Raw genomic sequence first — 113438 nt, forward strand, 5'->3', positions numbered from 1 at the left:
GGTCAGGGCGTTTTTCAGCCTCCGTATTGTATGTCGCAAATTGGAGCTCAATATGGTCTTTCAGCTGGCGCGACGTATTAATATTCGCGATCGGAAAAGCGAATTCTTTTAAGCCTTTAATCCCGAATGTTTCAGGGACGGCGCCAAGCCCGATGACAAGATAATCATAAGGGATGTCCCCTTGTGAAAGCGTCACCTTTTTATTTTGCACATCTATCGCTTTTACGGTATCCTGCACAAATTTGACCCGTGATTCATTGATTACATCTTTTATTTGATATCTGCAGCGGTCATGATGCAGTGTTCCTGCGCTCGCTTCATGCATCCATGTCGTTTCATAATGATAATTGTGTTTATTGACCAAAGTAATGTCAGCGTCATTTGCCCCGATATGCTTCGGAAGCCTTGTTACTGTCATTAATCCACCATAACCTGCACCTAAAACCACGATTTTGGGTTTATTCAATGCCATCACATCCACCTTCTTTTTTTTGCTGTTAGACGTATAATCAAATCAACATTTGTATTAGCTTCAGCTTATTGGCGGGATTTTATGAAATGAAATATAAAATTTTTTAGAAAACCGCACATGTCTGCATATCACCATACTATCCGGAAGAATCAGAAAACATTCAGGAAAAAACAGATTGGAATTTGTCCCCATATTAGCGGCGGCCGCAATTTTTTTCAAGAATGAAGCGGCCGGGCGGTTTTCGGCACTCGTCATCCTTTTAAATTGTATGTTATAATTAATAACAATTTTCAATTAGGAGGCAATTTGGTATGCAAGAGGATTCAAAGGTTTATGATATTACGGTCATCGGCGGCGGCCCGGTCGGCCTGTTTACCGCTTTTTACGGGGGAATGAGACAGGCGAGCGTCAAAATCATCGAGAGCCTGCCTCAGCTTGGCGGCCAGCTCAGCGCGCTGTACCCTGAAAAATATATTTATGATGTAGCCGGATTCCCGAAAATCCGCGCCCAGGAACTTGTGAACAACTTAAAAGAGCAAATGGCAAAGTTCGATCAGACCATCTGCTTAGAGCAGGCCGTTGAATCTGTTGAAAAACAGGCGGACGGTGTGTTTAAGCTTGTCACGAATTCAGAAACGCATTATTCAAAAACGGTCATTATCACCGCGGGAAACGGCGCATTTAAGCCGAGAAAGCTTGAGCTGGAATCAGCGGAACAATATGAGGGCAAAAACCTGCACTACTTCATTGACGACCTCAATCAATTCGCAGGCAGACGCGTTGCCGTTCTGGGCGGCGGCGATTCCGCGGTGGACTGGGCGCTCATGCTTGAGCCGATCGCCAAAGAAGTCAGCATCATCCACCGCCGTGATAAATTCCGCGCGCATGAGCACAGTGTCGAAAACCTGCATAATTCTAAAGTCAACGTGCTGACACCGTTTGTTCCCGCTGAACTTGTCGGTGAAGACCGGATCGAACAGCTCGTTCTCGAAGAAGTGAAAGGCGACCGTAAAGAAATCATCGAAATTGATGACCTGATCGTAAACTACGGCTTTGTTTCTTCTCTCGGACCGATTAAAAACTGGGGCCTTGAAATCGAGAAAAATTCCATCGTCGTCAAAAGCACAATGGAAACGAATATTGAAGGCTTCTTTGCCGCCGGAGATATCTGCACATATGAAGGCAAGGTCAAGCTGATCGCCAGCGGTTTCGGCGAAGCTCCGACAGCCGTGAACAACGCGAAGGCTTACATGGACCCGAAAGCGCGCGTCCAGCCTCTGCATTCTACAAGCATGTTTGAAAAATAATAAAAAAGAGTCTGTGTCATACCGGCACAGACTCTTTTTTATTTAAACATCCAAATATAATTCATGACGGTTCCGACAACAAGCGCAATGACAAGCGCCGACACGACCCAAATCGTGCCTAAAATAATCCGGTCCTGAATTTTCTGGGCTTTCGGGCTGTGCCCGGGCTGTTTTTGTTCCACACCGGCCCCTCCCTTCTTCTGCAAATCTATCTATCGTAACAAATGTCTTACAACACCCAATACTACTATGATAACCAAACTGCAAATGGATGACAAGCTGACCGGATATGAGGCAGCATGAAATCATTTGACATTCCTGACAAAACAAAGTACATTATAAAAAGACGAACATTTTAATTTTATTTAATTATATTATTCGCTTTTAGGGGTGTTATATATGGAAAATGTATTTGATTACGAAGATATTCAGCTGATTCCTGCAAAATGCATTGTGGACAGCCGATCTGAATGTGATACATCAGTTACATTGGGCGGACACACGTTTAAACTTCCGGTCGTGCCGGCCAACATGCAGACGATTATAGATGAAAACATCGCGGCCTGGCTCGCGGAAAACGGGTATTTTTATATCATGCACCGCTTCGAGCCGGAAAAACGCCTGACTTTTGTTCGGGATATGAAAGCGCGCGGACTGATTTCTTCCATCAGTGTCGGCGTGAAGGAAAATGATTACGAATTCATCCGGGAGCTGAAAGCACAGGAGCTTGTGCCGGATTATATTACCATTGATATCGCGCACGGCCATTCCAATGCCGTGATCAGCATGATTCAATTTATTAAAGAACATGTCCCGGAAAGCTTTGTCATCGCAGGGAATGTCGGAACGCCTGAAGCTGTAAGGGAGCTGGAACGTGCGGGCGCCGACGCGACAAAAGTGGGAATCGGCCCCGGGAAAGTCTGCATCACAAAGATTAAAACCGGCTTCGGAACCGGCGGATGGCAATTAGCCGCGCTTCGCTGGTGCGCAAAAGCGGCGAGCAAACCGATCATTGCTGACGGCGGTATCCGCACGCACGGCGATATCGCGAAATCCATCCGTTTCGGCGCATCTATGGTCATGATCGGATCATTATTCGCCGGCCACGAGGAATCACCGGGCCAAACGATCGAAATCGACGGCAAGCTGTACAAAGAATATTTCGGCTCCGCTTCCGAATTTCAAAAAGGCGAAAAGAAAAACGTCGAAGGCAAAAAAATGCATGTCGAACATAAAGGGTCTTTACAGGACACGCTGATTGAAATGGAGCAGGATCTGCAATCTTCCATCTCTTACGCCGGCGGCAATACACTCGAAGCCATCCGCAATGTCGACTACGTGATCGTAAAAAACTCTATTTTCAACGGCGACAGATTTTAACACACAGCAGAGCCGCTCGAAGATAAAAAAATGACATTCAATATGAATGTCATTTTTTTTATTAAATACCGGAATAAAGAGCCGCACTGGCCAACAGATTAATCACAAAAATAAACAAAAAGATGTAACGAATGAATTTATTTTGCACCGGTGCAAATATAAAGAGATATAGTCCTGCCACCCCAAAAGTAAGAACAGGAAACAGCCACTCAAAGGATAAAGAAATGATATAACCGATAATCATAACAATCGGCACACCGATTAATGATAATTTACTTCTCATATGATTTCTGCCCCTTTTACTTAAAAATTGGTGTGATGTAAGCTTCAATAATGGCAGCGGCGATCAGCAGACAAATAATTATGAGCACCAATATTCCAATATGCCTGAACATTGAAGCCATTATCTTTTTTTCCTTAGAAAAACACAGCCTGATGACCAATTCAACGCCCTTAAAACCAATGGCGCCACTTAATAATAACGCGGGAACTTCAAATATACCATGAGGAATTAGCAGTAAAAAAATCTGATAAAAAGGAACCCCGCTATGCAGATTTTCTATAATAGAGCCGCTTAAAATAAACCCGTTGGTGAATAAATAAAAGATTGAGGTCAACCCAAAGGTAAAAAAACCCGCGGCTAAAAACAGACAGGCGATTGCATTGTTTTTCAGCAGTTCAACCGCGCCTGACGAGCCGTTGTAAGACGCGGTCGAAACAAAGTGATCGGAAAAAAACGCAGCGATCACACCGCCTGAAAAAAACAGCAATGACGCGGTTAACGGAATGGCGGACGTTCTGATTGCCGGCAACATGCGGTTCATCATGTATAGATACTCTCAGCCAATTCTTCAATCTCTTCTAATGAATGCTCGGATGACTGATACTCCGCCGCAAAAACGCCTTCATGTATAATACCGATCGTATCGCACAGCGAATGCGCCAGCTCCAGCAGGTGAGTTGATAACAGGACCGTATTTCCCTGCTTGACGTACTCCTTTAATAACGTCCGTATCGTTTTACCGCTGATTAAATCAATGCCCGTCAGCGGCTCGTCAAGAATTAATATCTTTGGCTGATGAATGAGCGCGGCCGCAATTGATAATTTTTGTTTCATTCCATGTGAATATGTTTTAATCAGCTGATTTCCGTCTTGAGCAAGCTTCAGCGTCTCTAACATATTCTTTATATAATCATTTGTCCGCTGAGACGGCACTTGAAACATCTCCGCTGTAAAACGCAAGTATTCGACTCCCGTTAAGTAATCATATAAAAAAGCATGGTCGGGCACAAAACCGATATCAGCCGATATTTGCCCCCCCTCTTCTGAATCCAGTTCCTTGCCGTCAATCATGACGCGGCCTGAAGTCGGTTTAAGCAGGCCCGAAATGATTTTCAAAGTCGTTGTTTTCCCGACTCCATTAGTCCCCAGCAAAGCATAGATTGAGCCTTTTTTCACCTCAAACGAAATATCTTTCAACACCTGTTTTTCACTATAGTTTTTTTGTATATTCACTAATTTAATCATTGTTCGCAAACCTTTCCGCCATATTGATTCTGCGAAGAAACAGAAACATGACTCCATAGTTTAATAGTGTGAACAGGACAAAAATACCTGATGCCGAATGAATAAGCATCGTTTCAAGTTCCGGCTTTTTATAGATAAAATACGACGTGATCGCAGCGATTTGAAGCGACACAATGAAAATGAAAGAACTGTATAAGTTGTTATACGTCTTTGCTTTCCCCGCTTCTCCAATTTCGTACAGATGCTCCCAGTTTTTCTTAGGATACAGGGCGGTGCTTGAAATCTGGACAAGACTGTATAAAAAACCCGAACATAAAAACACAATAAACAAGTAAATCGTCAGTGCCGCGGAAGACGGAAAAAACACCGTAATCAAAATGGTGATGATGAACGAATAGATAAGAGCGGCGAGATTATAAATACATACTTTCGGAAATACCAGCTGCCACGCATGTTTGATATTCCGGTGAAACAAATGCTGATTTTTTATTTCCCCGTCAACTGATAATACTGTTTTGAGCGCATCTCCGACGAGCTGATACGAAAAGTTCGCAATGATAACCGCCGCAGACACGATGGCGGCTGCCGAATACCCGAGAAAGTGATGCGATAGAAGCGGAATACAAAAACCTAAAAACAGCATGAACAAATACAGCATACTGCCGAAGTTCCTGATAAAAAACCCGTCAATTCTCGATAAGAACAGCAGATCCTTTTGAAAAACGGCATGAAATATTTTGTTATTTCTATATAATTTCAGCTTTGGCGTAAAATCTGCGTTTGTCAAAAACATATAAGGAATAAGGTCCATTTTCTTCAGGGTGGCCGACCACAGTTTAAACATCCCCGCCGTTAAAAGGACGGCGGCCGCAAACACCGCAGCGAAAACGAGCGCGGAATGTGAGCTGAATGCTAACCATACATACGGCGTATTCATGAGGATGTTCCGGAAAGCCGGTGTCTCCGTAAAGCTTGAAATATCCTTTGCGGTATACTCCCCAAACACGAGAAGATAAACGGCATACCCGACTGCAAGCGGAACCAGCAGGCTGACGCTGAATAAAACGCCTTTCATGATTTTCAAGTAAAACAATTTGCTCCACATATTTGTAAGAAGATAAACAACATAAGAAAACAGCATAGATAAAAATAAATTGAGAAGAAAATAAACGAAGCCCAAGAAAAATACGATGATCGCCGCAGACCCCGTCATGCCTGCGCTTGATAAAAACAAAAAAACCGGAAAAACAAAAAGATACCATACGAAAATGGTTTTTTTGATCGCCTGGCCGGCAAAAACAGAAAACAGCTGTAAAAAACGAACCTTTTTTAATTGATGAATGACCTTACGCGTATCCAGCAGAAAGGCATTGTGATGTTCTTTAAAGAAGCCGGCAGCCCAAAAAAGCTGCTCAAGTGAAACGGCGATTAAAACAAATTGCCCCCATGCGCTTAGGGGCAGCTGAATCAGTTTTGTCCCGAATACAACACCGCATCCCAGGAAAACGAGATATAAACATAACAGAGAAATAATAATGGCAGACAGCAGTTTGCTGTTGAGTTGAGGAATGCCCCAATCTTCCTTTCTTTTTCGAAACGATGACAGGGTATTATATTTGATAAGAGCCGCAATTTGTTTGACTATCATACTTTCAATCCTTACATATGTATTTGGGAGAGAGGCTCTTTTTGCAGCTTGTACAAAAAGAGCAATTATTTATTGATCGATTTTACCAAGCAGCTGCGTATTTTTTGCCGTATTTCTTAATCATTGTTTTTGCTGTTGCAACGATTGCATAAGAAATCGCGCCTGCGCCTGTAACGATACCGATAAGAGAAATGATAGAAGCAATTGTTGATGCCGCATCAATAATATCAATTGCTTTTTTAGCTGCTGCTGTAGAGATGCCTAGAGTTGAAGCTAATTCAGCATTGGCTGAGAATGCATGAGCCGCCGCCACGTTTAATTCAGTTCCCGTTAATAATAGTGCATAAACCAATGTTGCTGCAGCAAGAGCCGCGCCAAACAAAATGAAAGACTTTTTATTAGATTTTACTAAGTTCATCATAACATCTCCCTACTCTGTTTTTTAATTTATAATAAAATTCAGCTTAATTGACTCTCTCCCGAGCTAAATTTTATCCGCCATAAAATAGTTTAAGAAAATAGTAAAGAGTTTTAGTAAAACAAAACATCCAGTCAAAATGATTCTCTTGCCTTTACTGAGATCGGTCAGTTTTCCTGCGGCAGCATAAAGAGCCGCGATTGATATGAGCAGAAATGGGTCCAGCAGCTGCAGACTCAAGCTGGTGCCGCCGGCAGAATATATAAGCGAGGAATCAGCCGTTAAGTAATTAACAACTGAAAGAATCAACATTTTAAATGCCGAGATTAAAGAAGTCAGTGTATATAGAAGCAAATATATTTTTTTCGGTTTTTTTGTACCGAGAATAAAAGCGGCAACGAATAACAGAAATCCGCCTATCAGAATTTCCACAAAAGTTGTGAAGATCATAAACCCTTGCAGAAACATGACAATCGTACGAACACTTTTCTCCCCGATATCATAGGTACTTTCTCCGACGGAAGAATAATACGACTGCAGAACTTTATCTGAAATACTGAATTGGAAGAGTAATGAACAGATCAAAATGATGAAAAAAGAACTTAAAAATATTTTTTTATTGCTCAATTGACCTATCATATCATCATCCTTTTCTTACAAAATAAATTAACTATTCTATACTTTTACAATTTAGTTTAATCCTATCAAAAAATCAATATCCTTTCGAAAAATATGACTTTAGGACGTGTTGACAATGAGCACATCTTTCAGATTTTTCAGTTCTATATACCCTTTATTTTTTTTTGAATTTGCAAATAGTATGATTTAGACAATTGATTTGAAGTTTTAGAAAGAACCTGTCGAAAGAGACGAAGGATATAAAAAAGGAGGATATCGTCATGTATCCTCCGGATGTATGATCGCCAGCACCTGATGATCTTCCCATTTTCCATTTATTTTTACATTTTTTCTCGCAATGCCTTCTTTATGAAAGCCAGCTTTTTCGAGCACCCGGATTGACGCCTTATTGTGCGGCATGACTCCGGCTTCTATCCGATGCAGTTTCAGCTCATTGAATGCATAATCGACTGCCAGCTTAACAGCCTTCGTCGCATAGCCTTTCCCGTTATGTTTGCCATCTAAAAAATAACCGATAAAAGCGCTTTGGAGGGAACCCCGAACCACCTGAAAAAGGCTGATCGTGCCAATCAGGGTCTGATCTTGAAGAAAAATGCCGAAGCTGTATTCTGTGTCATTTTCCCCATTCTTCAGTGATTGTTCAATTCGTTTTTTCCGGCCTTCCAGCGTATAAAAATCCTCTTGTCTCGACATGGCAAACCGTTCAAAAAACATGCGGTTTTCCGTCTGCAAAACCAGTTCTCGCTCTGCATCATTCAGGCTGAGCGGCCTGATATCAACGCTGTTCCCTTCCTGCACATGCATCGCCGTCCTTTTGTTTTGATCAGAAACGTTTTTTAATTGTCTCTCACCCATGTTATACGGTACGCTTTATCACATCAAGAAAATTCCAAGACTTCACATTCACCTTTCCTTTCGTGACCTATGTCTGATGTGAGTAACCGAAACGGAATCACAAGGTTCTTTTGTTGACTTAAACCGTGCTTTAAGCCGTATCATCATATTGTGACAAGGAAAGAATAGTTTTGGCGGGTTTCCCGATGATCCAAAAAATATATTGATTGGATTGCAGCTGCAGGATAGAAGCGGGAGCTGAAATGTTATCTAAGAAGTATGAAACAATCGGAAAAGAGGAGTTAATATGAAACTGACGGGAAATACAATACTGATTACAGGCGGAAATGCCGGAATAGGATTGGCTTTCGCAGAACGGTTTTTAAAAGCGGGAAATAAAGTCATTGTGACCGGACGGCGTGAGCACGCTCTTCAAAAAGCAAAGGAAACATTCCCGGATCTTATTACATATGTCAGTGATTTGAGCATTCCATCTGAACGTATATCACTGTTTGATTGGGTGAAAGAAAATTATCCGGAAGTGAATGTGTTAGTAAACAACGCGGGGATTCAACAACGTTTTCATGTGCTGAAAGCGGATGCGAAGGACAATTGGGACTATTTCAATAAAGAAATCACTACGAACATTGAAGCTCCCTTCCACCTGTCTATGCTGTTCGCTCCGTTTTTTGCCGGAAAAGAAGATGCGGCTGTCATTAACGTCTCTTCGGGATTGGCTTTTACACCGCTTGCCATTGCACCGATCTATTCAGCAACGAAAGCGGCGCTTCATTCATTTACAATGAGTCTGAGACATCAGCTTTCTGATTCATCTGTAGAAGTGATTGAAGTTGCGCCTCCGGCGGTGAATACAGATTTAGGCGGAGCAGGGCTGCATACTCAAGGAGAACCGCTGGATCAATTCGCTGATGGGATTTTTAAAGGACTGAAAGAGGGCAAACAAGAAATCGGGTATGGTTCTTCAGTCGAACGGCTGCGCATGCCACGGGATAAAGCCGATGAACATACGGCAAATATGTACAATGCGATGAAACATACAATTGAATAACCTCTTTGCAAAAGGAAAACCCGCTTCTGTTGAGCGGGTTTTATTTTTATTAAACAGATAAACGCCTTTCTTAACAATGGTGGAAGCGCCATCGAAAAGAAAGACGTCATATTTTTTCATCCTAAGAATAGCGGGTTGACCCTTAGCACTCTTCCGGCGTACCGGCGTTTTTGGCCGTGCGGAAAGAAGATCCGCAGCCGCAGGAAGCGATGGCATTCGGGTTGTCAATAGTGAAACCGCCGCCCATCATGGACTGTTTGAAGTCAATGATCGTGCCGGTCATAATATCAAGGCTTTCGCTGTCGACCAAAACGGTGATTCCGTGCTGTTCAAACATACTGTCTTTTTCGCCTTTTTCGTGCTCAAATCCCATTCCGTAAGACAGGCCGCTGCAGCCGCCGCCTTTTACGCCCACACGGAGAAACGCGTTTTCTTCTTCATGCTCTTTCATCATATCTTTTATATGCAAAGCCGCTGCTTCAGTGATGGTTACTGGAACAATCATAGGTAGACCTCCTTTTTTAAAAACGATGCTAGTATCTATTATAAACCTTGAGGAGAGTATTTCTCAAACGAGCTGTTTACAAATAAAAGACGCCGCTGCATACGGTTTCGGCGGGTCCCGTCATCAGCACATGCCCGTTATCCTGCCAATTAATCACAAGGTCGCCTCCCGCTAAATGAACAGTGATATCCCGGTTTCGTTCAGAAACACCGTTCAATACGGATGCGACAGCCGCCGCACAGGCGCCTGTTCCGCAAGCCTGTGTAATGCCGGAGCCGCGTTCCCATACGCGGAAATGAAGTTCATCGGCGCTGACGGTTTCCACAAATTCGACATTGACGCCTTCCGGAAATCTCGGGTCTTTTTCAATGACGGGGCCGAGCGTTGTAAGAGGCGCTTGATTGATATCCGCAACCGGAAAAACAATATGGGGGTTTCCCATTGATACGGCTGTTCCGGAAAGCTCCGTTTCTCCAAAAACAAAGGTTTCATCGATCGTCCGTTCATCTTCATTGCCGAGCATCGGCAGCTCTTTTTTGGTGAGGCGCGGTTCGCCCATATCAACGGCGACTTCACGCACAATCCCGTTGTCCTCTGTAATGTCTGCTTTCACAAGACCTGAAAGCGTCTCAATGAAAAAGGACGTTTCTTCTGTCAGCTTATGTTCGTATGCATACTTTGCCACACAGCGAAGGCCGTTGCCGCAATTTTTCCCTTCTGAGCCGTCATTATTAAAAATCCGCATTTTGACGGGCGCTTTTTCTGACGGACAGATGAGGATCATTCCGTCAGAGCCGATGCCCGTGTGAATGCTGGACACTTTAACGGCAATCTCAGCCAGCCGTTCTTCCGGCAGCTGTTCTTCAAATTGATTTACATATATATAACTGTTTCCAAGACCGTGCATCTTGGTAAAACGGAATGAATTCATATCGGCCTCCAACTTTTTTTCTTTTACTTAGTATAAAAGCTCTTCTGCTCGGACACAATACAAATATCCCCCGTTTTTCATACATAAAAGCTCCCTGCATATGCAGGGAGCTTTTATCGTTTACTAAATAAACATGCCGGCAATCGCCGCGCTGAGAAGGTTTGCGAGTGTTCCCGCAATAACCGCTCTTAATCCGAGGCGCGCAATGTCCGAACGGCGGCTTGGGGCCAAACCGCCCAGTGTGCCGAGCATAATCGCAATCGAAGAGAAGTTGGCAAATCCGCACAGCGCAAAGCTGATAATCGTAGACGTTTTTTTAGAAAAGTCCGCAATATGCGGCCCAAAGTTTGAATAAGCGACAAACTCATTCAGCACAAGTTTCTGTCCGATATAGCTTCCCGCTCCGAGCGCTTCATGCCAAGGAACGCCGATTACAAATGCGATCGGTGAAAACACGTAACCGAGAATGGATTCTAATGTAATATGTTTGAAACCGAACCAGCCGCCGATTCCGCCGAGAATTCCGTTCACTACGGCGATGAGCGCGACAAACGCAAGCAGCATGGCGCCGACATTTAGAGCAATCTGAAGGCCCGTGGACGCGCCTTTTGCCGCTGCATCAATCACGTTAGCGGCGCCTTCGCCTTCTTCGTCCATATTAAAATCGCCTTTTATCGTCTGCGTTTTTTCCGTTTCAGGTATTAAAATTTTTCCGAACACGAGACCGGCGGGAGCCGCCATAAAGCTGGCCGCCAGCAAGTATTCGATCGGAATGCCTAACAGGGCGTAACCGAAAAGCGTCGAACCCGCTACAGCCGAAAGGCCGCTCGTCATAATCGTAAACAGCTCGGAACGGGTCAATCCCGCAATCAGCGGTTTAATGGCAAGCGGTGATTCAGACTGTCCGACAAAAATATTCGCAGCCGCCGCAAGCGATTCCGTTCTGCTTGTCCCAAGAAGCTTTGACAGTCCGCCTCCGATGACGCGAAAGATGAGCTGCATGATTTTCAAGTGATACAAAACGGCAATCAGCGCTGAGAAAAAGATAATGACCGGCAGAACGCTCAGCGCAAAAGCCGGGCTGCTGCCCACTTTTAACAGCGGGCCAAAAATAAAGCTGATGCCTTCGTTCGCATAATCAATGAGAAGCTGCACACGGCTTGAGAACCATAAAAATACGGCCCGTCCGGCGTCCCACTTTAATACGATGAATCCGAAGGCCATTTGTAAACATAAACCGACAATGACGGTTCGCAGGTTAATTTTGCTTTTCTTCTCTGATAACAAAAAAGCAATGGCTAATATAGCAACTGCCCCGAGCAGCCCCCAAACGATATTCAATGAATCCACCTCTAAAATTTTATTTAAAAAAAGTCTTTATTAAGATAACAATATTTATTTTTGCTGTCTACAAATTTTTTATTTTGCCAAAACCCGGGCGCAATAAAAAAGAGGCCCCGTTCGGAGCCTCTGATTAAAACATCGGATTTTCTTCTATGAATGTATATATGTTGTCAACCAATTCAGCAGGCGTGCCCCCCGTGACCACTTCGCCGTTGACCAGGGCGAACAGGGACTCCATGCATTTCCCGCAATAGCTTAAACAGCCGTATTCAAGCACGTCCAAGTTCGGATCCTTCTCTAAGATCTCAAGTGCTTCCTGGGAACCGCGCGCTAAATTGCTGACACAGAATTCAATCATCGGATTCATGCGGTTTCACCTCACATATGTACCTTATCCTAACGGAATTTCCTCTATTCGTCAAAGATCCGGTTTCACGCTCAATGTTATCGTAACATATTAATTCAGGTTAAAGGTTTTACTATTACGTGTTTTCTGGTCAATTTGTAGGTTATTTTAAAACTATTATTGTGGTTTTAGATCAAATTCGATATAATTCTAGATGTTATTTTACATAGTTCGTTATTTTGTAACAACATTGACTACCATATTTTTCGGGCAAAAGGGGAATCATTATGAAAAAATTGGTCTTGATCGGCGGGGGTTACGGAAACATGCGGGTGCTGCACCGCTTACTGCCGAACCAGCTTCCGTCAGATATATCCATCACGCTGATTGACAGAAACCCGTATCACTGCTTAAAAACAGAATATTATGCGCTCGCCGCCGGCACGATTTCTGATCATCATATCAGGGTGTCTTTTCCTGAGCATCCGAATCTGGATGTTCAATACGGTGAGGTGGCTTCCGTCGACACGAAAAACAAACAGGTTCTGTTTCATGACCGCGAACCGATTTCTTACGATGACGCGGTGATCGGACTGGGCTGCGAGGATAAGTATCATAACGTGCCCGGCGCGCCGGAACATACTTACAGCATTCAGACCATTGATCAGTCACGCGAGGCCTATCAAAAGCTGAACAACCTCGGCGCCAATGCATCTGTCGCTATCGTCGGAGCGGGATTAAGCGGCGTGGAGCTTGCCAGTGAATTAAGAGAGAGCCGTGACGATCTGAAGATTATGTTATTTGACCGGGGCGACCTGATTTTATCAAGCTTTCCGAAAAGACTCAGCAAGTACGTTCAAAAATGGTTTGAAGAACACGGCGTCACCATTATCAATAATGCGAATATTACAAAAGTGGAAGACGGCATCGTTTATAATCATGATGAAGGAATACCGGCCGATGCCATCGTGTGGACGGCGGGAATTCAGCCGAATAAAGCCGTCAGAGAACTGGACGCTGAAAAAGACCCGCAAGGCCGCATCGTTTTAACACCGCATCACAACCTTCCGGGCGATGAGCATGTTTACGTCGTCGGTGATTGCGCGAGCCTGCCGCATGCGCCGAGCGCCCAGCTGGCTGAAGCGCAAGCGGAACAAATTGTGCAGATTCTCCTGAAACGCTGGAACAATGAAGAGCTGCCGGAAACAATGCCGCAATTTAAGCTGAAAGGCGTTCTCGGTTCACTCGGAAAAAAAGCGGGCTTCGGTCTTGTCAACGACCGTCCGCTCATCGGGCGTGTGCCCCGTTTATTAAAATCAGGCCTTTTATGGATGTACAAGCATCATAACGGCTGATAAGAAAAAAGCCGCTGATTGCGATCAGCGGCCATTTTTAAGAGCCTGCAACATAGCCGCGCTTTTCCATTTCTTCATATATATCTTTTAAATGCGGATTCCCTTCCCCCACAATGACATCCTCCACCAGCACGAGCGGGTAGAAAAATTCATCGTTTCTGATGCGCTCCGCAAGCTCTTCTGTCTCCTTTTGCTGAGGCGGTGCGTCAATATCAATATACCGCATGTTAAAAGGCTGCTCCGGATATTTCCGTTTCAGCGCCGCCTCCAGCCATTCAAACGTATCTTTGGCGCTCGGCATATTCACGCAGCTTGCGCAAAGCGTTTCAGCGCCGTAAACACTGAGCGTAACCGGCTTTGTCATGTATATCATCCCCTTTACACCAGTATACAAAGGACGGAGCAGCTTTTGTATAAAAAACGGTTTTTATGTTCAAGTTTAAATATGCTATAATGGGGAAAGCAGCTTTGCAAACCAAACATTAGATTTTTACCGTTACTGTGAATATAATGGTTTTATGTATATGAAAGGAGCGAATCTCATGACTGAGGTTGAAATGAAAGAGCAAGTACAGGAAGTATTGGATAAATTACGTCCGTTTCTGCTTCGTGACGGCGGTGACTGTGAGCTTGTTGACGTAGACGAAGGCATCGTAAAGCTTCGCCTCCTTGGCGCATGCGGCAGCTGCCCAAGTTCAACGATTACGCTGAAAGCCGGAATTGAACGCGCCCTTCTTGAAGAAGTACCGGGTGTCGTTGAAGTAGAACAAGTATTTTAATCATAAAACCAGGCTGCATGACAGCCTGGTTTTTTTATTTTTTACAAATAGTCATCAAACCATGAACAAATATAACGGATGCGTTTCATCCGCTGTTCCGGATGGCCGCTTCTCGACAGCTCATGCGTGGCTTTCGGAAACCGGATGAACGACGTCGTTTTGTTCAGTTTCTTCAACGCGGTAAAGAGCTGCTCGGCCTGCTCTATCGGACAGCGGTCATCTCGCTCACCGTGCAGAATCAAAAGCGGCGTCGAAACGCGGGACGCATATTTTACAGGAGAACGATCCCAAAGCTTATCCGCTTCCTCAAACAAATCATGCCCGAGCTGCCAGTCGGTAAAAAAGAAACCGATATCGCTGACACCGTGGAAGCTGAACCAATTTGAAATGGAGCGCTGCGTGACGGCTGCTTTAAAACGGTCTGTCTGCCCGACAATCCAATTCGTCATAAACCCTCCGTAGCTTCCGCCCGTCACACCGAGACGGCCGCTGTCAATAAACGGATACGCCTGAATGGCTTCATCCACCGCCTGCATGACATCACGGTAATCTCCGCCTCCGTAATCACCCCTGACACGATTGACAAAATCCTGCCCGTAGCCATGGCTTCCTCTTGGGTTGACATACACGACAGCATATCCTTGTGCGGCCAGCACTTGGAATTCGTGAAAATACGTATGGCCGTACATCATGTGAGGCCCGCCGTGTATGTATAGAATGAGGGGATAAGTTTGATCTTCTTCAAAAACGGCGGGCTTTAAAAACCAGCCGTTTACCGTCTGCCCGTCCTTTGTTTCATATTGCAGCTTTTCCGGCACGGATATGATACGCTCCTCAATAAACCGATCATTGTCAAATGTCAATTGCTTCTCTTCCCCATCTTCAAGTGAAATGCTGTAAAGCTCGGAAGGCTGTGCGGGTTTGGCAATGACAGCGATACAGCTTTTCTGATCAGGATGAAAAGCAAAACCGTTCACATACTCTTCTTCTAATCGGATCGGATATACGAGGCCGTCAATCGAGATATAATAAATACCGGTGCTTCCCTGCTCGCTCCCGAGAACGTAAAAGCCCTGCCCGTCGTTTGTCCATACCGGCCGGGGCGTCACTCCTCCTATGATTGAATCCGCAATCAGCGCATCGCTCAAATGAACATCCAGCATGTCGGTCAGGCAGGACAGCCGCTCAGTTTTCACGTCGTACAGCCACGCTTTTTCTAAAGTCGCATTGCGAAATTCATTTTCATGGCCCAGCATCGCGATATAAGAACCGTCCGGTGAAAACACGCAGGAACCGAAAGAACCGCGGTGCGGCGTAATCTGCTTCAGGCTTCCGTCCGCCAGATTCATCAGATAGACATCGCTCGGCTTTCCGGCGTCACCCGGCTCGTATAAATTGGCGGTAAACGCAAGCTGCCTGCCATCCGTTGAAAAGGCCGCGCCATAATGATCCGCTTCATGATCCGTCAGCTGCTGAATCTCCCCCGTTTCAAGATGAATCAGCACAAGCTGGACCCAGCTTCCGTTCAGCAGGCCTTTCCCGTCACGTTTATATGTTAATGACTGGATGTCAACCGGCTCATACTCGTCATGCTTCTTTTTTTCTTTCTCATCGGCGCGCTCCGCTGATGTCAGACTGACGGACACAAGCACGGATCTGCCGTCGGGCGCCCATATCGGATCTGATACACCCCAAGGAATATCGGCCGCCTGCTCCGCCTCTCCGCCGGCAGCGTCGATGATGTACAGCTGAGGGATGCCGTTCTCCCTGTCAGAAACAAAGGCGAGTCGCCGTCCGTCAGGCGACCACCGCGGACTTGTATTTCTGTTGTCCCCGAAAGTCCAAGGGTTTGAGATGCCGGATTCTGTGTCATATACCATAATGGCTGAGGAATAGGCATCACGCTTATGATTGACTGTTGTCCGGACGTAAGCGGCTCTTCTGCCGTCAGGGGCATATTGCGGGTCTGTCACGGATACGAGAGTCGCAATGTCCTCCTCGGTTATGAGTTTTTTCAAATCGTTTCTCCTCCTTTTCTTTTTTATTTCGCTTCCCTAAATAAAAATCCTTCTCCAGAAAAAGAAAGCGTCCTTCTCTGATGGGAAGAACGCTTTTTTATCATTATACACTTTTCACCTGCTCTAAAGGATTCCGTTCAATTACGCTTCCTTCTGACGGGACGGTAAGCGCCGCAATCTCACAGTGGGGGAAATGCTCAGAAAGCTGTTTTCTCAGCTCTTCTCCCTTTCCTTTTTCAATCAGGACAAGAATCGTCGGTCCCGCTCCGCTCAGCGCCGTTCCGTAAGCGCCTTTCATTTCGGCCGCATGTTCCACCTTTGAAAGCTCAGGAACAAGCATGGCGCGGTACGGCTGATGGAGGATGTCTTTTCTCATCATTTTCCCGGCGAGCGCCCAGTCATTTGACATGATCGCAGCAACGAGAAGGTTGCTGACGGCGCTTGCTTTAACGGCGCGTCGATACGGCAGCTCTTTCGGGAGCACGTCTCTTGCGTCCCTGGTCAGAACTTCGTAAAACGGAATGACTGCCACAACGTCGATATCCGCTTCGGCAACACGCACGATATGTGTTTCACCTTCTTCGTGAAGGCCGATCACAAGCCCTCCTGCAAGGGAAGCAGCGGCATTATCAGGGTGCCCCTCTTCAAGACTGGCTAAGTGCAGTTTGTCGCTTTCCGACAGCTGCAGGCCGCATAACTCATCCGCAAGCTCAATGGCGGCGACGATAGCGGCCGCGCTGCTTCCGAGACCCCGTGCAAGGGGGATGTCACTCCATACTTTGACATGGGCGGGCGGCAGCTCTTTTTGATAGCGGTCAGCCGTCCGTTTGGCGACTTGGTAGATGAGGTTGTCCGTTCCTTGAGGGATGCCCGCGACAGTTTCGGTTTCCGCCGAGAACTGCCATTCATCGTTTCGGAAAACCGAAAGCTTCAAGTATCTGCTGAGCGCCATCCCGACGGAATCAAACCCGGGCCCTAAGTTGGCTGTGCTTCCCGGAACCGTAATGGAAAACAGCATCTCCGCCTCATTCATACACGCGCCGCTCCATTTAAGTATTCCAGTATGCTGTCCTCATCTGTCGGCAGCGTGATCGGTTTTATGTCAGATACGTCTACAGCCGTGTTCGGATCTTTCAGGCCGTTTCCGGTCAAAACTGCGACAACCTTGCTGCCTTTTGGAATTTCACCGGATTTCACCTGTTTCAAAACGCCGGCGATGGATGCACAGGAGCCCGGTTCGGCAAACACGCCTTCTTCACGGGCAATCAGCTGATAAGCGTGAAGAATTTCTTCATCTGTGACTTCATCAATTTTTCCGGCTGATTCCTCCGCAGCGAGCACGGCTTTGTCCCAGCTGGCGGGATTCCCGATTCGGATTGCCGTCGCAACGGTTTCTGGATTTTTAATGACTTCGCCGCGGACGATGGCCGCAGAACCTTCCGCCTCAAAACCGCGCATTTTCGGAAGTCCGGTGCCCTTTTTCTCATGATATTCTTTGAACCCTTTCCAGTAGGCCGTGATATTCCCGGCGTTACCTACCGGGATCGCCAGAATGTCCGGCGCTCCGCCGAGCTGTTCGCATACTTCAAAGGCCGCTGTTTTTTGCCCTTCAATCCGGTAAGGGTTTACTGAATTCACTAATGCAATCGGTGATTTTTCACAAATCGACCGGACGATGGCCAGCGCGTCGTCAAAGTTTCCGTCAATCGCAATGATTTCCGCACCGTACATGACGGCCTGCGCAAGTTTTCCGAAGGCGATTTTTCCGTCCGGGATGATGACGATGCATTTCATGCCGGCTCTCGCCGCGTATGCCGCAGCCGCCGCGGATGTGTTGCCTGTAGAGGCGCACATGATGGTATCATTGCCTTCTTCTTTCGCTTTGGCGACCGCCATGACCATGCCGCGGTCTTTAAAGGATCCCGTCGGATTAACGCCCTCTGTTTTCACATGCAGTTCAATTCCGAGCTTTTCGGAAAGCTTCGGCAGGTGAATCAACGGCGTGTTGCCTTCATGCAATGTCAGGGCCGGCGTCCGATCCGTCACCGGCAGAAATTCTTTATATTGATGGATGAGTCCTTTCCACATTAGCTCCAACCGTTCCCTTCTACGCGATATGTGCTTTTTACTTCTTGTACGACTTCGAGGTCATTTAAGTTTTGCAGAATGTCACTGAAATCTTCTTCCGATGTATGATGCGTGACGATGACGATTTCCGCGAGGTCGTCGTGGCCTTTAATCGGCAGCTGCAGAATTTTTTCAAAGCTGACGCCGCGCTCTGAGAAGGCCGATGTGATTTTTGAAAAAGAGCCGACCTGGTCTTTGACGTGAATTCTTAAAAACTGCTGGGCATAGATATCAGACGGCTGCTTCAGATTTCTTTCAAACTGCGGGGCGACAAAGCTGTTTCCGTTTACGCCGAGACGCATGTTTTTCATGACCGCGACCAGATCGGAAACGACCGATGTCGCAGTCGGCATGCTTCCGGCTCCGGGGCCGTAAAACATCGTTTCGCCGACGGCTTCTCCGTACACGTAAACGGCATTAAACTCGTTATGCACCGCAGAGAGCGGATGATGATCCGGAAGCAGTGTCGGCTGAACGCTGACTTCGATTTTATTGTCATCACGCTGGGCGATGCCGATCAGCTTCATCGTATAGCCGAGCCGTTTGCTGAAGCTGATATCTTCATCCGTAATCCGGGAAATTCCTTTTACTTTGACATCGTCCAGATCAACGTCCATAGAGAAGCCGAGACGGGCTAAAATCGCCATCTTGCGCGCGGCATCGAGCCCTTCTACATCGGCGGTCGGGTCCGCTTCCGCGAATCCGAGATCCTGCGCTTCCTTCAGCACTTCTTCATACGGGCTTTTTTCTTTAATCATTTTCGTTAAGATGAAGTTCGTCGTTCCGTTGACGATTCCCATCATTTTTGTGATCCGGTCAGAGGAAAGGCCTTCTTCGAGCGTGCGTAAAATCGGGATTCCGCCGGCGACACTCGCTTCATAATACAAGTCACAGCCATTTTCCTTTGCGGCGGCTAAAAGCTCCGAGCCATATACGGCGATCAGATCTTTATTTGCGGTCACAACATGTTTTTTCGCTTTCAAGGCGTCAAGAAGATATTGCTTCGTCTGTTCGACACCGCCTATGACTTCAATAATCACGTCGACCTCAGGGTCATCGATTACATCATAGACTTCTGTCGTCAGCACTTCTTTCGGCAGGTCTGCGTCTCGTTTTTTATCAATATCTTTAACTAGCACTTTTTTGATCGTCACCGGACAGCCGACCTGGTGCATAAGCTTATCCTGATGATCTTGTATAATTTTGACGACTCCGCTTCCCACGGTTCCCAGTCCTAACAGTCCAATACGAATCGCTTCCAAAGAGAAACTCCACCTTTCTTCCTTTCGTCCACTAGAAAAGGACAATTGTTAACCCTTCACAGACATTTAAGTTACAAATATTATATAAGCCCGTATTTGTTTTGACAAGCGGCTGAATATTGTTTCTACGGCTATGAAAACGCTTAACACACTGATATGACAAGATTCCCTATTTTCTAAATATTTTTACGTCATATTTTCTTACGAACTGATTCCTTTTCCGAGCCACGCCACAGGCGGGACAAAAACCTGCGCCGACCTGACATTCATCATGTTGTGACATGTCTGTAAAAACTGTTCATAGCGGGTGCAGTCGGCAAGAATGTAGTCAAGCTGCTCTTCGTAAAACTGTTTTTCAGAATCATGAGAAATGTAATAGCTCTCCACCGTCTCGAAGAAATGGAGCGGAAACAGCAGGCGGCTGTAAAACAGGCGCTTGGAAAAGGAGGATAACGGCGTAACTTGCTCATATTCCTGCAGAAACAAAAAACCATCTTTGAGCAGGTCGTCACGATGATACAAATATGTGCTGCGCATATATTCCGCAATATCACGGGCGGCATGGTCGAATACCCAATCGCCCGGAATGCGGATCAGTGATTCCTCCGACCAGGTATCCCGTTCCATCCGCTGATGGCAGATTGTCCCCGAGTCTTCTGCGCCGGGATTGTCATCCAGCTCCGTATCCACTAAATATTGAATGGCGTTTTCCGCTAAGCCCGAATAATAAGGAAATGCTTCGATCATTTTCTTTTCGAACGGTTCAAGCGGAGACATATGAATTTTCTGCATCCAGAATGATTCCAGCTGATCCACCCGTTTTCCCCATAAGTCCTTCCATTGGCCGATCCTGCCCGCTTCTTTCACTTCGTACGGAAAACCCCGCCCTTTTCTGTGAAATTCGGCAAGCTCCCCTCCGACAGAAAACGACCGGTTTGAGACGGGAATCGGCGCTTTTAAGAGCGCATACGTTTTGCCTTCGTCCTCAAAGGTCAGTTCTCCTTCCTTCGTAAAGATAAACACTGAAACGTATGGGTCACTTTGTTCTTGTAAATACTGACTCATGTAGTAAAGCTCCGTCAGCTCTGATTGCGAAAACCCGGAAACGGGAATTATAAGAAAGAAGGAATTAGGCGTCTGGAAGCATTGGTATTTCTGATAAACGGAAAGCTGTCTGACGTGGATGCCGTACTTTTCTTTAATGATGCTTTTCATCATAATCACCTGCCTGAAAAATTAGAGCTATTCACATCGTAGTCATACGCCGGCGGAATTATGAATACATATTGTAATCCTTTGAATCAAGTGGAGAAACATCGTACACATCGGAAGGATGTTGTATAAACTAGTAAAAAAAGATTGGGTGAAGCAAATGTCAGAAAAGGAACAACTGAATCAGGTGGAAGCTGTCGCCAGGGCGCGTTTAAAAGAACGGGGGGTTGAGACGGCCGATATCGCCGAGCTGGTGTATTTCCTTCAAAAAAAATATCATCCTGATTTGACGATGGAGGTATGCAGGCTCAATGTGGACCGTGTCATCGCAAAACGCGAGGTGCAAAACGCCATTTTAACAGGAATAGAATTAGATGTGCTCGCCGAACAAAAAAAGCTGTCTGAACCGCTTCAGACCATTCTGGCGATTGATGAAAGCCTGTATGGGGTTGACGAGGTGCTCGCCTTCTCTATCGTGAATATATACGGCTCGATCGGCTTTACGAATTACGGCTACATTGACAAAGAAAAACCCGGCATTCTCGGGCGGTTAAATGATAAATCTACGGGCGAATGCCATACGTTTCTTGATGATATCGTCGGCGCAATCGCAGCAGCGGCTTCAAGCCGGCTTGCTCACAGCGCCAGAAATACAGAATAAGGACGGCCGTCATGGCCGTCCCTTTTTTTATAGATGTTCAATCCATTCGGTTAAAGAGTCAATCGCATATGTCGGTTTTTGGTCATAACCGGCCATATGTTCACGCTTTGTCACTCCGGTGTGAACCAGCAGCGTATCCATTCCGGCATTGATGCCGGCCATAATATCCGTTGCATAGTTATCGCCGACCATGAGTGTTTCGGAAATATCCGTTCCGAGCACACGCATCGCCTGTTCCATAATAATGGATTCAGGCTTGCCGATAAAGACAGGCTCAACGCCCGTTGACACCGTCAAAACGGATGTGAGCGAACCGTTCCCTGGTAAAAGCCCTCTTTCAGTCGGAATGGCGACGTCGCCGTTTGTTGAAATGAACCGGGCACCGTTTCTGATCGCAAGGCATCCCGTTGCCAACTTTTCATATGTAATGCCGCGGTCGATTCCCACAACGACAAAGTCCGCGTTTTCTTCTCCGAAGCTCAGCCCGTTTTCTTCAATGGCCTGACGGATGCCTTCTTCGCCAATTACATACACCGACGCGTGTTTTTTCTGCTGGGCGATATGCTGCGCAGTCGCCATGCTCGTCGTGAAGACCTGCTCTTCAGATGCCGGAATGTCAAAGCTCATCAGCTTGTCCGCCACCTGCTTCGGCGTCCGGGAAGAATTGTTCGTCACGAATAAATACGGAATGCCGCGCGCTTTAAGCGTTCTCACGAATTCACACGCTTCTTCGATTTTTTCCGTCCCGTTGTACATTGTGCCGTCCAAATCTATCAAATATCCTTTATAATCCTTCATACTCAACACTCCTGTGGATTTTCTCACTCGTTGTTATTTAAATGCGGAAACAGGCCCTAATTCTGATTCCAGGTAGGTTCTTACACGGGCCGGAAAGGCTTTCAGCACATCTCTGTTTGACGTGATCAGCGTAAACAGCTCCTGATGGTCGGCATGCTGATATTCCTGGACAAGCTGCTTTCTGGAAGAGATCAGCTGCTTCAGCTTATTCCCTTCATCCTCAGCTACCACCTTTTCATCCGTCAGAATATCCATGATGTCGTCATAACTGCCCGGATCGCGCATGATAAAGCCGTCAATCATATCATTTCCGACATCGAGAATGCATTCGATCATAAGATGGCTGATCCGCTCAAGCGCCCTTTTTTCGATTTCGCTCTGCCATGCAGGCGTGCTGTCAAACAGCGCCAGCTGGGTCTCAAAAAAACGGAGTGTTTGTTCGATATTATTTCTGTCAACAAAATACACGTGACAGCATCCCCTTCTGCATCAATTATTTTCTGATTCGTTTTAAAACAAAATACGCGCAGCCGAAATTGCAGTATTCGTAAATGTATTCGTCCAATGTGCTGATTTTCGTTTCAAAGGTTGCTTTTTGATTCTGGTCATCAAAGAAGCCTTTGAGCCGCAGCTGACTGTATCCCCAGTCTCCCACAATGTAATCATATTTATTTAATATGTCCGAATAGCGGGCTTTGAACGCTTCTTCATTAAAGCCGTTTTTAAAATCGTGTACGAGTTCAAACTCGGCATTTTGAATAAGAATCATGTCTTCACCTCTTTTATCACTCTTTACTATCATAATTCATTGACTTCTGTCCATCAATTGCAAAATGAGACGGTTCGGACGGACGGAGAATTTTTCCTCTTTATATCCAGTGTAGCGGTTCAGACGATCCTTATTCAAGAATGACTTTTTCCCTGCAAAAACGGCTCCATCACAAAAAACCCAAAACCTGCGGCGTTTTGGGTTTTTTCGGCTTATCTTATGCTTGGGCCTGACGTTTTTTAGACGCTTCGTTCACTTGTTCATCCGCATGGTAGGAAGAACGGACAAGCGGGCCTGCTTCACAGTGGCTGAAGCCTTTTTGCATCGCGATTTCTTTCAGTTCGGCAAATTCGTCCGGATGATAATATTTTTGGACTTTTAAATGTTTTTTCGACGGCTGCAGGTATTGGCCGATCGCCATGATGTCGACATTGTTCGCAAGCAGGTCGTCCATCACTTCAATAATTTCTTCCTTCGTTTCGCCGAGACCGATCATAATGCTTGATTTCGTCGGGATGTCAGGCTGCATTTCTTTCGCACGGCGCAAGAATTCCAAAGAACGGTCATATGTTGCGCGGGCCCGGACTCTCGGTGTCAGGCGGCGGACGGTTTCAATGTTGTGGTTCAGAATATCAGGACGGGTATCCATTAATGTTTTCAGGTTGTCGTAATTTCCGCCCATATCGGATGGCAGCACTTCAATTGTCGTGAACGGGCTTTTTCTGCGGATCGCCCGGACCGTTTCCGCAAAGACGCCTGCTCCGCCGTCTTTCTGATCATCACGCGCTACGGCCGTGATGACGGCGTGTTTTAAATTCATCAGCGCGACGGAATCAGCTACGCGTTCCGGTTCCTGCAGATCCAGCTCAGTCGGCAGTCCCGTTTTTACAGCGCAGAAGCGGCATGCTCTCGTACAGACGGAACCGAGAATCATGAACGTCGCCGTACGTCTGACAGCCCAGCATTCATGGATGTTCGGGCATTTTGCTTCTTCACATACGGTATGCAGATTATTTTCACGCATTAATTTTTTCAGGCCCGTATAGTTTTCATTCGTGTTCAGCTTTATTTTGAGCCATTCCGGCTTTCTCAGATGCTCGTCTTTCTTTGCCATTTCCCCATCATCTCCATTATCCCTTTATTCATGTTCGTGTGCGAAAAATTTCTATTTCACGATGGATGTAAAACTTGCGGATTTCTATTCAATAGTCACTTTAACATAGGAAAAATTTCTCGACAAGGGAAGAGAATTACTTACATTTTCTCGGATTGTTGCCGCAAACTATGTGTATTCAATCCTGAAAGGAGATCATGTTGTGAAAGTTCTGTTATCTGCTCTTCTCCTTTTATCAGTTTTCTGTCCGGCTGCAAGCGGGAAAGAACAATCGGCTCCTGTTTACGGCGAACGGATGCAGTTGTACCGCAAAGCCGAAGCAGTCACGCAGATTCCTTGGTATGTGCTTGCGGCGGTTGATCAATATGAAGAAAATGTCCGCTCGAACCGAAAGGATCTGCCGGAAAAAGCGGGAATCATCAGCATTTATATTCCGGATCATTTGTGGAGCGGCCCCGAAAATCCAAATCCTAAGGACGATGCGCCTCTCAGCATTAAAGTATTTGACGGGATCGGCCTGGACGGCGACGGCGACGGAAAAGCCGAGGTCAGCAATGATGAGGATATCCTTTATACATTTGCTCAGTATTTAGCGGGATTCGGAACGGATCTTGACCATATCCGCATCGGCCTCTGGAATTATTACCGCCGTGATCAGACGGTCGGCATTATCACCGAATTCATGACACTGTTTAAAACGTTCGGCCGCCTTGATCTCGGAGAGCACGCCTTTCCGCTTCCCGTGAAGACGGATTACAGCTACCGCAGCACGTGGGGCGCCGCCCGGGGTTTCGGCGGGCGCCGGATTCACGAAGGAACGGATCTGTTCGCTCATTACGGGCTTCCCGTCAGATCGACCTGCTACGGTATTGTTGAAATGAAGGGCTGGAACCGTTTCGGCGGCTGGAGAATCGGCATCAGGGATATCAATAACACGTATCACTACTTCGCTCACCTGAACGGCTTTGCAAAAGGTGTGCATAAAGGCCAGATCGTCAAACCCGGAGAAGTGATCGGCTCTGTCGGCAGTTCCGGATACGGACCGCCGGGCACCGCGGGAAAATTTCCGCCGCATCTTCACTACGGGATGTATAAAGATAACGGCAGATCGGAATGGTCCTTTGACCCGTATCCTCATTTAAGGGCATGGGAACGTAAAGAAATCCGCAGGAAAAAGTAAACACACAGCCGCCAGGAAAGATTGCGGCTGTGTGTTTTTATTTATCTTTCTTCTGTTTTTCATTCGGCAGCTGGACGGAAGGCGTCACACCTGACCCGCCGCTTCCGTTATAAAACTGCGGCACCTCTCCTTGAATCGCTTTAATGGAGACCGGAATATTATTTGTCACGACTGAAGTCTTACTGGCAAACGGAATAATGACCTTCACTTTAATCTCCACGAAAATACTGATATCAATCAGGGCATTGTTAATGCCGTACGGCTTTATTTTTGTTTTCACATCAGTTAACGCATCGCCGATCAAGTTAAAGCGCACGGGGATTTTCGGCCCGAGATTTCCGAGAATGCTGTTTCCCGTGACCTGCCCTAAGGGAATATCGATCATAATTTCATCGGCCGTTTTCGCGCCTTTTTCTGTTTCATGCTGCTTATTGTTCGACTCCACTTCCTTCAGATGAGCCTGAAGCTGCTTTGTCACTTTCGCCTTCATGCTGTTGACCATTTGTGTATTAAAATCCATCGTTGTGACTTTTCCGTTTTCATCCGTTTTCATATCGACCATATCTTTCACATTGTCGCTGTGAGACATGTATTCCTCAATGGATTCCGTAATGACCTCTGTCGCCACCCGTTTAGTTTCCATTTCTCCGATGTTCATCAGCACCGGTTTGATTGAGGAGTTGATCATCCAGAGGCTGATGACTGTTGATATGATAAAAAAAGCAAACGACAGAAGAAGCACATATCGAAAAGGCAAAGGCCCTCTCTTGCGAAGAGCGCTCCGGTATCTAGGCAAGAAAAATCCCCCCTTACATATCACAATGTATGCTTGTAAGAGGGGACATAGTATTTTATTTTCACTCTTAAAAAGTCCCGCTTACCTTCACTCGGGTGAAATGGAATGGCGGACAGCTATATGACATTACGGCTGCTGCGCGAGCTTCCAGGCGAGCAGATCTCTTAAAAACTCCGGCATAAAGTATTGCTTTTCTTTTGAATCGCGGATGTAAGGGAACAGCTTTCCGAGTGTAAACATGTCGAGAACGGCAACCGAGTATATCCGCTCCGGATCAATCTCTTCTCCGTTCACTTTCACATTGAGGAGATGCGTCACACCGTCTTCAAGAATGCCGGCCTCTGCCTCCGCTCCGGCATATACCATCCTGCCCATCACTTCCCCGCGGAAGCCGAGGCCTTTTATCCGCAGCTGCTCCATTTGTTCCGAGGCGGCCTGGCTGATTGTTTCCTGGAGTTCCCTTCCTGAAAGACGCACGGCGACCGGATTGATCGGATGAGGGCAGATGCGGTGCAGGTCAAGTTTTGTGACAGGCCCCTTCTGTAAAGGCCCCAAAATGACGCCTGAATTCACCATGCTGACTTCACAGCCGCACCAGCTTTTCAGCGCTTCGGCTAATAGAAGCGGGAGCGGCGATTCCTCAAACCACTTCACGCCGGCTTCTTCATTCAGATTGGCGACTTGTTCGGAGAGCAGGTTTTCCGCTTCCCGTTCTTTCTCTTTCAGAAAAGCCGCCGTATCTTCAGATTCCCCGTGCCAATCAGCCATTTTCTGTACAGATGCCTGTTTGCTGACAATGGTTCGTGATTCACTTTCTATCGTCAGCTCGACACAGCCGACATAGTTCCCGTATTTCTCCGCACATGCAAGCAATACGCCGTTTATGTCCTGTCCGTCCTCAAGAAGGTGGTGCGTATGTGATTCAAGAATGACATCGATGTCCGGAAATTTTTCCGCTGCTGCCCGGTCATCGATCAGGCCTAAATGAGAAAGCAGAATGATGATGTCCGCTTTGCCCTTGATATCGTCAAGTGATTCTTGAATGCTTTTTTCCGCATCCGTCACCGTCCAGCCGAGTTTTTGATAGACGGGATAATACGGCACCGTGACGCCGAGTATGCCGGCGGTCATCCCGTTTTTCAGCGTTTTAATCACGTAGGGCTCGGCCCATTCCGGCCGCTGTCCGTCCGCGTCAAACAGGTTGGACACAATGACGGGAAACGCGGCATGGGTATATAAATCCGCCAGCTCATCGTGAGGCAGCGTAATTCCTTCATTATTCCCGACGGCAGCCGCATCGATCTCAAGCCGGTTTAACAAGCCGACATTCGCTTTGCCGAAGGTCGCTTCCGTTATCATTTGGAATCGGTCCATATGATCGCCGATGTCAAATACGAGTGTTTCCTCCCCGTTTTTTTCATGCTCACTTCTCTTCTGCTCAATATAATGTACGATTTTCGGCCAATTTTCGAAATGGCTGTGCAAATCATTCGTATGATATAAACGGAGCTTCTCTAACATACCATCTCTCCTACCTTTTAGCTGAATATCCCTTGATAAATTAATTCACAGCCGATCAAAATCAAGACGACCCGCATGAAAAGCACGATCGTTTTCGTCTGCACCCGCTTATTGACCCACGCGCCCATTTTGCCGCCGAACCACGCGCCCGGAACGAGGCACAGCGCATACAGCCAATTGACATGGCCCTCTGCGATATGTGACACGGAACCCGTCACGGAGGATAAGAAAATAATGAGCATTGACGTCGCCACAGCCACTTTCGGCGGGAACAAAAATAACAGCATCATGGCCGGAACCATAAGAGAGCCGCCGCCAATGCCGAAAAGACCGCCCAATAAACCGACGAAAAAGGCAATCACGATACCGGTGAAAATACGGTACGAATATGTATAAAGCTCACCTGATTCATCCTCATATGTCCGGATCATGCCTTTATGCGCTTTATTGACCGGTTTTGCTTTCGCCTTCAGCATTAATGTAATGGAAATCAAAATCATAAAAAATCCGAACCAGACGGAAAACGTATGCGCATTAAAAAGTTTAGACAAATACGCGCCGATGATGCTTCCCGGGCCGGAACCGATAAAAAAGATCAGTCCGCTTTTGTAGTCAACGGTTTTATATTTCATATAGGCCAGAGTTGATGACAGTCCCGTAAAAATAATCACCAAAAGGGACGTGCCGATGGCAGTCTGCGGTGTTACGTCATGAAAAAACGGAGTCATCGTGCTTAAATAGAGCATCGCCGGCACGATGATAATTCCTCCCCCAAGCCCGATCAGGCTGCCGACCGTTCCCGCGATAAATCCCAATATGATCAAAATAAGATAAGACATGTGTCTTGAAACCTCTTTTCTAGCTGAATAGGTCGAGCTGCTTCGGAGCAAGCCCGGTATATGAGATATCTAACATTTCAAGCATCTCAAGCCCGTTATCGGCGGCGTCTCCGCCTGAGTTATTGTTGAAGAGCACATACAGATTGCGCGACTGCTTTTTCAGCTCCTGAAGATTGTTTTTCCAATCTTTGAGCTCCTGTTTGTTATAGCGGTATAAATATCTGACCTCACGCCAGTTTTGTCCGCCGTCTGGTTTGATCCAGCCCTGCTTGTTCCGCCCGTGAAAACGGACAAGCGTTTTTTCTTCATCCGTTGCTTTCAGGACGGTCGGAATGCTGCCCTCGCCGATTTGCGGCTCGTCACATATGCTGTGAATCCAGCCTTCCTCCTTCATAAAGGAAAGCGTCTGTTCATAAAATGGCGGGGAAAACCACGACCGGTTGCGGAATTCAAGCGCGCACGGAATATCGCCCATCTGCTGCCTGCACCATCTTAAATATGCGACGTTTTCTTTCTTGCAGTCAAACCACGGCGGGAATTGGAACAGCACCATGGCAAGCTTTCCATGCTCTATATACGGCGATAATGACAGCTTAAACGCCTCAAACATTTCTTCCTTCGATTCAAAGGGAATATCGCCGCGCTGATGGCCCGTCATTCCTTGATATGCCTTAATGACAAATTGAAAAGATTCCGGCGTCTCTTTGACCCATCTTTCATTATTACGGGCGGGCTGTATCGCGTAAAAGCTCGCGTCCAGCTCAACGATGGGAAAATGGGAGGAATACACCTGCAGTTTTTGCGGGCCCGCTGTTTTCGGCGGATAGATGCTGTCATGATCCCCCCACCCCGTCAGTCCGATATAAATCACAATCCTTCACCTCTCACTCTAGTTTATCACAGGTGTTTTTCTCTTTCTGTTTCCATGTTTTTTCTGAATGCACTTTTCAGGAACCGGTACTGATGTTCATTGGTGTCCGAAAATGCCTCATCTCTGGAAGAAAGAATGTGCTGATAGACAATCGGCTCTGAAAACTGACCGCTCGTGAAATCATATATCTCCCCGTCTATTCGGTTATAAAAATGCCAGCTTGTGCCGGTTTTTGTTTTGAGAATGTCACCGCCGTAAACATCTTGGATGACTAAAGCCGTTACGCCGCACTGGCCTTTGGCCGGGCAATCTTCCGTCCATTTTGTACTAGTCTTGCGCGACCAGGATGCCGTTAATATGTTCAAGATTTGATTATACAATGTGTTTTACTCCTTTTTATAAAAAGATACCACGAGACCCGCTTTCCAAACGACAAAAAAAGCCGATTCTCCTCAGAGAATCGGTTCTTTTATTTCAGAAGGCTTCAGGAATGTTCCGAAAGCCCCGCTCTGCTTACCCACGCCATCCTGGTACACACAGCGCCCCTTGCTGTAGGTCGCAGCAATTCGGTATGGAAAGGTGCGGCCTTCATACAGGCTTTGCTTATGTTTGGAAAACATCGTTTCTTTTGTGACGGTAAAAGGTTCCGGCCGGACAATGGCAAAATCAGCGTCAAATCCCTCTTCAAGCCGTCCTTTATTCGTTAAACCGAAGCGCTCGGCCGGTGCTTCGGCCGTCCATCGGGCCACATGTTCAAACGGAATCCCATGATCGATCGCTAATTGAATCATGCCGAGAAGCGTAAATTGGCCTCCGCTGATCCCGCCCCACGACAGAAACATATTATCCTCGCGTTTCAAAGACGGATGACAGGGAGAATGATCCGAAGACACCATATCAATCTGGCCCTCAGCCAAAACTCCGATCAATTCCTCTTTATCAGCCTCTGAACGGAGCGGCGGAGCGCATTTGGCGGCCGCCCCTTTTTTGAGGAAGTCTTCAAAGCTGAATAATAAGTAGTGGGGACACGTTTCAACGGTGACATCCAACCCGTCTTTTTTCGCCTGCTGAATGGAGAGCACGGCCCGTTTCGTGCTGATATGTACAAAATGAAGCGCGCATCCCGTCGCTCTCGCATATTCAATCGCCCGCTGCACAGCCTCGCATTCGGCTTCTTCCGGACGGGAGGAAGCGTAAGCGCGGGCATCAATTTTCCCTTGGAGCGCGTACTCGGCTTCAAGGAATCGGGTGAGGGCGTCGCTTTCTGCGTGCAGGGCCAAAATCTTGCCGCACGCCGCGATTTCCTTCATTCCCTTTAAAAGAGTCCGTTCATCGGCTGATTGAAATTCATCCGTTCCCGATTTAGACAGAAACGCTTTAAACCCGATTGCCCCCGCTTCTGCCATCGGCCGGATATGTTCGGTATATCCAGGCATCAAACCGCCCCAAAGCGCAAAATCAACCGCTGACTTCCGTTCGGCGATTTCCGCCTTTGCCAGCAGGTTTTCAGCAGTTACCGTCGAAGGGATGCAGTTAAGCGGCATATCAAAATAAGACGTACAGCCGCCGGCAGCCAGCATGTTTGAGCCGGTTTCAATGCCTTCCCATTCTTCGCGACCGGGTTCATTGAAATGCACGTGACAATCGACCGCGCCCGGAAACACATACATGCCGTCAGCCTGCACCACTTGTTCCGCGTTTTCGTCAATGCCGGGCCCGATCAAGGCAATTTTCCCGTCCTTGACGGCGATATCGGCCCGCTCTGTCCCGCCTTTTCGCACAGCTTTCGCACCCTTTACAATTACGTCATAGGCCATTTTATCTTCCTCCCTGTAAGGATGACGATTTTCTGTCAGTTTTTATCACAACATGCGTCTATGATTGCCAGTTTACTGCTACTATGATCGTAATACATCAGCAAAACCGCTATAATTTTTGATGATTTTTATTCATATTAACCAATGGTTGTCTTTAGAACCTGAAAGGAGATTGACTGATGAACATTTATGATGTGATGAAGATTCCCGCTTATGAGCGGGCCGCAATAATCGCAGGCAAATCCGGCGGCTGGAGGGAGGTGCAGCACGTCAACATGATGGATGCGCCGGACATCGCTGATTTTTTACATAAAAACGAATTGCTCGTCACGACGGCTTACCACTTGAAGGACCGCCCGCAGCTGTTGAAAGATTTGATCCGCCTCATGGCAAAACGGGGCTGCGCAGGACTGGGGATCAAAACGAAGCGCTATCTTAATGTCATTCCGAAAGATGCCGCGGAGCTTGCCGACCGGTATGAATTTCCGATTATTGAGCTGCCGGAAGACATCCGGCTGGGAGATATCGTCAACGCCACACTGAGCCATATTCTTGATATGCGTTCAAATGAGCTGCAGCAGGCCATTTACGCCCATAAAAAATTCACAAACCACATCATGAGCGGCAAGGGGCTTCAATCCCTGCTTAAGAAGCTCTCAGACATTCTCCGGCTTCCCGTGCTGCTTTTGGATCAGCATACAAAACTCTTATCATCGTCCCACCGCATACCCATTGACACGTCTGTATTGAAAAACATCTGTTATTCCCTTTCCGGGCCTTATTTCACCTGCTTTTCCATGCTGTCCGACAGAAAGGCGTATTCTGTCCTGCCGATTCTGAATGTTGAAAAAAACTGCGGTTATCTGGTGATTCCGGAGCTGGTGCAGACCGCTGATAAAGGCATGATTTTGACAATTGAACAGGCGGCCAACGTCATTTCCTTTGAACTGCTGAAAGAAAATGCCGTCAAACAATTCGGTAGACGGGCGCGCAATGAATTTTTCAGCAATTTCATCGACCGCTCGTTTACCGGCCATGAAGAAATCAAAAGCCGCGCCAAAGAATTCCGGCTCCGCTGGGATCAAAAATACATGTGCATTTGCGGAAAACTTGACCGAAATGAGAAAACGATCAGCTTTACCGAAAATCAGCTCGTTTCTGATCATGTATTTGATCTGCTTGAAGGGGAGCTGTCATCCTTTCCGTTTCCCCCTCATCTCTTTATTAAAGGAAATGTCGGTATTCTTTTAATTGAAGCGACAGACAGCTGGAATGAAATGCACGCGTCTGTCATCAGCTTTTTGGAGCAGTTTCAAAAGCAGGTCCGGGCGCAGTTTAAACGGACTGTCTCCTTCGGCATCTCAAACATATGCCAAAAGCTGATCGACGTCCCTGACGCTTTTACCGAAGCTTCAGACGCCATTTCATCCGGGCATTTGTCCAGAAGCGCGGAGTTTATTCAAATCTATCATGCCAAAGACGTGCCGGAGCTGCTCCGCCTGCTTCCGGCGGAAGATGTGAAGAAGTTTTACGAAGCCACCCTACAAAGCCTGGCCGACCGGCAAAAGGAGGACCAGAGCCTGCTTCATACGCTGTCTGTTTACCTGGAGACCCACTGCCAGATTTCAGAAACGGCTAAGCGCCTGTACGTCCATCGAAATACGGTGATCTATCGTTTAGAAAAATGCGAGGAACTGCTCGGCAAAAGCTTAAAAGATCCGGAGACGACGATGCGCCTGCGGCTCGCGCTGAGAATGCAGCGGCTGATTGGTTAAGGAATCGTTAGAGATAGGGATGCGGGTGTTCTCCCGCATCCTATTTAAGGGGGATTCATTCAGCTAAATCCTCAAAAAATGCTGCCGTCAAAATCAGCTTCCATTGATATCATCAGGCTTTTTCGATATCCGGGATGCAACCGATAATCTCACCCTTTTAAATGTCATCCTAAACTGCCTCGGGAGCCTTTGTCACAAGCACCCATGACCCTTTTTTGATGGTTTCGCCATTTATTTGAAAATCAGCGGGGGGCGATACAAGACTCAACCACTTCACCAACGCCGCCCTGAAAGTCATGCTGCTTGTCAATTTCACGAGCATCTATCAGGAAGCCGTGAGCGGACCTTCTCAATTTCTGCAGCTGTCATAACATCCCCGTGAGCATCAACTGTGTCCGGCTCATAAACGATACCGTTAACAAGTTTTTGCTCGTCTGCTTCTTTCACAAGGATCTTTACTTCCTTGTAAAAGTTCGGATGTTTCTTTGATTTCAAAATGAGTATTTTCTCCTGTTCCGAGTAGGAGAACGTCCTTCACATACATATTTTGTAAATTAACTTTGAAGGAGATTGATTTAAAGTGTATTATTATTACCCACAATATCAACTTGTTCCAATTCCATGTGATTACCGTTACTATTCTCAAAACCAACCTAATGATTATCCTGAATATCCAGAATTTAGGCCGACATTCATACCCGATTCCTTTATTAATGCTTCAATAGAAGGCATATTTGAAAATTCACAAAGAGTTTATATTCGAAATCCTGCTATGGAGGTAGCAAAGTTAGAGTCCTCTATGATTTAATGGCCAATTGGAAGCCGCAAATGTCAACCCTAATAGAATAGTAATTGATTACGGATATTCGTCTCATTCACATAGATAATCAAATTTCCTCATCTTTCTGAAGCTCTATATCGAGCTCTATGAGCTTTATTAAATCGTCCATATTATTCACCTTGATATGGCCACTTTGGAAGTCTTTTACTCACTAGGCGATACCTTTCTGAACGATTTTTTGATATTTCTCTTTAGATTGACTGATGTTCTCTAACAAATCGGCACTATGCAGGAGAAGGAGATTTTCTTTTTCGTCATCAGGATAGTAACTTATGTTCGCTTTTTCTCTTGTCATGCTCCCTGTCCTCTATTACAATATGAATCAGAGCGTGATCATGACAGGGAGCTTTCTCTGTTGTGAATGAAGGGTGTTAGCAGCATCCTCTTTTTATCCACTAAATTATTTCAACAATAAATTCACCTTGATTAGTAATGATAAGTGGAAGCTCTTTACTTTTTAGATATGCAGCGTTTTTCTGCATTTCAAACCTCCTCTGTGTAAAGAATAGTGGTCCTTCTATTCTTTTTGTGTGTTCATCATTTAACCCCATTAGAAAATCAGCTACAGAAATTATATATTTTTGAACAATTTCTGAATTTCTCGGACAAGCATATTTATAACTAGCCAAAAGTTGTACTGATTTTCGGAATTCTTCAATATTGTTTCTTCGGAATCCTTTTTCATTAATAGCCTCACAAACTGCATAAATGACTCCATAAAACATAGCCCTGGGATTATTCCCTCTTTGAAAAAAAGGTAGAAGAGACTTTTCATTTTTTTCATCAACATATTTAGATAATTCTAAAACCAAGGTTTTATAATCGCCCTTAAAGACACCTGCATCTACAAAGTCTCTTTCTGACTCCAAATCTGAATATACTTTTCTTGGGAAATATTCTTTTCCCATAAGTAATTCTTCAGTTGACACAAACTTATTTATTATTTCATCCCATCCTGACCATGTAATATTGAAGTAATCAATTGAAGGAATATATCTATCACCATCGTAAGGAATCATAATGTGAACTTCTGTATCACCTGTTGTATAGTGATCCCAACCAGCGATCCATACTGTCCTTCTATATGTGTTTACTATAGGATCAAACCCTAAGTTTTTTTCTTTAATTTCTTTTAAACAACTTATCGTTTCTTTTAGTATTTCTAGTATTTTATCTGTAGAGGTCTTATATGTTGGACTATGTTTAGCATTATTGTATAGTTTTCTTAATTCATGTAGTGATGTTTTTAAATCCTCAGATAGCCCAAATTTTGAAAGACCATTAATGAGGCTGAAAAAATTTTCCCTATTTTTCTCACTTTTGTAAATAGATTCCTTTAAAAATCCCTCAAGGACTGAACCGACATCTTCAATATAATTTAATAGATCTCTAATAGTATGATGAGTTGCTAAGGTCTGAAGAACTTCATTATAAACCTGTGAAACGGTATCAATTACAATATCTATTTTATATCTCATATTAGCTACTCTCCTTTAATATCAACTGATCTACATTAGATTAAAATCAGTCACTTAAAGAACAGAAGTTCTATACAATTTTTAGCCATTGCAAATAAATCTGTTCCGCAATCCTCTTCATCATGATAGGTGGGACGCTCATTCCACAAACAATACTGTTTGTTAGCGTCCATGAAATCATAATCCAATGGGAACGACTGCATTAAGATGATATCCCGTTCAGAGATATAGTAAGGTTCATAACGTATGAAAACAGAGTTACTGGCCAAAGTAGGCGCACAAGACTGTTTTTGACCAGGACAGTATTGAAATGACTTTCTTTCCCCTCTGTCCTTTTCGTTATATCTCCTATAGTGATATCTGACGGGCGCCGCTTCACCCATCGCCTATATGTTTTAGAGGTCTCTGTCAGCTTTGATCCCTGACCTCAACGGGAATGGATTTTATTATCATATTTTAACCTCCAAACAAAAAAGCATCCCGTTTACGGGTGCTTACCCTATTATTGTATATTTAATAGAGCTTCTGCCGCAGCCTATCCCCAACATGGATCGTTAACAACAGTCGTAAACACTTTAAGCAGGCCACTCTCTCCAATCTCATAGTTTAAATTTTGATACGTAGAAATGACTTTCTCCTAAAGGAAAGAGGAAGTGCTCTTTTCCTTTTTCACGCGGAGTTTTGGCTACACTGATACATTCTCCGTTCACAGCGGAAAAAAACTCTCCAAAAAGGAGGGACGGTTCCCCTCCGTGAATCGTAATGAAGCTTCGTGTGTTGGCTACTGGCTGTCTGGATGATGGTCTCACTGTCATCCTGGAAAAATCACTTACTTCTATAAGTCTTTCTTTTTAACAGAAACCGCAGATATAGCAGCAGAAATAACTATCCGCTCCGCTTCTTATGCACTCTCTGTAACATGGAGAATTATAAAAAGGAGGGCGCGCGGAAACATAGGGGGAGCTCCCTGAATGAGTCAATTGATGGGCCCATGGATAATAATTAAATTCTTGCCGCTGATACAAATGGAATGACGGGTAATAATACAACATTTTCAACTCCTTTTCCGTACACCATATTGTACTTACCGACACCCTTTTTAGATGATTGTCTCTTGCATAATTGTGTGTTGGCCTAATTGCGGGTTTTAGCCTGCAAAATCCGTGCAGGGGAGCCATCACAACATCTTCCGTGAGAGGTTTTATAAGCTAACCTCTCCTTGTTGTCACCAATCAACCCCTACACCCGGTGAACGGTTCTTATTATCCCAATGACCCGTTTAGGCAGACTGTTCTCACTCTGCATACGAAACAGCAAATACCAACACCGCTGCTTTTTCCCTTTCTTCATTTACGTCGATCTATGTTGTTCCCGCCTGACTGCCTTCTTTTTTGATCAACTTCCGGCAGATCAAATTTGTCAGACTCCTCAAGAGATAAAGCTGGTTTTACTTTATCTACACCTGTTCCGGTTTCCATTCGCGCTATGCTTGAGCATACGGAACAACTGATTTCCCTATAATTCATAATGGCGTTCGATATGATTTTCCCTCTATGCGCATCTCTGCAATTTCAGAGATGCAGACAGCCGAAGAATAAACGACAATAGCAAAAAGCCTCCGGATACCCGGAGGCTTTTGATTCTTATCCTTGCTGCGTGAACGGCCGGGTTTGTGTCTTTTTGCCCCAGCCAAGCGCGGCCAGAAAACTGATGGCGAGAATGACCGCTCCCAGCATATATGGAAATTCCATATTTACATCAAAGAGAAAACCGGCAGCAGACGGTCCGGCGATATTCGCTAAGCTGATGAATGAGGTGTTCATCCCGCCGGCAAACCCCTGCTGGTCACCGGCGAGCTTCGACAGCATCGTATTAACCGCCGGCCGGAGCAGCGATGTCAGCGTCAGGAAAAAGATTGCCGCGGCAAAAACGGCCCAATATGAACCCGCAAACCGGCACCACACAAGTCCTGCAGCAGCCCCGATCAACGTCACGTTAATCACGCGTTTTTCCCCGAACTTGCGGACGAGATAACTGACGCCGACCGCCTGCACAAACACGCCGATGAGACCCGCAGCCGTAATAATAAAGGCAATATCAGACGCTTTAAATCCGTGTTTATGGTCAACGTAAAGGCCGAAAACGGATTCAAAGTTCATAATTCCGAAGTTCAGCACAAAAACCAGAATCAGCATAAACGCGAACGGCGACTTGAGCGCGCGTGACATTTGCTTAAACAGATGCTCACGTTTTTCCGTTTTTGCCCGGGCTTCCAGCTGCTTTTCACGTCCCAGCGTTTCGGGCAGAAAGAAAAATGAAAGCACACTTGAAAAGCAGGCGAGACTTGCAGACACGATGAACGGCACAGACATGCCGTAATGAACCAAATAGCCTCCCACACCGGGCCCGATGACGACACCGAGCGTCATCGCCGCGCTGAACAGCCCCATTCCTTTCCCGCGTTCTTCTTCGGTCGTAATATCCGCAATGTAAGCGAACATTGACGGCATTAAAAACGCCGCGCCCATTCCGCCCAAAAGGCGGGATGCGAACAATTGCCAGAGGCTTCCGGCAAAGGCGAAGATCAATTGTGACACGGCAAAGGCGGCGATGCCGAAAATAATCAGTTTCCGCCGTCCGTATTTGTCGGTTATTTCCCCGGCAATAGGCGCGAATAAAAGCTGTGTAAGCCCCGCCGCCGCAACAAGCAGACCCATCGTGCTCCCCGTCGCGCCGAATTCGGTAATATAGGTGGGCATAATCGGAATAATCAATCCGATTCCAAGCATCGCAATAAACATATTCAGCATTAAAATTGACAATCGGCCTATGTACGCCATGATTTCTTACCTTCTCCCCAGACAAACAGATGATCATTCCATATTTGTCATTTTTTATACCATTCAGTATAACGGGCAAAAGGGAAAAAAGTCCAGATGATTTCAATCTCGTTTTCAAGTCTCATGACAGCACACCGGTTTCAGCCGGCAGATCATATATGTTAAGGGCCGCCTGCAGCGCTTCCCCGGCTTTAACGGCAACTCCGTGTCTGATCAGAACCGCTTCAAGTCCGGCCAGCACAAACAGCACATTTTCCTTTCTGCAGCTGTAGCCCATCGTTCCGATTCGCCAAATTTTCCCCTGCAGCGGACCGAACGAGCTGGCGATTTCAATTCCGAATTGAGACAAAAGCATCCTTCTGATCGATTCGCCGTCTGCTTCCGGCGGAATCTTCACACATGTGACGACAGGCAGCTTCGCCCCCGGATCGCCGAATAAATTAAGGCCCATCGCTGCAAGTCCCGCCGTAAGCGCTTTTTCATGACGCTGATGCCTGCGGAACCGTTCTTCAAGTCCTTCTTCCAAGACAAGACGCACACCCTCCCGCAGCGCATAAAGCATTGCTGTCGCTTCTGTATGGTGATTCAGCCTTCTTTCACTCCAATAATCTTCGAGCTGGCTCAGATCAAAATAGTTGCTCGTAATCGGGCGATGACCGGACAGCATGTTGCCGTCAGCCGCCGTCGCAATGCCCCGTTCTACCTTTTTACGCGCGGCAATGACAGCGGCCGTCCTGTCATTATAAGTAATCGGCGCCATTCCGGAAGGGACCGACAGGCATTTTTGCGTTCCCCCGATGACTGCGTCAATCTTCCACTCATCCGTTTTTACGGCGCAGCCTCCGATCGTGGCCACGGCATCCACGATAAAGAGTGCGTCTTGGGCGCGGCACGCTTCCCCGATTTCTTTCAGCGGGTGAATCCGCCCCGTTGATGTTTCTCCGTGCACCATAGCGACGATTTTCGGAGAAATCTTTTTCATCTCGCTGATAACCTCTTCAGGCCGGAAGACCGTTCCCCATTCACACTCGATCGTATGAACGTCCGCTCCGTATCGCTCGGCGATTTCAGTCAGCAGGTATCCGAAGCGTCCGTATATCGGAATGAGCACGCTGTCGCCCGGTTCTATCACACTTGCGAGAACAGCCTCAATCCCCGCTCTTGATGTGCCGTCAATCGGATAGGCCCAGCGGTTTTCCGTTTGAAACAATTCACGGAGCATTTGCATCGTTTCGTTCATAATGCCGGTAAATGCCGGGTCAAACTGGCCGATGATCGGAGCGCCCATCGCCCTCAGCACCCTCGGTTCAGCTTCTGTCGGTCCCGGTGTCATAATCGTTCTTTGCGGAATGCACAATTCTTTTCTTGTCTCCACGCCGATTCCCCCTTTACGTTAATAGGCAAGTTTATGTAATACATTCGCCAGCGTAAGGACGCCGGTTTCAAGCTGATGTGCGGGTGTGAATTCAAGCGGTGAGTGGCTGATCCCGCCACGGCTCGGCACAAACAGCATGCAGGCCGGAAAGGTTCTGCCGAGCATCTGGGCGTCATGTCCCGCTCCGCTTACGATCTTCTCCGGGTCCGCCCCCTGCTCTTTTGCAGCCTCTGCTGCGGTTCGTGTCAGTGTCTGATCCATTTGAACCGGCTCTATCCTCATATATTCATCAATAAAGGGTCTGACTCCTTTGCCTCGGCTGATGTATTCAACAATCGATACCAGTTTCTGATGGAAGGCTGCCAGCACGTCTTCCTGCCGGTGGCGAATATCAACGGAAAACTGGATACGGCCCGGAATGACATTCGCCATATTCGGTTCAACCGTCATTTTCCCGCACGTCAGACGGAGCTCTTCCGGCTGTCTTTCCGCTGAAAGCATCAGTTCGTGGATGATGCTGCTTCCCGCCGCGAGCGGGTCTTTCCGCCATTTCATTGAAGTGGTGCCGGCATGGTTGCATTCACCGTCAAGCGTAACGGTATAGCGTCTCTGTCCGGCAATCTCGGTGACAATCCCGATATCCTTTCCTGATCGTTCAAGCGTTTGCCCCTGTTCAATATGAATTTCCAGAAAGGCACTAATATCAGTGCGCAGCGGCGCTGGATAACGGCCTGCACCGAAGCCGTTCTGCCGCATGGCTTCTCTCAGAGAAATGCCGGACGCGTCTGTCGGTGTTTCCGCATCTGAAAGCGAGAAAGCACCGGTGATATTGCCTGAGCCCCAATAGGTGATGGGAAAACGGCTCCCTTCCTCTTCACAGAGCGACACAGCCTCCAGCGTTTTTTTCGGACGCCCGCACGTCTCATGCAAGTGCCGGATCGCCAGCATGCCCGCCAGCACGCCGAACGCACCGTCATATTTTCCGCCGTCAATAACGGTGTCAATATGCGATCCGGTCAGAATCACCTCATCAGGCGATTCTGTGCCGTTCAGCCGGCCGAACACGTTACCGACATCGTCAAATGCCGTTTCCAGCCCGAACGCCTCCATTTTCTTTTTGACGGCAAGCTGGGCGTCCATCCATTCTTTCGTATATAAAAGCCTCGTCACTCCGCCGGAAGCGGAAGCGCCGAATTGAGACAGCCATTGTATGTCATCGGAAATCTCAATATTCGCCGCCGAAAGCTGCTGATGTTCCATACACGCCCTCCTTTTAAACTGAAAAAACTGACAAGATGATCTTCATTATAGAAGGAGCGCATAACGAGTTCATTATCATATCTTCCAAAAAATCAATGATTTTCCGGATACTTTGACCAATAAGCCGAAGGAACTATTTTTCAAAAAAGATAGAATATTAGATTTATTTTTTGGATAATAGAGGTAAAGGAGGGCAAGTCATGACAAAAAAACTTTGGTTTCTGCCGATTGTCTGCCTGTTTTTCATTTTTGGATGGGCCGCGCCGTCAGCCTCTGCGGGCGCGCCGGCTGACACGAATCTGTACAGCCGGATGGCGGTTTCAACTGCCGGCGGCACAACTCTTTTTCCGCAAACTGCCTCAGCTGTCATCACTCCGTCTGCGGATACGGACACATATTACAAAGAAGCTTCCGGAAAAAGCGGAACAGCCTTAAAGAGCGCCCTGCACCGCATCATCAGCGGACATACAAAGCTGTCTTACAGCCAAGTATGGAATGCATTGAAGGAAACTGACGAAGATCCGGCAAATCCGAACAATGTCATCTTGCTCTACACCCAGGAATCACGGGCCAAAAGTAAAAACGGCGGCAGCGTCGGGGACTGGAACCGCGAACACGTGTGGGCAAAGTCACACGGAAACTTCGGAACAGCTGCCGGCCCCGGGACGGACATTCATCATCTGCGCCCTGCAGACGTCCAGGTGAACAGTGCCAGAGGAAACATGGATTTTGATAACGGCGGCTCAGAATACCCGAAAGCGCCGGGCAATTATTACGACGGTGATTCCTGGGAGCCGCGCGATGAAGTTAAAGGAGACGTCGCCCGTATGCTGTTTTACATGGCGGTGCGTTATGAAGGAGAAGACGGGTATCCCGACCTTGAGCTGAATGATAAAACCGGAAACGGCTCAGCTCCTTACATGGGAAAACTGTCCGTTTTGCTCAAATGGAATCAACAAGACCCCGTCGACAGTAAGGAAAAACGGCGGAACGAAATCATTTACGAAGACTATCAGCATAACCGCAATCCGTTTATCGACCATCCGGAATGGGCGGACGAAATCTGGTAATCGTATCATAAGAAGTGATAAGGGAGCCCTGATCATCAGGCTCCCTTTTTCAATATACGGCGTTTTCAGTGTCGGCATCAAAAAAGACGGCCCGGTTCATATTGACCGCAAGCAGAATGGCATCGCCGGGTTTCACCTGTGAGGCGCCGTCAAGACGGATCGTCATGCGGTCATCTCCGCTCACCGCATGAACGTACATCTCCGCGCCTAAGTTTTCACATACTTCCGCCACAGCGCGGCACGCCGCTTCAGGCGGGTGCTCTGATTGTCCGGCAAGCGTCAAATGCTCCGGACGCAGCCCCGCAATCATCTCCTTACCGCTGTATCCTTTCTGCACAAGAACGGCCGCTTTTTCTTTCGGAATGGGCAGACGAACGGACGAACCGGCAAAATACCATTGCCCGTGACTTTCTTCAATGACGCCTTTTATAAAATTCATACTCGGAGAACCGATAAAACCCGCCACAAACATATTCGCCGGATAATGATAAATCTCATGGGGGCTTGCGGCCTGCTGAATATCTCCTTCATTCATCACGACAATCCGGTCGCCCATTGTCATCGCTTCCGTCTGATCATGCGTCACATAAACGATGGTCGCTTTCAAACGCTGATGGAGCTTGCTGATTTCCGCGCGCATCGTCACTCGCAATTTCGCATCTAAGTTGGAAAGCGGCTCGTCCATCAGAAACACTTTCGGCTCCCGCACGATCGACCGGCCGAGCGCAACCCGCTGCCGCTGTCCGCCTGAAAGAGCCTTCGGTTTCCGCTTGAGCAGATGCCCGATTTCCAAAATATCAGCGGCCGTCCGGACTCGCTCTGCAATTTCTTTTTTCGGCAGCTTTCTGAGCTTCAAACCGAACGCCATATTGTCAAACACCGTCATGTGGGGATACAGCGCGTAATTCTGAAAAACCATCGCGATATCACGATCCTTCGGGGGCAGATCGTTTACCGCGTCTCCGTCGATATAAAGCTTCCCCTCAGAAATGCTCTCCAGTCCGGCAATCATTCTGAGTGTCGTAGATTTGCCGCAGCCGGAGGGACCGACAAGCACCAGCAGCTCCTCATCTTTTACATCTAAGTGAAAATCCTTCACTGCCGCTGATTGGGCGCCGTATGTTTTTTTGATATGGTTAAATGTTAATGATGCCATTCGAAACCTCCTCCAATACTGGAAACCGCCACATCTTTCTGTTATGTTAAAAATGTTCGGGGTTTCTGACAGATTCATAAATAAAAAGCAAATTTGTATTATAACGTCATAATACATATAATAGTACTACTACTTGACAAAGGAGGTCCGTCCCATTGTTAAATAACGGGAGCTCGAAACCTTTATATATTCAGCTGAAACAAATTATCGCGGATGATATCAAGAAGGGCGTTTATTCGCCGTCCGTAAAACTGCCGACTGAAAATGAGCTGTGCGAAACGTACAACGTCAGCCGCATAACGGTCAGGAAGGCCATCCTTGATCTTGTGGAAGAAGGCTGGCTCGTCCGGCAGCAGGGAAAGGGAACGTTCGTTAAAAGCCCTAAACTGAAGCGGGAGCTCATCGCGGTCAACGGCTACTCTGAATTTATGGAATCAACGGGGAAAAAACCGAAACACCAGATCCTTTCCCATGAAATCATTGAAGCGCCTAAATCCATCGCCCAAAAACTTCGCGTCGCTTCCGAAAGTCCCGTTCTTGAATTAAAACGCATTTTATTTCACGACGACCAGCCGCTCTCATTCGAAATCGCCCACTATCCGCTTAGTTTATTTCCCGACATCGGCAAGCATATTAAAGGCGGCGTGTCGATGCATGACATTTTGAAACAGCACTATCAGGTGGTGCCCACCCATAATACGAAGCTGTTAAATGTCGTATACGCCAAGCAGGAAGAAAGCCGCTATCTGGCTTGTGATATCGGGGATGCGCTTTTTGAAATTGACAAAACCGCTTTTATGTCAAAAGACCAGCCGATATACAGCTCGCTGTTTGTAATGCATACCGACCGCGTCACGTTTACCATTAACAGTCCCTATGTGTAACAAGTATAAAAAACGAGACAATGCTTATCGTATTCTCGTTTTTTCACTGCTTTTCCCGCCGCCCGGCCTGTAGGGATGCCCGTAACCGAATGCTCCGAACCCTCCGCATGTTTTGGCAGCCGTCCCGGCGGCCGCAGTAAGCGCTCGCCGAATATCCTGATGCTCGAAGAAATCGGTAAGAAACCCGGCGATAAAAGAATCACCCGCGCCCAATGTATCTATTATATCAGCTCTTACCACCGGCTGATGATAGACGCGTTCCCCATCCGATAACACCGCGCCATATTCTCCCCTTGTCAGACAGACGATTTTCGCTCCGAAACCGCGGGCTTTTTCGGCAAGCCGCTCACATTCACTTTCACTCAAATCACTCCCGGAAAAAAACGCATACGTCACGTACGGGCAGACCGCTTCTAAATAGGCTTCGTCACGTTTTACAGAGAAGTCAAAGGAAATCGGCACATGCCCGCTCAGCATCGGGAGGTCACGTTCTATCCTGCTGTATACGCTCGTATGCAGCAGATCATGTCCGGCGATAAATGAGATGTCATTCTCCTGAAAAGCGAGTGTCAGACGCGATTGCACGCCGCCTTTATTTGATCCGGCAAATATTCTGTCCCCTCTTTCATCAAGCGTGACGACCGCCATCCCGTTTTCTCCGTATGCCCGGCGGATCAGATCGGCATTCACCTTTTCCAGTTTCAGCACATTCAATACGTGATCCGCCGCTTCATCACTGCCGAGAATCCCGATATAAGAAGTTTCGTGGCCTAAGCGCCGGGCAAGCACGGCTACGTTTAACGCATTTCCGCCCGGGTAAAACGTTTCCTGATCCTGATAATAATCTACTACATTATCTCCGGCCGCTATCAGTTTCATCTTTTCATCCTCCTTATCCTTTCACGCTTCCCGCTGCAATGCCGCGGATAAAATATCTCTGCATCAATAGAAACAGCGCTATGATCGGAGCAGCAGAAATCGTCAGCCCGGCCAGCAGCACGCCCCAATCCGTCTGCAGCGCATCTCTGAACTGCATCAGCCCGGCCGGAATCGTCCGTAAATTTTCATCATCGATAAAAATAATCGCAAACATAAACTCATTCCATGTATGGTAAGCCGTCAAAATGCCTGATGTCACCAGAATCGGCACGCTCATAGGTAAGAATATTCTGAAAAATATTCCGAAACTTGTACATCCATCCAGATAGGCAGCTTCCTCAAGCTCTTTGGAAATCGACAAAAAATAGGAACGGATCAGAATCACGGTAAACGGAATACGGTAGGCGGCGTACGGAAGAATCAATGCCCAATACGTATTGTACAGTCCCAATGACTGGATAATGGAGTACAGCGGCACAAGACTGACCTGCGGCGTCAGCATCAAGCCGCCAAGACAAATGATCAGCACAAACCCTTTTCCTTTAAATTGAAAACGGGCCAGCCCGTATGCCGCCCAGGCGCTCACAAATACGGTGATGAGACAAGTCAGCACGGTCACAATGACGCTGTTCATAAAATAAGCGGAAATCCCTTGGTTCCATGCGGATACGAAGTTTTCGGGATGCCAGACAGAGGGCAGCGACCAGCTGTGCTCAAAAATCTCATCCGAGCTTTTAAAGGCGCTGACCGCCATCCATAACAGCGGATATGCAACAGCAATGAGGTAGATAAAGAGAAACAGCCACACAGATGTTTCCCCGACATACCATTTTCTCGGTTTTCCGCCTGTTCTGACGGCCTGACGGGCATGACGCAAGTCCGTCTTTTCAGGAAGCATCGGCTACTCCTCCTTTCCGGTCTTAAAGAATTTCATCTGAATAAGCGACAGAGCAAGCGTCAGCAAAAGCACCACCGTCGCGATCGCAGAAGCGTAGCCCATCATATCCTTTGTAAAAGCGCTCTTATACAAAAATGTGCTCAGCACTTCTGAAGCATTGCCCGGCCCTCCGCCGGTCAGAATATACGGTTCATTAAATACGGTAAATGCGCCGGTCAGCGTCATCACCACGGCAACAAACGACATTTCTTTCGTCTGCGGCACCGTAATGTGAAAAAACTGCTGGATTTTTCCGGCTCCGTCCAGCTGCGCCGATTCATATAATTCAGCGGGAATGCTCTGAATCGAGACAATGTACAGCATGGCGATGTAACCGACAGACTGCCATTGAGACACAAAAATGACAGACAGCATAGCGGTGTTTTCATCGCCCAGCCACGCCCGGGTCAGTTCATCAAGTCTGACGGCTTCCAGCAGCTGATTCAAAAGCCCGATTTCCGGGTTATAAATAAAATCAAACAACAGCGCAATGACGGTCATGGAAATGACGACCGGAAGAAAAAAGACCGTACGGAAAAAAGGCGACCATTTTCTTACCAGTCTGTCTTCCAGCACAGCCGCCAGAATTAAGCCGCCGCCAACCTGGAAAATCAGCGATATGACCGCATACAGCACATTGTTGCGGAGTGCTGTAAAAAACACGGGATCGTGAAACAGGTCAATATAATTTTTCAGACCGATAAACGTCTTTTCGGGTTGAAATGAGCTCCATTCAAACAGACTGAAAAACACATTCTCAATAATCGGAATGTAAACGAACAGCAGAAAAATCAGCGCGGGCGCGAGAAACAGATACGGAATGAAACGTTTTCGGCTGACCAAGGAAATCCTCATCTCCTTTCTCCAAAGAAATCTGTTCTATTCAGATGACGCTTTGACCTGACGCGCCGCTTTCTGCACGGAATTCATCACCTCGCGCGGTGTCATTGTGCCGCCGAGCATCTGCTGAACGCCTGCCGCATACACATCGGCGATTTCAACGTCAACATCCATATCAAACCACGGCACCATTGTTTCTGCGCGGACGATATCCTGCACGGCTTCGCGCTGGATCGGGGCGGAATTGTTTTCTGTCGCCGTTCCTTGAACCGCGCTGTATTTACCGACGTCTTTTATCAGCTTCTCTCCCATTTTTTTCGAGGTTAAAAACTGCAGAAATTCCATGGCTTCTTTCGGGTGCTTCGTTTTTGAGGAAATCATAAATCCTTCCGGAGATCCGGTCAGTGCACGGGGAGATCCCTTTTCGCCGCTGATTTTCGGGAAAGGAAACAAGCCCAGATTGACCGGTTCGACGAGCTTAATTTCTGCCGTTTCCGCATAAATCATCGCCGCTTTGCCGCTCGTAAACTGCTGGCGCACGTATTCGTGATCGACGGAGTTCACGTGCTTTGTAAAGTACGGCAGAAGTTCCTGAAGCTTTTCAAGCGCTTTGACATAGCCTTCGTCCGTAAACTCCCCGGTTTCCGGGCTGTAATCCTTCGCCCGCGTTTTTTCATCCACCATACGCTGGTTCAGCGTCCCGATATAATGAGAAATGGTCCAAGGCGCTTTTGTGCCGAAACTGATCGGAATATATCCGTTCTTTTTCAATTTCTCAGAGACTGTGATCAGTTCATCCCATGTCGCCGGGGGCTTCAAATGTAATGCATTAAAAATGTCCTTATTATAAAAGAATGATTTAGCGTCCATTTGCCACGGAACACCGTACTGTTTTCCGTCATGCGTAAAGGGTTTGATTTGTGACTGCACAAGCTGTGAGGACCAATCTTTATCCTGCTGATAGTAAGACGACAGATCGAGGGCTTTATTTCCTTTGATGAATTTATAAGCAAACCGGTCGCTCCATGAAAAGAAAATATCAGGGGGGCTCGTTGTTCCGAGCATGACTTTCACCTTGTCTTTATAAGAATCGTTTAAGACCGCTTCCGTTTGGATATGAATATCCGGATGAGCGGCTTCAAATTCTTTGACCGCTTCTTCAAAATAGCTTTTTTCCGGCTCCTTCGGCCACCTGTGAAAAAACTTCAGGGTCACTTTTCCGTCAGAGGAACTGCTTTGGCTTGAACAGGCGGCGGCTGACAGACATACAGCTAACAGAACGAACAGGCAGATGAGCTTTTTCAGATGCTTTTCCTCCTTTGTCACCGGACTATAACGTTATATATCATTATAGTCCGATGAAATATAATGCGCGTTCTTAATATTCGACTTTCCACATGTAACGCCGCTTGCTTAACGGATGGTTCCTTGCTTCCGCCAGCGCATCCGCATAGCTTCTGAGCACCCGGTTTAATACGAGAGGAGCCAGGTAGCCTTTTACAGAATCGTCAATTCCGGAAAAATCATATGCTGCCGCATCAAGCACAGTCAGTTTTTTGCCGTATCTTTTTGAGAAGGAAAGCGCCCGCTCTTCAAGGGGTCTTGTTTCGTCTAAGCCGAGCAGGATAATAAATGGAACGGATTCATCAATGATTTCGAACGGTCCGTGAAAATATTCTCCGGCATGAATGGCGTGGGAATGAATCCATTGCATTTCCATGAGAATGCAGATGCTGTAGGAGTAAGCGACGCCGTAGTTCGCACCGCTTGCCATCGTGTAAATGATATCTTCTTTTTCGTGGGTTTTCGCGAATGCCTTTGCGTGATCCGCTTCTTGTTTAAGCGCTTTGTCATATACGGTCTGGAGCTTATTGAGTCCGTCGATGGCCTGCTCAAACGCGGGATGGTTTTCCAGCACGTGTAAAGCGCCGAACACGATTTGATACAGAACTCCGTAATTCGTATTTATCGCCTGTGCGTTCTCACCCCAGTCATAAACCGCGACATATTCGGCTTCTTTCGCTAACGGCGAATCAGGCTCAAAGGTCATCGCAATTGTAAGCGCGCCTTTTTTTCTGGCGAAACCGGCGGCTTTCACCGTTTCCGGCGTATTGCCTGACTGAGAACATAAAATCACGAGAGAGTTCTCTCCGAGCTGAACCGGATTGCGCTGAATAAATTCATTTGAACTGTAGAGATCAGAGCTGATGGCTTTCGCCTCTCTGTCAAACACGTACTTGCTCGGATACATAATGGCTGAAGAACCTCCGCAGGCGACGAAAAAGACGTGATCAATCGTTTTTCCTTTCAGATCATCCAAGAAAGCCTGAACCTTGTGATTCACTTGTGCGGCAGTTTGACTCAAATCCTTCACTCCTCAGTATTTTATTATATAATGTTATATAACATTATATAACGTTATATTAATCGCAACAAAGGCGTGTTGTCAATAATATTTTCTGAAATTTCTAAAATATAAAATAGACACGTCTTATTTCCCGCCCTCTCTTGACCTGACCCTTAGAGACACGTTTAGAATGAAAAGCAGGGAGTGATTCAGAATGAATATAAAAGAAGCCGCCAGGCAGACGGGTCTCACGAAAAAAGCCATCAAATATTATGAGCAGGAAGGTTTAATCACCGTCAGCAAAAACCCTGATAACGGATACCGTGAGTATTCCGCTCAGAACGTGAATACGCTGAAAATGATTGCCGCCCTCCGAATGCTGGCACTGTCTGTAAGCGATATTAAAGCGTTCCTCTTAGAGGGCAGCAGTCTGCATGATATACTGCGCCAGCAGCATCAAAAGCTCAGCCGGCAGATTGAAGAGCTTGAACAGGAACGGAAACTGACTGAAATGCTGATCAAGCGCGTGGAAGATGCGGAAAATGTCGATTCCATTCTGCATGATATCGGCGAGGTTAAAATAGATGAACCGAAATATATGGGACTTCAGCTGAAAAAACTGTTCCCGGGAGATTTTGGAGAATTTATCGCCGCGCTGTTTGAACCGTTCCTCGACTTTTCTATTGATACAGATGAGAAAAAAACGATATGGGCGGAGCTTATCAAAGTATTGGATGATATGGAAGAAGTTCCGGCTGCACACCCGATGATGCAGCTGGTCGGCAAGGAAGATCCGGCTCAGCTCCAGCAGCACAAAGTCCAGCATGATCAATTTATCGAGCGGATTTTGGAGAGAGACCCCGCCACTTGGGACACTCATAAAAACATCATCATTCAGCTTGTGAAAAGAGTGCAGACAGATGAAGAATACAGAGAAAGCCTGATCAAGGTCGGAGAATCAGCTTCTGATCTGCCCGCGCTGAAGGCGGGATCGCCTTTCAGCAATCTTCTTCAAAAGCTCAGCCCGAAATATGACACGTACGTGCGACTTCAGCTTGAACTGAAAAAAGAAGCCGACGAGGAACTCGGCTTTGATTCAGAAGCATATTTAAAACAGATGCTTCAATCAAAAAAACGCTAAGGTTCGTCTCCTTAGCGTGTTCTTTCTTCAGCCTCAGTGCTGCGCGTTAATGCGGTCAACGACATTAGCGATGAGCTGCTCTTTTCCTAAGTCGGAATCTTCGTCAACGCTTGCTACTGTCAAAATGATGGCCGCTACCGCAAGAGCGATCGTCTCAATGGCGGCCGCCGCGTTTAAAAATACCCAGACAGCCGTTGCGCATTGGCCGATGGCCGTTGATTTTCCTTTGTCCATGCTCTTTTTGTCAAACTCTTCTTTCAGCACTTTCGCCATAATCTGCGAACCTTGATCAATGACGCTGTTCACTTTTTCATAATCGCCGCTGTAGACCGCCGCTTTTAACTCTTTAAAATAATCCGGCGATGACTTTTTAATATCAGCGATCACCTGATCGGAAACTTGCTTTAATTCATCCTGATCAATCTTTTTAACAGCCTTGGTATCCCACACTTCAGGAAGGAGCTTTGCGACCTCACCTTGTCCGAAAAAGATGCCGGAAAAAATGTCTTCACCCGAATAAGAGACCGACGGCTCAGTTTTCGCCGCGGCATGCGGGCCGACTAATGCGACCATTAAAACAAACACCAGCATCATGGCAGCTGCGGACTTCTTGCTTTTAACCATATAATTTCCTCCTTTTCCTTTTATTGAGAAAATTGTATCTGATAAAAAGGGGATTGTAATGGTTCAAAGCTACTGTTTTCTCTGCCGGCACCAAAAACAGGACCAAAATACCAGCCACCGTAATGGAAAACGAGGTAAGCCCCAGCATAACGGCAAAGATTTCGTGCATAAAAATGGAGATAAACAATATCAAACGCCAATATGTTTTCGGAGCGAACAAAGCGCAGAACATAATGGTTTGCACAATGAGCGTGCCCCACGTCGGGATGATGACAAGCTTGGACTGCAGGATAAAGTCAAACAGACCGTGAAGCGCATCCGGCAGACCCAGCATCGGATCGTTCAAATAGTAATAAACGGCGGTTCCGTTCTGCCACTCTTCTTCCATCAGTTTGGCAATGACAGAGTTAAAGTACAGCATCGCGACCTGTATTCTGATGATTGTCAGTGTCGCCCAGCATAAGGAGCGGTAATAAGGCTCAAGCGGTCTTTTCTCAAAAGACGTCTCGTACGGAGACCAGTGCCATTTCCGCGGATCGGTTAATGTCAGCGGAAGCAGCAGCAGCGTAAAAACGGCAGCCACTTGATCTCCCCCGTCAAGAGTAACGGCGGAGTTTTGGAAGCTGTACGAAATCCACCAGTGAAAAAAACCGGTGAGGCGGGGCCGCCAGCCAATGACAACAAGGATTAACATACAGATACAAACGGCTTTGACGATCTCAATGTAACGGAAATCGGGAAACAGCAGAAACAGGCTGAACGTGTCGGAAAAGCTGAGCATTTGATTTTGCGTTTTGAAGAAGACAGACGCCGGATTGAACAGCAATGTCAGCAGCGTGCCGAGCGCGATTAAGCTTCTGGCAAGCCCGTACACATTTGTCCAAGGCGGATTCTTCATCATCCATAAGGTGAGCTCCTTTTTTGCATCCTGAATCAATTGACATCCACTCCGATGTATTTTTTGATGGTTCTTTTCGTTTCGGTATGCTGGCTCCATGCCCATGGGGTAATGCGTTCATATGTAATGATCATTTTCCCTTTCAGCCTTGGGGAGGGAGACTCATTTTTCATTTTCAAAAATGTGGTATCCTTAATGTCTTGGCCAGTCGTGAAGTCGTTCCACTTCTCTTTGGAAGGCAGCTTTTCCAGCATAAGGCCGAGCTCTATCCCTTGCGTCCGGCCGTAGCGGTTTAAGCCGATGACATTTTTCAGAGAATTATTCGGCCATCTGAGCTCCTCATCGGCATCAAGAAGATAGATGTTCAAGCTGTCTTCTCTGGGATCTTTACTGAAAAATCCCCAGCTTTGCGGATAAATCATGGAAACGGTTTTGGATTGATGCTTGGTTAATTGGATGGCGGAGCTTGGCAATGCCGCGATGATGGTAAAAAGCAAAACGATGATCCAGGCGGCCATGATAAAAAGAAAGAATGAAAACATGCTGGTTTGCTTCTTGTCAGTCAATTGAAACCCTCCTAGCGTATGGAAATTTCATTGACATGATTATACACCATTCAACAAGTAAAATATTGATTAATTAGATTTTTCAGACTAATATACTATTATATGTAAAAAAGGGGAGTGTTCATATGTTTTTGATGAATGATAAAGTGCTGTGGGGAGCTGTGGTTCTCGCCTTTATTCTTTCGATTGTGTTTTATCCGTTTCTTCCTGCTGATATGGCCATTCACTATGACGTGTCGAACCGTCCGAATACATCAATCAATAAAACAGCCGGCGTCCTGATTTTTCCCGTGCTCATGATGATCTGCATGTTATTCAGAAAAAAGGTCGTCCAGCTATTCCTCGTCGTTTACTGTCTGCTGATCGTGCATATTGCCGTGATGTGGCTGGCACTGTAAACATAAAGAAAACCGGAGCCCTTAAGCTCCGGTTTTTCTTATTTATAAAATACTTTCTCAATGTTGTATTTCGACTGAAGGGTATTGATCGCGTACGTTTCGTAAATCTCCCTTTCCATCGGATCATTTACGACACATACTTCAATTTTATACACTTCGTCCCTGTGATGTTTAACAGGCGACACATTGTCTTCAAAATGCTTTTTGATTCTTTGTCTTAATTTACGGGCTTTCCCGACAAACAGCAGCTCATCATGAATGTTATAAAACATAAAGATGCCGCCTTTGTCTCTCGGAATTTGGTGAAAATCAATGAAACCGTAAATCGCTTTAATCGCCGGTTCATTCTCCGACGGTGACTGCTGCCGTTCCGTAATGGTTACATCAGGAGCAGGAAGGTTTATTTTTATCAAATGGGTCACGTCCTCTTATTCATTAAAGCTCCATCCTATCATAAGAATGCGCCAAAAGCTATTTTTTATTCAAGCGCCCCGGCCGGATCATAAAGGCTCAAATCAATTTCCGTCTGCTGCCCGAGCGCGAGTTTCGCCAGTTCAGCCCCCAGATACGGCCCGCTCGTCAGTCCTGAGGCGCCCAGCCCGTTGGCAACGAGGAGTCCGCTGATATTCGGCACTTTGCCGATGACGGGAAGAAAACCGGGAGTAAACGGCCTGAACCCGACTCTTGTCTCTATCATAGTACTGTCTGAAAGCCCCGGCGCCACGGTTAATGCTTTGTCAAAAATCTCGCGGAGACCGCCGGCCGTCACCCGCAAATCCATGCCGGTATCGTTTTCATGAGTCGCGCCCGCTATGATTCTGCCGCTGTCAAAGGCGAGAATGTATTGATCGTTTGGGGGCATGACGACGGGCCAGCCGCCCGTCTCCTCTCCCTGAAGCTCTAAATGAACGATCTGCGCCTTTTGGTATGATACTGAAAAACGGATGCCGAGCGGCTCAAGCAGCTCTCTCGCCCAAGCGCCGGCCGTTACGAGAACCTGGTCGGCAGTAAGCGTGCGTTCTGCAGTTTTCACACCGATGACGGCACCGTCCTCTGTCAATATTGACGCTTCTTCATTGTAAACAGCCGCTCCGTGCTTAACGGCCGCATTTAACAGCGCCTTACGAAGCGCTCTCCCGTTCACCCGGGCCGCGCCGCTGACATGAACCGCTCCGTATTCCTCCGACAGCGCGGGAAACAGCGCCTTCGTTTCTTCCGGAGTCAGTCTTGTAATGTCACCGATTTCAGGGGCGTCCTCTCTTCTTTTATAAGCTCTTTCCTCCATTTGGCTGAGCTTTTTTTCATCCGTATGGAGGCTGACAGCACCGACCTTTTGATAACCGGTTTCTGTTTCTCCGTCAGCTTCAAGCTGCTGTATCAATCGTTCATAATAACGGGCTCCGCCTTTTGCGATCGCATACCATGCCTGATTGCGGCGCTGTGACAGCCACGGGCAGACGATCCCCGCCGCGGCGTCAGTCGCCTGCCCCGGGTGCTTCCGGTCAATGACCGTTACATCCGCCCCGGCCTTTGCGAGATGATAAGCCGCGGACGCACCGAGAATGCCGGCCCCGATAATCAAATAAGACTTCATGTATAACACCTTTTCTATCTGTTTTGTCTTATTTATTTTAACAAATGGAGCACTTTGCTTCGACCTTTTGTCCCCATATGAAAAAGTGGAAGGCTGACCAATCTCTTCGTTTAGTATCAATTCAAAAGTCATAGTCAACGTATATACAGATCAAGAACAAAAGAGAACATCAAAGAACGCGGCTAAGTATCAACCCCGTCCTTTTTTTTTAAAAAAAGATTGGAGGATAAAGGCATTATCACTATTATCCTTCCACTATATAAACTGATCTATCATACTATTTTTTAGTAAAAACAAAAGTATAGTATCCATCAGCTTCTCCAGTTTTCATCTTAATCGCTGATCTTCCATAGGCTGATTTACTGCTGATTTTACCATGCATTGTAGAATACTGCGTTAGGGTACCTGTAGACTTTCTTTTGTATGGTTTAAAGGCTATATATCCAGATTGGCCTTTTTTGAGCGTAAAGGAATATGTAGTAGAATAAGATTTTGCTGACGTAAAATTAAAACTAGCTCCATAGTTTATAGCTTGAATTTCTGATGAAGCATTAACACTGTAAGACTTAGATACAGTAGCTTGCGTCTGTTTATCGACTCTGCACGATGATGTAGTACACTTAATTGTTGCTGAAACTTTTATAGGGTCTCCATAATATTTAGTGGCTGATTTTTCTTTATATCTCCAATATCTAAGATCAACGTCAGCATAGGGCTTAAATTCTAATTCGTCATTGCTTTCCTCAGAAACAAAAAACTCATTCTCTAAATCTTCGTTTTCTTTTATTTCAGTCGTTTTTTCATATTCATCTTTTGAAACAGGTACAAGCCCATGTTCTGACGCTTTGAATGGTGCGATTACTGCACCTTGTTCCTCATCATAAAATTTTTCTACATTTGAATCAGATAGATTAATAGTATATTGCTCGACAGCGAATCCTTTCGAGGGATTTCCAAAAATCATCAAAAATACCACGAAAACTGCAATCAAAAGCGTAACTTTCTTTTTCATATACACCCTCCTTATTTTTATGGCACATTAAAATATTACCAGAGGAGCATATTTTTGTAAACCGAGTGTGATTAATTTATACTAGGAATTAACAAATAATATATTCCGGATTTCTTATCCACATGAGGGGTTAAATTGTTATCTGTCTGAGTTTCAATTTTCAGATTTTTCGTTTTGTTAAATCCAGCATATAACTTATATTTTTTACCTGAATACGACTTTACATCAAATGAAATATCCGTCTTATTATTCTGATTTTTAAGCGCTACACCATTTCCATTCTTTACCCATATAACTTTTTTATCTTTCCATGCCAATGTTCCTGTTCCTATACCCATTTGTTTATTTTCTTCAAATTTGTATATCACAACTTTTTCATTGTCAATTTCCTTTGTTTCATATATAAAATCAGTGATATAAGGTGATTCTTGTTTAGCATACTGTAAAGCTTCATGTTCAGTATTAAATTTTTTCGCTGAATCAGGAGTTTCATTATTCTTAATAAAAAACAAACTGATTATGAAAATAATACAGATGACCAATAAACAAATAATAATCTTTTTCCCCTTCATAACAATAGTCCTCCAATTTAGAAATATATTAGCTATTATTATAGCAATTTTACAGTAATAAAATAAAGTTCCTATGGATTTAATTTCAAAATAGTCAGTTATTAATTATTCGATTTCCTCATTTTATTATGAAACGCGGCATTACTTTTGACATTCCAAATGAATTCGGACGGTTTGCGGCAGATATATTACAACCGTTCCCCATCTCTTCCTATGCGTGGTTTATCGGTGATGGAGAGGCGTATACTGAATTCAAAGAAGACACCGATACAGACCTATTTCCGCAAAATCAGCGCATCATTCAGGGTCAAGAACTCCGTCAGCGTCTGGAAGGAGACCCTTATTATATGATTTTTGCTGAATTGAAAGCTTTCTCGGGCGGGATGGTAACGGAAATCAATACATATGATGAATATTTGGAGAGTTCCTGTGAGCTTGTGCTTCTCATTGCAGATTGCTCGTATGTAACGTTATATTGCAAAGATCCGGATATGCTCGAAGCCCTTTATCAGCAGGCTGTACAATGCGGGTTTCACCGCGTTGACTATGTTACAGATGAGAATGACGCGAGAACCGGATTGTCTGTCTGATGAAGGTGCGTTCTTTTTATGAAGCGCCGGATAGGGCTTAGGATTCAAAATATTGACAAATTCGTGTGTTTAAAAAAAACAACCCCCTCATGTATACTGAGTGCGTAACTCACATATGAAAGGGGTATGGCAATGAAAATCAGCTTGAAGAAAAAAGCAGGTTTTTGGAAGAAGACGGCGGTTTCGTCACTTATTTTCACCATGTTTTTTACCCTGATGATGAGCGGTACGGTTTTTGCGGCCGGGCTGAATACGGATCAGAAGCGCCGGGCGGAACAGCTGACCAGCATCTTTGAAAACGGAAAGACGGAAATCCAATACGGATATGTTGAAGCGTTGGATGACGGAAGAGGTTACACTTGCGGGCGGGCCGGCTTTACGACGGCTACCGGAGATGCGCTGGAAGTAGTCGAAGTATACACGAAAGCGGTGCCGAATAACAAATTGAAAAAGTATTTGCCTGAATTGCGTCGTCTTGCGAAGGACGAAAGCGATGACATCAGCAATCTGAAAGGATTCGCTTCTGCTTGGCGCTCACTTGGCAATGATAAAGCCTTCCGCGCTGCCCAAGATAAGGTAAATGACAGCTTGTATTATCAGCCGGCGATGAAACGTTCAGAAAATGCCGGACTGAAAACGGCCTTGGCAAAAGCGGTGATGTACGATACGGTGATTCAGCATGGCGACGGCGATGATCCAGACTCCTTTTATGCCCTGATTAAACGCACGAACAAAAAAATGGGCGGGTCACCGAAAGATGGAATTGATGAGAAGAAATGGCTCAATAAATTCTTGGATGTGCGCTATGACGATCTGATGAATCCGTCAGATGAGGACACTCAGGATGAATGGAGAGAATCGGTTGCCCGTGTCGACGTTTTCCGCGATATTGTCAAAGAGAAGAACTACAATTTAAACGGGCCGATTCATGTCCGGTCAAGCGAATACGGTAATTTCACTATTCAATAAACAAAAAAACCCCGCCATATGGCGGGGTTTTACTATTAACCGATAGAACCTTCCATTTCGAACTTAATCAAACGGTTCATTTCAACTGCGTATTCCATCGGAAGTTCTTTTGTGAATGGCTCGATGAAGCCCATAACGATCATTTCTGTTGCTTCTTCTTCAGAAATACCGCGGCTCATCAGGTAGAAAAGCTGTTCTTCAGAAACTTTTGATACTTTTGCTTCGTGCTCCAATGAAATGTTGTCGTTCAGGATTTCATTGTAAGGAATTGTATCAGAAGTTGATTTGTTATCCATAATGAGCGTATCACACTCGATGTTTGAACGGGCGCCGTCCGCTTTCCGTCCGAAGTGGACGATACCGCGGTATGTTACTTTTCCGCCTTGTTTAGAAATCGATTTTGATACGATTGTGGATGACGTATTCGGTGCAAGGTGAATCATTTTCGCACCTGCGTCCTGATGCTGCCCTTTGCCCGCAAGAGCGATAGAGAGCGTCATGCCGCGCGCGCCTTCACCTTTCAGAATGACAGCCGGATATTTCATCGTCAATTTAGAACCGATGTTTCCGTCAACCCATTCCATCGTCGCGTTTTCTTCACAAACCGTACGTTTCGTTACTAAGTTGTAAACGTTGTTCGCCCAGTTTTGAATTGTTGTATAACGGCAGTAGCCGCCTTTTTTGACAATGATTTCAACAACTGCGCTGTGAAGCGAGTTTGTTGTGTACACAGGAGCCGTACAGCCCTCTACGTAATGAACGCTTGCTTCTTCGTCAACGATGATCAGCGTACGTTCGAACTGACCCATGTTTTCGGAGTTGATGCGGAAGTAAGCTTGAAGCGGTGTTTCAACCTTCACGCCTTTAGGCACGTAGATGAAAGATCCGCCGGACCAAACAGCTGAGTTAAGCGCCGCAAACTTGTTATCAGTCGGCGGAATGACTTTCGCCCAGTGCTCGCGGAAAATGTCTTCATTTTCTTTCAGCGCGCTGTCTGTGTCTTTGAAGACGATGCCTTGCTCTTCAAGATCTTCTTTCATATTGTGGTAAACAACTTCGGATTCGTACTGTGCAGAAACACCGGCAAGGTATTTTTGCTCAGCTTCAGGAATACCCAGTTTGTCGAATGTCTGTTTAATTTCCTCAGGCACTTCATCCCAAGAACGCTCTGAACGCTCAGACGGCTTTACGTAATACGTAATTTCGTCAAAGTTTAAAGAGTTTAAATCCCCGCCCCACTGCGGCATCGGCATGTTGTAGAAATGCTCAAGAGATTTCAGGCGGAAATCAAGCATCCATTGAGGCTCTTCTTTCATGCGTGAAATTTCTTCTACGATTTCTTTTGTCAATCCGCGCTCTGAACGGAAAATGGAAACGTCCTTATCGTGAAAACCGTACTTGTATTCACCAATTTCAGGCATTTTTTTAGCCATCCATTTTCACTCCAATCTTTTAATTGCCGCCTTTTTCGCCAGCGACTCCTTTTTCAAGTGCTTTCCATGAAAGGGTGGCACATTTAATCCGGGCCGGGAATTTCGAAACGCCTTGAAGAGCTTCAATATCCCCGAGATCTATTGAGTCGTCATACTCTTTCCCTTGCATCATGTCTGAGAAAATCTTAGACATGGAAAGGGCGGTATCAATATCTTTTCCTTTAATCGCCTGCGTCATCATGGAAGCTGAAGCCATGGAGATAGAACAGCCTTCCCCTTCAAACTTCGCTTCCTGAACGGTATTGCCGTCAAGCTTCATTGTCAGTCTGATCCGGTCGCCGCAAGTCGGGTTGTTCATATCGACGACGATGCTGTCATCCAAAACCCCTTTGTTGCGCGGATTTTTGTAATGATCCATGATCACTTGTCTGTATAATGTATCTAAATTTGCATTAAAAGACATTTGTAAAGTACTCCTTTGTCTTTTGGAGGGCTTCCGCGAGCTTATCGATCTCTTCCTCTGTATTATACAGATAAAAACTCGCTCTCGCAGTAGCAGATACATCCAGCCATTTCATGAGCGGCTGGGCGCAGTGATGGCCGGCTCTGACCGCAATGCCCTCAGCATCGAGGACAGTCGCGACATCATGAGGGTGAACCTCATCAAGATTAAATGTCACAAGTCCCGCCCGCTCTTTCGGACCGTATACCGTCACGCCGTCTAGCTGCTCGAAACGGTCAAGCGCATAGGCCGCAAGCTTATGCTCATGCCGGGAAATCTCGTCGAGTCCGATCTCTTCAAGAAAATCAATCGCGGCTCCCAATCCGATCGCGCCTGCGATAATCGGCGTGCCTGCTTCAAATTTCCACGGAAGCTCTTTCCAAGTTGATTCATAAAGCCCTACAAAGTCGATCATCTCGCCGCCAAATTCGGCCGGCTCCATATTCTCAAGCAGTTCTTTCTTGCCGTACAGCACGCCGATTCCCGTCGGGCCGCACATTTTATGGGAAGAAAGCGCGAAGAAGTCGCAATCCAAGTCCTGAACGTCGATTTTCATGTGCGGTGTGCTTTGCGCCCCGTCCACCACGATGACCGCGCCATTGTCATGAGCGATTTTGGCGATCTCTTTAATCGGGTTGATCGTGCCGAGCACGTTTGACACATGAGCGACTGCCACGATCTTCGTATGGCTTGTGACAGTCTGCCGGACGTCGTCTAACGAAAGCGTGCCGTCTTCCTGCATCGGGATATATTTTAAAGTTGCGCCGGTTGCTTTTACTGCCTGCTGCCACGGAATGATATTCGCATGATGCTCCATTTGGGTGATGACCACTTCATCACCGGGTTTTAAGCTGGCGCGGGCATAGCTCAGCGCCACCATATTCAGTGAAGTTGTCGTGCCTTTTGTGAAAATGACCTCAGCCATTGACTTCGCATTGATAAACTTACGGACTTTTTCACGCGCACCTTCATAGCCGTCTGTCGCTCTCGTGCCAAGAGTATGAACGCCTCTGTGGACATTGGAATTGTATTTGCTGTAATACTGATCCACTGCTTCAATGACAGCACGCGGCTTCTGGGAAGTCGCCGCGCTGTCAAGGTACACGAGGTCATGTCCGTTCACTTGCTGATGAAGGATCGGGAACTGTTCACGAATATCGGTGATATTCATTATTTTACTTTCCTTTCGATGACGGAGACGAGCTGTTTCTTAACTCCTTCAATCGGAAGCTCTTTTACCACCGGAGCAAGGAATCCGTAAATGACTAAGCGCTCCGCTTCTTCTTTCGGAATTCCGCGGCTCATTAAGTAGTAAAGCTGGATCGGGTCCACACGGCCGACAGATGCCGCATGTCCTGCAGTTACATCGTCTTCATCAATTAAAAGAATCGGGTTTGCATCTCCGCGTGCTTTTTCACTCAGCATCAAAACGCGGGATTCCTGTTCAGCGTTTGCTTTAGACGCGCCGTGCTCGATTTTGCCGATTCCGTTAAAGATGGAAGATGCGGCATCTTTCATGACTCCGTGCTTCAGGATATAGCCTTCAGAAGCCTTACCGAAGTGGATGATCTGCGTCGTAAAGTTTTCCGTCTGTTCTCCTCTTCCGACAACTACGGTTTTCGTATCGCCGTATGTGCCGTCTCCGTAGAGGTTTGTCGTGTTTTCAGAAATCGTGTCGCCGTCGTTCATCAGTCCGAGCGCCCACTCGATTCTGCTGTCGCGTCCGCGCGCGGCTCCGCGGCGGTTGACGTATGTTGTGACGCCTGCTGACAGGTTGTCAACGGCGCCGTACGTCACGCTGGCATTATCACCTGTGACCACTTCACTGATAATGTTGAATACAGCTTCTTTCGGATTCACCGTGCTGATGTAGTTCTCAACGTAAGTGACGGAGCTGTGATCTTCAGCGACGATCAGCACGTGGTTGAACAATGCCGTGTCATTGCTTTCATGAACGTAAACGGCCTGAACAGGCGTCTCCACCTGAACGTTTTTAGGAACATAAAGGAATGCCCCGCCGTTCATTAATGCTGCATGAAGCGCAGTCAGTTTATGTTCGTCGACCTTAACGCCGTCTTTCATGAAATACTTCTCAACGAGGTCGCTGTGCTCACGGGCAGCCGTTAAGATGTCCGTAAAGATGACGCCTTTGTCTTTCAGTTCTTTAGAAAGAGAAAGGAAAGCGGGCGTTTGGTCACGCTGCACATATAACGTTTTGTCTTCGTTTTCGATATCGATCAGCGCTTTTGCTTCATCAGCTAAATCTTCTAAAGAAGCAAGCGGCGCATTTTCTACTGTATGCTTGTTGAACTTTGTAAAGTTCCAATTTGTGATTTTTGTTTTATCAGGCTTAGGCAGCGGCAGATCTTCAGCTTTTTCAAGAGCCTGTAAGCGCAGGTTTTTCAGCCAGGCAGGTTCTTGATGCTTTTCGGAAAAGCCTTTGACATATTCCTGATCTACGGATAGTTTCGTTTCCAATGTCATGATTATCCCCCTAACGCTTACGCTTCTTGGCCTACAGTTTCGTCTTCAATGCCCAGTTCTTGTTTAATCCAGTCATAACCTTCCGCTTCAAGGCGCTGTGCAAGCTCCGCGCCGCCGGATTTCACTACGCGTCCCTGCATCATAACGTGAACGACATCAGGCGTGATGTAGTTCAGAAGGCGCTGGTAGTGAGTGATCATTAAGCAGCCGAAGTTTTCGCTGCGCATTCTGTTGATTCCTTTAGAAACGACTTTAAGCGCATCGATATCAAGGCCTGAATCGATCTCGTCAAGAATGGCGATTTTCGGCTCGATCATCATAAGCTGAAGGATTTCGTTGCGTTTTTTCTCCCCGCCTGAGAAACCTTCGTTCAGGTAACGCTGCGCCATTTCAGGGTCCATTTCAAGGAACTCCATGTTTTCGTCCATTTTGCGGATGAATTTCATAAGAGAAATTTCATCGCCTTCTTCACGGCGTGCGTTAATCGCAGAGCGAAGGAAATCGGCATTTGTCACACCGCTGATTTCGCTTGGGTACTGCATCGCAAGGAAAAGACCCGCCTGAGCGCGCTCGTCCACTTCCATTTCCAGTACATCCTTGCCGTCAAGCGTGATGCTGCCTTTTGTAACTTCGTATTTCGGGTGTCCCATAATCGCTGCTGAGAGCGTGGATTTACCGGTACCGTTCGGCCCCATGACAGCGTGGAATTCGCCGCCTTTTATTTCAAGGTTTACACCTTTTAAGATCTCTTTTCCTTCGATTTCAACGTGAAGATCCTTGATCGTTAATGTTGAAGCAGCCATATCTATACCTCCAAAATATATAATCATTATTCTCAATTTATTCTCATTCTAATTTTATAACAAATGAAAAGTAAATACAACTTTTTATATTACCCGGAACATTCCTAAAGTTTATCAAAGATCAAGGCGTAATTAAAGCTGTTTGAAACAGAAAAAGGGCGGAAATCCACCCTTTTTTACTGACCGATTTTCTCATTAAGCTGCGCTGCGAGGAACTTGCTTTTTTGATATTCAAGCTCCCTCTGCCGTTCGACTTCCATCCTTTTTGAAAGACGCCGTCCGTATTCCTCGTAGCCGATGCCGTGTGACTTCTGCATCGCTTTTTCCATTTCAGGCGTATAGTCAAGGTCCAGTCTCTCGTGGCTGGTGCAGATAATGAATCAATCCCTTCATCTATTTGTTTCTATTGTAACAATGATCCGTTGCTCCGGCCAAAGAGAGTGTGCCCCTGAATCCTTTCGAATGTGCCGGAATCCGGCGCTCGCTTTATCTGAAAAACGGTATTCACACGATTGCTCTTTCTAATGCGTCGTATGTCCGAATTCCTGAATGCACTGCTGTACGAGGGTCACTCCCTGACTGAGAGCCGCGCCGCCCCCGAATGCCGCCGCGACGCCGATGACCTCAAGGATGTTTTCTTCTGTCGCCCCTTGGTCAAGGCAGCCCTTCGTATGATAAATCATGCAAAATTCATCTTGAGCGCTGATGCTGATGCCCAGAGCGATTAATTGTTTCTCCTTTTCAGTTAATGAATCCGCTGAGAAACACTGTTCAGTAAATTCATTAAACTTCCGCCCCATCATCGGCATTTTTTGCTCGAATATACCTAAACCTTCTTTATATTGTTTCAATGCGTCATGCACGCTTTTTCCGTTTTCCTGGTATTGAGCCACTGCCATTCCCTCCAATCGTTAACCTTCCTTTTTATTATGGACAGTTCTCCGATTAATACCCGAAAAAAACCCCGGATGATTCATCCGGGGTTTTCGTTTTATTCAGATACGGGAAGCACGGCTCCGTCGTATTTTTTCTCAATAAAGTCTTTGATTTTCTTAGAGTGAAGCACTTCCATAAGCGCTTTGATTTTCTCTGATTTTTCGTCACCTTTGCGTACGGCGATGATGTTTGCGTACGGGTTGTTTTTCGTTGATTCCACTTGAATCGCATCTTTTAACGGATTCAGTTTGTTTTGAATCGCATAGTTGACGTTAATGAAGACTGCATCGCCTTCTTCTTCATTATATGCTTTCGCCGTTAATTCAGGGGCGATTTTTTTGAATGTCAGGTTTTTCGGGTTTTTCGTAATGTTTTTCGTAGTGGCTTCAATCGTTTTTACCTTCGGATCAAGTGTGATCAGTCCGGCTTTTTCAAGCATCGCCAGCATACGGCCTTGTTCAGCGACATTGTTAGTCATGATGATGGTCGCGCCTTTAGGCAGGTCTTTCAGTGATTTGTATTTTTTCGTGTAAATTCCGAATGGCTCAAGGTGAACGGCTCCGGCATTCACGAGTTTGTAATCTTTATTTTCTTTCATTTCCTGTTCAAGGTAAGGAACGTGCTGGAAGAAGTTCGCATCCACTTCATTATCAGCTAACGCTTTGTTGTACATTTTGTAATCGTTCAGCACTTTTACTTTTAATGTGTAGCCTTTTTCCTTCAAGAGCGGTTCCGCTTCTTTTAAGATTTCAGCATGCGGTGTTTTTGTCGCGGCGACGACGATTTCCTTTTTATTTGAGCCGTTTGATCCGCAGGCGGCCAAAACTCCCGCGAACACAAGCAGCAGCGCACTTAATACAATCTTTTTCAATGTAAATCCTCCCTTATCTTTTGTCTATTATATTTGTAATCACATCACCGATAATCTGAATGATAAAGACGATGATGAGTATAAATACTGTCGCTACAAACGTTACATCCGTATTATTGGACTGGTAGCCTTCTACATATGCAAGGTTTCCGAGTCCGCCTGAACCGATGGCGCCGGCAATGGCGGTAGATCCGATCAGGGCGATGGCCGTAACGGTGATACCTGAAATTAACGCAGGCATTGATTCAGGAATCAGCACTTTGAAGATAATTGTCGGTGTCTTTGCTCCCATTGATCTGGCAGCTTCGATGACTCCTTTATTGACTTCCCGCAGCGCGATTTCAACAAGTCGGGCATAAAACGGCGCGGAGCCGATAATCAGCGCCGGCAATGCGGCGTTCGGCCCTAAAATCGATCTGACTAAAAACTTAGTAAAACCGAGAAGCAGAATAATTAAAATAAGAAACGGAATAGACCTGAAAATATTAACGACCGCCGCAATCACGGTGTTAATGATTTTATTTTCCCATAAGCTTCCCTTGCCCGTTAAAAAGAGCAGAAGACCGAGAATCGCTCCGATGATAAATGAAAAAACTAAAGCAATGACCGTCATATAAAGGGTCTCGTATGTGGCCGTCCACAGCTCGGTTATATCAACGTTCGGGAACCATTTTTCAAACATTTGTGATCACCTCTGCTTCTACCTGTTTGTCTTTGATGAACCGGATCACGTTTTCTACTTCTTTTTCCTGACCGTCAATATGAATGAATAAAGAACCGTAGGCTCCGTCCTTCGTCTGTGAAATTTTCCCCTGCAGAATATTGACGTCCACATCAAAGTTTCGGATCATTTCCGTAATGAGGGGCTGCTCAGCTGCCTGCCCGACAAATGAAAGCTGAATCGTTTTTCCTGTCGCTGTTTCCTGCAGAAAATGCTGGATGGTTTCTTTCGTCTCCTCCGGTTCTGTCACCTGCTGAACGAAACGCTTGGTCATCGGTTCGCGCGGGTTTCTGAAAACTTGGAGTACTTCGCCTTCTTCAACGACTTTCCCGTTTTCCATGACGGCGACTCTGTTGCAGATTTTTCGGATGACGTGCATTTCATGGGTAATGAGCACGATCGTCAGACCGAGTCTGTCATTTATATCGGATAAAAGATCCAAAATTGAATCGGTCGTCTGCGGATCAAGCGCTGATGTCGCTTCATCGCACAGAAGGACTTTCGGATTATTGGCGAGCGCCCGGGCGATGCCGACACGCTGCTTTTGACCGCCGCTCAGCTGCGACGGATAAGACTTTTCTTTCCCCTCTAATCCGACCAGTTTAATCAATTCATCAGCGCGGCGGACCCGTTCGCTTTTTTTCACGCCGGCGATTTCCAGCGGGAACATAATGTTCTCCCGGACGGTGCGCGACCACAGAAGGTTAAAATGCTGGAAGATCATGCTGATTTCCTGGCGCGCTTTTCTCAGTCCGCGGCTGCTTACTTTATTTAATTCCGTCCCCGCGACTTCCACGGTTCCCGACGTCGGCTTTTCAAGGCCGTTCAGGAGACGGATTAAGGAACTTTTACCAGCTCCGCTATATCCTATAATTCCAAATATTTCGCCCTTTTTGATATCAAGAGTGACATCTTGGACAGCATTGACATCCCCATGCTTCGCTTTGTAAATTTTTGAAACATTTTGAAGATGGATCAAAGCAATCACCCGCCTTACACTATTCTAAGAAATCTTCCGGGTTTCTCCGCAAAAGAAAAGCCTTTCTGCAAAAATGAGCAGAAAGGCTTATTGAAAAAGGCCTTTCTCTCATCTTCCAAAGCAGACCGCTTCGAGTGAATTGGCACCATTTCAACATTGTTGATGGTTGCCGGGCTTCATAGGGCACTTCCCTCCACCTCTCTTGATAAGAGAAAACATATCGTATTTTCGTCCGGAAATTCTTACTGTAGAATAGCACGGCGAATGATAAAAAGTCAATAAAATAAATATTGGAAGCTATTGTCACATAGTAGATTGGCAGTTTAAGGCCGTTTACTGATCGCCTGAAAAAATCCGTTTGTCAGCCAGAGGATGGCCTCCAGCTTCAGCAGAGCTCTGAATGATCCTTTCACTTTGAGTTTTCCGCTTTGGATAAGCTTTTGCAAAGAGACATCACCATGCAGGAGATGGATGATTTCCGTCTGGTTTCCGTAAAAGGTCAAATTAGATTTTTCCTTTGAAACCGACGTTTTTCTCATTTCTCCCTGTCCGTTAATTGAGACCGTTAAGGCTTCTGTTTCTCCTTGGAATGTAATCAGCAGCGTTGAGGCGTTTAATAGCGGTTTCAAAAACAGATGCTGTCCGTCATTCTCTGAAACTTCTATTTTCTCCACTCGTATAACCTCCCGTTTTAATGGCCATACATACACTTTCTCTTTTTAACGGACAGAACCCTTTATAAACCGCACGACATTTTCCTGTAAATATTGTCACATCGGGAACGTTTGCGATGTTTTTTGTTTAATCAGCTCATATAAATAGGAAACGGAGCGGAAGGCGTATCCTTTCTCAACAAGCTCTCCGCCTTTAAACAGCAAAAAGCACGGAACGCTTTCAATCTGATAGGCTTTGGCGAATGCGGGGGAATAATTCACGTTGTTTTTATAGAAGGCGGCGCCGGGCAGCATTTCTTCGACGACAGTAAGCATTTTGGACGCCAGCTGGCATGTGCCGCAAAACGGGGTGTACAAATACAGGAGATAAACGTCATCCTGAATCGATTCGAGTTCATTTTCTTGGAGTTCTTTCATGTTTACCACCTCAGGTCGTTCTTTTTCAAAAATACAGTGTCAGCATCAAAGCCGGCTCTGATCAGCACAGATGCGAGATGATGGCCTGGGCACGACTCGACTTGCCTGTATGTTCTGTCTATATAAATATGGCGCGCTTCGGGAAGCTCCCGTTTCAGCTGTTTTCTTAATTTTTCTCCGGAGTCATCTGCGTCCGTTAAAATATAGACGTCTCTGTCAAACAGGCGGTCCGCCAAATCTTCCAGTTCGGTTTGGCCGATCGTCCCGTTTGTACAGACGATTTCTGCGGGTTCGATGAGCACTTCCCTGACTTTGATTTTATCAGATTTTCCTTCTACGATAATGACCTTTTCATCTCCGTTGTACATAAGCGCGTCACCTGCCGATTGTTTTAGCGTCAGATTGAAAAAGAAGGCAGTGAAATTCACCGCCAACTGTTAACACCAGCCACTCTCATAATCGCAATCGACATATTTCGGATCGCTGCCGTTTATGACATCGGCTGTTTTATAAAATTTTTGATTTTCAAATGAAAAGCCCTGTTTGAGCTCGTACTGGTCCATGCCTGTCATCTCGCCGATGGCTTCATTTTCATGAAACAAGGAAAACCGGCCGTTTTGAAAGCGGCCCGTAACGTTCTCCGTCACATCGACCTTTTGTTTATCAAAAGCCATTTTAGACACCTCCCGTTACAGATAGAATGTCCAAATGGCCCGTTTGCTATCCGATCAGTCTTCCTGTGTCATTTCGTCATATTGCTCGGAAGTCATGAGGTTTTCGATTTCTTCAGCATCAGCCGGTTCCACGACGATCATCCACGCTTTTTCATACGGAGACTCGTTTACGAATTCAGGACTGTCATCAAGGTCTTCGTTCACTTCCGTCACCGTTCCGTTAATCGGTGCGTACAGTTCGGATACGGTTTTGACGGATTCCACGCTGCCGAATGGCTCGTCCGCTTTAATTTCGGCGCCGACTTCCGGAAGCTCGACAAAGACGATGTCGCCAAGTTCGGCTTGCGCGAAATGTGTAATCCCGATGCGGGCTTTTCCGTCCTCAACTTTGACCCATTCGTGCTCTTTGGAATAACGCATATCTTTCGGTGTGCTCATCTAAATCCCTCCATTTTTTTCTTATAATAAGAAGATACCATAATTCTTTGAACCTGGCATTACATCCAATATTTTTCGAATTGGTCTTCTTTAAAGCCGACAGTGACTTTTTCGCCGTCTGTCGTAATCGGGCGTTTCAGGAGCATACCGTCTGATGCCAGGAGTTCAAGCTGTTCATCCTCTGACATGTGGTACAGTTTTTCCTTTAAGTTCAGCTCGCGGTATTTCATTCCGCTCGTGTTGAAAAACTTTTTGAGCTCAAGACCGCTCTTCTCATAGAGGTCTTTAATTTCTTCTTTCGACGGAGTTTCCTCCGCGATATGTATTTCGTTTATTTCCTTACCGCGGTCTTCCAGCCATTTTTTCGCATTACGGCACGTTCCGCATTTAGGGTACCAGTAAAAATTTAACGACATCTTCTTCACCCCTTGTAAATGATCGTCGTTATTTTAACACAATCACTTGTAAAAACCTATAACGTTGCTTCGTGAAAAAGCGCCCCTGATGAAGGAGCGCTTTCAGCATGTGATCAGACCGTATATTTTTCTTCACGGAAGACGGCGGCTGCCGCTTCACGTTTTTTCTGAATGAGGTTTTTCGGCGTCAGGCGCGTCAGTTTGCGCAGCACGGAAAGCATCATGCGGAGGGAATCCCCTTCCTCCATGGCGATCAGTGATTCTTTGGCGTGCGCTTCAATGTTCTGAAGGGCTTCCTGGGCAAAGATTTCCGTATATAACAGCTTCTGCGCGGCTTTTTCGGCACCGTCCGCCGCAATTGCTTTTTCCGTTCTGAGGACGGAAGATTCCAAAGCGTACAGCGCGCTGACAATATCGGCAATGTTCACCATGATTTCCTGCTCGCCTTCGATCTCTTTGCCGTATTTCTGCGCCGCGAGACCCGCTGTCAAGAGGGCGATCTTTTTCGCCTGTCTGACAATGTATTTTTCCTGTTCGAGAGGTTCTGAGCCCGGCTCTTCAGGCATCAGCATCATGAGTTCTTCTTGGAGCGCTTTTGCTTTTTCAAAGAGCGGCAGCTGACCTTTTACGGCTTTTTTCAGGAACGTGCTCGTTACGATCAGGCGGTTGATTTCATTTGTGCCTTCAAAAATTCTGTTGATTCTTGAGTCGCGATAGGCACGCTCCACTTCATATTCCTGCATAAATCCGTAACCGCCGTGAATTTGAACGCCTTCATCGGCAATGTAATCAAGCGTTTCAGAACCGCACATTTTGTTGAGCGAGCATTCAATCGCGTACTCGGCGATTGACTTCGCGACTTCGCGTCCGTCCTTTTGCTCCTCTTCCGTCAATCTGCTCATATTATCTTCGAATAAACCCACTGTTCTGTATACAGAGCTCTCCATCGCGTAAAGCCGCGCTGACATCGTCGCAAGCTTTTCCTGAGTGAGCGTGAAGCTTGAGATCGGCGTTTTAAATTGCCGGCGCTGGTTCGCATAAGCGGCAGACAGCTCAATCACCCGTTTTGAAGCGCCGATTGTGCCGACGGCAAGCTTGTAGCGCCCGATATTCAGAATATTAAAAGCGATGACATGGCCTTTTCCGATTTCGCCGAGAAGGTTTTCTTTCGGGACTTCCGCCTGATCTAAAATCAGCGTTCTTGTCGATGAACCCTTAATCCCCATTTTTTTCTCTTCCGGGCCCGTTGACACGCCCGGATAGTTCTTTTCTACGATAAATGCGGAAAATTTATCTCCGTCCACTTTAGCGTAGACGACAAAGACATCTGCAAAGGCGGAGTTTGTAATCCATTGCTTTTCTCCGTTAAGAATATAGTGTGTGCCTGCTTCATTCAAAACAGCTGTCGTTTTCGCGCCGAGGGCATCTGAACCTGAACCGGGCTCAGTTAAGGCGTATGCCGCGATTCTTTGTCCTGAAGCCAAGTCCGGCAAATAGGTTTTCTTCTGTTCTTCCGTTCCGAAGAACACGATCGGCAATGAGCCGATACCGACGTGAGCGCCGTAAGACAGCGAAAAGCTGCCGGCACGTGAAAACTTTTCCGTAATGAAGGCTGAACTGATTTTATCCAGGCCGATTCCGCCGTACTCTTCAGGCACGTCTGCTCCGAGGAGGCCGAGATCTCCGGCTTTTTTCAACAGTCTGACCGAATGCTCGAACTGATGGTTTTCAATTTCATCGATATAAGGAAGCACATCGTTTACGACATAGTCTTCTGTCGTTTTGCCGATCATTTTATGTTCGTCTGTAAAGTCCTCCGGAGTGAATATTTGATCATATCCCGTCTCTTCAATCAGAAAGCTGCCGCCTTTTTTGACGTTGACCGTATCCTGTTTCATGCTTCGTTTCCCCCTTGTTTTAAATGAGCTCAAATACGCCGGCAGCGCCCATGCCGCCTCCGATGCACATCGTCACCACGCCGAATTGCTCGTTTCTCCGTTTCATTTCATGAATGAGTGACAGGGTCAGCTTCGTTCCCGTGCATCCGAGCGGATGTCCGAGCGCGATGGCGCCTCCGTTGACGTTCACCTTTTCTTCATCTATCCCAAGCGATCTGATGACTTGAATGGCCTGTGAAGCAAAGGCCTCATTCAATTCAAAAAGCCCGATATCCTGTAATTCGAGTCCGGCAAGCTTGAGCGCCCGCGGAATAGCTTCAATCGGACCTATCCCCATTACCTCAGGCGGAACGCCGCCTACGGCAAACGAACGGAATTTGACAAGCGGCGCCAATCCGAGCGACGATGCTTTTTCGCGATCCATCAGCATGACAGCCGCCGCGCCGTCACTTGTTTGTGAAGAGTTCCCGGCCGTCACGGTTCCCGTTTTAGAAAAAGCCGGACGGAGCTTCGCCAAGACGTCAGCCGATGTGCCGGGACGAACGCCTTCATCTTGAGAAAAGGTAAATTGTTTTTTCCGCGGCTTATGGTCATCACCGACTTCTGTCAGCGATACTTCAACCGGCACGATTTCGTCATTGAATTTACCTTCTTTAAGGGCTTTAGCGGCATTCTGATGGCTGCGGACGGCAAATGCATCCTGGTCTTCTCTGGATACGCCGTACGTTTCGGCGACCTGCTCCGCTGTGTGCCCCATGCTCATGTAATACTCAGGCGCATGCTCCGCCAAAGCGATATTCGGGCGGGTCACATGCCCCATCATCGGAACTTGCGACATGGATTCCGCACCGCCCGCAATGACGGTGTCTCCCGAGCCGATCATGATTTTTTCAGCACCGTAAGCGATGGATTGGAGACCGGAAGAGCAGTAGCGGTTCACCGTAATGGCCGGCACCGTATGAGGAAGCCCCGCCAGCGCACCGATATTCCGCGCCATATTTAATCCTTGTTCGGCTTCAGGTGTTGCACAGCCGATAATTAAGTCATCGATATTTCCTTCATAGCCGCCTGCCCGTTTCAGCGTTTCTTTTACACAAAGCGCGCCTAAATCATCAGGACGAACGGCTGCAAGCGATCCTTTTTTCGCTTTACCGACCGGGGTTCTCGCACCGGCCACAATGACTGCTTCTCTCATAAACACCCTCCTAGTTCCGTAAAGGTTTGCCTTTGACGAGCATATGCTGCATTCTCGCTTGAGATTTCGCCTCGCCAGCGAGGCTTAAAAAGGCTTCTCTTTCAATCTCAAGTAAATATTCTTCAGAAACCTCCGTGCCGAACGGGACTCTTCCGCCGGCAATGACATGGGCCAGCTTCTTTGCAATCTTCATATCGTGATCGGATAAATAACCCGACCGTCTCATTTGGTCTGCTCCGAGCAGTAATGCCGCACAGCCGGTTTCTCCGGTGACTTTCACTTTTTTGCGGGCAGGCGGGCGGTATCCGCTGTCATATAAGGAAGCAGCCAGCTGTTTCGCATCGTGCAGCAGGTGATCCTGATTCATGCTGATACGGTCTGCCGCGGACAAAATCTTCATATCACGGGCTTCGTGTGCCGAACCGGACACTTTGGCAAGCGCGATTGTTTCAAAGGTTTTGATCGCTGCGTCCATCAGTTCACTTCCGCCGTCCAAATAATTCATGTACAGCTCTTTGTTTCCTCCGCCGCCCGGAATAAGGCCGACGCCGGTTTCAACGAGACCCATATACGATTCGCTCGCCGCCTGAACGCGTGCCGCCGGGAGACAGACTTCCGTGCCGCCGCCGAGTGTCATCCCGAATGGCGCCGCGACAACGGGTTTAGCGCTGTATTTGATGTTCAGCATCGTCTGCTGAAAACGGCGGATGACAAAATCGACTTCCATGAAGTTATCATCCTGAGCTTCCATCAAAATCATCGCAAGGTTTGCTCCCGCGCAGAAATGTCTGCCTTGGTTTCCGATGACAAGTCCTTTATAATTCCGCTCCGTTTCCTCAAGCGCATTGTCAATCATCTGAATAATGTCTAAGCCGATCGCGTTGCTTTTCGTATGAAATTCCAGCAGCGCGACATCATCGCCGAGATCAATCAGACTTGCGCCGCTGTTTTTACTGATCACGCCTTTTGTTTCTTTTAACGTTTGCAGGCTGATCCGTTTCGGATTTTCTTTCACGGCCCTGTATTGGCCGTCTGAATAGTAAAATGGTGTTCCGTTTTCCTTCATATAAAATGTTTCATGGCCCTGATCAAGCATTTCTTTCACCCAGCCGGGGAGTGCTGCGCCTTCTTCTTCGAGCCGCTCCGCTGATTTTCTGACGCCGATGGCATCCCACATCTCAAACGGCCCGAGCTCCCATCCGAAGCCCCATTTCATGGCGTCATCAATTGCTTTGATATCATCAGCGATCTCACCTAAAAGCCGGGCTGAGTATAAGAGTGTTTGCGATGTGATATTCCAAAGCAGGCGTCCGGCGCGGTCATCGGAATATACAAGCGCTTTCATTTTGCCTTTGGCACCCTTTGCCTGTTTGGCGGCTTCTAAAGCGGGCGTCTTCATTTTCGAACGCTCACCGTATGTCATGGTCAGCGGATCGAGTTCATATATTGTTTTACCTTCTTTTTTGTAAAAACCTTGGCCTGATTTGCTGCCCAGCCAATTGTTTTTCAGCATGTCATTCATAAATTCAGGAAGCTTAAACATGTCTTTTTCAGCGCCGTCGGCTTTATCATACACATTTTTTGCCACATGGGCGAACGTATCAAGCCCCACAACGTCAAGGGTTCTGAAGGTCGCGCTTTTCGGTCTGCCGATCAAAGGCCCGGTCACCGTGTCCACCTCGCCGATGCGGCAGCCGGAAGAAAGCATTTCTCTTACCGTGACCAGCAGGCCGTACGTACCGATGCGGTTGGCGATAAAGTTAGGCGTGTCTTTTGCGATGACGACACCTTTCCCAAGCGTGTTTTCTGCAAATGAAGTCATAAACTCCAGTACGTCAGGATCTGTTTCCTGAATCGGAATGATTTCCAGAAGCTTTAAGTAGCGGGCCGGATTAAAGAAATGGGTTCCTAAGAAATGAGCTTTAAAATCGGCAGATCGGCCTTCCGCCATTTTTGTGACGGAGATACCGGACGTATTGCTCGACACGATGCTTCCCGGTTTCCGGTATTCATCAACGAGTGAGAAAATCTGTTTTTTTACGTCAAGATTTTCGACGACGACTTCAATAATCCAATCAGCATCCTTCAATTGAGCTGCGTCATCTTCCAAATTCCCCGCCGTTATATAGTCGAGATTGGCAGCCGAAGTCAGCGGCGCCGGTTTTTGCTTCAGCAGCTTTTGCATGGCCGATCGGCTCAGTCTGCTGCGGACCTCCGGGCTTTCTAATGTCAGCCCTTTTTTCATCTCATCCTTTGTCAGCTCGTTTGGCACAATATCAAGCAGCAGGACGGGAATTCCGATGTTAGCCAAGTGCGCGGCAATTCCGGACCCCATAACGCCTGATCCGAGAACGGCTGCTTTCTTTATAAACTTGTGCATGAGTCATCCCCCTTGAACTTTGAATGAATAGTCATTCATTTTTTCGGCAAAAAAAATGAAACCCTTTTCTTCTTTCATCTTAAAAGATTTTCAGGATGACTTCAATAGCAAATATGGAATTTTTTTAAATTTTTCGGCTTCCGCATGTTCCATGGCGCGGGCGGGAAACTTAAACCCGGAGGTGAAGGGAATGGTGCGAGGGAGAAAAGATCCGTCTTCTGCCGCAGTGAGCGCGGCCAGCATGAAAGGAAATGCGGGACCGAAGCAAAAATACGGCGGCGGCAAACGGACGAGCCAAAATCAGCAATATAAAAAAGAAAACATGGAATAACATGCTGCGGCTGCTTTTTGGAGCAGCCGTTATTTTTTGAAGATCCCTTTCAGCACAAATGCCGCGTTTGCCGGGCGCTCGGCAATTCTTCTCATCAGGTACCCGTACCAATCGGTTCCGTACGGGACATACACCCTCATCCTGTATCCTTCTTCGGCAAGCTCCTTCTGGCGCTCCGTTCTGATGCCGTACAGCATTTGGAATTCAAACTGCTCTCGGGGAATCTGATGCTCGCTGATGAGTGTTTTCGTATAAGAAATGATGTCATCATCATGTGTCGCCACCGCCGTTTCATGGCCGCTCAAAAGCTGCAGCTTAATCAGCTGCTGAAAATGAAGATCGGTTGCTTTTTTATCAGGGAATGCAACGGCCGCCGATTCTTTATAAGCGCCTTTTACAAGCCTGAGCCGCGGCTTGTATGGCATCAGACCGCTGATGTCTTCAGCTGCCCGGTACAAATAAGCCTGAATGACGGTGCCGAGCATCGGAAAATCCGGCTTGCACCGCTTATACAGCTCAAGCGTACGGCCGCATCTTGAATAGTCCTCCATATCAATCGTTACAGGCACGCCGCGTTCTTTTGCCTCCGTCAATATGTCTCTGACATGCTGTTCCGCGAGTTTCTCGGAAATATCCAGACCGATGGATGTTAATTTCAGAGACAGCTCACAATCCAGTTGATTCTCGGCAATCGCCCTGATTGCTTTTTTACATTCTACCGCCGTCCTTTTCGCATCCTTCTCTGAACCCGCATATTCACCTAGATAATCAATCGAAGCCGACAGCCCTTTTTGGTTCAGCCGCTTTACCGTTTTCACAGCTTCCGCGAGTGTTTCCCCTGCAACGAACCTTCCCGCGCCGAAGCGGATTCCGTAAGCCTGGGCGAATTTTGTAAGCATTTTATTTTTCGACAAAAATAAACATATGTTCCGCAGCAAAGATGAACTCCCTCCTTTTTCTTTTATTCGTGTATGAATTTCCGGTCGCAGAGAAAGCTAAAAAGAACAGAATTGAAGGAGGCGTTTATATGAACAACCAAGAGCAGCACGGAAACTTGCCGCCTGCCGTCATCTCAACGAAAGACCATTTGTATCTTGAGGACATGCTGAACTGGAATCTGCTTGCCATGAAAAAAGCGCATTTTATGGCGGAACACTGCCAGAATCAGACGTTAAAACAAGAGCTTGATCAAATCGGCCGGATGCATCAGAAACATTATCAGCACATATTGGGCCGCTTGAACCCCGATCAAGGCGGACAGACAACAACAGGCTATATGCAATAGGAGGACAATACATGGAACAGCAAAATCAAAAAATCACGAATCCGCAGACGCCCGTGCCCAATACGGCGCAAATGAATGACAGAGACTTGGTGAATGAGCTGCTGACGACGGAAAAATACATCACGGCTTCATATTGCACAGCCCTGCACGAGTTCAGCCACGAGTCTCTTTATCAAGATATTCAGGCGATTTTCGATGAGTCACAAAAAGCGCAAAGAAGATTATACGATGTGATGTTTCAAAATGGCTGGTATTCCATTGAAGCAGCCGATACCCAAAAGCTTCAGCAATCGTATCAGAAGTTCCAGCAGACTATTCAGCAGCAGTCTCCCTACCAGCAATAAAACGAATAAGGATTTGATGTTTTCGACAAGCATCAATCCTTTTTTTATTTTTGCACAAAAAGATTGACTTATCATTAATCCTTATTTATATTTAACTAATGTTAATTATTTTCTCAAGGAACAAGATGAGGAGGAGTTATGAAAAACGCGGATCAATATGTGTCTGACATCCAGAAATCTCTTCAGACGCTGCTGCAAAACATACAGCCTGAAATGGTGGAAAGCATGGCAAAACACGAGGTGACGCCTGCCCAATTATTTGTTTTAGCCAGCCTGAAAAAATACGGGAGCTGCAAAGTTTCCGAAATTGCGGAACGCATGGAGGTAAAACCGAGCGCAGTGACGCTGATGGCCGACCGCCTCGAACAAAAAGGACTTATCGTCCGCAAACATAACCAGCAGGACAGACGCGTCATCGACATCAGCCTCACCAAAAAAGGCGAAACAAAATTCGAAGAAGTTGTGGAAGGACGGAAAGCGATACTGGCGCGAAACCTGTCCGTTCTGACTGACGATGAACTGATTCAGTCCGTGAACATCATCCGCAAAGTAGCTGAAGCAGCCGAGAAATACGCGGCTGATCAAAAAGAAAACGAATAGAAAAGAGGAGCTGCCGAAACATGAGCATTGAAAAGAAAGATCCAAAACGCACATTATTAATAACCGGCTTAATCATCGCCATGTTTTTCTCAGCCCTTGACGGCACCATCGTAGGAACGGCGATTCCTAAAATCGTGGGTGACCTCGGGGGATTAAGCATGATGACGTGGCTGACCACAGCATATCTTTTAACTTCGACGACGATCGTTCCGATTGCGGGGAAACTTGCAGATTTATTGGGGCGCCGCGTCGTCTATGTATCAGGTTTATTGATTTTTATGGGAGCTTCCGCACTGTGCGGAATGGCCAGCAACATGACGGAACTGATTATTTTCCGCGGACTTCAGGGAATCGGCGGCGGTGTCATGATGCCGATGGCTATGATCGTCATCGGGGATTTGTTCACAGGGAAACAGCGTGCCAAGTTCCAAGGGCTTTTCGGGGCGATTTACGGGCTTGCTTCCGTGATCGGCCCGCAAATCGGGGGATGGATTGTTGACTCATTAAATTGGAAATGGGTTTTCTATATCAACCTGCCTGTCGGAATTTTAGCCGTCATCTTTATCGCAAGAGGACTTCAAGGCAGAAAACAGACCGGGCCGATTAACTTTGACATCGCCGGCATTTTCACAATGATCGTCGGAATCGTCAGCCTCCTCCTCGCGCTCAGCTTCGGAGGAAAGGATTACGCATGGGGCTCTTGGCAGATTCTCGGTCTCTTTGCGCTTGCACTTGCCGGGATTGTCGGATTCATTTTCGCTGAAATCAAAGCAAAAGAACCGATTCTGCCGATGTACCTGTTTAAAAACAGAACGTTTACCGTACTGAATCTGATCGGCTTTTTCATGAGTATCGGCATGTTCGGCGCCGTCACGTTTGTTCCTTTCTTTATGCAGGGAATTATCGGAGTCAGCGCCACCGCGTCCGGCACGATTATGACGCCGATGATGGTATCTATGATTATCACAAGTATTATCGGAGGCCAGCTGGTTTATAAGATCGGTATTAAACCGCAAATCATGATCGGCATGCTGATCATGGCCGTCGGCTTCTTCTTATTAACGACTTTGCAGCTGGATACAAGCAAGCTCGCGGCTACATGCTATATGGCCGTGATCGGTCTGGGAATGGGGCTCGTCATGCCGCTTCTCACACTCGCTCTGCAAGAAACGTTTTCAAAAGAAGAGCTGGGTGTTGTGACCTCTTCAAGCCAATTTTTCCGGATGATCGGGGGAACGTTCGGCATTACGGTGCTCGGCGCTGTCATGAATGCCAGATCAGGAAGCCTTTTAACCGACAGACTGGTGCCTTACTTAGACTCACTGCCGAAACAGGCAAGTGCCTTTGCCGCCCAGTTTAAAGGTATGATTGACAAGAATCCTGAAGGGCTGCTTCAATCCTTGTTCAGCCAGGAATCGATTAAGCAGATTCCGGCCGCATTTTCTTCCCATATCGTGCCGGTTTTGAAAACGTCACTGATGGATTCGCTTCACAGCGTGTTTTTCACAGGCCTGGCCTTTATCGCTGCCGGATTGATCCTCACGCTGTTTGTTAAATCAATTAAACTGACAAACAAAAAGACAGGCAAACAAGAAGAAAAGGCGAAAGCCGTTTAACAAAGAAAAATCCCGCGGATGCCGCGGGATTTTTTTATATCATCTGGGCCTCCCCGTTTCCGAATGACCAGTCTTCCGCCGCATTGCCTGAGAGGACGATAAACACATCTTCTTTTCTGACGCCCAGCTTTTCGTGCAGCCGGTCAGCCAAATGCTGATAGAATGCTTGTTTCTGATGAGTTGTTCTGGAGTTTTTCAAAGTAAAGCGGATAAACATCAGTTCATCGCTCCGCTCGACTTGAAGATATGACGGATCATAGAAAAACTCCCCTTTTTCGTGCTGATGCACCACTTGAAAATAGTCATCATGCGGAACATCAATCATCTCCGTCATGGCGGTGTGAATAACGGTGCTCATTTTTTTGAGCCAAAGTCCGCTTTTTCCTTTCTGTAAATGGATCTGTACAAACGGCATCATTTCTCTCTCCTTTCGTCACATCGTCTGGCCGCAATCGGCTGTTATGATTTGTCCCGTCAGTGATTCCTGCTCCAGCACAGAGCAAATCAGTTCTCCGATATCTTCCGGAGCGGCGATCCGTTCCAGCGGAAGGCTTCCGGCAAGCCGGTACATCGTCTCTTCCCGCCCCGTCCACCATCTTGTTGCAACGGCTCCGGGCGCGACACAGCATACACGGATGTCCGGCGCCAGCGCATGGGCCAATGATTTTGTCAGGCCATGCACCGCCGCTTTGGAAACGGCATACGGAAGGGAAGAACCCGCTCCCGTCAGACCGGCGATGCTCCCGACATTCACAATAGCACCTGACTTTTGCTTTTTCATATGAGGCGCTGCCGCTCTGGCGCAATGAAACATCCCGTTTACATTGACAGCAAATAATTCATCCCATATTTCTTTCGTTGCAGATTCCAAATCATGAAGCGGGATATGTCTGGTAATGCTCGCATTATTTACGAGTAAATCGAGGCTTCCGAATCGGCTGGCCGCTTCGTTCACCATGTCTCTCGCCTGTTTGTCTATAGAAACGTCCGCTTGAATGGTCATCGCGTGTCCGCCTGCTTTTATTATGAATTCCGCCGTTTGTTCCGCTTCCGTTTTTGAATGTGAATAGTTAATGACGACTGCCGCTCCCCGTTTTGCTAAGGCAAGGCACGCCGCTCTTCCGATTCCTGTACCGCCGCCTGTGACCAGTGCCGTTTTATGTTGTAAATTCATGGCTTCTTCTCCTTTTACGTTCGATGTTCATCAGCTGATATGTTTATTGTAATGGAGATCTGCATTTTCGTATAATGATTGTTAAAGATGTTTTATATCACAAAAAATGATAGCAAAGAGGGAGAGATGACAATGGAAAGCGGAGATTTGCGGATTTTTCAGATGGTGGCCCGTGAAGGTTCCATTACAAAGGCGGCTGCGCGTCTCGGCTATGTGCAGTCAAACGTGACGGCCAGAATCCGCCAGCTGGAAGAAGATTTGAAAACCGAGCTGTTTTTCCGCCATAACCGCGGGATGACGCTGTCTTCAAGCGGCACAGTGCTCCTCCATTATGCGGATCAGGTCGTCGGTCTGATAGAAGAAGCCAAAATGGCGCTCGCTTCAACAGACAAGCCGAGCGGACCGCTCATGATCGGCTCCACCCAGACAACAGCCGCCGTCAGGCTGCCGAAACTTTTAGCCTCTTATTATGAGCGGTATCCTGATGTGGAGCTGTCCCTTACGACAGGGCATACACAATATGTAACTGATAAAGTTCTTCGCTATGAATTGGACGGCGCATTTATCGGCTGTCACTTTCATCATCCGGATTTGCACTCCATCCCGGCCTTTGAAGAAGAAGCCGTTGTCGTGACTCCCGCTGCCGTCACCGCTATAGAAGAAGCGGTAAAAAAGCCGCTTCTTGTGTACAGTACGGGATGCACGTATCGTGACACATTAGAGCGGTGGCTTCATTCCATTGGAACGGCGCATCCGGCCATTATGGAATTCGGCACCCTTGAAGCGATTATCGGGGGAGTGACGGCGGGGCTCGGCATTACGCTGCTCCCGCGAAGCGTAATTACGCAGCACGCCGCACTGGGTGCTGTTCGGTTATGGACCATTCCCGAATCTTTCAGCCTGATGAAAACAGAATTCGTCACGCGGAAGGATTCATATATGAGCAGTGCATTACAGGCCTTTATTAATTCCTTTTCAGCAAAAAAAGCTTCCGGCACCTCTCTTTGATGCCGGAAGCTTTTTATTGTTTTTTTCTGTGAGCTTCATTGAGCTGTTTAATGTGCTGTATCGCATCGCAACTTTGATGCCCTCTTTGGTGCCCGGACAGGATTCGTTCCAATGTTTTACGCTCAGTAAATATCTAATTATGATCGAAAAGAACAATTGAAAAAATTCACGAGATCCGTATAGCAAAACGGATAATAGTAGGCTTTTAAAACCAACTAAAAAACATTAATTTTTAACAGCGTGTCAAAGGAAGCCGGCATTGCAAAAAGCAACGTTGTATAACACCAAGGGCTTCCGTTCGAAAACTTTAAAATTAAGAAAACAACAATCGCAAGTACCCATCCCGCAACAAGTGAAACGGGAAATGGGGGAAAAAATTCAAAAAAGTAATGATGAAACCCTTTAATAAACTTTAAACATTTCATAGTTATCTTTATAGTACGACATAATAAAGTCACGAAAATTTCTTACCGAAGAAGACAACAGCTTATGTCTCATCCAAGATAAGCCGACTGGATATGAAGCAGAGTGATCAGTCACTTTTATAAAATTCAGCCCCAATGTTCTGCAAACTGAAATGGGAAGCAACGCCACACCTTGATCCAGCTTTAAAATCTCGACCAGTAAATGAGAATCTGCCTCAAACGCAATATTCGGGGTGAAACCGGCTTTCCCACAAAGCGAGGCTGTAAAACCGCTATACTCTTCATTATTAGCAAGGGTAATAAATGGTTCATTGGCGACAAGGCGTAAAGAAATTTCTGTTTTACCCGTAAATCGGTGGTTTGAGGGCAAAGCCAGAACAATATCTTCATTTACCAGCACACAACTCTCTATCTCTTCATCCTGAATCGGATGACCTGTTATTCCTAAATCAATGTCCCCTTTTTTTAAACTTGTTATGATCTCGCTTTTAACTCCGATTGCTTGGAGAATTTTTGATTGAGGGGAGCGGTTGATATATTCACTCATCAGTCCTGCAAGGAATCTTGGATTGGAAATAGATATTCTTATCTTGTCAGAAATTTGATGTTCCTCCAATTGAATTTCTGTTTGGGCATTTTCAATCTCAGTAAAAATCCTGTTTACATGTTTTAAAAGAATTTTCCCTGCTGAACTCAGCTTAATATTTCTGCCTTTTCTCTCAAACAAGGTTGTTCCCAGTTCATTCTCAAGTCTTTTTATAGTGAGACTTAAAGAAGGCTGGGCAATCTTTAATTGTTCTGCCGCTTTAGAAATATGTTCAGTATAGGCAACTGTCTGAAAGTATTTTAGCTGCAGCAATTCCATCTGTCTGCACCCCCTCATTTATTTCAATAAATATATATATACCTTATTATGTATTGGATTAAATGTAAATGCGAATGTAAGATAATAGCATAGTTAAATTAAAAAACATAAAAAAGAAAAAGAAAGGGGTCTCATACTATGAAAATTGATGTGAATAACATTGTGAAAAATTTAAACACACCTTTAACATCACCTGCTTACCCCGTGCCAACCTATAAATTTGTTAACCGGGAATACCTTAATATTATTTACCGAACGGATGAAAAAGCTTTACGTGCGGCAGTGCCAGAACCTCTTGAAATTACTGAACCTTTAGTGAAATTCGAAGTGATGTGGATGCCCGATGTTTCCGGACTTGGCGCCTATACAGAGGCTGGACAAGTCATCCCTGTCAGCTTTAATGGTGAAGAAGGAGATTATGTACATTCTATGTATGTTGACAATTTCCCGGCTATTGCAAGCGGACGGGAACTTACTGCATATCCAAAGAAATTGGGTGCCCCTAAGCTGTATATAGACTCTGATACTCTTGTCGGCACATTGGATTATGGCAGTCTTCGTGTGGCAACTGCGACTATGGGATATAAACATTTCGAAATGGACAAGGAAAAAGCGAAAAGGGAAATTTGCCGACCTAATTTTATGGTTAAGATTGCTACTGATTACAATGGTGATTTAAGGGTTTGTGATTTGGTGCGAACGCAAATAACGAATATAGAAGTTAAAGGTGCCTGGACTGGACCGGCGCGGCTTCAATTATTTGAACATGCTCTGGCACCTCTTGCAGATTTGCCTGTATTAGAAGTCGTTTCAGCATCTCATATCCTTACAGATTTAACCTTAAATGCAGCACAGCCGGTTTATAACTACTTAGAGGAAAAATAAGGAGACGTTTACAATGAGAATTGCAGTTTTAGGAGCAGGTTCTTTAGGAACCATAGTTGGAGCATATCTGTCTGCTGGCGGAATGGATGTCGAATTGATTGATTCGTACAAAGAACATGTAGATACTCTAAATCAAATAGGTGCTAAAGTAGTTGGTACAACGGAATTTCAAGCAAAAGTGAAAGCCATTACCCCTGAAGACAAGTCAGGCAAGTATGATTTAATATTACTTCTGACGAAACAATTATATAATGACTCCATTCTTAAAGAGTTGCTGCCTTTTTTAAAGGATGACAGTGTAGTATGTTCCTTGCAAAACGGTATACCTGAACAGAAAGTTGCTTCGATCGTTGGTGATGAACGTGTTATTGCAGGTTCTGTTGAATTTGGTGCTACGTTTATTGAGCCGGGCGTATCCAGACTTACAACTGAGTATACTCAATTTAAAGAGTACGCTTTTCAAATTGGAGAATTACATGGTGAAACAACAGAAAGAATCCTGCGTATTAAATCGGTTTTAGACCTTATCGGCGGAACACATATTTCCGATAATTTAGTTGGAACGAAGTGGTCAAAATTACTTATCAATAATGCATTCAGTGGTTTATCGGCAGCATTAAACGGAGAATACGGAGACATTCTTGACCATGAAATCGGCATTGTTAGCGCAGTCCATATCGCAGATGAGACGATTAAGGTTGGACACGCCAATGGTGTCAAATTTGCGAAAATGGGCGGCCTTGATTTAGAATCTTTGGAATTAAGAAGTGAAAATGATATTCCTGAACGTATCCAAACATTTAGGTCAGCCATGGAACCATCTAGGCTGCTAAGAGCAAGTATGCTCCAGGATCTTGAGAAAAAACGCAAAACTGAAATTGATTATATTAATGGAGTTATTCCCAAAATGGCAGAAGGTACTGGCATTTCAACACCTTTTCATGATTTGGTTGTGGCACAAGTCAAATGTGCCGAGGAATCTCAAACAGTGCCCAATTTTGATACAAATATAAAAGCATTTGAAGAGTTATTACGTAGCCGAAAGGAAATGTGATATATAGGAAAGAGAGAAAGGGATTGCTGCGGCGGTCCTTTTTTCTTGGTTCAGCAAGCGGAAGAAATATACGTAAACAAACGGGTGCATTAGTTACATTAAAGTTCTTCGCCTATGAATTGAACGAAGCCTTTATTGATTCCTTTTCAGCAAAAAAAAAGCTTCCGGCACCTCTCTTTGATGCCGAAAGCTTTTTTATTGTTTTTTTCTGTGTGCTTCATTGAGCTGTTTAATATGCTGTATCGCAGCTTTGATGCCCTCTTTGGCGTCCGGGTAGGATTGATTCCAATGTTTGACGAGCGGAGGCATGCTTTTTGCGATATGTGTATACAAAATCCACTGCCTGACTTCTTCCTTTACATCCGGGTTTGTTTCGCCAAGCAATAGTTCCGTGTATTTCTCAAGCAGGCCGTCCAGCTGCTGCTGCAGTTTCTCTTCCATACCGTTCCCTTCCCTTTTTCATGATTATGACAATCGGGCGGTGAGGGCCGCTTCCTGCACGATACATCTGCCGCGTCCGTGCGGAATGCAAAGCGGTGTGCCGAACAGCGGGTCTTGCGTTACCTGGCAGTTCATCGCAAAGACCTGCTGTACAAGCTCGCAAGTGATAACTTCTTCGGGACGGCCCTCTGCGTAAATCTGTTTATCCTTAATGGCGACCAGATAATGGGCATAACGGCATGCCAGATTGAGGTCGTGCAGCACCATGACGATTGTGCGTTTTTCTTTTTCATTTAATTCAAACAGCAAATCAAGAATTTCAATTTGATGCGTCATGTCGAGATAGGTTGTCGGCTCGTCAAGCAGAATGATATCCGTATCCTGAGCGAGTGTCATCGCAATCCATGCGCGCTGGCGCTGTCCGCCTGACAAGGAATCCACCGGACGGTCGGCCATTTCCTCAAGCTTCGTCGCTTTAAGCGCTTTTGCCACTGCGTCTTCGTCCTCTTTGGACCATTGCTTCAGCCAGCTTTGATAAGGGTATCTTCCCTGCTTCACAAGCTGATGCACCGTCAGGCCTTCGGGAGCTGACGGACTCTGCGGCAAAATAGCGAGCTCTCTTGCCACTTCCTTCGTCGGAAGCTTAGCGATGGCTTTTCCTTCTAAAAGCACAGAACCGCCCCTCGGTTTCATCAGCCGGGCCAATGAACGTAAAAGCGTCGATTTTCCGCAGCCGTTGCTTCCGATCAATACAGTGATTTCGCCTTTTGGAATCGCGACATCCAATTCGTCAATGATAACAGTCTCTCCGTACCCTAAGCTCAGCGTCTCTGTAGAAATTGCACTCATACCGCTAACCGCTCCTTTTTTGAGTTTCCCAACACTATGTATATAAACAAATTGCCTAAACATTCAACGTGAGATCATGATTATATTGTAACAGAAATTAATGACTCTGAATATCATTATCAATTAGTTTTGGGCAAAAAAGCAGCGGACGGCGGTTATTTTTTTATTTCCGTCATTTCTCCATCATTCTTTTTCAGTTTCAGATAAAAATGGTCATAGCGGCTGTCCAAATTAAAAGCCGAGAGCACCTGCCGGACGATCTCGCTTTCCTGCATCCGGCTGTTTACGGCAAGTTCTCCGAGGATCATCTTCATTTCATCAAGCGCTTCCTCGCCCTCTCTGTGAACCCCTGAGAGCTTGTCCCGGATGTCCGCCTTTTCATGACCGCCTTTTCTCTCATACAAACCTTCATAGCGGTTATGCTCCCCGGCTCCGTAGTTAACGCGAAGGGAAAAGCTGCTGTAAGGAACCGGCTTCGCGGATGACACGGGTGTGCTGTCTTGTTCCGCTTCCCGTTTTTCTTCATTCAATCGGCAGCCGGCAATCAGCATCAGCATAAGACATAAAACGCCCGCCGTCCTGAACCATTTCATGCGATTCACTCCCATTCCATTCCGATCGTTTTTAGGTATTTCCAAGGGAGGCGGCTGTCATTCATTAAACAAAAAAGAACCGGAGCGGTAACACTCCGGCCGGTTCATCTCCAGATTATCATTCAGTCAGCTCTAAAAATTCCTGCACATCCTGTACGGCAAGGCGGACCGCGTCTTCCCAAAACGACCGTTCCGTCAGATCCGCGCCAAGGTGCTTCATCGCCAAATCCTCAACAGTCATCGAAGCCGTGTCACACAAAAGCGCGATATATTTTTCTTCAAAATCCGCTTTTTCCCGAAGAGCTCTTGCATATATTCCAAGCGAAAATAAATAACCAAACGTATACGGAAAGTTGTAAAACGGCACTCCCGTAATATGAAAATGCAGTTTTGACGCCCAGAAATGAGGGTGGTATTCCCCTAATGAATCGCAAAACGCTTCTTTCTGCGCCGCTTCCATCAGTTCATTCAGTTTCTCAGCCGGAACGACGCCCTGCTTCCGCTCTTCATAAAAACGCGTTTCAAATAAAAATCTCGCATGAATATTCATAAACATGGCTACGCTTCTTTGAATTTTATCTTCAAGCAAGAACAGCTTTTCATCCTTTGTCGCCGCTTGTTTCAAAGCGGCGTCGGCGACGATCATTTCCGCAAAGGTCGAGGCTGTTTCAGCGACATTCATAGCATAGGCTCTGTTCAGCTGCCGCACTTGAAGCATGGCCTCCTGATGGAACGCGTGACCGAGCTCATGCGCCAGCGTCGATACATTCGAAGCGCTTCCGGAAAACGTCATGAAAATCCGGGATTCTCCGCTGTCGGGAAAACTGGTGCAGAAACCGCCGACCCGTTTACCGCTGCGGTCTTCCGCTTCTATCCACCGATCACGGAACGCTTTTTCCGTAAATGCGGACAGCTTTTTGCCAAACGTCGAAAATTGGCTGACGATCAGATTGGCCGCTTCATCAAATGTGTATTCTTTCGGAGCCTCGCCGATCGGCGCGCCCACATCATACCAGTTCAGCCGCTCAAGCCCTAAAAGAGATGCCTTTCGATTCAGGTATTCGGCAAAAGGCTTTTTATGATCGGTAATGACCTGCCACATGACATCCAGCGTTTCTTTTTTCATCCGATTGATCGCAAGCGGCTCTTCCAAAGCGCTTTTCCAGCCCCGCGCTTTATAGATTTCCGTGCGGAAGCCGGCCAGATGGTTCAGCGTGCTGCCGAAAAGCTCCTCTTCTCCTTTCCACGCTTCATTAAGCTCTTTGAACACTTGATGTCTGATGCGGCGATCCGGGTGCGCCATCATATTTTCCGCTTGGCCGACCGACAGCTCTTTATCCTCAAATGGAATCTTCATTCTGCCGACAGCCGCATTATACAGATCGCCCCATGCGTGATAGCCGTCAACGGCCAGGCCTTCAATCAGCCTTTCTTCTGAAGCGCTGAGCTTCTCTTTGACCCGGTCTCTTCTTTCATTTAAAACATATGTGAGATCCTGAAGTTCCGGTTTTTGCAGCAGCTCCTCCCAGACCCGCTCGTCAATCCGGGCAAGTGTATCGTCAAGGGTGACCAGAGCGGATTTAAAATCACTGCTCAGCTGATTGATCCGCGCCCTCCATTCATTCGCTTTCTGATCATGAGTGTTCTGAGCCTGAAGACAGCCGACGAACGCTCCCGCCTGCCTGATCATGATCGCTGACCGTTCAAACCTATCAATCAGATTGATCAGCTCCCGGCTTTCATCCGCATGCGTCGGAACTGTAAACGCTTCAGCCGCATGTTGAAAAGCGCTTAGATGCTTTTTGAGCTCTTGTATGTATTGCTGAAACTCTTCCGACCGGCTCCCGCCCTCAAAAATGGAGTTTAAATCCCATGTTTCCTTCAATCCCTCTAATGCCATCTTTTCTTTACCCCTTTCTATCCGAAGCTGACTCCATTATAAAACAATTCTGACATATTTCCGAACGATTTCTCCTTCTTTCCGCGAGATGATATACACTATGAGATAAGAACAAACGGGGAGGATTATAAGATGAACAGAAAAATTGCCATTGTAACCGGCGCGACGAGCGGATTCGGGCTGCTGACAGCGCTGAAGCTCGTCCGGTCTTATCACGTCATCGCAACAGCCAGACAGCCGGAGAAAGCTGAAATACTGAAAGAGGCCGCCGCTCAAGCGGGTGCATCCGAACATATTACGGTCGTTTCTTTAGATGTGACAAATGAGCAGTCGGTGTCTGACTTCGGGAACACCATCAGCGGTTTCGGACCGATTGACCTGCTCGTCAATAACGCTGGCACTGCGTACGGGGGGTTTATTGAAGATGTGCTGATGAAACATTACAGACAGCAGTATGAAACGAATGTATTCGGCCTGATTCACGTCACAAAAACCGTGCTGCCTTATATGCGAAAACATGGCGGGGCAAAAATCTTCAATATCAGCAGTATCAGCGGACTGACCGGTTTCCCGGCTCTATCTCCGTATGTCTCTTCCAAATTCGCGGTTGAAGGTTTTACAGAGAGCCTGCGCCTCGAACTGCTGCCTTTAGGAATTGATGCCGCTTTAATAGAACCGGGCTCCTATAAAACGTCTATATGGGAAACGTCTCTCTCCAATCATCTTACGGCACCCGGCAAAGATTCGCCCTATTACCGCTATTATCAGCAAATCGAAGCTTACTTCAAAGCCAACGCATCCAAAAGCGGCGATCCTGATGACGTAACGGAGCTGATTTATCAATTGGCACAAAGGAAACGGCTGAAGAAACTGCGGTATCCGATCGGCAGGGGCGTTAAGCTGACATTGGCTTTCCGCTCACTCTTTCCGTGGTCCGCCTGGGAATCGATTATAAAGAAAAAGCTGTTCACTTGAACCTAAATTATAATTATTATAATTTAGTATTGATTTTTATTTGATATGTGGTATAATTAAATTAACAGATCACAGGGAGGACGATGAATATGAATACACAAAACGCGAAAAATACTGAAACTCTTGTTGAGAAATCAATGAACACACAATTATCAAACTGGTTTATCCTTTACTCTAAACTGCACCGCTTTCATTGGTATGTAAAAGGCCCTCACTTCTTTACGCTTCATGAAAAATTTGAAGAACTGTATAACGAAGCGGCGGAAACGGCGGATGCCATCGCAGAGCGACTTCTGGCCATCGGCGGACAGCCTGCGGCGACTTTACACACTTACCTTGAACAAGCTTCCATTACGGATGAAGGCCAGGAAAAAACGGCTTCTGAAATGGTGGAATCACTGGTTCAAGACTATAAACAAATCAGCCGCGAATCAAAATTTGTCATCGGCATCGCCGAGGAACAAAATGACCCGTCAACTGCCGACCTGTTTGTCGGATTAGTTGAAGAAGCGGACAAGCACGTGTGGATGCTGTCAGCCTACTTGGGAGAATGACGAAAAAAGCTGAACCTCAGTTGAAGGTTCAGCTTTTTTTATGCGTTCAGCTTGCGCTTTCGGTTTGTTTCGTTAATGTGACGTTCAGCGTCTTTTTGCTTCCGTTTCTGAGCACTTGAACAGTCGTTTTATCGCCGATTTTCAGCTGGTTATATAGGATCTGTCTGATATCGGCGCTGCTGCCGACATCTTTGCCGTTCAATTGTACAATGACGTCATTGGATTTAATGCCCGCTTTCGCAGCCGGTGAGCCGGATTGCACTTCTTTTACGTAAACACCCTTAGACAGCTGGTCGCCGAACAGTCCGAGCGTGTTTTCCTGATAGGTTTCCGGCACTTGCGACATGTCAATCATCTGCACACCTAAAAATGGGCGCTCGACTTTTCCTTTTGCAAGGAGCTGGTCGACTATCGGTTCTACATCATTGCTCGGAATGGCAAAGCCGAGTGACTCCACGCCGTTTTCACTGACTTTCATGCTGTTGATCCCGATGACCTGGCCGCTTGAGTTGATTAACGGGCCGCCGCTGTTTCCGGGGTTAATCGCCGCATCCGTCTGAATCACGTTCATTTCCACCGTGCCTTGGGATGTATCGGCGTCTACCGTTCTGTTCAGCCCGCTGATGACACCTTGTGTGACGGTGCCGGAAAACTGCTGGCCGAGCGGGTTGCCGATGGCAATCACTTTATCGGCAATGCGGAGCTTGGAGGAATCCCCGAAGCTGGCCGCTTTTTTGACATTGGACGAGCTGATTTCCAATACGGCCAAGTCACTGATGGCATCCTTTCCGACAAGCTTTGCCGTTTCGGTTTTCCCATTGTAAAGAGTGACCGACAGTTTGTTCGCCCCTTCTACGACATGGTTGTTTGTAATGATGTACGCTTTTTCGCCGTCTTTTTTGAAGATGACGCCTGATCCCGTGCCGCTCTCCGTTTCAGAGCTTGAACCGCCGTCAAGTCCGAACTGGCTGCTTTGCGAAGCTTGGTAGTTGGACACTCCCACAATCGCGGGCTCCAAATCTTCCACCATATCCGCTACGCTTGAGGTATTTTTCAAAGGCGTTGACGTAAAATTCGAAGACTGAACTTGTTTCGTATCAGAAACGGCTTCTGTCTTATGCTGCTCACTCGGCAGGTTCGGCACAATGCCAAGCACGAGGCCGCCGCCGATAATGCCGCCTAAAACCGGGCTCAGCCAAGCAGCTCTCCGTTTTTTTTCTTTTTTCACGGCAGCCGTTTTTTCAAATTCCGTACCGGCCGCCGTCTCGTTTTCCGCTTCTTTCGAGACGGGCTCTTCAAGCAGCTCGGGCTCCTGATGGCTGATCCGCTGCTGTTCATTTCTGTTTTGTTCCGTATGTGAAAGATCTGACTGATCGCGGCTTCTGCCGTCATCTCGATGATCATTCATATTCACGCACACTCCTTCAGCATGTTTTCATTCTATCGATTACATATTCATCGCATGTACAAATTCTATTGTCCCAATAATAAGGAGAAAAGCAAAGCTCCAAAACAAAATGTGTTTGAACATGTTATCTTCCCCGCTTTTTTTCTTCCTTTCTTCCCTTATACACATCATAAACAAACATTGTGGGATAAAAATGAAAAGAATATGTGAAATTATGAAAATGCGGCTTGAGTGTGTTAAAACTAGTATAATGACGTTGAAAGGATGTGAAATGCCTTGTCATACACCATTTATCTAGTTGAAGATGAGGATAACCTGAATGAACTGCTCACAAAATATTTAGAGAATGAAGGCTGGAACATTACATCTTTCACAAAAGGCGAAGATGCCAGAAAGCAGATGCAGCCGTCTCCCCACTTGTGGATTCTTGACATCATGCTTCCGGATACGGACGGCTATACATTGATAAAAGAAATAAAAGAAAAAGATCCCGATGTGCCGGTCATTTTCATTTCCGCGCGGGATGCCGATATTGACAGAGTCCTCGGGTTAGAGCTTGGAAGCAATGATTATATCGCCAAGCCTTTTTTGCCGAGAGAACTTATTATACGGGTCCAGAAGCTGCTCCAGCTCGTGTATAAAGAACAGCCCGCTCCCAAAAAAACCGGCATCACCGTTTCTTCCTACAATGTGATCGAAGACGCCCGAGAGGTTTATGATGAAACCGGCAGCCTGGTCAATTTGACGTCTAAGGAATTTGATCTGCTGCTTTTATTTCTTCACCATAAAGGACACCCCTTTTCCAGGGAAGACATTCTGCTGAAAATATGGGGCCATGATTATTTCGGCACTGACCGGGTGGTCGATGATCTTGTGCGGAGGCTGAGAAAAAAAATGCCCGGGCTAAAGGTTGAGACCATTTACGGATTCGGCTACAGGATGATGACGTCATGAAAAATAAGCCGCTTGCTTTTCAAATATGGGTGGTCATCTCAGGCATCCTCTTAGCCATTTCGATTCTGCTTCTCGTGCTGTTCTCAAATACGCTGCGTAATTTTTTCACGGATGAAACGTATACGACCATTGAAAATGAACAGCATGTACTGACGGAGTACCGGCTGCCCGGATCGATCGAGCGTGGATATTACAGCGAGGATGCGACCGCTCCGACGACTTTCCGATCCGTTCAGCACGTTCTTCTGCCTGAACGGGAGGAATCGGCCAGTGACAAAGACTTGAACTACTTTTCTTCTTCCTTTATCCATAAGGTGTACAAGCTCGCGGGCCGTCAGCACAGCGTCACGAAACGATACAGCGCGGACATCAGCGGGGAAAAAGTGTTTTTCGTCATTAAAAAAGGCCTCACCATTAACGGCCAGGATGCGATGATGCTGTCTTACGCCCTTGATTCTTATCGTGATGATCTGGCATTCACCCTGTTCAAGCAGCTGCTCTTTATCATTGCCGGCGTGATTTTGTTAAGCTGGATTCCGGCGATTTGGCTTGCCAAATATCTCTCGCGGCCGCTCGTTTCCTTAGAGAAGCATGTCAAACGGATTTCAAAACAGGATTGGGATGATCCGGTCATCGTCGACAGAAAAGACGAAATCGGAAAATTAGGCCATACCATTGAAGACATGCGGAGCAAGCTGGTGCAAAAAGACGAAACGGAAAGAACGCTCCTGCAAAATATCTCTCATGATTTAAAAACGCCTGTCATGGTGATAAGGGGCTATACTCAATCAATAAAGGACGGGATTTTTCCTAAGGGGGATTTGGAAACCACAATTGATGTCATTGAAGGCGAAGCAGAAAAACTTGAGAAGAAAATTAAGGATTTATTATATTTAACGAAGCTTGATTATTTAATGAAGCAGCGGGTGCACCATGAGACATTTGACATTGTGAAGGTCACGGAAGAAGTCATTGAACGGCTCAAATGGGCCCGGAAGGAATTATCGTGGACCGTTGAAACAGAAGATGCATTAATGATGCCCGGTGATCCGGAACAATGGAGCAAACTTCTTGAAAACATTCTCGAAAATCAAATCCGCTATGCAGAGACGGCGATTCACATTCGGATCAGCCAAAATCAGCAGCAGATTGTCATGACGGTTGAAAATGACGGGCCTCCGATTGAGGATGAGATGCTATCCAGCTTGTACGAGCCTTTTAATAAAGGGAAGAAAGGCGAGTTCGGCATAGGACTCAGCATCGTAAAACGGATTTTAACCCTGCATAAAGCATCAATTTCAATTGAAAATGACCAATCGGGTGTAATCTACCGAATTATCATACCAAAGTAGACTGTAGTGTTTCATTGCAGTCTTTTTTTTATGTGAAGGAGTAGCCGTTAAAATCTCTGTAGTTTGTTTTCAGCGGTTTTTGGCATTGATGAACCCATTTCTTTTCACAAATTGTCTTTTTCGGATATTTCACCTTTTCGACTTTAATTCCTCTGTTTCGCAAGCGGCTGATCATTTCATCTAATTCTTTCATTTTCAGATTCACCCTTTCGCCAGAACTTTGACCATTCGGTCAGCTCACTTTATAATATAAATAAAACAAAACAAAAAAACAAGTTACAATCAGGTTAAATTTACGGAATATCAATATGACCATATAGTCATACATGAGAAGCACAAGCCAGCCTCCTGGCTCCGAAAGGGTGGAACCATTGAAGGAAAAAGAAAAGCTGATCATTGAAGCAGCAATAAAACTGTTTGCCCGAAAAGGGTACAAATCTACATCGGTTCAGGAAATCGCCGATGAATGCAAAATCTCAAAAGGCGCTTTTTATCTTTACTTTCCTTCCAAAGAAGCACTGCTTCTATCCATGCTGAATTACTACTATGATAAAACGTTTACCCGAATCACGACGATCCAAACGGAGGGTGACAGTCCGAGAGCCGCTTACCAAAAACAGCTTGCGGTGTTTTACGAATCGATTCTCGCCCATCAGGATTTTATTACCGTGCAGATGAAAGACGGTTCACTTCCTTATACCGAAGAAGCGGCGCAGTGCGGAAAGAGAATCCGCCGGTCGATCCTGCAGTTTCATATCGACAGTCTTCTTGCTATTTACGGAGAAAAAGCTGAACCATACACAGCCGAGCTTTGTTTTTTAATAGAAGGAATCAGTCAGATGTATCTTGAATATCTCATTCTGACCGGCCGGTCCGTACAGCCTTCGCTTCTGGCAAATACCGTGATTCACAGAATTGATGACATCGTAAACGGAATGGCGGACAGACATGATGAAGCGTTTATTTCTCTTGATGAGGCAAGCTCACTGTTTGGGCCCCTTCATAACGGGCAGCCCGATCCTTTAAGTCAATCGATCTTGCAGACCCTCCGCACGCGCATCGGCACGATGGACAAGGCGCAAGCATCTGAATTTACCGAGAGCTTGGATATTCTGGAAGCGGAAATGAAGAAAAAGTCGCCGAAACCGGCAATCATCAAAGGAATGATTTTGAATTTGAAGGAATCCGACCTGCTGGCTGAAGATGCAGAACAGCTCAGATTTTTACTGAAACAGCAGTTTATTTAGAAGAACGGCCGCAATGACTGCAGCCGTTCTTTCATTTTATGCTTTCGGGTGCACCATATCTTCCGGACGCACCATTTCATTAAATTGTTCTTCTGTCAGAAGGTTCAGCTGTAATGCCGCTTCTTTCAGCGTCAGGCCTTCTTTGTGGGCAAGCTTGGCGATTTTCGCGGCGTTTTCATAACCGATATGCGGGTTAAGCGCCGTAACAAGCATTAATGAGTTAGAGAGATTTTCCTGAATCGTCTCTTGGTTCGGCTCAATACCGACAGCGCATTTGTCATGGAAGGAATTCATTCCGTCACTGAGCAGCTGCACGGTCTGCAGGAAGTTATAAATGATAACCGGTTTGAAGACATTCAGCTCGAAGTTTCCTTGGCTGGCCGCAAATCCGATTGTCGCGTCATTTCCCATCACTTGCGCGGCGATCATTGTCAGCGCCTCACTTTGCGTCGGGTTGACTTTGCCCGGCATGATAGAGCTTCCCGGCTCATTTTCAGGAATGACGATTTCGCCGATTCCGCAGCGCGGGCCGCTAGCCAGCCATCTGACATCGTTGGCAATCTTCATCAGGTCGGCAGCCAATGCTTTTAACGCGCCGTGAACGTGAGTGATTTCATCATGGCTTGTCAGCGCATGGAATTTGTTAGGCGAACTCTTGAATGTCTGCCCCGTTACTTTTGTGATTTCTTCCGCGACGAATTCACCGAACTGCGGATGGGCGTTGATTCCCGTGCCGACTGCCGTGCCTCCGATGGCAAGCGCGCGGATTTTTTCCGTTGACTCAAGAATCATTTCTTTCGAACGGTCAAGCATGTATACCCAGCCGCTGATTTCCTGTCCGAGCGTCAGCGGAGTGGCGTCCTGCAAATGCGTGCGTCCGATTTTCACAATATCCTGATAAGCTTTCGCTTTTTCATCAAGCGTCGCGCGCAGCTGATCAAGCGCCGGAACGAGCTGCTCATATACGGCAAGAACCGCCGCAACGTGCATCGCCGTCGGGAATGTATCGTTTGAGCTTTGGCTGCGGTTAACGTCATCATTCGGATGAATCTTCAGCTCGGAATTTTTTTCTTTCAATAAAGCAGTCGCGCGGTTGGCCACCACTTCATTCATGTTCATGTTGCTTTGCGTGCCGCTTCCCGTCTGCCAGACAACGAGCGGAAAGTTATCGTCGTATTTTCCGTTTAAAACATCGTCACATACAGCGGCAATCGCCTGTGCTTTTTCAGACTCTAAGTTGCCGAGGCGTTCGTTCGCGATCGCTGTGCTTCTTTTCAATATTGCAAACGCCTTCACAACTTGCTGAGGCATTTTTTCTGAACCGATTTTGAAGTTCTCTTTGCTGCGCTGTGTCTGAGCGCCCCAAAATTTATCTGCCGGAACTTTAACTTCTCCCATGGTGTCTTTTTCAATTCTGTAGTCCATTTATGTATCCCTCCATAACAGTTGCTTCACCCTGAGTATTATTCGCCAGTAACAGATGAAACCCTTTTTATTTTTCGGCCTTGGCCGTTTTTAATTTCAGCTCAAGATAGACGCGCGAATCCTTAGAGTATTTATACTTCGGATTTGTTTTACGGTATTCTTTCGACGTGTAAGCCACTTCGTAATGCGCTTCAAATGATTTGATGAGCTGTTCAATTTCTTCGGCATTTCCTGCCAGTCTGACTTGTGCCACATCTCTCCTCCGCTTTCATAAAAAAACTTGTACCATTAAATACTTTATCATAGTATATCATTTTTTTAACAGGAAAAGATAACCTCAATTAAGGATTGGAAGGCGGGTGACTGTCGATGGCGCAATCGGAATTCAAGGAATACATACACGTTAATCTGGCACTGGTGCTTCCCCACGTAGAGCAGAATGATGACCTGGTTCAAAATAAAAAGATGCTTCCGAACGGGCTTGTTTTTTATTATATGTATCTGAGTGAAATGAACGACGAAGACAAAATAAAAGAAGCGATTGAAACGCTGCTTCGGGAGGAAGACACTCTGACGCTAGATACGGTGGCGAAACGTCTTGATAAAATCGACGCCCGTCCCGTCTTTACGTCGAAGGAAGCCGTCATCTCCATTCTGCGGGGAAAATGCGCCGTGTTTATTAACGGACTTGACAGCGTATACATTTTGTCCACGGGAAAAAGAGAAAAAAGAAGCGTGAATGAACCCACATCCGAAAAGGTCGTAAGAGGTCCGAAAACCGCCTTCATAGAAGATTCTGATACAAACGTCGCCATGATCAGGCAGCGCACGAACCATCCGAAGCTGAAAACGAAAAAGATTCCGATCGGAGAAAATAAGTTAAAATACGCCACGGTCATGTACATAGATGATAAAGCGGACCCGTCTGTCGTCAGCGATGTTGTAAAGCGCCTCAGCGAAGTGAAGATGGACGACATCCAGGATTCCGGAACGCTTGAGGAGCTTATTGAGGATAATAAGTATTCGCCCTTTCCGCAAATACAAAATACGGAACGGCCTGATAAAGTCTCTTCCGCCTTGTTCAACGGCCGCGTCGCCATCCTTGTCGACAACTCGCCGTTTGCGCTGGTGGTCCCGGCTTCTTTAGGAATTTTAATGCAGTCGCCCGATGATTATTATGAACGGTGGATTTCCGCCTCGCTCATCCGGGCGCTGCGGTTTACATCTATTTTTATCACGCTGTTTTTTTCGTCCATTTATATCGCCCTCGTTTCGTTTCACCAAGGGCTGCTGCCGACGACGCTCGCAGTCACCATCGCGGCGAACAGAGAAAACGTTCCCTTCCCGCCTATCATTGAAGCGATGGTAATGGAAATTACGATAGAGCTGCTGAGAGAAGCGGGCTTGAGGCTTCCCAGCCCGCTCGGCCAGACGATCGGATTGGTGGGCGGAGTCGTCATCGGCCAGGCGGCCGTTGAAGCGAATATTGTCAGCTCCATCATGGTCATCGTGGTCAGCATTGTCGCGCTCGCTTCATTTACAGTGCCGCAGTACGGGATGGGTCTGTCGTTCCGTGTGCTCCGTTTCATTTCGATGTTTACCGCGGCAGCTTTCGGGCTGTACGGCATGATTTTATTTATGCTGGCGATCTACACTCATTTATCGAGACAGCGAAGCTTCGGTTCTCCGTATTTCTCGCCGAATGGATTTTTCAGCTTAAAAAACGCAAACGACTCTATTCTCCGTCTCCCTATTAAAAATCAACCAAAAGAGGCGAAAAACATAAATGAGCCAGAAAACAACTCACAATAAGCTTACAAGCTATCAAGGGACAGCATTGATTTCAAACACGATGCTCGGCGCGGGACTCCTCACCATGCCGCGTGCGCTGTCAGCAAGGGCAAATTCGCCGGACGGCTGGATCGCGTTATGTCTGGAAGGCGTCATCTTTATCTTTTTGATTTATCTCAATACGCTCATTATGAAAAAGCATCAGTACGGATCATTATTTGATTATATGAATGAAGGACTCGGCAAATGGGCGGGAAATATCGTCAATCTTATGATCTGTCTCTATTTTATAGGAGTCGCCAGCTTCGAAGCCCGGGCGATGGCGGAAATGGTCAAGTTCTTTTTATTGGAAAGAACGCCCGTGCCGGTCACGCTGTTTATCTTTATCGCCTGTTCCGTTTATTTAATTATCGGCGGCATGAGCGATATCGGCAGGCTCTTTCCTTTCTATTTAACGATTACGATCATTATTTTGCTGGTGGTGTTTTCCTTCAGCTTTAAAATATTTGATCTGGACAACCTGCGGCCGGTGCTCGGGCAGGGTTTTTCTCCCGTTATGGCTTCCTTGACCGTCGTTTCTGTTTCCTTCTTGGGAATTGAGATTATGCTGTTTCTCCCCGAGTACCTCAAAAATAAAAAGCACACATTCCGCATGTCGGCCATGGGCTTTGGCATCCCGATTATTTTATACATCATTACCTACGTTCTCGTCGTCGGCGCGTTAACCACCCAGGATGTCAAAACAATGATCTGGCCTACGATCGCGCTCTTTCAATCATTTGAAATCAAAGGGCTTTTTATTGAAAGGTTCGAGTCCTTTTTGCTTGTTGTCTGGATCATCCAATTTTTCGCCACCTATGTCTCGTACGGGTATTTCGCGACATCTGGCCTGAATAAAATTTTCGGGCTGAAGCAGAAAAAAGGGATCATCTTCGTAGGGATTGCGACATTCTTCGGATCATTGATGCCAAAAGACGGCAACAAGCTGTTGATGTTCAGTGATATTCTCGGCTATATCTTCTTGGTTTTCTTTTTGCTGCCTTTGCTGATGTTTGGAGTCGTCGCTGTGAAAAGGAAGGTGAAAAAAGCACAATGAAGAAATACATCGTAATCTTTCTTTGCTCATTGCTTTTGACGGGATGCTGGGACAGCCGTAATATAGAAGACTTGAGCCTCGTTATCGGAGTCGGGCTCGATAAACCTGAGGAAGAAAACGTGGAAGTGACGCAGCAGATTCTGATCCCTCAAAAAGCAAGTTCCCAGCAGTCGACATCAAGCAATCCGACAAAGGTGACTTCCACTTCCGGGGAAACCGTTCACCAAGCCTTAAGGACGGCGTCGTTAAAAAACCACCCCGCTTTCTCCCAGCACTTGCGTATCATGCTGTTTTCCGAAGCGCTGTTAAAGGACGACATTCCGCTTGACGCATTGATGAACCAATTTATCAGAGACAACGGTACGAGAAGAAGCTGCAATGTGATGACGGTGCCGGATAAAACGAAAGATATTTTCAAAATCAGTGACCAGGGAGAACCTGCGTCAAATACGATCTATGACTTAACGGAGAATAATTCGGTCACCATCCGGATGATGGAGCCCGTGACATTGGGGGAAATATCAGAGAAAATCGCCAAAGGCGAGACCTTTGCCCTTCCTCAAGTGCGCCAAGTGGGCAGCAGACTGGAAATCTGGGGCGCTACCATTATTAAAAATAAATTCTGGTATGCGAATTTAACGCCTTTACAAGTCCAGAATATGAACCTGTTCACAGGCACGGTAAAGGGAGGCGTCACGTTTGCAAAGCATGACAATCATTATTTATCCTTCGAGGTATTTTCCAGCAAATATAATGTAAAAACAAAATATAAAAATGGAAAATTCAAGTTTATCGTCACCCGGTTTGTTGAAGGCCGTCTGTCTGAGGATTGGAACCCGAAAGAAGATTCTTTCAAGGAGTCCTATATAAATGAAATCAAAAACGCGGTAAAACGCAGCATTCATTCAGATGTCATGGCATTCATTGATTACATGCAGCATGAGTTGAAAGTGGATATTACCGGGTTAGGCGATCAAGTCCGAATTCATTATCCCGGTAAATGGAAAAAGATATCCTCTGACTGGGATCATCATTTCAGTGAATCGGATATTGAATACAAAGTCAAAGTCGCCATCAGGGATTTCGGAACAAAGGGAATGTCCCAATGACCCCGTCCCTCGGGAGAGTGTGCTGGCGCCGCTCTCCTTTTCTTATGTCACGAGATGGTTGCGGTGGGCATATACGGCTGCCTGCGTGCGGTCACTGACATCAAGCTTTGACAATATATTCGTAATGTGGGTTTTCACCGTTTTAATCGTAATGAACAGCTCTTCACCAATCTCTTTATTCGTCTTGCCTTCCGCGACGAGACAGAGGATTTCCAGTTCTCTTTTTGTCAGTGTTTCATGCGGAAGCTGATTCTCTGAATGGCGGAGCCTTGACAGCACTTTTCCCGCCACCTTCGATTCAAGCTTCGGTTCGCCCTTGGCAGCCGCTCTGATGGCTTCGGCTATTTCTGCAGCCTTGGACGTTTTCAGCAAATAGCTTAGCGCTCCCGCTTCGATCACCGGATACACTTTGTCGTCATCAATGAAGCTCGTCAGCACGATGATTTTCGGGTCATTGAGTTTCGCGCAGATCTGTTTTGTCGCTTCGATGCCGTCCATGCCGTCCATGACAAGGTCCATTAAAATCACATCCGGCAAAAGCTCTGCGGCCAGATCGACGCCCTGCTGCCCGTCTGATGCTTCACCGGCGACTTCAATGTCCGGCTGTGCTTCTAAAAATGCGGCCAGACCCATCCTGACCATTTCATGATCATCAATCAGTAACACTCGAATCACTGTCGTTCTCTCCTTTTGTTTTCTGATAAATCGGGACTTTCACGTCGATCTGCGTGCCTTTTCCCTTTACGGAGATGATTTCCGCTATGCCGCCGATTTCACTCGCTCTTTCCTTGATGGAATGCAGGCCGTATGAAGATGCTTTCACTTGATCCATCGTAAAACCCGCCCCATTATCAATAACTTTAAGCTGAAGTTTTTGATGTTTCGCGCCGAGCCTGACGGTGACCTTGGTCGCCTTTGAATGTCTGAAAACGTTGGAAAGCGCCTCCTGCACGATGCGGAACAGATGGTCTTCAACGCCTTTTGACACACCCGTATCGCTGATGTCCCACTCAATATCCAGCGGCTGCTTCGCTTTGAACTCTTTTAACAGCTCAATCAGCCCTTCTTTTAAGCCTTTTCCTTCTAAAGTGACGGGCCGCAAATGCAATAGCAGCGCTCTCATCTCGTTTTGCGCTTCCCCCGCCATATGTTCAACCATGCGAATCCGTTTGACGATTTTGTCATCCGCATCTTTCACCTGCTCTAAGACGGCGGATGTCATCATAGAAATGGCAAAGAGCTGCTGGCTGACGGCATCGTGCAGATCGCGCGCCAGCCGCTGGCGTTCTTCAGTGATGACCGATTTTTTCATTTGATCCTGCCATTCCGCCCGTTCGTTGGAGAGCTTTTGCAGCGATGTGACCTGGAGCTCGACCCGCTTGGCCATTTCGTTGAGCTGATCTGCCGCCAGACCGATTTCATCATCGCCGAGCGGCGGCACCCGATAAGCAAAATTGCCGTTTTCAAATTTCAAAACCGCTTCAATCAGTGTATCCATTCTTGTTTTCAGGCGGCCGCCGTATACATAACCGGAAATCAATCCCGCCGAAAGAGACGCCAAAAGCAGGATGACCACAAACGGAATACCGAACCAGCCGGAAGAAAACAACAGCATCGGGTCAAGCCCGTAATACAGCAGCATCAGCGTAATAAACACCGCGCAAAGGAGCAGACTGAGCCCCGCGGTCATCCGCATGGCGCGCCACTGAATATTGGCGAGTAATTTTTTCCTCATAAATACTTCACATCCACATCGCCGATGAATAACGAAATTGAAATTTTAATCCGCCGCGGCGAGTCGCCGTACTCAGACGATACTTTATACAGATTCGGGCTCATGCCGCTTTTCTTAGAGCCGAGCAGGTTCATATCGCCGATAAAAGCCGATGAACTGACGGACACCTCGATATCCGGCGGGACGTACACATCGACATTGCCGATGACACCGCTGATGGTCATCGTGCTTTCTCCTTCGGGAATCATCGCTTTTGACAAATCAATTTTCACATCGCCGATGAATCCGGAAACATTTAAATCATTCAGCTCAAACGGGTCCTTCATCATCCGCAGCTCGCCGATAAAAAAGCTGCGGAGGTCCGGCTGTCTGCTTTCCGTCTGGGCGGAAGACTTTGGCTGCTCTTCTTTTTCAAGATTGATTTTCTTCTCTTTATGTTCATAGACGCGCTTTCCTTTCAGGAGCCTGTAGCCCGCGTAGATGAGAAAGGCGGCGAAGGCATAGCCGAACAGGTTAAAGGTGGCGCTGAACAGGTTCCTCAAAAATAAAAAAGCGGCGAAGATATACAGGACGGAGCCGAGCCAGCCGCGGGAATATTTATTAAAAATATAGCCTGTGATCAGAAAAAAGAGCGGCCAAAACAAGAAGTCGCCGATGCCGATAATACGCAAAAACATGCTGACGCCTAATAAGGCGATGATAAGTCCGAGAATCTGTTTTTTTGCCATCAGCTGCTTGCCCCTCCTTTCCTTGACTATTGCAGTGCAATATTGCCGCTCGTCACTTTTATATCAATCGGCCTGGCGCCGCTGCCTTTCATGCCGGTAAATGCCCCGCCTTCCTTACTCGTTTTCTCAAAGGAATAAGACGGCCGGATCCTTCCGCTTGCCGTCTCGGCGTTCACCGTAAAACTTCCGTCTTTCGGCAGGCTGATCGCTGCGCTGCCGCTCGCAAGCCTGACGGATACGGGAGCATCAGCCGTCTCAAGCGAGGCGTCGACACTGCCGGAAGCGACCCGCACGTCAAGGGCCCCCGCCACATGTTGAAGCCCGACATGTCCCGAGGATAAGCGGACATCCCCCGTTTTTGCCGCAAGGCCTGCTGCTGTGAGATTGCCCGACAGCCCCTTCGCTTCAAACACATCCGTCTTCACGTGCTTCAGCGACATATTCCCGCTTACAGAACGGACGCCGAGGTGCGCAAGAGACAGCCCCTTGTTTCCGTCAACGGCAATGCTGCCGTTTGATGTATGGACGGTGATATCCCGATGATAATCATACGGAATGCGGACAATCAGCAGAGGGCGCTGAAAGAGATTCAGAAATTGGAACCCTTTCTCCTTCGCTTTGAGATTGAGGGTCTTTCCCCTGCTTTGGACAAACATTTTCCCCGCCGGTCCCGTCATGTTTGCCGCGATATCATTCCGCGCTTCCGCGATGATTTTCACATCCGTCTGTTCCGATGAAACCGACAGGCTGTTGACGGCACGCGGCGGTATGCTTGCCGACTCCGCTTCTGTTTCGTACAGCGGAAAAAAACGCCCGGCAAACACTTCTTTCACCAAAAACAGACAGCAGATCAAAACGGACGCCGCCATCAGTCCTTTGGCAATCTTACGCTTCATTACGTTCCATCCTTTTTCATTCATTTTATTATAAAGGAAAAGCCGGAGAATTGATACGTGTGCGTATAGGGAAGAGGCGTAAACGCGCCGATCTTCCCTTGTGCACATTATTCATGAGCCGCTTTTTGACGCTCTGTTTTTTCCAGAGAAAGCGAGCGCATTTTTTCAATCTCAGCTTCCACCTCGTCTGAATATTGGGAGCGGCTGTATTCTGTGTTCGCCTCAGCTGAAGTGCCGTATTTGACGCGGACTTCCATTTCTTCAATGCGGCTTTCCATTCGAAGGAACTCTCTGTAGGCGCTTTCGCTGTCAATTTTGTCGAAAGAAGCGTTCATATGTTCCTTCGCATTTGCCGCGTTCGCGCGGGCGATGAGCGCCTGTTTTTTATCCTTTACGTCGCGGAGGCGCGTTTCTAAAGTTTCCAGCTGCTCTTTCAGCTCTGCCAGCTGTGTTTTCGCCTGCTCATACGCTTTTTCATGTTCGGCCGCTTTTCCCTCAAGGTATTTCATTTCAGTCAGAGCCTTTTTCGCTAGCTCCTCTTCCCCGGCGTCAAAAGCAAGCTGAGCCTGGTTTTTCCGTTTTGCCGCCGTTTCAGAGGCATCTTCCTGTTTTTTCTTAAACTGATGGACGATCGTGTGCTGTTTGACAATCGTTTGTTTCGCCTTAGCGATGTCACTTTCCATATCACGCACATATTGATTCAGCATGACTTTCGGATTTTCTAATTTATCAAGCCCTTCGTTAACAGATGCGACGAACATATTTCTTATTCTTTTTAAGACCATTTTGTCTTCCTCCTTATTTTTTCTTCAGAAATTCTTCCCATTCAGAGTCAAATCCGGATTGATATCCCGGTGATGCCGCTTCCGGTTCATACTGGCGGGAAGCGGTGTCTGAGCCGCCCTGCTTCATCATCTTCCATCCGAAATACACCATGGCGCCGGCCAGTCCGATCGCAACGATAAATGGAAGAGAACCGACGAGAATCATAGCTCCGATGACGCCCGCGATGATACCCGATACCGCCCGGCCTTTTGAAAAACGTTTGATTCCCCAGTAAAGCATCAGGCCTCCGATCACCAGCGGGATGATAAATGCGAAATGGCCTCCTCCGAAAAAGACAGAAAGTCCGAACACAATCAGCAGAAAGCCGCCTGCCGTTTTACCATTTATATTCATGCAGATCCTCCTTTCGTTTTCCTTGTCTTTACTATAAACAAATCCCGCGGCCGGCAAAACGAGTCAGAGATTGATTTTCATATCAGACCGGAGTCGTATAAGCCCCCGGACCTTCGCATAAAAAAACGCCGCTGCACCGGACGGCGCAGGGCGTTTTACGAAAAATCTATATTCTGATGCTCGCTTCTTTTTCTCTGATGAGATCTGAGCGTTCGGCTTTGGCCAGCTTCGTAAAGAACAATATTCCGAGACCGGACAGGACTTCAACGAGACCGCCGGCGGCAATGACTTTTCCGGAACCGAAGGCGTTAGCCGCGTATCCGCAAAGAACCGCGCCGAGCGGAATGGATATGTTTGAGATCATATGGATGACGGCATAGACTTGCGGCTGGTCATCATGGTCCACAGACGTCTGAATAATCGTATATTCCGGCACATTAATCGCGCTGACGGCAGATCCGAACGCAAACGCGGCGAGGAAGACGAGCGGCAGAAAAGTGTTGAGGCCGGTGATGAAAAATGCCGCCCCTTCTATGATTCCTGCTGACACAAACAGGAGACCGTATTTGTTCACCTTCACCTTAGCCAAAATAAAACCCATTAAAAAGGCTCCGCCCGTGCCTGTCGCTTTCAAAAGCGAGTAGATGATCGGCGGCATGTTTAAATCTTCGGCGACATAAACGGCAGAGAGCGCCTCCCACGGAGCGGCCGCAAAATTCATGAAGATACAATAGATGGCGAGCGGGTATAAAATCTGGTGTTTCCTGACAAGAACGAAACCCCGTTTGAGCCTTCCGAAATACGTCCCGCGCTGTCTGACGGCGACTGTATCCTGTTTGGCATGCCGGACTTGGTATGACATAAAGAGTACGAGAAAACCTGATAGAAGATAGAATATAAGAGCGATAAACAAAGAATAAGCGGGACTGATAAATGTTAAGAATACCCCGCTCAGCGTAATGGCGGCAAGCCTGACGATCTGGCCTGATGACTGGATGACCGCATTCGCTTTCTGCAGGCTGTTTTCTCCGACAATATTGGGGATTAATGAGATAGATGCGGGATTATAAGCGGCTCCCGTGGCTGAATGCACAATCATGAGAAGCATGACAAACCATAAAGGAGAAAAACCGTTAAAATAACAGATCGGAATGATCAACACGACCGCCGCGCGCGTGAGGTCGGAGAAATACATCCAGAATTTCAGCGTATGCTGCTTCATAAAAGGCCCGGTAATCGGCGCCAGCATCGCCTCCGGAAGGAACGTGACCGCAATTAACAGGGACGTGCCGATCGCGCCTTCCCCGTCAAAAATCAAAAACCACAGAATGGAATTAAAGGCAAAACCGTCGCCTGACAATTTAACTAGCCTTGAGATAAACAGAAGGGTGAAATTTTTATTCCAGATGCTCTCGCTCTTATTATATGTATCCATCTATCAAATCCCCCATTATTTTACAATGTTTCTTATAATATCTCATTTTTTAATTTTTCAGTCAATAATGCATAAGATACATTTTCCTTCTGTCAATAAAGGTTCAATTGATGGATATCTCTATAAAAAAACAGCCGGCTTGCAGCTGCCGGCTGAACAAAACGTTATTCATCATCACGGAATACCGCGGCGCTTCTTTCATATTCTATGTCCTGAACGCCCTGTCTTGCGTTAACCGCTCTTGCCGCCGCGAAAAAATAATCAGACAGGCGGTTCAAGTAACGCATCACCGTATCGTTTATCTCTTCTGTTTTACCCAGTTTCACGACGAGACGCTCAGCCCGTCTCGTGACAGTCCGCGCGATGTGAAGCTGAGCAGCCGCCTTATGCCCGCCCGGAAGAATAAATTTCTCAAGCGAGGGCGCTTCAGCCGTGTAACGGTCTATGCAGTCTTCCAATGCGGAAATCGATGTCTCTCTTAATGTATAGCTTCTATGTTCAGTGACCGTCGCCAAGTCGCCGCCGCAGTCAAACAGCTCATGCTGAATGTTTCGAAGTTCGGCTTTCACATCACCGCAATTCTCACAATCATCAAGCTCCGCAAGCGCAAGCCCGATAAAGCTGTTCAGCTCATCGATCGTCCCGTAGCTTTCAACCCGCAGACTGTCTTTATCCGTTCTGCCGCCCATCAGGCTTGTCTGTCCTTTATCGCCGGTTTTTGTATACAGCTTCATCGTTGTATTCCTCCTTCTTCCGCCGCTTTTACACATGCAGCGGTTCCTCTTCTGACGGCTCTTTCCGCGTGAGGGACGTCCATCGCCTCTCCTGTCTGCAAGGCACAAATGACAATGTCGCCTTTTGCCTGTCTGCCGGAAAGGGCCTGCATTCTCGCTTCAGCCGCTGCCGTTAACAGCCGAACAAATCCCTGTTCCGATAAATGTCCGCTGATCAGCACCCAAACGGTATACTGCGCAGTCACGGCTATCGTAACCGAATCAAACGTACGGCAGATCAAACCAGCTGCCGCCGAGCCGGAAAGCCGGCGGCTCCACGAAAAGCCCGGGCCGTCAGATGCGGTTGACAGCATTCTGAACGGCCGTTCTGTATGAAGCGTTACGGTATTTCCGCTTTTGTTTATCAGAGAGGCGAACGGAACGCCGGCGGGCTCTCCTTCCTCCCGCGCTTCCGGCATAAAAGAGATCAGCGGTTTCGGCGACGATTGCTGGGCAACAGCGCTGACGGTGATGCCGTAAATGTCTTCAATCGTCTCTTTTTTTAAAGCCTGATCCGGCGTCTGCTTCGGAATAGCGCGTCCGTCTTTCATCATCAGGAGCTGATCACAATATTGGCTTGCTGCGTTGAGGTCGTGAAAAATACTGATGACCGTCAGGCCTCTTTCTCTCGTCAGCCGCTTTACCGTATCAAGCAGGTCTTTCTGATATTTGAGATCAAGAAAGGTCGTCGGCTCATCCAGACAGAGCACCTCAGGCTGCTGAGCCAGTGCCTGCGCCAGATAGACGCGCTGCCGCTCCCCTCCGCTCAGATTGCGGACCGATTGCTGCGCATATCGGTCGATGCCCGTCATTTCCATCGCTTCCCGGACAATGTCTTCGTCATGTTGATCCATCTGTCTGAAGAGTCCTTTTTGATACGGGTATCTGCCGAAGGACACCGTTTCCTTAACGGTAAATGTAAAAGCTTGCTCCGTATGCTGCGGCAAAACGGCCATGATTTTCGCAAGCTCCCGCGGCTTGTATCCGCCGACGGGCCTGCCTGCTGCGAGCACCTCGCCTTTTGACGGAGAGAGCATTCCCGTCAGCAATTTCATCAGCGTTGTTTTTCCCGAGCCGTTCGGACCGAGTATGCCGACAAATTCACCTTTTCCGGCGGTAAAGCTGACATCTTCCACAATCATCCGGCCTCCGTACCCGCCGGACAGGCTGCTCACCCTGATCATAAGCGTTTCCCTCCATGATGCTGGCGAAGCAGAATCAAGGCAAACACAGGCGCTCCCGCCAAAGCCGTCATAATGCCGATCGGCAATTCGACAGGCTCAATGACGGTGCGGGAAATCAAATCCGCCAAAATGAGAAACCCGGCGCCCGTCAATGCTGACAGCGGCAGTAAATGGCGATGATCCGTTCCCCATAAAAGCCGTGTCACGTGGGGAATGACAAGGCCGACAAATCCGATCGTCCCCGAGACGGCAACCGCTCCTCCCGTCAGCAGAGATCCGGCGGCGATCATCAGCAGTTTTCTTTTTCCCGTACTGACGCCTAACAGCCTTGCCTTTTCTTCTCCATAAGTCATAATGTTTAATTCTTTGCCATTGATAAGCAGAAGCGCCGTCCCGGCCAGAAAAAAAGGCAGAAACAGCGCGACATAGCCCCAGCCCCTCATTGACACGCTTCCTAACAGCCAGTGGACAATCGGGAGCAGATCATTTCCCGTTAAAGCGATCACAAGCGAAATGAGAGCCCCGAGAAAAGAATTCATGATGATGCCTGTCAAAATGAGCGTCGAAACCGACATCGACGCATGAACGAGGCGGCTGAAAAACAGAACCGCCGCCATGACCGCAATCGCTGCGGCGATGCTGACAACCGGTAGTGTGAACCGGCCGATGACGGGAATCTGAATGCCGAAAAACAAGGTGATAACGGCTCCCGCCGAGGCTCCCGAAGATACCCCGAGTGTATAAGGGTCGGCGAGCGGATTTTTCAGAAGTCCCTGAAACGCCGCCCCGGCAATGGATAACGCAGCTCCGACAAGAGCGGCCAGAACGACTCTCGGCAAACGGATATTCATCATAATATTTACATTCATGGGATCAACAGAGGATGTCCGGCCGATCCCGATCCAAAAAACGTCGGATAAAGGAATATGCAGACTGCCGATTGAAATGCCGAGTGCCGTACAAACGGCTAAAAACAGCAGGCTGACCGTGTAGGCCAGCGGGCGGTTACTTTTTAAACGTTTCAGGATAAACGCTTTCTGCAAGCTTCTCGACCCCTTTGACAAGGCGCGGGCCTGAGCGTGTGACAAGGTCGGGATCAACAGAATAGACATTGTGGTGTTTGACCGCATTGACGGCACCCCAGCCGGCGCGTTTTTCCACTTCAGCGGCCTTTACGCCGTCTGTCGTAATGATGACGTCGGGATTCATTTTGACAATCGCTTCATCCGTCAATTGCACCCAGCCGGTCTGGCTGCCGGCAGCGTTTTTCGCGTGTATATCTTTAAGCATTTCGTTCATAAACGTGCCTTTCCCCGTCGTGTAGCCGTCAGGAGACACTTCGACGAATACTTTCTTTTCGTCTTTTTCAGAAATGGCCGCCGCTTTCTTTTCTATGCCGGAAAGGTCGGATTTCATCGATTTGATCAGCTTATCCGCCTGCTTTTCTTTGCCGGCCGCTTTTCCGATCATGCTGATAGATTTGTATACGTCTTGGAACGATTGCGCATCATTGACCGTTAAGACGGTGATGCCCGCATCTTTCAGTTGCTTCATCGCATCGGCGGAAGCGGACATAGAGGACGCGTGGGCAAGCACGAGATCCGGCTTCAGCGCGATGACTTTTTCAGCGTTCACATTCATATCTCCGACTTTCGGTTTTTTTACCGCTTCTTTCGGATATGTATCATTTGTCGTAACGCCTGCGACCTTATCTCCCAGTCCGAGCGCGTATGTAATTTCCGTATTGCTCGGCATGAGGGAAACGATTTTTTCCGGTGCCTGCTTTATGGTTACTTTTTCGTTCACGGCATCCTTAATGGTTACCGGGAATGCTTCGGTTGAGACGGCTTTTTGTTTGGCCGCGCTTCCTTCTTCCTGTGCGCCGGAACAGCCGGCGATCACAAAGGCGGTGACCAAGAGCGCCGCCCAGACGGCAGTGATCTTCTTCATTCTTTTAACTCCCCCTGATTATGGTAAACGATTGTCTCTTTGACATTCGTATCCTTTTTTCGCAGTAATTATACTATAAGTCTTTAAGGCTTGTATATCCGGCCTTTTTGCATGAAAGCAAATTGTTCGTACACACTAAAATTCATCATGTATACTGTTACACATTGGCGTAAAAAGGAGGATTATCATGGAATTACAGCTTGAACGAAAGCTCGTGTTGATTACAGGATCGACTTCAGGCATCGGAAAAGCCGCGGCAAAAAGCTTTTTAGCCGAAGGCGCCGAGGTGATTGTAAACGGAAGAAAAAAAGAAACTGTGGAACGGACGGTTGAGGAGCTTTCCGCTTACGGAACGGTTCACGGCATCGCTGCGGATTTATCGCGTCAGGATGAGGCGGATGACTTGATCAAGCGCGCCGGCGGAATCGGGGAAGTCGATATTCTCGTCAATAACCTCGGCTTTTTTGAAGTAAAGGACTTCGCTGAGGTGTCTGATGACGAATGGACTCGGTATTTTGAAGTGAATGTTATGAGCGCCGTGCGCCTGTGCCGGCGTTTTCTGCCGCAAATGCTCGAAAGAAACAGCGGACGGATTCTGAACATCTCCAGTGAAGCCGGAGTCAAACCGCTTGCGCAAATGATTCCTTATTCAATGACGAAAACGGCGTTAATCAGCTTGTCCCGGGGAATGGCTGAAATGACGAAAGGCACAAATGTCACGGTCAACTCCGTGCTGCCGGGACCGACATGGACCGAAGGCGTCGCTTCTTACATGGAAGGAGCCGCAAAGGCTGCCGGAGAAGACACGGACAGCTTCGTCCGGGATTATTTTAAAGTGAATGAGCCGACATCTTTGATTCAGCGCTATGCAACCCCGGAAGAAGTCGCCAATACGATTGTATTTCTCGCTTCATCAGCGGCTTCTGCCATTAATGGCACCGCACAGCGGGTTGAAGGCGGCATCATCCGCTCCATTTAACACAAAAAAGCCCAGCACAATGGGAACTTCCCCATATGCCAGGGCTTTTTTTTACATCATGCCTGCAAACGGAACCGGCTCCCAGCCGCCCGTCTCAAGCTCTGCTGAAAACAGGCCGCCCGCATGCGGCTGCTCAAGTCTTTCGGCTTCCGTCAATTTTTCCGTCGCGGTCGTAATGTATAACGTGTTCAAGTCTCTGCCCCCGAACGCACAGCAGGTGACGTATTTCGCCGGAACTTCGATAGATGCAATTTCCTTATGCAAAAACGGGTCAATCCGGACGGCACGGCCGCCTCCGAACAGAGCCACCCACAGCATTCCGTCACGGTCAATGGTCATTCCGTCGGGAGATCCTTGCGACTCCGGAAAGCGGTAGACCGTTTTCGGATCTGATACGGCTCCGGTTTCAGGATCATATGAATAACAGACGATTTCCTGCGTCGGAGTATCGATATAGTACATCAGGTTTCGGTCCCGATCCCAATCCAAACCGTTCGAGGTGGAGACCTGGTCTTTTATTTTGGCAAGGCTGCCGTCCGTATTCAGACGGTACAGCGAAGCCTCCTCTTCTTTGCCTTCCATGCTCGTCGTTCCCGCCCATAATCTGCCGGACGGGTCGCATTTTGCGTCATTGAAACGGATATCTTCCCGCATGTCTCTCGGCTGCTTCATCTTCGTCAATGTATCTTCCCGAAGATTGTACAGGTAAAACCCATCTTTCATCGTCATCACCAGCTCTTCCTTTGAATACAAGGCCAGAGCCGTGACAAATGATTTGAATTTAACGGAACGGTTGATTCCGTCAGCCGGAGTGAAGATATGGAGCTGGCTGCCCAGTATATCCACCCAGTACAGGCATTCCTTATCCTTGTCCCATAAAGGGCCTTCTCCGATAACTGCTCTCGTATCTGCTCGTAATGCTGCTTCCATATGTGAACACCTCTTTTGCTTGTCAGTCTTCTATTGTTATTCCCGACAAAGCGGCGTCCAAACTTAATCTTTTTTAAAAAGAATCGTGATCACCGTTCCGGCGCTGATTCTGCTGTTGACATGGATGGTTCCGTTATGAAGGTGTACCAGCTCCTTGGCAATGGCGAGTCCGAGTCCCGTTCCTTCTGACGGGCCTTTCGTATTCGTTCCCCGGTAATAACGGTTAAACAGCTGGTGAATCGTTTCGTCGTCCATTCCTCTTCCGTTATCTTTCACTTTCAGAATGAGCTGTTCGGCTGATTCCTCAAGCACGACCCGAATGGCGGTCCCTTTCTTATTATGCTTAACCGCGTTTGCCAGCAGATTCTCCAGAACACGGCGGAACCACGCTTCATCAATGGCGAAAAGAATGTCTTCCTTTTTGGTTTCAAAGGCGATGTCATAGCCTTCCGAGAACGTGTTTTTCGTGAAATCGTTCGTGACGTTTCTGATAAACGGCACGACGTTGATCAGCCGCCGTTCGATCGGGAGGGCCGCGTTTTTGAGGCGGTATGTTAAGTTTAAGTCCTCAATCAGCTTGGACATATATTCTGATTTTTCCCGGACGATCTGCCCCATCTCTTTGACTTCTTCGGGGGTCCAATCGTATTGCTTCGATTCAAGCATCATGCTGTAGCCGTAAATCGTGCTCAGCGGGGTTTTTAAGTCATGGCTCAGCCCGGCGATCCATTCTTCCCTTGTCGCCTGGATTTTTTCTCTGTTTTTCTTATCCCGCTTCAGCGTGTCGGTCAGCTGATCCATCGATTCGAAAATCTCGGCGAAAAAGCGGAACGGCTGTTTTGTTTTGCCTTTTTTGTTTTTGCTGACCGGCTGTCCTTTGCGGTTCTTCGGCTCTTCAAGCCGGCCCTTTGATAAATTGACGAGCCATTTGATGGTATGAAACAGCGGCCAGCCGAAACGGAAAGAGTACCAGATGGTCAGGATGCAGATCATAAATACTAAGATTCCGATCAAGAGAAAGAGGGTTTTCATCACATTTCTCAAAAATGATTTGTTAAACTCGTGATCGGGGATGTACACGGGGTTCGGCACCGATGCAACCATCCATTTCGTTTTATCGAGTCTTTTAAAAGAAATTTCCCGTTTGTAATTCCACGGCTTGGAACTGTATTTCAGTAATTCAAGCTCATTGACGGTGTTCCGTTCTTTTTTCGTGCTGTTGATATCCCCGAGCAGTCTGCCGCTGTCTTCGAGAAGGTAGACCGCCCCTTTTTCCCGTTTAATATAATCAACCGTGCTTTTTTTATATTGAGAAAGGGAAGCGAGGGATGGCTCCTGTGATTCGATGTAAGTGAGAAGCTGCTCACTGGCGGATTTCCAGCCGAACAGAATCAAATAGGTCTCATCATTTATCGTGACCGTCCAGTAATTCAGCTTGTAGTTGTCAAAATTCCGGTACTGATAAATGGATAAGAGGTCTTTTCTGCTGTAATGGCTCGGGACGTCTTTCGGCACTCTGTAGGCGTAGTCCGTTTTTTCATTGTCATTAATGATCTGCAGCCAGCCCTTCTGCTTTCTGACCGACATCTTTAAAAATTCATCGACATCCCATGTGCCGTCTTCATTTTTATCAAGCCACGCTTCAAACGAGTCTGCCGTCGCTTTGGTCAGTCCCGCATTGGCTTCCGCTTCGCTGAAACGCCAATCCAAATAGAAGAAAGAAGCGACGGCCAAAACGGACATCAGCAGGATGACAAGCAGCAGCTGACCGAAAAAGTGGAGCAGAAATTTTCCGCGCATTCTCATGACCGGGTTCCTTTTTCTCCTTGATCGGGAATAAACCGATAGCCGAGGCCGCGCACCGTTACAATATAAGACGGATTGCTGGGGTCTTTTTCAATCTTTTCTCTGAGTTTGCGGATATGCACCATGACGGTGTTGTTGTCGCCGTAAGACGGATA

Annotated in this window: 121 protein-coding genes, 5 pseudogenes and 1 riboswitch (2 of these 127 cut by a window edge); of the genes and pseudogenes, 32 read left to right on the top strand and 94 right to left on the bottom strand. The window is 46.8% G+C overall.

The window, feature by feature from the left end:
• A protein-coding gene (locus tag G4O42_RS15260) for an NAD(P)/FAD-dependent oxidoreductase (RefSeq protein WP_007408709.1) crosses the window boundary here: on the bottom strand, positions 1-472 show its 5' end (the start). 749 nt of this gene lie to the left of the window's left edge; 472 of the gene's 1221 nt are visible here — the first part of the coding sequence; its start codon is at positions 470-472; its stop codon lies beyond the left edge, outside the window.
• Between the two features lie 311 nt (positions 473-783).
• On the opposite strand from G4O42_RS15260, the gene yumC reads away from it, so the two are divergent.
• Positions 784-1779 (top strand): ferredoxin--NADP reductase 2, encoded by a 996-nt coding sequence (gene yumC / locus G4O42_RS15265; protein ID WP_007613496.1) that lies wholly within the window; start codon positions 784-786, stop codon positions 1777-1779.
• A 38-nt stretch (positions 1780-1817) separates the two neighbouring features.
• On the opposite strand, the gene G4O42_RS15270 is transcribed toward yumC, so the two are convergent.
• Positions 1818-1961: a hypothetical protein gene (locus tag G4O42_RS15270; RefSeq protein ID WP_003151982.1), complete on the bottom strand. Its 144-nt coding sequence runs from the start codon at positions 1959-1961 to the stop codon at positions 1818-1820.
• A 217-nt stretch (positions 1962-2178) separates the two neighbouring features.
• Here G4O42_RS15270 and guaC point away from each other — a divergent pair, with 217 nt between their 5' ends.
• Positions 2179-3159 (top strand): GMP reductase, encoded by a 981-nt coding sequence (guaC, locus tag G4O42_RS15275; protein WP_032876754.1) that lies wholly within the window; start codon positions 2179-2181, stop codon positions 3157-3159.
• A gap of 61 nt (positions 3160-3220) precedes the next feature.
• On the opposite strand, the gene G4O42_RS15280 is transcribed toward guaC, so the two are convergent.
• The 7 genes from G4O42_RS15280 to G4O42_RS15310 all read right to left on the bottom strand — a co-directional run bounded on the left by G4O42_RS15280 (position 3221) and on the right by G4O42_RS15310 (position 8196).
• Positions 3221-3442: a DUF5970 family protein gene (locus G4O42_RS15280; RefSeq protein WP_032876751.1), complete on the bottom strand. Its 222-nt coding sequence runs from the start codon at positions 3440-3442 to the stop codon at positions 3221-3223.
• A gap of 16 nt (positions 3443-3458) precedes the next feature.
• Positions 3459-3986 (bottom strand): stage II sporulation protein M, encoded by a 528-nt coding sequence (locus G4O42_RS15285; RefSeq protein ID WP_015418130.1) that lies wholly within the window; start codon positions 3984-3986, stop codon positions 3459-3461.
• Positions 3983-4687 carry an ABC transporter ATP-binding protein gene (locus tag G4O42_RS15290; RefSeq protein WP_007613514.1) on the bottom strand — a complete coding sequence of 235 codons (705 nt, stop codon included), beginning with the start codon at positions 4685-4687 and terminating at the stop codon, positions 3983-3985. The genes G4O42_RS15285 and G4O42_RS15290 overlap by 4 nt, the downstream gene beginning before the upstream one ends.
• Positions 4680-6335 (bottom strand): hypothetical protein, encoded by a 1656-nt coding sequence (locus G4O42_RS15295; RefSeq protein WP_032876748.1) that lies wholly within the window; start codon positions 6333-6335, stop codon positions 4680-4682. The genes G4O42_RS15290 and G4O42_RS15295 overlap by 8 nt, the downstream gene beginning before the upstream one ends.
• Positions 6336-6417: 82 nt before the next feature.
• Positions 6418-6753 (bottom strand): uberolysin/carnocyclin family circular bacteriocin, encoded by a 336-nt coding sequence (locus G4O42_RS15300; protein ID WP_003151973.1) that lies wholly within the window; start codon positions 6751-6753, stop codon positions 6418-6420.
• 66 nt (positions 6754-6819) lie between these two features.
• A complete protein-coding gene (locus tag G4O42_RS15305) occupies positions 6820-7392 on the bottom strand; it encodes a hypothetical protein (RefSeq protein WP_007613520.1) in 573 nt (190 codons plus the stop codon).
• A 258-nt stretch (positions 7393-7650) separates the two neighbouring features.
• On the bottom strand, positions 7651-8196 hold the full coding sequence (locus G4O42_RS15310) for a GNAT family N-acetyltransferase (RefSeq protein ID WP_032876980.1): 546 nt from the start codon (positions 8194-8196) through the stop codon (positions 7651-7653).
• 337 nt (positions 8197-8533) lie between these two features.
• Between G4O42_RS15310 and G4O42_RS15315 the strand changes: the two genes are divergently transcribed.
• Positions 8534-9295 carry an SDR family oxidoreductase gene (locus G4O42_RS15315; RefSeq protein ID WP_032876745.1) on the top strand — a complete coding sequence of 254 codons (762 nt, stop codon included), beginning with the start codon at positions 8534-8536 and terminating at the stop codon, positions 9293-9295.
• Positions 9296-9437: 142 nt separating this feature from the next.
• Here G4O42_RS15315 and G4O42_RS15320 read toward each other — a convergent pair whose 3' ends face one another.
• From G4O42_RS15320 to G4O42_RS15335, 4 genes are all read right to left on the bottom strand, one after another.
• Positions 9438-9800, bottom strand: coding sequence for a HesB/IscA family protein (locus G4O42_RS15320; RefSeq protein ID WP_032876743.1), 363 nt, complete (start codon positions 9798-9800; stop codon positions 9438-9440).
• 76 nt (positions 9801-9876) lie between these two features.
• Positions 9877-10731 carry a diaminopimelate epimerase gene (gene dapF, locus G4O42_RS15325; protein WP_014418790.1) on the bottom strand — a complete coding sequence of 285 codons (855 nt, stop codon included), beginning with the start codon at positions 10729-10731 and terminating at the stop codon, positions 9877-9879.
• A 123-nt stretch (positions 10732-10854) separates the two neighbouring features.
• On the bottom strand, positions 10855-12072 hold the full coding sequence (locus tag G4O42_RS15330; RefSeq protein ID WP_012118346.1) for a NupC/NupG family nucleoside CNT transporter: 1218 nt from the start codon (positions 12070-12072) through the stop codon (positions 10855-10857).
• Between the two features lie 133 nt (positions 12073-12205).
• The gene (locus tag G4O42_RS15335) at positions 12206-12442 is read right to left on the bottom strand and encodes a YuzB family protein (RefSeq protein ID WP_007408721.1); all 237 of its coding nucleotides are present in this window, start codon (positions 12440-12442) and stop codon (positions 12206-12208) included.
• A 266-nt stretch (positions 12443-12708) separates the two neighbouring features.
• Here G4O42_RS15335 and G4O42_RS15340 point away from each other — a divergent pair, with 266 nt between their 5' ends.
• The gene (locus G4O42_RS15340) at positions 12709-13776 is read left to right on the top strand and encodes an NAD(P)/FAD-dependent oxidoreductase (RefSeq protein WP_007613539.1); all 1068 of its coding nucleotides are present in this window, start codon (positions 12709-12711) and stop codon (positions 13774-13776) included.
• Positions 13777-13813: 37 nt separating this feature from the next.
• Here the strand turns inward: G4O42_RS15340 and G4O42_RS15345 are convergent, their stop codons facing one another.
• Positions 13814-14140, bottom strand: coding sequence for a YuzD family protein (locus G4O42_RS15345; protein WP_017419453.1), 327 nt, complete (start codon positions 14138-14140; stop codon positions 13814-13816).
• A gap of 79 nt (positions 14141-14219) precedes the next feature.
• On the opposite strand from G4O42_RS15345, the gene G4O42_RS15350 reads away from it, so the two are divergent.
• Positions 14220-14555: a NifU family protein gene (locus tag G4O42_RS15350; RefSeq protein WP_169510385.1), complete on the top strand. Its 336-nt coding sequence runs from the start codon at positions 14220-14222 to the stop codon at positions 14553-14555.
• 41 nt (positions 14556-14596) lie between these two features.
• Here the strand turns inward: G4O42_RS15350 and G4O42_RS15355 are convergent, their stop codons facing one another.
• The 5 genes from G4O42_RS15355 to cotNH all read right to left on the bottom strand — a co-directional run bounded on the left by G4O42_RS15355 (position 14597) and on the right by cotNH (position 21180).
• Positions 14597-16573 (bottom strand): S9 family peptidase, encoded by a 1977-nt coding sequence (locus G4O42_RS15355; RefSeq protein ID WP_032876739.1) that lies wholly within the window; start codon positions 16571-16573, stop codon positions 14597-14599.
• A gap of 103 nt (positions 16574-16676) precedes the next feature.
• Positions 16677-17606: a homoserine kinase gene (thrB, locus tag G4O42_RS15360; RefSeq protein ID WP_032876737.1), complete on the bottom strand. Its 930-nt coding sequence runs from the start codon at positions 17604-17606 to the stop codon at positions 16677-16679.
• Positions 17603-18661 carry a threonine synthase gene (thrC, locus tag G4O42_RS15365; protein WP_032876733.1) on the bottom strand — a complete coding sequence of 353 codons (1059 nt, stop codon included), beginning with the start codon at positions 18659-18661 and terminating at the stop codon, positions 17603-17605. The genes thrB and thrC overlap by 4 nt, the downstream gene beginning before the upstream one ends.
• Complete coding sequence (locus G4O42_RS15370; RefSeq protein WP_007613551.1) at positions 18661-19962, bottom strand: homoserine dehydrogenase; 1302 nt, start codon at positions 19960-19962, stop codon at positions 18661-18663. The genes thrC and G4O42_RS15370 overlap by 1 nt, the downstream gene beginning before the upstream one ends.
• Positions 19963-20163: 201 nt before the next feature.
• Positions 20164-21180 carry a spore coat-associated protein CotNH gene (cotNH, locus tag G4O42_RS15375; protein WP_007613555.1) on the bottom strand — a complete coding sequence of 339 codons (1017 nt, stop codon included), beginning with the start codon at positions 21178-21180 and terminating at the stop codon, positions 20164-20166.
• Between the two features lie 154 nt (positions 21181-21334).
• Here cotNH and G4O42_RS15380 point away from each other — a divergent pair, with 154 nt between their 5' ends.
• Complete coding sequence (locus G4O42_RS15380) at positions 21335-21835, top strand: phosphatidylglycerophosphatase A family protein (protein ID WP_032876729.1); 501 nt, start codon at positions 21335-21337, stop codon at positions 21833-21835.
• A 27-nt stretch (positions 21836-21862) separates the two neighbouring features.
• Here G4O42_RS15380 and G4O42_RS15385 read toward each other — a convergent pair whose 3' ends face one another.
• From G4O42_RS15385 to lipA, 4 genes are all read right to left on the bottom strand, one after another.
• The gene (locus G4O42_RS15385) at positions 21863-22633 is read right to left on the bottom strand and encodes a TIGR01457 family HAD-type hydrolase (RefSeq protein WP_032876727.1); all 771 of its coding nucleotides are present in this window, start codon (positions 22631-22633) and stop codon (positions 21863-21865) included.
• Positions 22634-22666: 33 nt separating this feature from the next.
• On the bottom strand, positions 22667-23101 hold the full coding sequence (locus G4O42_RS15390; RefSeq protein WP_032876724.1) for a DUF86 domain-containing protein: 435 nt from the start codon (positions 23099-23101) through the stop codon (positions 22667-22669).
• A gap of 25 nt (positions 23102-23126) precedes the next feature.
• Positions 23127-23402: a YutD family protein gene (locus G4O42_RS15395; protein WP_003151928.1), complete on the bottom strand. Its 276-nt coding sequence runs from the start codon at positions 23400-23402 to the stop codon at positions 23127-23129.
• A 217-nt stretch (positions 23403-23619) separates the two neighbouring features.
• Entirely contained in the window at positions 23620-24516 is an 897-nt protein-coding gene (lipA, locus tag G4O42_RS15400) for a lipoyl synthase (RefSeq protein WP_003151923.1), read from the bottom strand.
• Between the two features lie 202 nt (positions 24517-24718).
• Between lipA and lytH the strand changes: the two genes are divergently transcribed.
• The gene (gene lytH / locus G4O42_RS15405) at positions 24719-25696 is read left to right on the top strand and encodes an L-Ala--D-Glu endopeptidase (protein WP_032876720.1); all 978 of its coding nucleotides are present in this window, start codon (positions 24719-24721) and stop codon (positions 25694-25696) included.
• Between the two features lie 37 nt (positions 25697-25733).
• Here the strand turns inward: lytH and yunB are convergent, their stop codons facing one another.
• From yunB to G4O42_RS15435, 6 genes are all read right to left on the bottom strand, one after another.
• Entirely contained in the window at positions 25734-26492 is a 759-nt protein-coding gene (gene yunB / locus G4O42_RS15410; RefSeq protein ID WP_032876717.1) for a sporulation protein YunB, read from the bottom strand.
• A 126-nt stretch (positions 26493-26618) separates the two neighbouring features.
• Positions 26619-28013 carry a bifunctional metallophosphatase/5'-nucleotidase gene (locus G4O42_RS15415; RefSeq protein ID WP_032876713.1) on the bottom strand — a complete coding sequence of 465 codons (1395 nt, stop codon included), beginning with the start codon at positions 28011-28013 and terminating at the stop codon, positions 26619-26621.
• A gap of 17 nt (positions 28014-28030) precedes the next feature.
• On the bottom strand, positions 28031-28852 hold the full coding sequence (locus tag G4O42_RS15420) for a sulfite exporter TauE/SafE family protein (RefSeq protein ID WP_032876710.1): 822 nt from the start codon (positions 28850-28852) through the stop codon (positions 28031-28033).
• 19 nt (positions 28853-28871) lie between these two features.
• Positions 28872-29723: a DUF72 domain-containing protein gene (locus tag G4O42_RS15425; protein WP_007613564.1), complete on the bottom strand. Its 852-nt coding sequence runs from the start codon at positions 29721-29723 to the stop codon at positions 28872-28874.
• A 26-nt stretch (positions 29724-29749) separates the two neighbouring features.
• Complete coding sequence (locus G4O42_RS15430; protein ID WP_007613566.1) at positions 29750-30103, bottom strand: YunG family protein; 354 nt, start codon at positions 30101-30103, stop codon at positions 29750-29752.
• A 72-nt stretch (positions 30104-30175) separates the two neighbouring features.
• Positions 30176-31540, bottom strand: coding sequence for an allantoinase (locus G4O42_RS15435; RefSeq protein ID WP_032876707.1), 1365 nt, complete (start codon positions 31538-31540; stop codon positions 30176-30178).
• Positions 31541-31719: 179 nt separating this feature from the next.
• Here G4O42_RS15435 and G4O42_RS15440 point away from each other — a divergent pair, with 179 nt between their 5' ends.
• Positions 31720-33315 (top strand): PucR family transcriptional regulator, encoded by a 1596-nt coding sequence (locus G4O42_RS15440; RefSeq protein WP_032876704.1) that lies wholly within the window; start codon positions 31720-31722, stop codon positions 33313-33315.
• Between the two features lie 172 nt (positions 33316-33487).
• Here the strand turns inward: G4O42_RS15440 and G4O42_RS15445 are convergent.
• From G4O42_RS15445 to allC, 7 genes and pseudogenes are all read right to left on the bottom strand, one after another.
• A pseudogene (locus tag G4O42_RS15445) lies at positions 33488-33813 on the bottom strand (XkdF-like putative serine protease domain-containing protein); the annotation flags it as partial.
• 389 nt (positions 33814-34202) lie between these two features.
• A pseudogene (locus G4O42_RS15450) lies at positions 34203-34451 on the bottom strand (hypothetical protein).
• Positions 34452-34551: 100 nt separating this feature from the next.
• The gene (locus tag G4O42_RS15455; RefSeq protein WP_032876701.1) at positions 34552-35634 is read right to left on the bottom strand and encodes a hypothetical protein; all 1083 of its coding nucleotides are present in this window, start codon (positions 35632-35634) and stop codon (positions 34552-34554) included.
• Between the two features lie 70 nt (positions 35635-35704).
• Positions 35705-36061 (bottom strand): annotated as a pseudogene (locus G4O42_RS20025) (DNA (cytosine-5-)-methyltransferase); the annotation flags it as partial.
• Between the two features lie 1216 nt (positions 36062-37277).
• The gene (locus tag G4O42_RS15460; RefSeq protein WP_032876699.1) at positions 37278-38474 is read right to left on the bottom strand and encodes an MFS transporter; all 1197 of its coding nucleotides are present in this window, start codon (positions 38472-38474) and stop codon (positions 37278-37280) included.
• Between the two features lie 121 nt (positions 38475-38595).
• Positions 38596-39807 carry a pyridoxal-phosphate-dependent aminotransferase family protein gene (locus G4O42_RS15465; RefSeq protein ID WP_228549705.1) on the bottom strand — a complete coding sequence of 404 codons (1212 nt, stop codon included), beginning with the start codon at positions 39805-39807 and terminating at the stop codon, positions 38596-38598.
• A 60-nt stretch (positions 39808-39867) separates the two neighbouring features.
• Positions 39868-41109, bottom strand: coding sequence for an allantoate deiminase (gene allC / locus G4O42_RS15470; protein WP_032876693.1), 1242 nt, complete (start codon positions 41107-41109; stop codon positions 39868-39870).
• A gap of 200 nt (positions 41110-41309) precedes the next feature.
• Between allC and G4O42_RS15475 the strand changes: the two genes are divergently transcribed.
• Positions 41310-42179 (top strand): endonuclease I family protein, encoded by an 870-nt coding sequence (locus tag G4O42_RS15475; protein ID WP_032876691.1) that lies wholly within the window; start codon positions 41310-41312, stop codon positions 42177-42179.
• A 49-nt stretch (positions 42180-42228) separates the two neighbouring features.
• On the opposite strand, the gene G4O42_RS15480 is transcribed toward G4O42_RS15475, so the two are convergent.
• On the bottom strand, positions 42229-43335 hold the full coding sequence (locus tag G4O42_RS15480) for an ABC transporter ATP-binding protein (protein ID WP_032876687.1): 1107 nt from the start codon (positions 43333-43335) through the stop codon (positions 42229-42231).
• 155 nt (positions 43336-43490) lie between these two features.
• On the opposite strand from G4O42_RS15480, the gene frlR reads away from it, so the two are divergent.
• On the top strand, positions 43491-44219 hold the full coding sequence (frlR, locus tag G4O42_RS15485; protein WP_015240525.1) for a transcriptional regulator FrlR: 729 nt from the start codon (positions 43491-43493) through the stop codon (positions 44217-44219).
• Positions 44220-44243: 24 nt separating this feature from the next.
• On the opposite strand, the gene G4O42_RS15490 is transcribed toward frlR, so the two are convergent.
• The 5 genes from G4O42_RS15490 to G4O42_RS15510 form a co-directional block, all read right to left on the bottom strand.
• On the bottom strand, positions 44244-45098 hold the full coding sequence (locus G4O42_RS15490) for a PfkB family carbohydrate kinase (protein ID WP_032876683.1): 855 nt from the start codon (positions 45096-45098) through the stop codon (positions 44244-44246).
• A 13-nt stretch (positions 45099-45111) separates the two neighbouring features.
• Positions 45112-45996, bottom strand: coding sequence for a carbohydrate ABC transporter permease (locus tag G4O42_RS15495; RefSeq protein ID WP_003151895.1), 885 nt, complete (start codon positions 45994-45996; stop codon positions 45112-45114).
• A 3-nt stretch (positions 45997-45999) separates the two neighbouring features.
• Positions 46000-46890, bottom strand: coding sequence for a carbohydrate ABC transporter permease (locus G4O42_RS15500; protein ID WP_370465873.1), 891 nt, complete (start codon positions 46888-46890; stop codon positions 46000-46002).
• 24 nt (positions 46891-46914) lie between these two features.
• Positions 46915-48180 carry an ABC transporter substrate-binding protein gene (locus tag G4O42_RS15505; RefSeq protein ID WP_032876977.1) on the bottom strand — a complete coding sequence of 422 codons (1266 nt, stop codon included), beginning with the start codon at positions 48178-48180 and terminating at the stop codon, positions 46915-46917.
• Between the two features lie 73 nt (positions 48181-48253).
• On the bottom strand, positions 48254-49240 hold the full coding sequence (locus G4O42_RS15510) for an SIS domain-containing protein (RefSeq protein ID WP_032876677.1): 987 nt from the start codon (positions 49238-49240) through the stop codon (positions 48254-48256).
• A gap of 196 nt (positions 49241-49436) precedes the next feature.
• On the opposite strand from G4O42_RS15510, the gene G4O42_RS15515 reads away from it, so the two are divergent.
• Positions 49437-50363, top strand: a complete 927-nt coding sequence (locus G4O42_RS15515) for a MerR family transcriptional regulator (RefSeq protein ID WP_032876674.1) — start codon at positions 49437-49439, stop codon at positions 50361-50363.
• 33 nt (positions 50364-50396) lie between these two features.
• Here the strand turns inward: G4O42_RS15515 and G4O42_RS15520 are convergent, their stop codons facing one another.
• The 3 genes and pseudogenes from G4O42_RS15520 to G4O42_RS15530 form a co-directional block, all read right to left on the bottom strand.
• Positions 50397-50987 (bottom strand): sporulation delaying protein family toxin, encoded by a 591-nt coding sequence (locus G4O42_RS15520; protein ID WP_007410098.1) that lies wholly within the window; start codon positions 50985-50987, stop codon positions 50397-50399.
• 84 nt (positions 50988-51071) lie between these two features.
• Positions 51072-51888: pseudogene (locus G4O42_RS15525) on the bottom strand (sporulation-delaying protein SdpB family protein); the annotation flags it as partial.
• Positions 51889-51920: 32 nt separating this feature from the next.
• Positions 51921-52451, bottom strand: coding sequence for an SdpA family antimicrobial peptide system protein (locus G4O42_RS15530; protein ID WP_032876667.1), 531 nt, complete (start codon positions 52449-52451; stop codon positions 51921-51923).
• Positions 52452-52576: 125 nt separating this feature from the next.
• On the opposite strand from G4O42_RS15530, the gene G4O42_RS15535 reads away from it, so the two are divergent.
• Positions 52577-52849 carry a DUF1648 domain-containing protein gene (locus G4O42_RS15535; RefSeq protein ID WP_007410095.1) on the top strand — a complete coding sequence of 91 codons (273 nt, stop codon included), beginning with the start codon at positions 52577-52579 and terminating at the stop codon, positions 52847-52849.
• A 38-nt stretch (positions 52850-52887) separates the two neighbouring features.
• On the opposite strand, the gene G4O42_RS15540 is transcribed toward G4O42_RS15535, so the two are convergent.
• The 4 genes from G4O42_RS15540 to G4O42_RS15555 all read right to left on the bottom strand — a co-directional run bounded on the left by G4O42_RS15540 (position 52888) and on the right by G4O42_RS15555 (position 56027).
• Positions 52888-53262 (bottom strand): nucleotide excision repair endonuclease, encoded by a 375-nt coding sequence (locus G4O42_RS15540; protein WP_007410094.1) that lies wholly within the window; start codon positions 53260-53262, stop codon positions 52888-52890.
• 65 nt (positions 53263-53327) lie between these two features.
• Positions 53328-54443 carry an NAD(P)/FAD-dependent oxidoreductase gene (locus G4O42_RS15545; RefSeq protein WP_032876664.1) on the bottom strand — a complete coding sequence of 372 codons (1116 nt, stop codon included), beginning with the start codon at positions 54441-54443 and terminating at the stop codon, positions 53328-53330.
• 277 nt (positions 54444-54720) lie between these two features.
• Positions 54721-55455 carry a DUF6060 domain-containing protein gene (locus G4O42_RS15550; RefSeq protein ID WP_032876661.1) on the bottom strand — a complete coding sequence of 245 codons (735 nt, stop codon included), beginning with the start codon at positions 55453-55455 and terminating at the stop codon, positions 54721-54723.
• Between the two features lie 71 nt (positions 55456-55526).
• Positions 55527-56027: a hypothetical protein gene (locus G4O42_RS15555; RefSeq protein ID WP_032876657.1), complete on the bottom strand. Its 501-nt coding sequence runs from the start codon at positions 56025-56027 to the stop codon at positions 55527-55529.
• A gap of 128 nt (positions 56028-56155) precedes the next feature.
• On the opposite strand from G4O42_RS15555, the gene G4O42_RS15560 reads away from it, so the two are divergent.
• Together G4O42_RS15560 and csn are read left to right on the top strand one after the other, a co-directional pair.
• The gene (locus tag G4O42_RS15560) at positions 56156-56617 is read left to right on the top strand and encodes a DUF2691 family protein (protein WP_032876651.1); all 462 of its coding nucleotides are present in this window, start codon (positions 56156-56158) and stop codon (positions 56615-56617) included.
• 132 nt (positions 56618-56749) lie between these two features.
• Positions 56750-57586, top strand: a complete 837-nt coding sequence (csn, locus tag G4O42_RS15565) for a chitosanase (protein ID WP_032876648.1) — start codon at positions 56750-56752, stop codon at positions 57584-57586.
• Between the two features lie 35 nt (positions 57587-57621).
• On the opposite strand, the gene sufB is transcribed toward csn, so the two are convergent.
• The 19 genes from sufB to G4O42_RS15660 form a co-directional block, all read right to left on the bottom strand.
• The gene (gene sufB / locus G4O42_RS15570; protein WP_007410090.1) at positions 57622-59019 is read right to left on the bottom strand and encodes a Fe-S cluster assembly protein SufB; all 1398 of its coding nucleotides are present in this window, start codon (positions 59017-59019) and stop codon (positions 57622-57624) included.
• Between the two features lie 19 nt (positions 59020-59038).
• Positions 59039-59482, bottom strand: coding sequence for a Fe-S cluster assembly sulfur transfer protein SufU (gene sufU, locus G4O42_RS15575; RefSeq protein WP_032876645.1), 444 nt, complete (start codon positions 59480-59482; stop codon positions 59039-59041).
• On the bottom strand, positions 59472-60692 hold the full coding sequence (gene sufS, locus G4O42_RS15580) for a cysteine desulfurase SufS (protein WP_007410089.1): 1221 nt from the start codon (positions 60690-60692) through the stop codon (positions 59472-59474). The genes sufU and sufS overlap by 11 nt, the downstream gene beginning before the upstream one ends.
• Positions 60692-62005: a Fe-S cluster assembly protein SufD gene (sufD, locus tag G4O42_RS15585; RefSeq protein WP_007613603.1), complete on the bottom strand. Its 1314-nt coding sequence runs from the start codon at positions 62003-62005 to the stop codon at positions 60692-60694. The genes sufS and sufD overlap by 1 nt, the downstream gene beginning before the upstream one ends.
• 17 nt (positions 62006-62022) lie before the next feature.
• Positions 62023-62808: a Fe-S cluster assembly ATPase SufC gene (sufC, locus tag G4O42_RS15590; protein ID WP_003327022.1), complete on the bottom strand. Its 786-nt coding sequence runs from the start codon at positions 62806-62808 to the stop codon at positions 62023-62025.
• A 176-nt stretch (positions 62809-62984) separates the two neighbouring features.
• Positions 62985-63137, bottom strand: a complete 153-nt coding sequence (locus G4O42_RS15595; RefSeq protein WP_003151857.1) for a YuzK family famiily protein — start codon at positions 63135-63137, stop codon at positions 62985-62987.
• Positions 63138-63329: 192 nt separating this feature from the next.
• Positions 63330-63707, bottom strand: a complete 378-nt coding sequence (locus tag G4O42_RS15600; protein WP_007613607.1) for a carboxymuconolactone decarboxylase family protein — start codon at positions 63705-63707, stop codon at positions 63330-63332.
• Between the two features lie 92 nt (positions 63708-63799).
• Positions 63800-64615: a methionine ABC transporter substrate-binding lipoprotein MetQ gene (gene metQ / locus G4O42_RS15605; protein WP_032876641.1), complete on the bottom strand. Its 816-nt coding sequence runs from the start codon at positions 64613-64615 to the stop codon at positions 63800-63802.
• A 13-nt stretch (positions 64616-64628) separates the two neighbouring features.
• The gene (locus tag G4O42_RS15610) at positions 64629-65297 is read right to left on the bottom strand and encodes a methionine ABC transporter permease (RefSeq protein WP_032876638.1); all 669 of its coding nucleotides are present in this window, start codon (positions 65295-65297) and stop codon (positions 64629-64631) included.
• Positions 65290-66315 carry a methionine ABC transporter ATP-binding protein MetN gene (gene metN, locus G4O42_RS15615; RefSeq protein WP_003151850.1) on the bottom strand — a complete coding sequence of 342 codons (1026 nt, stop codon included), beginning with the start codon at positions 66313-66315 and terminating at the stop codon, positions 65290-65292. Before metN ends, G4O42_RS15610 begins: the two co-directional genes overlap by 8 nt.
• A 105-nt stretch (positions 66316-66420) precedes the next feature.
• Positions 66421-66527, bottom strand: a riboswitch (SAM riboswitch).
• A 111-nt stretch (positions 66528-66638) separates the two neighbouring features.
• Positions 66639-66989: an SCP2 sterol-binding domain-containing protein gene (locus G4O42_RS15620; protein ID WP_007410085.1), complete on the bottom strand. Its 351-nt coding sequence runs from the start codon at positions 66987-66989 to the stop codon at positions 66639-66641.
• A gap of 96 nt (positions 66990-67085) precedes the next feature.
• Complete coding sequence (locus G4O42_RS15625) at positions 67086-67406, bottom strand: thioredoxin family protein (protein ID WP_003151847.1); 321 nt, start codon at positions 67404-67406, stop codon at positions 67086-67088.
• A 2-nt stretch (positions 67407-67408) separates the two neighbouring features.
• Positions 67409-67774, bottom strand: a complete 366-nt coding sequence (locus G4O42_RS15630; protein ID WP_007410083.1) for a toprim domain-containing protein — start codon at positions 67772-67774, stop codon at positions 67409-67411.
• A gap of 69 nt (positions 67775-67843) precedes the next feature.
• Complete coding sequence (locus G4O42_RS15635; RefSeq protein ID WP_032876635.1) at positions 67844-68080, bottom strand: YusG family protein; 237 nt, start codon at positions 68078-68080, stop codon at positions 67844-67846.
• A gap of 54 nt (positions 68081-68134) precedes the next feature.
• Positions 68135-68518, bottom strand: a complete 384-nt coding sequence (gcvH, locus tag G4O42_RS15640) for a glycine cleavage system protein GcvH (protein ID WP_003151844.1) — start codon at positions 68516-68518, stop codon at positions 68135-68137.
• A gap of 59 nt (positions 68519-68577) precedes the next feature.
• Complete coding sequence (locus G4O42_RS15645) at positions 68578-68934, bottom strand: arsenate reductase family protein (RefSeq protein WP_003151843.1); 357 nt, start codon at positions 68932-68934, stop codon at positions 68578-68580.
• A 113-nt stretch (positions 68935-69047) separates the two neighbouring features.
• Positions 69048-70832, bottom strand: coding sequence for an acyl-CoA dehydrogenase family protein (locus tag G4O42_RS15650; RefSeq protein ID WP_032876633.1), 1785 nt, complete (start codon positions 70830-70832; stop codon positions 69048-69050).
• 19 nt (positions 70833-70851) lie between these two features.
• The gene (locus G4O42_RS15655) at positions 70852-72027 is read right to left on the bottom strand and encodes an acetyl-CoA C-acetyltransferase (protein ID WP_032876632.1); all 1176 of its coding nucleotides are present in this window, start codon (positions 72025-72027) and stop codon (positions 70852-70854) included.
• A 10-nt stretch (positions 72028-72037) separates the two neighbouring features.
• Positions 72038-74407, bottom strand: a complete 2370-nt coding sequence (locus tag G4O42_RS15660; protein ID WP_032876630.1) for a 3-hydroxyacyl-CoA dehydrogenase/enoyl-CoA hydratase family protein — start codon at positions 74405-74407, stop codon at positions 72038-72040.
• 190 nt (positions 74408-74597) lie between these two features.
• Here G4O42_RS15660 and G4O42_RS15665 point away from each other — a divergent pair, with 190 nt between their 5' ends.
• On the top strand, positions 74598-74738 hold the full coding sequence (locus G4O42_RS15665) for a YuzL family protein (protein WP_074534247.1): 141 nt from the start codon (positions 74598-74600) through the stop codon (positions 74736-74738).
• A gap of 29 nt (positions 74739-74767) precedes the next feature.
• On the opposite strand, the gene G4O42_RS15670 is transcribed toward G4O42_RS15665, so the two are convergent.
• A complete protein-coding gene (locus G4O42_RS15670) occupies positions 74768-75676 on the bottom strand; it encodes a proline dehydrogenase family protein (protein ID WP_007613615.1) in 909 nt (302 codons plus the stop codon).
• 89 nt (positions 75677-75765) lie between these two features.
• Here G4O42_RS15670 and G4O42_RS15675 point away from each other — a divergent pair, with 89 nt between their 5' ends.
• The 4 genes from G4O42_RS15675 (at position 75766) to G4O42_RS15690 (ending at position 78583) form a co-directional block, all read left to right on the top strand.
• On the top strand, positions 75766-76023 hold the full coding sequence (locus tag G4O42_RS15675; RefSeq protein WP_015418171.1) for a hypothetical protein: 258 nt from the start codon (positions 75766-75768) through the stop codon (positions 76021-76023).
• Between the two features lie 11 nt (positions 76024-76034).
• Entirely contained in the window at positions 76035-76367 is a 333-nt protein-coding gene (locus tag G4O42_RS15680; RefSeq protein ID WP_007613617.1) for a spore coat protein, read from the top strand.
• Between the two features lie 138 nt (positions 76368-76505).
• A complete protein-coding gene (locus G4O42_RS15685) occupies positions 76506-76967 on the top strand; it encodes a MarR family winged helix-turn-helix transcriptional regulator (protein ID WP_032876626.1) in 462 nt (153 codons plus the stop codon).
• Between the two features lie 20 nt (positions 76968-76987).
• Positions 76988-78583 carry an MDR family MFS transporter gene (locus G4O42_RS15690; protein ID WP_007410079.1) on the top strand — a complete coding sequence of 532 codons (1596 nt, stop codon included), beginning with the start codon at positions 76988-76990 and terminating at the stop codon, positions 78581-78583.
• Between the two features lie 34 nt (positions 78584-78617).
• On the opposite strand, the gene G4O42_RS15695 is transcribed toward G4O42_RS15690, so the two are convergent.
• The gene (locus tag G4O42_RS15695; RefSeq protein WP_031378375.1) at positions 78618-78998 is read right to left on the bottom strand and encodes a tautomerase family protein; all 381 of its coding nucleotides are present in this window, start codon (positions 78996-78998) and stop codon (positions 78618-78620) included.
• An 18-nt stretch (positions 78999-79016) separates the two neighbouring features.
• Positions 79017-79757, bottom strand: coding sequence for an SDR family NAD(P)-dependent oxidoreductase (locus G4O42_RS15700; RefSeq protein WP_032876624.1), 741 nt, complete (start codon positions 79755-79757; stop codon positions 79017-79019).
• A 132-nt stretch (positions 79758-79889) separates the two neighbouring features.
• On the opposite strand from G4O42_RS15700, the gene G4O42_RS15705 reads away from it, so the two are divergent.
• On the top strand, positions 79890-80765 hold the full coding sequence (locus tag G4O42_RS15705) for a LysR family transcriptional regulator (RefSeq protein ID WP_032876621.1): 876 nt from the start codon (positions 79890-79892) through the stop codon (positions 80763-80765).
• 259 nt (positions 80766-81024) lie between these two features.
• Positions 81025-81171, top strand: coding sequence for a hypothetical protein (locus G4O42_RS15710; protein WP_221930794.1), 147 nt, complete (start codon positions 81025-81027; stop codon positions 81169-81171).
• Here the strand turns inward: G4O42_RS15710 and G4O42_RS15715 are convergent.
• A complete protein-coding gene (locus G4O42_RS15715; RefSeq protein WP_032876618.1) occupies positions 81168-82055 on the bottom strand; it encodes a LysR family transcriptional regulator in 888 nt (295 codons plus the stop codon). The genes G4O42_RS15710 and G4O42_RS15715 overlap by 4 nt on opposite strands.
• Before the next feature lie 138 nt (positions 82056-82193).
• Between G4O42_RS15715 and G4O42_RS15720 the strand changes: the two genes are divergently transcribed.
• Together G4O42_RS15720 and G4O42_RS15725 are read left to right on the top strand one after the other, a co-directional pair.
• Positions 82194-82940, top strand: coding sequence for an acetoacetate decarboxylase (locus G4O42_RS15720; protein WP_007613633.1), 747 nt, complete (start codon positions 82194-82196; stop codon positions 82938-82940).
• Between the two features lie 13 nt (positions 82941-82953).
• Positions 82954-83994, top strand: a complete 1041-nt coding sequence (locus G4O42_RS15725; RefSeq protein ID WP_032876614.1) for a ketopantoate reductase family protein — start codon at positions 82954-82956, stop codon at positions 83992-83994.
• Between the two features lie 195 nt (positions 83995-84189).
• Here the strand turns inward: G4O42_RS15725 and G4O42_RS15730 are convergent.
• The 4 genes and pseudogenes from G4O42_RS15730 to G4O42_RS15745 form a co-directional block, all read right to left on the bottom strand.
• Positions 84190-84457, bottom strand: a pseudogene (locus G4O42_RS15730) (YusU family protein).
• Positions 84458-84459: 2 nt separating this feature from the next.
• On the bottom strand, positions 84460-85284 hold the full coding sequence (locus G4O42_RS15735; protein ID WP_012118397.1) for an ABC transporter ATP-binding protein: 825 nt from the start codon (positions 85282-85284) through the stop codon (positions 84460-84462).
• Between the two features lie 155 nt (positions 85285-85439).
• Entirely contained in the window at positions 85440-85877 is a 438-nt protein-coding gene (locus tag G4O42_RS15740) for a YusW family protein (RefSeq protein WP_032876609.1), read from the bottom strand.
• A gap of 118 nt (positions 85878-85995) precedes the next feature.
• Entirely contained in the window at positions 85996-87777 is a 1782-nt protein-coding gene (locus tag G4O42_RS15745) for a M3 family oligoendopeptidase (RefSeq protein ID WP_032876606.1), read from the bottom strand.
• A gap of 132 nt (positions 87778-87909) precedes the next feature.
• Between G4O42_RS15745 and G4O42_RS15750 the strand changes: the two genes are divergently transcribed.
• Both G4O42_RS15750 and G4O42_RS15755 read left to right on the top strand, forming a co-directional pair.
• A complete protein-coding gene (locus G4O42_RS15750; protein WP_032876604.1) occupies positions 87910-88752 on the top strand; it encodes an oxidoreductase in 843 nt (280 codons plus the stop codon).
• An 89-nt stretch (positions 88753-88841) separates the two neighbouring features.
• Positions 88842-89306, top strand: a complete 465-nt coding sequence (locus G4O42_RS15755; RefSeq protein ID WP_032876601.1) for a Dps family protein — start codon at positions 88842-88844, stop codon at positions 89304-89306.
• A gap of 46 nt (positions 89307-89352) precedes the next feature.
• On the opposite strand, the gene G4O42_RS15760 is transcribed toward G4O42_RS15755, so the two are convergent.
• Positions 89353-90714: a S1C family serine protease gene (locus G4O42_RS15760; protein WP_032876597.1), complete on the bottom strand. Its 1362-nt coding sequence runs from the start codon at positions 90712-90714 to the stop codon at positions 89353-89355.
• Positions 90715-90990: 276 nt separating this feature from the next.
• Here G4O42_RS15760 and cssR point away from each other — a divergent pair, with 276 nt between their 5' ends.
• Positions 90991-91668 carry a two-component system response regulator CssR gene (gene cssR, locus G4O42_RS15765; RefSeq protein ID WP_032876594.1) on the top strand — a complete coding sequence of 226 codons (678 nt, stop codon included), beginning with the start codon at positions 90991-90993 and terminating at the stop codon, positions 91666-91668.
• The gene (gene cssS, locus G4O42_RS15770; RefSeq protein ID WP_032876591.1) at positions 91665-93020 is read left to right on the top strand and encodes a two-component system sensor histidine kinase CssS; all 1356 of its coding nucleotides are present in this window, start codon (positions 91665-91667) and stop codon (positions 93018-93020) included. Before cssR ends, cssS begins: the two co-directional genes overlap by 4 nt.
• Positions 93021-93048: 28 nt before the next feature.
• Here cssS and spxO read toward each other — a convergent pair whose 3' ends face one another.
• Entirely contained in the window at positions 93049-93213 is a 165-nt protein-coding gene (spxO, locus tag G4O42_RS15775) for an anti-adapter protein SpxO (RefSeq protein ID WP_007410067.1), read from the bottom strand.
• 178 nt (positions 93214-93391) lie between these two features.
• On the opposite strand from spxO, the gene G4O42_RS15780 reads away from it, so the two are divergent.
• Positions 93392-94267, top strand: a complete 876-nt coding sequence (locus tag G4O42_RS15780) for a TetR/AcrR family transcriptional regulator (RefSeq protein WP_017418948.1) — start codon at positions 93392-93394, stop codon at positions 94265-94267.
• 36 nt (positions 94268-94303) lie between these two features.
• On the opposite strand, the gene fumC is transcribed toward G4O42_RS15780, so the two are convergent.
• Both fumC and G4O42_RS15790 read right to left on the bottom strand, forming a co-directional pair.
• Entirely contained in the window at positions 94304-95692 is a 1389-nt protein-coding gene (fumC, locus tag G4O42_RS15785) for a class II fumarate hydratase (RefSeq protein ID WP_032876589.1), read from the bottom strand.
• A gap of 67 nt (positions 95693-95759) precedes the next feature.
• Complete coding sequence (locus G4O42_RS15790; RefSeq protein ID WP_003151806.1) at positions 95760-95945, bottom strand: YvzF family protein; 186 nt, start codon at positions 95943-95945, stop codon at positions 95760-95762.
• A gap of 116 nt (positions 95946-96061) precedes the next feature.
• Here G4O42_RS15790 and gerAA point away from each other — a divergent pair, with 116 nt between their 5' ends.
• The 3 genes from gerAA to G4O42_RS15805 are packed head-to-tail and all read left to right on the top strand — an operon-like array spanning position 96062 to position 99688.
• On the top strand, positions 96062-97504 hold the full coding sequence (gene gerAA / locus G4O42_RS15795) for a spore germination receptor protein GerAA (protein ID WP_032876586.1): 1443 nt from the start codon (positions 96062-96064) through the stop codon (positions 97502-97504).
• Positions 97479-98579, top strand: a complete 1101-nt coding sequence (locus G4O42_RS15800) for a spore germination protein (RefSeq protein WP_032876583.1) — start codon at positions 97479-97481, stop codon at positions 98577-98579. The genes gerAA and G4O42_RS15800 overlap by 26 nt, the downstream gene beginning before the upstream one ends.
• Positions 98576-99688 carry a Ger(x)C family spore germination protein gene (locus G4O42_RS15805; protein ID WP_007613667.1) on the top strand — a complete coding sequence of 371 codons (1113 nt, stop codon included), beginning with the start codon at positions 98576-98578 and terminating at the stop codon, positions 99686-99688. Before G4O42_RS15800 ends, G4O42_RS15805 begins: the two co-directional genes overlap by 4 nt.
• A gap of 42 nt (positions 99689-99730) precedes the next feature.
• Here G4O42_RS15805 and liaR read toward each other — a convergent pair whose 3' ends face one another.
• From liaR to G4O42_RS15860, 11 genes are all read right to left on the bottom strand, one after another.
• The gene (gene liaR / locus G4O42_RS15810; protein ID WP_003151798.1) at positions 99731-100363 is read right to left on the bottom strand and encodes a two-component system response regulator LiaR; all 633 of its coding nucleotides are present in this window, start codon (positions 100361-100363) and stop codon (positions 99731-99733) included.
• Entirely contained in the window at positions 100341-101423 is a 1083-nt protein-coding gene (gene liaS, locus G4O42_RS15815; RefSeq protein ID WP_003151796.1) for a two-component system sensor histidine kinase LiaS, read from the bottom strand. Before liaS ends, liaR begins: the two co-directional genes overlap by 23 nt.
• On the bottom strand, positions 101420-102151 hold the full coding sequence (gene liaF / locus G4O42_RS15820) for a cell wall-active antibiotics response protein LiaF (RefSeq protein ID WP_032876580.1): 732 nt from the start codon (positions 102149-102151) through the stop codon (positions 101420-101422). Before liaF ends, liaS begins: the two co-directional genes overlap by 4 nt.
• A 26-nt stretch (positions 102152-102177) precedes the next feature.
• Positions 102178-103047, bottom strand: coding sequence for a LiaG family protein (liaG, locus tag G4O42_RS15825; protein ID WP_032876577.1), 870 nt, complete (start codon positions 103045-103047; stop codon positions 102178-102180).
• A 107-nt stretch (positions 103048-103154) separates the two neighbouring features.
• The gene (gene liaH / locus G4O42_RS15830; RefSeq protein WP_007410057.1) at positions 103155-103832 is read right to left on the bottom strand and encodes a stress responsive protein LiaH; all 678 of its coding nucleotides are present in this window, start codon (positions 103830-103832) and stop codon (positions 103155-103157) included.
• Between the two features lie 13 nt (positions 103833-103845).
• Positions 103846-104226, bottom strand: coding sequence for a protein liaI (locus G4O42_RS15835; RefSeq protein ID WP_032876573.1), 381 nt, complete (start codon positions 104224-104226; stop codon positions 103846-103848).
• Positions 104227-104392: 166 nt separating this feature from the next.
• Complete coding sequence (locus G4O42_RS15840; protein ID WP_032876570.1) at positions 104393-105661, bottom strand: MFS transporter; 1269 nt, start codon at positions 105659-105661, stop codon at positions 104393-104395.
• A 164-nt stretch (positions 105662-105825) separates the two neighbouring features.
• A complete protein-coding gene (locus G4O42_RS15845; protein ID WP_032876568.1) occupies positions 105826-106395 on the bottom strand; it encodes a cob(I)yrinic acid a,c-diamide adenosyltransferase in 570 nt (189 codons plus the stop codon).
• Complete coding sequence (locus G4O42_RS15850; protein WP_032876566.1) at positions 106392-107618, bottom strand: ABC transporter ATP-binding protein; 1227 nt, start codon at positions 107616-107618, stop codon at positions 106392-106394. The genes G4O42_RS15845 and G4O42_RS15850 overlap by 4 nt, the downstream gene beginning before the upstream one ends.
• On the bottom strand, positions 107615-108661 hold the full coding sequence (locus tag G4O42_RS15855; RefSeq protein WP_032876563.1) for a FecCD family ABC transporter permease: 1047 nt from the start codon (positions 108659-108661) through the stop codon (positions 107615-107617). Before G4O42_RS15855 ends, G4O42_RS15850 begins: the two co-directional genes overlap by 4 nt.
• Positions 108624-109568, bottom strand: a complete 945-nt coding sequence (locus G4O42_RS15860) for an ABC transporter substrate-binding protein (protein WP_032876560.1) — start codon at positions 109566-109568, stop codon at positions 108624-108626. Before G4O42_RS15860 ends, G4O42_RS15855 begins: the two co-directional genes overlap by 38 nt.
• Positions 109569-109755: 187 nt before the next feature.
• Here G4O42_RS15860 and G4O42_RS15865 point away from each other — a divergent pair, with 187 nt between their 5' ends.
• Entirely contained in the window at positions 109756-110547 is a 792-nt protein-coding gene (locus G4O42_RS15865) for an SDR family NAD(P)-dependent oxidoreductase (RefSeq protein ID WP_003151783.1), read from the top strand.
• A 51-nt stretch (positions 110548-110598) separates the two neighbouring features.
• Here G4O42_RS15865 and G4O42_RS15870 read toward each other — a convergent pair whose 3' ends face one another.
• The 3 genes from G4O42_RS15870 to G4O42_RS15880 form a co-directional block, all read right to left on the bottom strand.
• Positions 110599-111477, bottom strand: coding sequence for an SMP-30/gluconolactonase/LRE family protein (locus G4O42_RS15870; RefSeq protein WP_022553757.1), 879 nt, complete (start codon positions 111475-111477; stop codon positions 110599-110601).
• A 63-nt stretch (positions 111478-111540) separates the two neighbouring features.
• Complete coding sequence (locus tag G4O42_RS15875) at positions 111541-113283, bottom strand: HAMP domain-containing sensor histidine kinase (protein WP_007613700.1); 1743 nt, start codon at positions 113281-113283, stop codon at positions 111541-111543.
• Positions 113280-113438, bottom strand: partial view of a response regulator transcription factor gene (locus G4O42_RS15880; RefSeq protein WP_032876557.1) — the 3' portion only. The gene runs 561 nt beyond the window's last position; only the last 159 of its 720 coding nucleotides appear in the window; the start codon falls outside the window, past its right edge; it ends in the stop codon at positions 113280-113282. The genes G4O42_RS15875 and G4O42_RS15880 overlap by 4 nt, the downstream gene beginning before the upstream one ends.

Origin of the sequence: Bacillus sp. LUNF1 (assembly GCF_011008975.1) — a bacterium.
GTDB lineage: Bacteria > Bacillota > Bacilli > Bacillales > Bacillaceae > Bacillus > Bacillus velezensis.

Coding starts and splice junctions, on each gene's coding strand:
- yumC (WP_007613496.1), top strand. CDS start 784: ATGCAAGAGGATTCAAAGGTTTATGATATTACGGTCATCGGCGGCGGC.
- guaC (WP_032876754.1), top strand. CDS start 2,179: ATGGAAAATGTATTTGATTACGAAGATATTCAGCTGATTCCTGCAAAA.
- G4O42_RS15280 (WP_032876751.1), bottom strand. CDS start 3,442: ATGAGAAGTAAATTATCATTAATCGGTGTGCCGATTGTTATGATTATC.
- G4O42_RS15285 (WP_015418130.1), bottom strand. CDS start 3,986: ATGATGAACCGCATGTTGCCGGCAATCAGAACGTCCGCCATTCCGTTA.
- G4O42_RS15290 (WP_007613514.1), bottom strand. CDS start 4,687: ATGATTAAATTAGTGAATATACAAAAAAACTATAGTGAAAAACAGGTG.
- G4O42_RS15295 (WP_032876748.1), bottom strand. CDS start 6,335: ATGATAGTCAAACAAATTGCGGCTCTTATCAAATATAATACCCTGTCA.
- G4O42_RS15300 (WP_003151973.1), bottom strand. CDS start 6,753: ATGAACTTAGTAAAATCTAATAAAAAGTCTTTCATTTTGTTTGGCGCG.
- G4O42_RS15305 (WP_007613520.1), bottom strand. CDS start 7,392: ATGATAGGTCAATTGAGCAATAAAAAAATATTTTTAAGTTCTTTTTTC.
- G4O42_RS15310 (WP_032876980.1), bottom strand. CDS start 8,196: ATGCATGTGCAGGAAGGGAACAGCGTTGATATCAGGCCGCTCAGCCTG.
- G4O42_RS15315 (WP_032876745.1), top strand. CDS start 8,534: ATGAAACTGACGGGAAATACAATACTGATTACAGGCGGAAATGCCGGA.
- G4O42_RS15320 (WP_032876743.1), bottom strand. CDS start 9,800: ATGATTGTTCCAGTAACCATCACTGAAGCAGCGGCTTTGCATATAAAA.
- dapF (WP_014418790.1), bottom strand. CDS start 10,731: ATGAATTCATTCCGTTTTACCAAGATGCACGGTCTTGGAAACAGTTAT.
- G4O42_RS15335 (WP_007408721.1), bottom strand. CDS start 12,442: ATGAATCCGATGATTGAATTCTGTGTCAGCAATTTAGCGCGCGGTTCC.
- G4O42_RS15340 (WP_007613539.1), top strand. CDS start 12,709: ATGAAAAAATTGGTCTTGATCGGCGGGGGTTACGGAAACATGCGGGTG.
- G4O42_RS15345 (WP_017419453.1), bottom strand. CDS start 14,140: ATGACAAAGCCGGTTACGCTCAGTGTTTACGGCGCTGAAACGCTTTGC.
- thrB (WP_032876737.1), bottom strand. CDS start 17,606: ATGAATGAGGCGGAGATGCTGTTTTCCATTACGGTTCCGGGAAGCACA.
- thrC (WP_032876733.1), bottom strand. CDS start 18,661: ATGTGGAAAGGACTCATCCATCAATATAAAGAATTTCTGCCGGTGACG.
- cotNH (WP_007613555.1), bottom strand. CDS start 21,180: ATGATGAAAAGCATCATTAAAGAAAAGTACGGCATCCACGTCAGACAG.
- G4O42_RS15380 (WP_032876729.1), top strand. CDS start 21,335: ATGTCAGAAAAGGAACAACTGAATCAGGTGGAAGCTGTCGCCAGGGCG.
- G4O42_RS15385 (WP_032876727.1), bottom strand. CDS start 22,633: ATGAAGGATTATAAAGGATATTTGATAGATTTGGACGGCACAATGTAC.
- G4O42_RS15395 (WP_003151928.1), bottom strand. CDS start 23,402: ATGATTCTTATTCAAAATGCCGAGTTTGAACTCGTACACGATTTTAAA.
- lipA (WP_003151923.1), bottom strand. CDS start 24,516: ATGGCAAAGAAAGACGAGCATCTGAGAAAGCCGGAATGGCTCAAAATA.
- G4O42_RS15415 (WP_032876713.1), bottom strand. CDS start 28,013: ATGTTAGAGAAGCTCCGTTTATATCATACGAATGATTTGCACAGCCAT.
- G4O42_RS15420 (WP_032876710.1), bottom strand. CDS start 28,852: ATGTCTTATCTTATTTTGATCATATTGGGATTTATCGCGGGAACGGTC.
- G4O42_RS15435 (WP_032876707.1), bottom strand. CDS start 31,540: ATGGCCTATGACGTAATTGTAAAGGGTGCGAAAGCTGTGCGAAAAGGC.
- G4O42_RS15440 (WP_032876704.1), top strand. CDS start 31,720: ATGAACATTTATGATGTGATGAAGATTCCCGCTTATGAGCGGGCCGCA.
- G4O42_RS15455 (WP_032876701.1), bottom strand. CDS start 35,634: ATGAGATATAAAATAGATATTGTAATTGATACCGTTTCACAGGTTTAT.
- G4O42_RS15460 (WP_032876699.1), bottom strand. CDS start 38,474: ATGGCGTACATAGGCCGATTGTCAATTTTAATGCTGAATATGTTTATT.
- G4O42_RS15465 (WP_228549705.1), bottom strand. CDS start 39,807: ATGACACCGGGACCGACAGAAGCTGAACCGAGGGTGCTGAGGGCGATG.
- allC (WP_032876693.1), bottom strand. CDS start 41,109: ATGGAACATCAGCAGCTTTCGGCGGCGAATATTGAGATTTCCGATGAC.
- G4O42_RS15475 (WP_032876691.1), top strand. CDS start 41,310: ATGACAAAAAAACTTTGGTTTCTGCCGATTGTCTGCCTGTTTTTCATT.
- G4O42_RS15480 (WP_032876687.1), bottom strand. CDS start 43,335: ATGGCATCATTAACATTTAACCATATCAAAAAAACATACGGCGCCCAA.
- G4O42_RS15490 (WP_032876683.1), bottom strand. CDS start 45,098: ATGAAACTGATAGCGGCCGGAGATAATGTAGTAGATTATTATCAGGAT.
- G4O42_RS15495 (WP_003151895.1), bottom strand. CDS start 45,996: ATGCTTCCTGAAAAGACGGACTTGCGTCATGCCCGTCAGGCCGTCAGA.
- G4O42_RS15500 (WP_370465873.1), bottom strand. CDS start 46,890: ATGAGGATTTCCTTGGTCAGCCGAAAACGTTTCATTCCGTATCTGTTT.
- G4O42_RS15515 (WP_032876674.1), top strand. CDS start 49,437: ATGAATATAAAAGAAGCCGCCAGGCAGACGGGTCTCACGAAAAAAGCC.
- G4O42_RS15520 (WP_007410098.1), bottom strand. CDS start 50,987: ATGGTTAAAAGCAAGAAGTCCGCAGCTGCCATGATGCTGGTGTTTGTT.
- G4O42_RS15535 (WP_007410095.1), top strand. CDS start 52,577: ATGTTTTTGATGAATGATAAAGTGCTGTGGGGAGCTGTGGTTCTCGCC.
- G4O42_RS15545 (WP_032876664.1), bottom strand. CDS start 54,443: ATGAAGTCTTATTTGATTATCGGGGCCGGCATTCTCGGTGCGTCCGCG.
- G4O42_RS15550 (WP_032876661.1), bottom strand. CDS start 55,455: ATGAAAAAGAAAGTTACGCTTTTGATTGCAGTTTTCGTGGTATTTTTG.
- G4O42_RS15555 (WP_032876657.1), bottom strand. CDS start 56,027: ATGAAGGGGAAAAAGATTATTATTTGTTTATTGGTCATCTGTATTATT.
- G4O42_RS15560 (WP_032876651.1), top strand. CDS start 56,156: ATGAAACGCGGCATTACTTTTGACATTCCAAATGAATTCGGACGGTTT.
- csn (WP_032876648.1), top strand. CDS start 56,750: ATGAAAATCAGCTTGAAGAAAAAAGCAGGTTTTTGGAAGAAGACGGCG.
- sufB (WP_007410090.1), bottom strand. CDS start 59,019: ATGGCTAAAAAAATGCCTGAAATTGGTGAATACAAGTACGGTTTTCAC.
- sufU (WP_032876645.1), bottom strand. CDS start 59,482: ATGTCTTTTAATGCAAATTTAGATACATTATACAGACAAGTGATCATG.
- sufS (WP_007410089.1), bottom strand. CDS start 60,692: ATGAATATCACCGATATTCGTGAACAGTTCCCGATCCTTCATCAGCAA.
- sufD (WP_007613603.1), bottom strand. CDS start 62,005: ATGACATTGGAAACGAAACTATCCGTAGATCAGGAATATGTCAAAGGC.
- sufC (WP_003327022.1), bottom strand. CDS start 62,808: ATGGCTGCTTCAACATTAACGATCAAGGATCTTCACGTTGAAATCGAA.
- G4O42_RS15595 (WP_003151857.1), bottom strand. CDS start 63,137: ATGGAAAAAGCGATGCAGAAGTCACACGGCATCGGCTACGAGGAATAC.
- G4O42_RS15600 (WP_007613607.1), bottom strand. CDS start 63,707: ATGGCAGTGGCTCAATACCAGGAAAACGGAAAAAGCGTGCATGACGCA.
- G4O42_RS15610 (WP_032876638.1), bottom strand. CDS start 65,297: ATGTTTGAAAAATGGTTCCCGAACGTTGATATAACCGAGCTGTGGACG.
- G4O42_RS15625 (WP_003151847.1), bottom strand. CDS start 67,406: ATGAAAGAACTCCAAGAAAATGAACTCGAATCGATTCAGGATGACGTT.
- G4O42_RS15630 (WP_007410083.1), bottom strand. CDS start 67,774: ATGTACAACGGAGATGAAAAGGTCATTATCGTAGAAGGAAAATCTGAT.
- G4O42_RS15635 (WP_032876635.1), bottom strand. CDS start 68,080: ATGGCTTTTGATAAACAAAAGGTCGATGTGACGGAGAACGTTACGGGC.
- gcvH (WP_003151844.1), bottom strand. CDS start 68,518: ATGAGCACACCGAAAGATATGCGTTATTCCAAAGAGCACGAATGGGTC.
- G4O42_RS15645 (WP_003151843.1), bottom strand. CDS start 68,934: ATGTCGTTAAATTTTTACTGGTACCCTAAATGCGGAACGTGCCGTAAT.
- G4O42_RS15650 (WP_032876633.1), bottom strand. CDS start 70,832: ATGAAACAGGATACGGTCAACGTCAAAAAAGGCGGCAGCTTTCTGATT.
- G4O42_RS15655 (WP_032876632.1), bottom strand. CDS start 72,027: ATGAGAGAAGCAGTCATTGTGGCCGGTGCGAGAACCCCGGTCGGTAAA.
- G4O42_RS15660 (WP_032876630.1), bottom strand. CDS start 74,407: ATGCACAAGTTTATAAAGAAAGCAGCCGTTCTCGGATCAGGCGTTATG.
- G4O42_RS15665 (WP_074534247.1), top strand. CDS start 74,598: ATGGTGCGAGGGAGAAAAGATCCGTCTTCTGCCGCAGTGAGCGCGGCC.
- G4O42_RS15675 (WP_015418171.1), top strand. CDS start 75,766: ATGAACAACCAAGAGCAGCACGGAAACTTGCCGCCTGCCGTCATCTCA.
- G4O42_RS15680 (WP_007613617.1), top strand. CDS start 76,035: ATGGAACAGCAAAATCAAAAAATCACGAATCCGCAGACGCCCGTGCCC.
- G4O42_RS15685 (WP_032876626.1), top strand. CDS start 76,506: ATGAAAAACGCGGATCAATATGTGTCTGACATCCAGAAATCTCTTCAG.
- G4O42_RS15690 (WP_007410079.1), top strand. CDS start 76,988: ATGAGCATTGAAAAGAAAGATCCAAAACGCACATTATTAATAACCGGC.
- G4O42_RS15695 (WP_031378375.1), bottom strand. CDS start 78,998: ATGCCGTTTGTACAGATCCATTTACAGAAAGGAAAAAGCGGACTTTGG.
- G4O42_RS15700 (WP_032876624.1), bottom strand. CDS start 79,757: ATGAATTTACAACATAAAACGGCACTGGTCACAGGCGGCGGTACAGGA.
- G4O42_RS15705 (WP_032876621.1), top strand. CDS start 79,890: ATGGAAAGCGGAGATTTGCGGATTTTTCAGATGGTGGCCCGTGAAGGT.
- G4O42_RS15715 (WP_032876618.1), bottom strand. CDS start 82,055: ATGGAATTGCTGCAGCTAAAATACTTTCAGACAGTTGCCTATACTGAA.
- G4O42_RS15720 (WP_007613633.1), top strand. CDS start 82,194: ATGAAAATTGATGTGAATAACATTGTGAAAAATTTAAACACACCTTTA.
- G4O42_RS15725 (WP_032876614.1), top strand. CDS start 82,954: ATGAGAATTGCAGTTTTAGGAGCAGGTTCTTTAGGAACCATAGTTGGA.
- G4O42_RS15735 (WP_012118397.1), bottom strand. CDS start 85,284: ATGAGTGCAATTTCTACAGAGACGCTGAGCTTAGGGTACGGAGAGACT.
- G4O42_RS15740 (WP_032876609.1), bottom strand. CDS start 85,877: ATGAAATGGTTCAGGACGGCGGGCGTTTTATGTCTTATGCTGATGCTG.
- G4O42_RS15745 (WP_032876606.1), bottom strand. CDS start 87,777: ATGGCATTAGAGGGATTGAAGGAAACATGGGATTTAAACTCCATTTTT.
- G4O42_RS15750 (WP_032876604.1), top strand. CDS start 87,910: ATGAACAGAAAAATTGCCATTGTAACCGGCGCGACGAGCGGATTCGGG.
- G4O42_RS15755 (WP_032876601.1), top strand. CDS start 88,842: ATGAATACACAAAACGCGAAAAATACTGAAACTCTTGTTGAGAAATCA.
- G4O42_RS15760 (WP_032876597.1), bottom strand. CDS start 90,714: ATGAATGATCATCGAGATGACGGCAGAAGCCGCGATCAGTCAGATCTT.
- cssS (WP_032876591.1), top strand. CDS start 91,665: ATGAAAAATAAGCCGCTTGCTTTTCAAATATGGGTGGTCATCTCAGGC.
- spxO (WP_007410067.1), bottom strand. CDS start 93,213: ATGAAAGAATTAGATGAAATGATCAGCCGCTTGCGAAACAGAGGAATT.
- fumC (WP_032876589.1), bottom strand. CDS start 95,692: ATGGACTACAGAATTGAAAAAGACACCATGGGAGAAGTTAAAGTTCCG.
- gerAA (WP_032876586.1), top strand. CDS start 96,062: ATGGCGCAATCGGAATTCAAGGAATACATACACGTTAATCTGGCACTG.
- G4O42_RS15800 (WP_032876583.1), top strand. CDS start 97,479: ATGAGCCAGAAAACAACTCACAATAAGCTTACAAGCTATCAAGGGACA.
- G4O42_RS15805 (WP_007613667.1), top strand. CDS start 98,576: ATGAAGAAATACATCGTAATCTTTCTTTGCTCATTGCTTTTGACGGGA.
- liaS (WP_003151796.1), bottom strand. CDS start 101,423: ATGAGGAAAAAATTACTCGCCAATATTCAGTGGCGCGCCATGCGGATG.
- liaF (WP_032876580.1), bottom strand. CDS start 102,151: ATGGCAAAAAAACAGATTCTCGGACTTATCATCGCCTTATTAGGCGTC.
- liaG (WP_032876577.1), bottom strand. CDS start 103,047: ATGAAGCGTAAGATTGCCAAAGGACTGATGGCGGCGTCCGTTTTGATC.
- liaH (WP_007410057.1), bottom strand. CDS start 103,832: ATGGTCTTAAAAAGAATAAGAAATATGTTCGTCGCATCTGTTAACGAA.
- G4O42_RS15835 (WP_032876573.1), bottom strand. CDS start 104,226: ATGAATATAAATGGTAAAACGGCAGGCGGCTTTCTGCTGATTGTGTTC.
- G4O42_RS15840 (WP_032876570.1), bottom strand. CDS start 105,661: ATGGATACATATAATAAGAGCGAGAGCATCTGGAATAAAAATTTCACC.
- G4O42_RS15845 (WP_032876568.1), bottom strand. CDS start 106,395: ATGAAGCTGTATACAAAAACCGGCGATAAAGGACAGACAAGCCTGATG.
- G4O42_RS15850 (WP_032876566.1), bottom strand. CDS start 107,618: ATGATCAGGGTGAGCAGCCTGTCCGGCGGGTACGGAGGCCGGATGATT.
- G4O42_RS15860 (WP_032876560.1), bottom strand. CDS start 109,568: ATGAAGAAGATCACTGCCGTCTGGGCGGCGCTCTTGGTCACCGCCTTT.
- G4O42_RS15865 (WP_003151783.1), top strand. CDS start 109,756: ATGGAATTACAGCTTGAACGAAAGCTCGTGTTGATTACAGGATCGACT.
- G4O42_RS15870 (WP_022553757.1), bottom strand. CDS start 111,477: ATGGAAGCAGCATTACGAGCAGATACGAGAGCAGTTATCGGAGAAGGC.
- G4O42_RS15875 (WP_007613700.1), bottom strand. CDS start 113,283: ATGAGAATGCGCGGAAAATTTCTGCTCCACTTTTTCGGTCAGCTGCTG.